Origin of the sequence: Aeromonas sp. 30P, assembly GCF_051919805.1 — a bacterium.
Taxonomy (GTDB): domain Bacteria; phylum Pseudomonadota; class Gammaproteobacteria; order Enterobacterales; family Aeromonadaceae; genus Aeromonas; species Aeromonas veronii.
Genome location: NZ_JBQBEA010000001.1, coordinates 187221 through 297876, shown reverse-complemented (window position 1 = coordinate 297876; position 110656 = coordinate 187221). Strand labels below are relative to the sequence as shown.

124 protein-coding genes, 1 tRNA gene and 2 pseudogenes (2 of these 127 only partly in view) are annotated in these 110656 nt (G+C 59.0%); 69 read left to right on the top strand and 58 right to left on the bottom strand.

Annotated elements, in window-relative coordinates; translation table 11 throughout:
* Positions 1-289, top strand: the 3' portion of a protein-coding gene (locus ACTG2B_RS01505; protein WP_203119761.1) for a DUF1097 domain-containing protein. It extends 194 nt beyond the left edge of the window; only the last 289 of its 483 coding nucleotides appear in the window; its start codon lies off the left edge, out of view; the stop codon is at positions 287-289.
* A gap of 1 nt (position 290) precedes the next feature.
* Here ACTG2B_RS01505 and ACTG2B_RS01500 read toward each other — a convergent pair whose 3' ends face one another.
* From ACTG2B_RS01500 to cydH, 4 genes and pseudogenes are all read right to left on the bottom strand, one after another.
* On the bottom strand, positions 291-1571 hold the full coding sequence (locus ACTG2B_RS01500; RefSeq protein ID WP_005339807.1) for a sigma 54-interacting transcriptional regulator: 1281 nt from the start codon (positions 1569-1571) through the stop codon (positions 291-293).
* Entirely contained in the window at positions 1568-2086 is a 519-nt protein-coding gene (locus ACTG2B_RS01495) for a hypothetical protein (RefSeq protein ID WP_040070048.1), read from the bottom strand. The genes ACTG2B_RS01500 and ACTG2B_RS01495 overlap by 4 nt, the downstream gene beginning before the upstream one ends.
* A gap of 5 nt (positions 2087-2091) precedes the next feature.
* Positions 2092-3491: pseudogene (locus tag ACTG2B_RS01490) on the bottom strand (sensor histidine kinase).
* A 103-nt stretch (positions 3492-3594) separates the two neighbouring features.
* Entirely contained in the window at positions 3595-3687 is a 93-nt protein-coding gene (cydH, locus tag ACTG2B_RS01485; RefSeq protein ID WP_005339800.1) for a cytochrome bd-I oxidase subunit CydH, read from the bottom strand.
* 124 nt (positions 3688-3811) lie between these two features.
* On the opposite strand from cydH, the gene ACTG2B_RS01480 reads away from it, so the two are divergent.
* On the top strand, positions 3812-4387 hold the full coding sequence (locus ACTG2B_RS01480; RefSeq protein ID WP_407957318.1) for a 2-amino-4-hydroxy-6-hydroxymethyldihydropteridine diphosphokinase: 576 nt from the start codon (positions 3812-3814) through the stop codon (positions 4385-4387).
* Here ACTG2B_RS01480 and ACTG2B_RS01475 read toward each other — a convergent pair.
* Positions 4313-5017 carry an SDR family oxidoreductase gene (locus ACTG2B_RS01475; protein ID WP_021231462.1) on the bottom strand — a complete coding sequence of 235 codons (705 nt, stop codon included), beginning with the start codon at positions 5015-5017 and terminating at the stop codon, positions 4313-4315. The genes ACTG2B_RS01480 and ACTG2B_RS01475 overlap by 75 nt on opposite strands.
* Positions 5018-5179: 162 nt before the next feature.
* On the opposite strand from ACTG2B_RS01475, the gene ACTG2B_RS01470 reads away from it, so the two are divergent.
* Entirely contained in the window at positions 5180-5584 is a 405-nt protein-coding gene (locus ACTG2B_RS01470; protein ID WP_407957320.1) for a CBS domain-containing protein, read from the top strand.
* Here ACTG2B_RS01470 and ACTG2B_RS01465 read toward each other — a convergent pair.
* Positions 5581-6117, bottom strand: coding sequence for a DUF2301 domain-containing membrane protein (locus ACTG2B_RS01465; RefSeq protein WP_439995089.1), 537 nt, complete (start codon positions 6115-6117; stop codon positions 5581-5583). The two genes, ACTG2B_RS01470 and ACTG2B_RS01465, sit on opposite strands and share 4 nt — an antisense overlap.
* Positions 6118-6204: 87 nt before the next feature.
* On the opposite strand from ACTG2B_RS01465, the gene ACTG2B_RS01460 reads away from it, so the two are divergent.
* Positions 6205-6969 (top strand): substrate-binding periplasmic protein, encoded by a 765-nt coding sequence (locus ACTG2B_RS01460; RefSeq protein ID WP_216979928.1) that lies wholly within the window; start codon positions 6205-6207, stop codon positions 6967-6969.
* Between the two features lie 8 nt (positions 6970-6977).
* Here the strand turns inward: ACTG2B_RS01460 and asnC are convergent, their stop codons facing one another.
* Entirely contained in the window at positions 6978-7439 is a 462-nt protein-coding gene (asnC, locus tag ACTG2B_RS01455) for a transcriptional regulator AsnC (RefSeq protein ID WP_005339783.1), read from the bottom strand.
* Positions 7440-7593: 154 nt separating this feature from the next.
* Between asnC and asnA the strand changes: the two genes are divergently transcribed.
* Complete coding sequence (asnA, locus tag ACTG2B_RS01450; RefSeq protein WP_317114430.1) at positions 7594-8586, top strand: aspartate--ammonia ligase; 993 nt, start codon at positions 7594-7596, stop codon at positions 8584-8586.
* Between the two features lie 223 nt (positions 8587-8809).
* Here the strand turns inward: asnA and ACTG2B_RS01445 are convergent, their stop codons facing one another.
* The 4 genes from ACTG2B_RS01445 to rluD form a co-directional block, all read right to left on the bottom strand.
* Positions 8810-9634 carry an MBL fold metallo-hydrolase gene (locus tag ACTG2B_RS01445; protein ID WP_439995088.1) on the bottom strand — a complete coding sequence of 275 codons (825 nt, stop codon included), beginning with the start codon at positions 9632-9634 and terminating at the stop codon, positions 8810-8812.
* Positions 9635-9694: 60 nt separating this feature from the next.
* Complete coding sequence (clpB, locus tag ACTG2B_RS01440; RefSeq protein WP_439995087.1) at positions 9695-12268, bottom strand: ATP-dependent chaperone ClpB; 2574 nt, start codon at positions 12266-12268, stop codon at positions 9695-9697.
* Positions 12269-12470: 202 nt separating this feature from the next.
* On the bottom strand, positions 12471-13208 hold the full coding sequence (gene pgeF, locus ACTG2B_RS01435; protein ID WP_421276251.1) for a peptidoglycan editing factor PgeF: 738 nt from the start codon (positions 13206-13208) through the stop codon (positions 12471-12473).
* Between the two features lie 99 nt (positions 13209-13307).
* Positions 13308-14288 carry a 23S rRNA pseudouridine(1911/1915/1917) synthase RluD gene (rluD, locus tag ACTG2B_RS01430; RefSeq protein WP_005339771.1) on the bottom strand — a complete coding sequence of 327 codons (981 nt, stop codon included), beginning with the start codon at positions 14286-14288 and terminating at the stop codon, positions 13308-13310.
* A gap of 117 nt (positions 14289-14405) precedes the next feature.
* On the opposite strand from rluD, the gene ACTG2B_RS01425 reads away from it, so the two are divergent.
* Positions 14406-15161 carry an outer membrane protein assembly factor BamD gene (locus ACTG2B_RS01425; protein WP_005339769.1) on the top strand — a complete coding sequence of 252 codons (756 nt, stop codon included), beginning with the start codon at positions 14406-14408 and terminating at the stop codon, positions 15159-15161.
* 134 nt (positions 15162-15295) lie between these two features.
* On the opposite strand, the gene ACTG2B_RS01420 is transcribed toward ACTG2B_RS01425, so the two are convergent.
* The 11 genes from ACTG2B_RS01420 to ACTG2B_RS01370 form a co-directional block, all read right to left on the bottom strand.
* On the bottom strand, positions 15296-16624 hold the full coding sequence (locus tag ACTG2B_RS01420; protein WP_439995086.1) for a CoA-disulfide reductase: 1329 nt from the start codon (positions 16622-16624) through the stop codon (positions 15296-15298).
* Positions 16625-16722: 98 nt separating this feature from the next.
* A complete protein-coding gene (locus ACTG2B_RS01415; protein WP_439995085.1) occupies positions 16723-18123 on the bottom strand; it encodes an L-cystine transporter in 1401 nt (466 codons plus the stop codon).
* 133 nt (positions 18124-18256) lie between these two features.
* Positions 18257-19558 carry an L-cysteine desulfidase family protein gene (locus tag ACTG2B_RS01410; protein ID WP_162516319.1) on the bottom strand — a complete coding sequence of 434 codons (1302 nt, stop codon included), beginning with the start codon at positions 19556-19558 and terminating at the stop codon, positions 18257-18259.
* A 21-nt stretch (positions 19559-19579) separates the two neighbouring features.
* Complete coding sequence (locus tag ACTG2B_RS01405) at positions 19580-20248, bottom strand: helix-turn-helix transcriptional regulator (protein ID WP_042082913.1); 669 nt, start codon at positions 20246-20248, stop codon at positions 19580-19582.
* 147 nt (positions 20249-20395) lie between these two features.
* Positions 20396-21175 carry a substrate-binding periplasmic protein gene (locus ACTG2B_RS01400; protein ID WP_236562705.1) on the bottom strand — a complete coding sequence of 260 codons (780 nt, stop codon included), beginning with the start codon at positions 21173-21175 and terminating at the stop codon, positions 20396-20398.
* A gap of 188 nt (positions 21176-21363) precedes the next feature.
* Positions 21364-22350, bottom strand: a complete 987-nt coding sequence (locus tag ACTG2B_RS01395; RefSeq protein WP_439995084.1) for a phage integrase — start codon at positions 22348-22350, stop codon at positions 21364-21366.
* 71 nt (positions 22351-22421) lie between these two features.
* Entirely contained in the window at positions 22422-22844 is a 423-nt protein-coding gene (locus ACTG2B_RS01390; RefSeq protein ID WP_203973803.1) for a hypothetical protein, read from the bottom strand.
* Between the two features lie 119 nt (positions 22845-22963).
* Positions 22964-23311: a hypothetical protein gene (locus tag ACTG2B_RS01385; protein WP_156130336.1), complete on the bottom strand. Its 348-nt coding sequence runs from the start codon at positions 23309-23311 to the stop codon at positions 22964-22966.
* A 26-nt stretch (positions 23312-23337) separates the two neighbouring features.
* Positions 23338-23829 (bottom strand): hypothetical protein, encoded by a 492-nt coding sequence (locus ACTG2B_RS01380; RefSeq protein ID WP_439995083.1) that lies wholly within the window; start codon positions 23827-23829, stop codon positions 23338-23340.
* 26 nt (positions 23830-23855) lie between these two features.
* Positions 23856-24284, bottom strand: a complete 429-nt coding sequence (locus tag ACTG2B_RS01375) for a hypothetical protein (RefSeq protein ID WP_439995082.1) — start codon at positions 24282-24284, stop codon at positions 23856-23858.
* Between the two features lie 38 nt (positions 24285-24322).
* The gene (locus ACTG2B_RS01370) at positions 24323-24847 is read right to left on the bottom strand and encodes a helix-turn-helix domain-containing protein (protein ID WP_439983654.1); all 525 of its coding nucleotides are present in this window, start codon (positions 24845-24847) and stop codon (positions 24323-24325) included.
* A gap of 60 nt (positions 24848-24907) precedes the next feature.
* Between ACTG2B_RS01370 and ACTG2B_RS01365 the strand changes: the two genes are divergently transcribed.
* The 16 genes from ACTG2B_RS01365 (at position 24908) to ACTG2B_RS01290 (ending at position 32837) form a co-directional block, all read left to right on the top strand.
* Entirely contained in the window at positions 24908-25198 is a 291-nt protein-coding gene (locus ACTG2B_RS01365) for a hypothetical protein (RefSeq protein WP_017412432.1), read from the top strand.
* Between the two features lie 31 nt (positions 25199-25229).
* Positions 25230-25721: a phage regulatory CII family protein gene (locus ACTG2B_RS01360; RefSeq protein ID WP_439995081.1), complete on the top strand. Its 492-nt coding sequence runs from the start codon at positions 25230-25232 to the stop codon at positions 25719-25721.
* Positions 25722-25733: 12 nt separating this feature from the next.
* Entirely contained in the window at positions 25734-26162 is a 429-nt protein-coding gene (locus tag ACTG2B_RS01355) for a hypothetical protein (protein ID WP_439995080.1), read from the top strand.
* 39 nt (positions 26163-26201) lie between these two features.
* Entirely contained in the window at positions 26202-26387 is a 186-nt protein-coding gene (locus tag ACTG2B_RS01350) for a hypothetical protein (protein ID WP_439995079.1), read from the top strand.
* A gap of 2 nt (positions 26388-26389) precedes the next feature.
* Complete coding sequence (locus ACTG2B_RS01345; RefSeq protein ID WP_017412428.1) at positions 26390-26683, top strand: helix-turn-helix domain-containing protein; 294 nt, start codon at positions 26390-26392, stop codon at positions 26681-26683.
* Positions 26684-26725: 42 nt separating this feature from the next.
* Positions 26726-26983, top strand: a complete 258-nt coding sequence (locus tag ACTG2B_RS01340; RefSeq protein WP_017412427.1) for a ParE family toxin-like protein — start codon at positions 26726-26728, stop codon at positions 26981-26983.
* Between the two features lie 4 nt (positions 26984-26987).
* Positions 26988-27419, top strand: a complete 432-nt coding sequence (locus ACTG2B_RS01335) for a hypothetical protein (RefSeq protein WP_224212329.1) — start codon at positions 26988-26990, stop codon at positions 27417-27419.
* Positions 27416-27682, top strand: coding sequence for a hypothetical protein (locus tag ACTG2B_RS01330; protein ID WP_439995078.1), 267 nt, complete (start codon positions 27416-27418; stop codon positions 27680-27682). The genes ACTG2B_RS01335 and ACTG2B_RS01330 overlap by 4 nt, the downstream gene beginning before the upstream one ends.
* Positions 27679-27999 carry a hypothetical protein gene (locus tag ACTG2B_RS01325; RefSeq protein ID WP_107683246.1) on the top strand — a complete coding sequence of 107 codons (321 nt, stop codon included), beginning with the start codon at positions 27679-27681 and terminating at the stop codon, positions 27997-27999. The genes ACTG2B_RS01330 and ACTG2B_RS01325 overlap by 4 nt, the downstream gene beginning before the upstream one ends.
* A complete protein-coding gene (locus tag ACTG2B_RS01320; RefSeq protein ID WP_439995077.1) occupies positions 27999-30788 on the top strand; it encodes a replication endonuclease in 2790 nt (929 codons plus the stop codon). Before ACTG2B_RS01325 ends, ACTG2B_RS01320 begins: the two co-directional genes overlap by 1 nt.
* 103 nt (positions 30789-30891) lie before the next feature.
* Positions 30892-31458: a 3'-5' exonuclease gene (locus ACTG2B_RS01315; protein ID WP_439995076.1), complete on the top strand. Its 567-nt coding sequence runs from the start codon at positions 30892-30894 to the stop codon at positions 31456-31458.
* Positions 31455-31649 carry a hypothetical protein gene (locus ACTG2B_RS01310; protein ID WP_439995075.1) on the top strand — a complete coding sequence of 65 codons (195 nt, stop codon included), beginning with the start codon at positions 31455-31457 and terminating at the stop codon, positions 31647-31649. The genes ACTG2B_RS01315 and ACTG2B_RS01310 overlap by 4 nt, the downstream gene beginning before the upstream one ends.
* The gene (locus tag ACTG2B_RS01305; RefSeq protein ID WP_439995074.1) at positions 31646-31864 is read left to right on the top strand and encodes a hypothetical protein; all 219 of its coding nucleotides are present in this window, start codon (positions 31646-31648) and stop codon (positions 31862-31864) included. The genes ACTG2B_RS01310 and ACTG2B_RS01305 overlap by 4 nt, the downstream gene beginning before the upstream one ends.
* Positions 31861-31989 carry a hypothetical protein gene (locus tag ACTG2B_RS01300; RefSeq protein ID WP_268746118.1) on the top strand — a complete coding sequence of 43 codons (129 nt, stop codon included), beginning with the start codon at positions 31861-31863 and terminating at the stop codon, positions 31987-31989. The genes ACTG2B_RS01305 and ACTG2B_RS01300 overlap by 4 nt, the downstream gene beginning before the upstream one ends.
* Entirely contained in the window at positions 31982-32314 is a 333-nt protein-coding gene (locus ACTG2B_RS01295; protein ID WP_042025230.1) for a hypothetical protein, read from the top strand. Before ACTG2B_RS01300 ends, ACTG2B_RS01295 begins: the two co-directional genes overlap by 8 nt.
* An 88-nt stretch (positions 32315-32402) precedes the next feature.
* On the top strand, positions 32403-32837 hold the full coding sequence (locus ACTG2B_RS01290) for a hypothetical protein (RefSeq protein WP_042025231.1): 435 nt from the start codon (positions 32403-32405) through the stop codon (positions 32835-32837).
* Between the two features lie 77 nt (positions 32838-32914).
* Here ACTG2B_RS01290 and ACTG2B_RS01285 read toward each other — a convergent pair whose 3' ends face one another.
* From ACTG2B_RS01285 to ACTG2B_RS01270, 4 genes are read right to left on the bottom strand one after another with little or no spacing between them, the layout of a single operon-like run.
* Positions 32915-33166, bottom strand: a complete 252-nt coding sequence (locus ACTG2B_RS01285) for an ogr/Delta-like zinc finger family protein (RefSeq protein WP_082037449.1) — start codon at positions 33164-33166, stop codon at positions 32915-32917.
* A gap of 57 nt (positions 33167-33223) precedes the next feature.
* On the bottom strand, positions 33224-34240 hold the full coding sequence (locus ACTG2B_RS01280; RefSeq protein ID WP_439995073.1) for a phage portal protein: 1017 nt from the start codon (positions 34238-34240) through the stop codon (positions 33224-33226).
* A 2-nt stretch (positions 34241-34242) separates the two neighbouring features.
* Positions 34243-35007 (bottom strand): terminase large subunit domain-containing protein, encoded by a 765-nt coding sequence (locus ACTG2B_RS01275; protein ID WP_052449236.1) that lies wholly within the window; start codon positions 35005-35007, stop codon positions 34243-34245.
* Positions 35004-36812 carry a terminase large subunit domain-containing protein gene (locus ACTG2B_RS01270; RefSeq protein ID WP_439995072.1) on the bottom strand — a complete coding sequence of 603 codons (1809 nt, stop codon included), beginning with the start codon at positions 36810-36812 and terminating at the stop codon, positions 35004-35006. The genes ACTG2B_RS01275 and ACTG2B_RS01270 overlap by 4 nt, the downstream gene beginning before the upstream one ends.
* A gap of 175 nt (positions 36813-36987) precedes the next feature.
* Here ACTG2B_RS01270 and ACTG2B_RS01265 point away from each other — a divergent pair, with 175 nt between their 5' ends.
* The 24 genes and pseudogenes from ACTG2B_RS01265 to ACTG2B_RS01150 all read left to right on the top strand — a co-directional run bounded on the left by ACTG2B_RS01265 (position 36988) and on the right by ACTG2B_RS01150 (position 54226).
* Complete coding sequence (locus ACTG2B_RS01265) at positions 36988-37857, top strand: GPO family capsid scaffolding protein (protein WP_439995071.1); 870 nt, start codon at positions 36988-36990, stop codon at positions 37855-37857.
* A 9-nt stretch (positions 37858-37866) separates the two neighbouring features.
* The gene (locus ACTG2B_RS01260; protein ID WP_439995070.1) at positions 37867-38946 is read left to right on the top strand and encodes a phage major capsid protein, P2 family; all 1080 of its coding nucleotides are present in this window, start codon (positions 37867-37869) and stop codon (positions 38944-38946) included.
* A 3-nt stretch (positions 38947-38949) separates the two neighbouring features.
* Entirely contained in the window at positions 38950-39675 is a 726-nt protein-coding gene (locus ACTG2B_RS01255; protein WP_439995069.1) for a terminase endonuclease subunit, read from the top strand.
* Between the two features lie 184 nt (positions 39676-39859).
* Entirely contained in the window at positions 39860-40321 is a 462-nt protein-coding gene (locus ACTG2B_RS01250) for a head completion/stabilization protein (RefSeq protein ID WP_439995068.1), read from the top strand.
* Complete coding sequence (locus tag ACTG2B_RS01245) at positions 40318-40842, top strand: phage tail protein (RefSeq protein WP_439995067.1); 525 nt, start codon at positions 40318-40320, stop codon at positions 40840-40842. Before ACTG2B_RS01250 ends, ACTG2B_RS01245 begins: the two co-directional genes overlap by 4 nt.
* A complete protein-coding gene (locus tag ACTG2B_RS01240) occupies positions 40839-41525 on the top strand; it encodes a phage virion morphogenesis protein (RefSeq protein WP_439995066.1) in 687 nt (228 codons plus the stop codon). Before ACTG2B_RS01245 ends, ACTG2B_RS01240 begins: the two co-directional genes overlap by 4 nt.
* Positions 41526-41529: 4 nt before the next feature.
* Positions 41530-42654 (top strand): DUF2586 domain-containing protein, encoded by a 1125-nt coding sequence (locus ACTG2B_RS01235; RefSeq protein WP_439995065.1) that lies wholly within the window; start codon positions 41530-41532, stop codon positions 42652-42654.
* Between the two features lie 3 nt (positions 42655-42657).
* On the top strand, positions 42658-43113 hold the full coding sequence (locus ACTG2B_RS01230; RefSeq protein WP_439995064.1) for a phage protein: 456 nt from the start codon (positions 42658-42660) through the stop codon (positions 43111-43113).
* A 3-nt stretch (positions 43114-43116) separates the two neighbouring features.
* Positions 43117-43326, top strand: a complete 210-nt coding sequence (locus ACTG2B_RS01225) for a TraR/DksA family transcriptional regulator (protein WP_439995063.1) — start codon at positions 43117-43119, stop codon at positions 43324-43326.
* 21 nt (positions 43327-43347) lie between these two features.
* Positions 43348-43674, top strand: coding sequence for a phage holin, lambda family (locus tag ACTG2B_RS01220; RefSeq protein ID WP_439995062.1), 327 nt, complete (start codon positions 43348-43350; stop codon positions 43672-43674).
* The gene (locus ACTG2B_RS01215; RefSeq protein ID WP_439995061.1) at positions 43661-44122 is read left to right on the top strand and encodes a glycoside hydrolase family 24 protein; all 462 of its coding nucleotides are present in this window, start codon (positions 43661-43663) and stop codon (positions 44120-44122) included. The genes ACTG2B_RS01220 and ACTG2B_RS01215 overlap by 14 nt, the downstream gene beginning before the upstream one ends.
* Positions 44119-44562, top strand: a complete 444-nt coding sequence (locus ACTG2B_RS01210; RefSeq protein ID WP_439995060.1) for a hypothetical protein — start codon at positions 44119-44121, stop codon at positions 44560-44562. Before ACTG2B_RS01215 ends, ACTG2B_RS01210 begins: the two co-directional genes overlap by 4 nt.
* The gene (lysC, locus tag ACTG2B_RS01205) at positions 44444-44686 is read left to right on the top strand and encodes an Rz1-like lysis system protein LysC (RefSeq protein ID WP_439995059.1); all 243 of its coding nucleotides are present in this window, start codon (positions 44444-44446) and stop codon (positions 44684-44686) included. The genes ACTG2B_RS01210 and lysC overlap by 119 nt, the downstream gene beginning before the upstream one ends.
* Positions 44686-44949 carry a putative phage tail assembly chaperone gene (locus tag ACTG2B_RS01200; protein ID WP_139695774.1) on the top strand — a complete coding sequence of 88 codons (264 nt, stop codon included), beginning with the start codon at positions 44686-44688 and terminating at the stop codon, positions 44947-44949. Before lysC ends, ACTG2B_RS01200 begins: the two co-directional genes overlap by 1 nt.
* A 41-nt stretch (positions 44950-44990) precedes the next feature.
* Positions 44991-45134: a DUF6890 family protein gene (locus ACTG2B_RS01195; protein ID WP_439995058.1), complete on the top strand. Its 144-nt coding sequence runs from the start codon at positions 44991-44993 to the stop codon at positions 45132-45134.
* Between the two features lie 9 nt (positions 45135-45143).
* A pseudogene (locus ACTG2B_RS01190) lies at positions 45144-46918 on the top strand (phage tail tape measure protein).
* Entirely contained in the window at positions 46918-47241 is a 324-nt protein-coding gene (locus ACTG2B_RS01185) for a DUF2590 family protein (RefSeq protein WP_042025251.1), read from the top strand. Before ACTG2B_RS01190 ends, ACTG2B_RS01185 begins: the two are co-directional and overlap by 1 nt.
* Complete coding sequence (locus ACTG2B_RS01180) at positions 47238-48425, top strand: baseplate J/gp47 family protein (protein WP_439995057.1); 1188 nt, start codon at positions 47238-47240, stop codon at positions 48423-48425. The genes ACTG2B_RS01185 and ACTG2B_RS01180 overlap by 4 nt, the downstream gene beginning before the upstream one ends.
* Complete coding sequence (locus ACTG2B_RS01175; protein ID WP_139708476.1) at positions 48418-49101, top strand: phage tail protein; 684 nt, start codon at positions 48418-48420, stop codon at positions 49099-49101. The genes ACTG2B_RS01180 and ACTG2B_RS01175 overlap by 8 nt, the downstream gene beginning before the upstream one ends.
* Positions 49098-50582, top strand: a complete 1485-nt coding sequence (locus tag ACTG2B_RS01170) for a phage tail-collar fiber domain-containing protein (protein WP_439995056.1) — start codon at positions 49098-49100, stop codon at positions 50580-50582. Before ACTG2B_RS01175 ends, ACTG2B_RS01170 begins: the two co-directional genes overlap by 4 nt.
* A gap of 2 nt (positions 50583-50584) precedes the next feature.
* Positions 50585-51175, top strand: a complete 591-nt coding sequence (locus tag ACTG2B_RS01165; protein WP_439995055.1) for a tail fiber assembly protein — start codon at positions 50585-50587, stop codon at positions 51173-51175.
* A complete protein-coding gene (locus tag ACTG2B_RS01160; protein WP_439995054.1) occupies positions 51172-52053 on the top strand; it encodes a hypothetical protein in 882 nt (293 codons plus the stop codon). Before ACTG2B_RS01165 ends, ACTG2B_RS01160 begins: the two co-directional genes overlap by 4 nt.
* Positions 52050-52619 carry a hypothetical protein gene (locus ACTG2B_RS01155; protein ID WP_439995053.1) on the top strand — a complete coding sequence of 190 codons (570 nt, stop codon included), beginning with the start codon at positions 52050-52052 and terminating at the stop codon, positions 52617-52619. The genes ACTG2B_RS01160 and ACTG2B_RS01155 overlap by 4 nt, the downstream gene beginning before the upstream one ends.
* Positions 52616-54226 carry a hypothetical protein gene (locus ACTG2B_RS01150; RefSeq protein ID WP_439995052.1) on the top strand — a complete coding sequence of 537 codons (1611 nt, stop codon included), beginning with the start codon at positions 52616-52618 and terminating at the stop codon, positions 54224-54226. The genes ACTG2B_RS01155 and ACTG2B_RS01150 overlap by 4 nt, the downstream gene beginning before the upstream one ends.
* A gap of 789 nt (positions 54227-55015) precedes the next feature.
* Here the strand turns inward: ACTG2B_RS01150 and pntB are convergent.
* The 3 genes from pntB to yqhD form a co-directional block, all read right to left on the bottom strand.
* Complete coding sequence (pntB, locus tag ACTG2B_RS01145; protein ID WP_005339759.1) at positions 55016-56500, bottom strand: Re/Si-specific NAD(P)(+) transhydrogenase subunit beta; 1485 nt, start codon at positions 56498-56500, stop codon at positions 55016-55018.
* A gap of 11 nt (positions 56501-56511) precedes the next feature.
* Positions 56512-58038, bottom strand: a complete 1527-nt coding sequence (pntA, locus tag ACTG2B_RS01140) for a Re/Si-specific NAD(P)(+) transhydrogenase subunit alpha (RefSeq protein WP_019446577.1) — start codon at positions 58036-58038, stop codon at positions 56512-56514.
* Between the two features lie 508 nt (positions 58039-58546).
* A complete protein-coding gene (gene yqhD / locus ACTG2B_RS01135; protein ID WP_439995051.1) occupies positions 58547-59710 on the bottom strand; it encodes an alcohol dehydrogenase in 1164 nt (387 codons plus the stop codon).
* A 157-nt stretch (positions 59711-59867) separates the two neighbouring features.
* Between yqhD and ACTG2B_RS01130 the strand changes: the two genes are divergently transcribed.
* Together ACTG2B_RS01130 and ACTG2B_RS01125 are read left to right on the top strand one after the other, a co-directional pair.
* On the top strand, positions 59868-60770 hold the full coding sequence (locus ACTG2B_RS01130; protein ID WP_005339751.1) for an AraC family transcriptional regulator: 903 nt from the start codon (positions 59868-59870) through the stop codon (positions 60768-60770).
* Between the two features lie 17 nt (positions 60771-60787).
* Positions 60788-61300 (top strand): lipocalin family protein, encoded by a 513-nt coding sequence (locus tag ACTG2B_RS01125; protein WP_439995050.1) that lies wholly within the window; start codon positions 60788-60790, stop codon positions 61298-61300.
* Positions 61301-61365: 65 nt separating this feature from the next.
* On the opposite strand, the gene ACTG2B_RS01120 is transcribed toward ACTG2B_RS01125, so the two are convergent.
* Positions 61366-63258: a methyl-accepting chemotaxis protein gene (locus tag ACTG2B_RS01120; RefSeq protein WP_005357549.1), complete on the bottom strand. Its 1893-nt coding sequence runs from the start codon at positions 63256-63258 to the stop codon at positions 61366-61368.
* A 207-nt stretch (positions 63259-63465) separates the two neighbouring features.
* A complete protein-coding gene (locus ACTG2B_RS01115) occupies positions 63466-63963 on the bottom strand; it encodes a lactoylglutathione lyase family protein (RefSeq protein WP_041209527.1) in 498 nt (165 codons plus the stop codon).
* 100 nt (positions 63964-64063) lie between these two features.
* Between ACTG2B_RS01115 and ACTG2B_RS01110 the strand changes: the two genes are divergently transcribed.
* Positions 64064-64936, top strand: a complete 873-nt coding sequence (locus tag ACTG2B_RS01110) for a LysR family transcriptional regulator (protein ID WP_439995049.1) — start codon at positions 64064-64066, stop codon at positions 64934-64936.
* A gap of 143 nt (positions 64937-65079) precedes the next feature.
* Here the strand turns inward: ACTG2B_RS01110 and ACTG2B_RS01105 are convergent.
* A tRNA-Trp gene (locus tag ACTG2B_RS01105) sits at positions 65080-65156 on the bottom strand.
* Positions 65157-65357: 201 nt separating this feature from the next.
* On the opposite strand from ACTG2B_RS01105, the gene ACTG2B_RS01100 reads away from it, so the two are divergent.
* The 5 genes from ACTG2B_RS01100 (at position 65358) to ACTG2B_RS01080 (ending at position 68267) form a co-directional block, all read left to right on the top strand.
* A complete protein-coding gene (locus tag ACTG2B_RS01100; RefSeq protein ID WP_439995048.1) occupies positions 65358-65900 on the top strand; it encodes a hypothetical protein in 543 nt (180 codons plus the stop codon).
* A 99-nt stretch (positions 65901-65999) separates the two neighbouring features.
* Positions 66000-66194, top strand: coding sequence for a hypothetical protein (locus ACTG2B_RS01095; RefSeq protein ID WP_013724188.1), 195 nt, complete (start codon positions 66000-66002; stop codon positions 66192-66194).
* The gene (gene pyrB, locus ACTG2B_RS01090) at positions 66175-67095 is read left to right on the top strand and encodes an aspartate carbamoyltransferase (RefSeq protein WP_005339735.1); all 921 of its coding nucleotides are present in this window, start codon (positions 66175-66177) and stop codon (positions 67093-67095) included. Before ACTG2B_RS01095 ends, pyrB begins: the two co-directional genes overlap by 20 nt.
* A gap of 15 nt (positions 67096-67110) precedes the next feature.
* The gene (gene pyrI, locus ACTG2B_RS01085; RefSeq protein ID WP_005339730.1) at positions 67111-67575 is read left to right on the top strand and encodes an aspartate carbamoyltransferase regulatory subunit; all 465 of its coding nucleotides are present in this window, start codon (positions 67111-67113) and stop codon (positions 67573-67575) included.
* 200 nt (positions 67576-67775) lie between these two features.
* On the top strand, positions 67776-68267 hold the full coding sequence (locus tag ACTG2B_RS01080) for an arginine repressor (protein WP_005339728.1): 492 nt from the start codon (positions 67776-67778) through the stop codon (positions 68265-68267).
* A 131-nt stretch (positions 68268-68398) separates the two neighbouring features.
* Here the strand turns inward: ACTG2B_RS01080 and ACTG2B_RS01075 are convergent, their stop codons facing one another.
* The 4 genes from ACTG2B_RS01075 to arcA form a co-directional block, all read right to left on the bottom strand.
* On the bottom strand, positions 68399-69805 hold the full coding sequence (locus ACTG2B_RS01075) for a YfcC family protein (RefSeq protein WP_005339725.1): 1407 nt from the start codon (positions 69803-69805) through the stop codon (positions 68399-68401).
* 123 nt (positions 69806-69928) lie between these two features.
* Entirely contained in the window at positions 69929-70933 is a 1005-nt protein-coding gene (argF, locus tag ACTG2B_RS01070; RefSeq protein WP_005339721.1) for an ornithine carbamoyltransferase, read from the bottom strand.
* Between the two features lie 79 nt (positions 70934-71012).
* Positions 71013-71939, bottom strand: coding sequence for a carbamate kinase (gene arcC, locus ACTG2B_RS01065; protein ID WP_005339719.1), 927 nt, complete (start codon positions 71937-71939; stop codon positions 71013-71015).
* Between the two features lie 62 nt (positions 71940-72001).
* Entirely contained in the window at positions 72002-73222 is a 1221-nt protein-coding gene (gene arcA, locus ACTG2B_RS01060; RefSeq protein ID WP_439995047.1) for an arginine deiminase, read from the bottom strand.
* Positions 73223-73969: 747 nt separating this feature from the next.
* Between arcA and ACTG2B_RS01055 the strand changes: the two genes are divergently transcribed.
* The 3 genes from ACTG2B_RS01055 (at position 73970) to ACTG2B_RS01045 (ending at position 75261) form a co-directional block, all read left to right on the top strand.
* Positions 73970-74146 (top strand): hypothetical protein, encoded by a 177-nt coding sequence (locus ACTG2B_RS01055; RefSeq protein WP_164980033.1) that lies wholly within the window; start codon positions 73970-73972, stop codon positions 74144-74146.
* 97 nt (positions 74147-74243) lie between these two features.
* Positions 74244-74891 carry an AAA family ATPase gene (locus ACTG2B_RS01050; protein ID WP_005339716.1) on the top strand — a complete coding sequence of 216 codons (648 nt, stop codon included), beginning with the start codon at positions 74244-74246 and terminating at the stop codon, positions 74889-74891.
* 1 nt (position 74892) lies between these two features.
* Positions 74893-75261: a hypothetical protein gene (locus ACTG2B_RS01045; protein WP_005339715.1), complete on the top strand. Its 369-nt coding sequence runs from the start codon at positions 74893-74895 to the stop codon at positions 75259-75261.
* Positions 75262-75999: 738 nt separating this feature from the next.
* On the opposite strand, the gene hemN is transcribed toward ACTG2B_RS01045, so the two are convergent.
* The 4 genes from hemN to ACTG2B_RS01025 form a co-directional block, all read right to left on the bottom strand.
* The gene (gene hemN, locus ACTG2B_RS01040; protein WP_439995046.1) at positions 76000-77373 is read right to left on the bottom strand and encodes an oxygen-independent coproporphyrinogen III oxidase; all 1374 of its coding nucleotides are present in this window, start codon (positions 77371-77373) and stop codon (positions 76000-76002) included.
* 31 nt (positions 77374-77404) lie between these two features.
* Positions 77405-77845 carry a DUF2489 domain-containing protein gene (locus tag ACTG2B_RS01035; RefSeq protein ID WP_439996898.1) on the bottom strand — a complete coding sequence of 147 codons (441 nt, stop codon included), beginning with the start codon at positions 77843-77845 and terminating at the stop codon, positions 77405-77407.
* Between the two features lie 11 nt (positions 77846-77856).
* Positions 77857-78444 (bottom strand): Der GTPase-activating protein YihI, encoded by a 588-nt coding sequence (yihI, locus tag ACTG2B_RS01030; RefSeq protein WP_227095652.1) that lies wholly within the window; start codon positions 78442-78444, stop codon positions 77857-77859.
* An 837-nt stretch (positions 78445-79281) separates the two neighbouring features.
* A complete protein-coding gene (locus ACTG2B_RS01025) occupies positions 79282-79899 on the bottom strand; it encodes a c-type cytochrome (RefSeq protein ID WP_005339710.1) in 618 nt (205 codons plus the stop codon).
* A 142-nt stretch (positions 79900-80041) separates the two neighbouring features.
* Between ACTG2B_RS01025 and yihA the strand changes: the two genes are divergently transcribed.
* The gene (gene yihA, locus ACTG2B_RS01020; RefSeq protein ID WP_042657324.1) at positions 80042-80698 is read left to right on the top strand and encodes a ribosome biogenesis GTP-binding protein YihA/YsxC; all 657 of its coding nucleotides are present in this window, start codon (positions 80042-80044) and stop codon (positions 80696-80698) included.
* Between the two features lie 776 nt (positions 80699-81474).
* On the opposite strand, the gene ACTG2B_RS01015 is transcribed toward yihA, so the two are convergent.
* The 9 genes from ACTG2B_RS01015 to ACTG2B_RS00975 all read right to left on the bottom strand — a co-directional run bounded on the left by ACTG2B_RS01015 (position 81475) and on the right by ACTG2B_RS00975 (position 88238).
* Positions 81475-81735, bottom strand: a complete 261-nt coding sequence (locus tag ACTG2B_RS01015) for a DUF1488 domain-containing protein (RefSeq protein ID WP_439995045.1) — start codon at positions 81733-81735, stop codon at positions 81475-81477.
* Positions 81732-82553 (bottom strand): shikimate dehydrogenase, encoded by an 822-nt coding sequence (aroE, locus tag ACTG2B_RS01010; protein WP_252656550.1) that lies wholly within the window; start codon positions 82551-82553, stop codon positions 81732-81734. The genes ACTG2B_RS01015 and aroE overlap by 4 nt, the downstream gene beginning before the upstream one ends.
* 103 nt (positions 82554-82656) lie before the next feature.
* Positions 82657-83565, bottom strand: a complete 909-nt coding sequence (gene hemF / locus ACTG2B_RS01005; RefSeq protein ID WP_236272009.1) for an oxygen-dependent coproporphyrinogen oxidase — start codon at positions 83563-83565, stop codon at positions 82657-82659.
* Between the two features lie 112 nt (positions 83566-83677).
* Complete coding sequence (locus ACTG2B_RS01000; RefSeq protein ID WP_335843566.1) at positions 83678-84238, bottom strand: Sua5/YciO/YrdC/YwlC family protein; 561 nt, start codon at positions 84236-84238, stop codon at positions 83678-83680.
* 134 nt (positions 84239-84372) lie between these two features.
* The gene (gene purE / locus ACTG2B_RS00995) at positions 84373-84876 is read right to left on the bottom strand and encodes a 5-(carboxyamino)imidazole ribonucleotide mutase (RefSeq protein WP_005339704.1); all 504 of its coding nucleotides are present in this window, start codon (positions 84874-84876) and stop codon (positions 84373-84375) included.
* Positions 84877-84950: 74 nt separating this feature from the next.
* Positions 84951-85508, bottom strand: a complete 558-nt coding sequence (locus ACTG2B_RS00990; RefSeq protein ID WP_069527003.1) for a DNA topoisomerase family protein — start codon at positions 85506-85508, stop codon at positions 84951-84953.
* A 55-nt stretch (positions 85509-85563) separates the two neighbouring features.
* On the bottom strand, positions 85564-86037 hold the full coding sequence (locus ACTG2B_RS00985; protein ID WP_005339699.1) for a DUF494 family protein: 474 nt from the start codon (positions 86035-86037) through the stop codon (positions 85564-85566).
* Positions 86030-87145: a DNA-processing protein DprA gene (dprA, locus tag ACTG2B_RS00980; protein ID WP_439995044.1), complete on the bottom strand. Its 1116-nt coding sequence runs from the start codon at positions 87143-87145 to the stop codon at positions 86030-86032. The genes ACTG2B_RS00985 and dprA overlap by 8 nt, the downstream gene beginning before the upstream one ends.
* A 1-nt stretch (position 87146) precedes the next feature.
* A complete protein-coding gene (locus ACTG2B_RS00975) occupies positions 87147-88238 on the bottom strand; it encodes a LysM peptidoglycan-binding domain-containing protein (protein ID WP_103250697.1) in 1092 nt (363 codons plus the stop codon).
* 108 nt (positions 88239-88346) lie between these two features.
* On the opposite strand from ACTG2B_RS00975, the gene def reads away from it, so the two are divergent.
* The 5 genes from def (at position 88347) to ACTG2B_RS00950 (ending at position 94164) form a co-directional block, all read left to right on the top strand.
* Positions 88347-88859: a peptide deformylase gene (gene def, locus ACTG2B_RS00970; RefSeq protein WP_005357510.1), complete on the top strand. Its 513-nt coding sequence runs from the start codon at positions 88347-88349 to the stop codon at positions 88857-88859.
* Between the two features lie 12 nt (positions 88860-88871).
* A complete protein-coding gene (gene fmt, locus ACTG2B_RS00965) occupies positions 88872-89816 on the top strand; it encodes a methionyl-tRNA formyltransferase (protein ID WP_005357507.1) in 945 nt (314 codons plus the stop codon).
* A 60-nt stretch (positions 89817-89876) separates the two neighbouring features.
* A complete protein-coding gene (gene rsmB, locus ACTG2B_RS00960) occupies positions 89877-91169 on the top strand; it encodes a 16S rRNA (cytosine(967)-C(5))-methyltransferase RsmB (RefSeq protein WP_005356215.1) in 1293 nt (430 codons plus the stop codon).
* A 79-nt stretch (positions 91170-91248) separates the two neighbouring features.
* Positions 91249-92625, top strand: a complete 1377-nt coding sequence (gene trkA, locus ACTG2B_RS00955) for a Trk system potassium transporter TrkA (RefSeq protein ID WP_005339689.1) — start codon at positions 91249-91251, stop codon at positions 92623-92625.
* A 96-nt stretch (positions 92626-92721) separates the two neighbouring features.
* On the top strand, positions 92722-94164 hold the full coding sequence (locus tag ACTG2B_RS00950; protein ID WP_069527008.1) for a TrkH family potassium uptake protein: 1443 nt from the start codon (positions 92722-92724) through the stop codon (positions 94162-94164).
* A gap of 240 nt (positions 94165-94404) precedes the next feature.
* On the opposite strand, the gene typA is transcribed toward ACTG2B_RS00950, so the two are convergent.
* On the bottom strand, positions 94405-96216 hold the full coding sequence (typA, locus tag ACTG2B_RS00945) for a translational GTPase TypA (protein WP_005339679.1): 1812 nt from the start codon (positions 96214-96216) through the stop codon (positions 94405-94407).
* Between the two features lie 351 nt (positions 96217-96567).
* Between typA and glnA the strand changes: the two genes are divergently transcribed.
* The 5 genes from glnA to add all read left to right on the top strand — a co-directional run bounded on the left by glnA (position 96568) and on the right by add (position 102384).
* Entirely contained in the window at positions 96568-97977 is a 1410-nt protein-coding gene (gene glnA, locus ACTG2B_RS00940; RefSeq protein ID WP_005339672.1) for a glutamate--ammonia ligase, read from the top strand.
* A gap of 115 nt (positions 97978-98092) precedes the next feature.
* Positions 98093-98671 (top strand): DUF4124 domain-containing protein, encoded by a 579-nt coding sequence (locus ACTG2B_RS00935; protein WP_113740317.1) that lies wholly within the window; start codon positions 98093-98095, stop codon positions 98669-98671.
* An 86-nt stretch (positions 98672-98757) separates the two neighbouring features.
* Positions 98758-99813, top strand: a complete 1056-nt coding sequence (gene glnL, locus ACTG2B_RS00930; protein WP_113740316.1) for a nitrogen regulation protein NR(II) — start codon at positions 98758-98760, stop codon at positions 99811-99813.
* A gap of 9 nt (positions 99814-99822) precedes the next feature.
* Positions 99823-101241: a nitrogen regulation protein NR(I) gene (gene glnG, locus ACTG2B_RS00925; RefSeq protein WP_005339666.1), complete on the top strand. Its 1419-nt coding sequence runs from the start codon at positions 99823-99825 to the stop codon at positions 101239-101241.
* Positions 101242-101382: 141 nt separating this feature from the next.
* Positions 101383-102384, top strand: coding sequence for an adenosine deaminase (gene add, locus ACTG2B_RS00920; RefSeq protein ID WP_439995043.1), 1002 nt, complete (start codon positions 101383-101385; stop codon positions 102382-102384).
* A gap of 109 nt (positions 102385-102493) precedes the next feature.
* Here add and rmuC read toward each other — a convergent pair whose 3' ends face one another.
* Both rmuC and ACTG2B_RS00910 read right to left on the bottom strand, forming a co-directional pair.
* Positions 102494-103834, bottom strand: coding sequence for a DNA recombination protein RmuC (gene rmuC / locus ACTG2B_RS00915; RefSeq protein ID WP_439995042.1), 1341 nt, complete (start codon positions 103832-103834; stop codon positions 102494-102496).
* Complete coding sequence (locus ACTG2B_RS00910; protein WP_021231493.1) at positions 103831-104046, bottom strand: hypothetical protein; 216 nt, start codon at positions 104044-104046, stop codon at positions 103831-103833. Before ACTG2B_RS00910 ends, rmuC begins: the two co-directional genes overlap by 4 nt.
* A 140-nt stretch (positions 104047-104186) precedes the next feature.
* Between ACTG2B_RS00910 and ACTG2B_RS00905 the strand changes: the two genes are divergently transcribed.
* Positions 104187-104708, top strand: coding sequence for a ferredoxin-type protein NapF (locus ACTG2B_RS00905; protein ID WP_021231494.1), 522 nt, complete (start codon positions 104187-104189; stop codon positions 104706-104708).
* A 72-nt stretch (positions 104709-104780) separates the two neighbouring features.
* Here the strand turns inward: ACTG2B_RS00905 and ACTG2B_RS00900 are convergent, their stop codons facing one another.
* The 6 genes from ACTG2B_RS00900 to ACTG2B_RS00875 form a co-directional block, all read right to left on the bottom strand.
* Positions 104781-105233 (bottom strand): Rrf2 family transcriptional regulator, encoded by a 453-nt coding sequence (locus ACTG2B_RS00900; protein WP_005339654.1) that lies wholly within the window; start codon positions 105231-105233, stop codon positions 104781-104783.
* A gap of 344 nt (positions 105234-105577) precedes the next feature.
* A complete protein-coding gene (locus ACTG2B_RS00895; RefSeq protein WP_042062429.1) occupies positions 105578-106417 on the bottom strand; it encodes a PfkB family carbohydrate kinase in 840 nt (279 codons plus the stop codon).
* 106 nt (positions 106418-106523) lie between these two features.
* The gene (locus ACTG2B_RS00890; RefSeq protein WP_005339651.1) at positions 106524-107495 is read right to left on the bottom strand and encodes a LysR substrate-binding domain-containing protein; all 972 of its coding nucleotides are present in this window, start codon (positions 107493-107495) and stop codon (positions 106524-106526) included.
* A 183-nt stretch (positions 107496-107678) separates the two neighbouring features.
* Positions 107679-108407 carry a glutamine amidotransferase-related protein gene (locus ACTG2B_RS00885; protein ID WP_429202333.1) on the bottom strand — a complete coding sequence of 243 codons (729 nt, stop codon included), beginning with the start codon at positions 108405-108407 and terminating at the stop codon, positions 107679-107681.
* An 83-nt stretch (positions 108408-108490) separates the two neighbouring features.
* Positions 108491-109987 (bottom strand): CoA-acylating methylmalonate-semialdehyde dehydrogenase, encoded by a 1497-nt coding sequence (locus tag ACTG2B_RS00880; RefSeq protein ID WP_123173990.1) that lies wholly within the window; start codon positions 109985-109987, stop codon positions 108491-108493.
* Positions 109988-110068: 81 nt separating this feature from the next.
* Positions 110069-110656, bottom strand: the final stretch of a protein-coding gene (locus tag ACTG2B_RS00875; RefSeq protein ID WP_439995041.1) for an aspartate aminotransferase family protein. Its footprint extends 744 nt past the window's final position; only the last 588 of its 1332 coding nucleotides appear in the window; its start codon lies off the right edge, out of view; its stop codon occupies positions 110069-110071.

Sequence of the window (110656 nt, the reverse complement as noted above, 5' to 3'; positions counted from 1 at the left end):
GCTGATCCATGGCGACAGCCTGTGGGGGGCGGGCGTGGCGGGTTATGTGATGACGGGGGTAGTCGCCACCCTGATGTGCGTACAGGCCAAGCAGCAGTGGCTCGGCTACATTCCCGGCACCTTTGCCGGTTGCTGTGCCACCTTCGGGGCGGCTGGCGAGTGGCGGCTGATCCTGCCCTCCCTCATCATTGGCGCCTTGTTCGGTTACCTGATGAAGGCGAGCGGCCTCTGGCTCTCCCATAAAACCCAGAAAGCTGACGCCGCTCCGGCTGTGGTTGATCCCGCCTGATTTATCCCTTCGATTTGAAGTTTGCTGCTTCAATACCGTGCCGATTCAATAACTTGTAAAAATCGGTACGGTTTCTTCCCGCCATGTTGGCCGCCAGGGTCACGTTGCCCTCGGTGGTGCGCAGCAAACGGATCAGATACTCCTTCTCGAATTCGGCCCGCGCCTCGTTGAACGAGGGGATGCCGCCGCCGCCGCCACTCAGGGCGGACTCCACCATGGAGACCCCGATCACCGGACTGCAACAGAGGCTGGCGAGCTGCTCCACCACGTTGCAGAGCTGGCGCACGTTGCCGGGCCATGCAGCGGCCGCCAGCATCGCCAGCGATTCGGGCGAAAAACCCATGGCGGCGCAGTCGCTGTGGCGGCTACGGTAGTCATCGAGCGCCTGTCGGGCCAGCAGGGGGATATCCTCACTGCGGGCACTGAGAGACGGCAAGGTGATATTGGCGACGTTGAGACGGTAGAAGAGATCTTCCCGAAAGCGCCCCTCCTCCATCGCCTTGACCAGATCCTGATGGCTGGAGCTAAGCACCCGCACCTCCGGCGTGCCCTGACCATACTCCTCCATCACCTGCAGCAGCTTGGCCTGCAGGGATTCGGAGAGGCTGCCAATCTCGTCGAGAAACAGGGTCGCCCCCTTGGCCTGCTCGAACAGCCCGGACTGGCCATCTTCACCAAACAGCTGCAAGTCGAGTGACGCCCATGGAATGGCGGCACAGTTGATGGTATGGAGCGGCTTGTCGCGCCGCTGGCTGGCCTGGTGCAGCGCCTGCGCCATCGCCCCCTTGCCGGAGCCTGACGGCCCCATGATCAGCACCGGCACCTCCATGGTCGCAATGCTATGGGCCTGGATCAGCAGCTGTTCCAGCTGGGGATTGCGGGTCAGGATCAGCGACTGCCACTCCTGCTGCTGTTTCGGCCGCGTCAGGCTCAGCGCATGTTCGATGGTGGCGAACAGCTCATCCTTGTTGATGGGTTTGGTCAGAAAGCTGAAGACGCCGGAGCGGGTCGCCTGAATGGCGTCCGGGATGGTGCCGTGGGCGGTCATGATGATCACCGGCAACCCCAGCCACTGCGCCTGGATCCGCTCGAACAGCGCCAGACCGTCCATGCCGGCCATCCGCAGATCGCTCAGTACCAGATCGGCCCGTTGCTGACGCAACCGGTCGAGGGCTCCTTCCGCGCTGTCGGCGGTATCCACTTCATAACCCTGACTGCGCAGCCGCATGCTCATCAGTTTGAGCAGGCTGACGTCGTCATCCACCAACAGGATCCGGCTCATGGTATTACCTCACGATTCTCGTTCAGCTTGCGCTGGTTGAGCTGGTCGTCGATAGCGGTCAGCTGCTCGATCTGGCGGCGCAGCCGCTGGATCTCCTGACTCTGGTCATCGCGACGGCTGTCGCGAGCCAGCAGCTGCTCGCCTAGGGCGATCCAGCTGCGCAAAAAGGCCTGCGCATCGAGACCCAGTTCGGGCAGCATCTGCTTCAGGCGCGCCAGACCGGCGGTGCGATTGGCCACAGATTCGGCGGGGTGGGAGTCCACCATGGCCAGACTGACCCGGCTCTCCAGATCGTCGGCCCCTTTCAGACGCTGACGCTCCTGCACCCGTTGCTGGGGGTGACTGGCCAGCAGCCAGTCGGAGTATTGCAGACGCACCTGCATCTCCTTGTTGGCAAACTCCATCCGCTTGGCAAAAGCGATATCGGAGGACTCCCGCTGTGCCTGTTGCGGCAGCAAGGAGCAACCCGCGAGCAGCCCTGCCATCAGAGCTGGAAATACGCGTTGTATCTTCATAGTCCTCATTTCAACGTCAACCTGAAACAGACATCCGCCTGTTCATCCTCTACCAGAACCAGTTCCCCCCCAGGCTGTTGGCAGACTCGCGGGCGATGGAGAGGCCCATGCCCGAGCCTTTCAAGAGACCTTGCCGCACTGTGCTGCCTTGCTCGAAGGGTTCAAAAATGCGTTGCTGATCGGCCACGGGGATCTTGGGCCCCTCGTTGGCCACTTCCAGCCAGCTTATCTGTTCATTCTGCCCTGCCCTGATCCAGATATTGCCTCCGCTGGCGCCGTAACTGACGGCGTTGGAGAAGAGGTTATCGAGGATCAGCCGTAGCCGGTAGGGCTCCGCCCACAGGGTCACCGGCACGGTCGGCAAGTGTACACGGATCTGCTTGGACTCCAATGCCAGCCGGTACTCTGCAGAAAGTTCCGACAACATCGGCAGCAGGGGGACGGGCTCCAGTTCGAAGGCCTCCTGCTGACTGAGTCGATTGAAGTCGAGCAGCCGCTCGATCAGGGTCTGCAAACGCCGACTGTTCTCGTCGAGCATCTGGCAGATCTCCAGCTGATCCGGCGTCAAAGGCCCGACCAGCTGCTCGCAGAGCAGATCCGTCCCCTCCCGCAGCACCGCCAGCGGGGTCTTGAGCTCGTGGGAAACATGACGCAGGAACTGGTATTTCTGCAGCTCCAGCTCCTTGAGTTTGTCGTGCAGCCAGACGATCCGCTCCCCCAGCAATACCAGCTCGGCAGGGCCGTCAACCGGCTTGGGATCGGGTTCGACCCCGGCACCCAGACTCAAGATGCGCGACTCAATCTGTCGTACCGGGTGGATGATGAGGTAGGTGAAGATAAAGACCATCAGCAGGCTGAGCGCCGCTACCGCTCCGCTCACCCACCAGAGCTCGCTGGTCAGTCCGGCGATGGTGAGCTGCACCCGATCCATGTGTTCGTCAACCCGGCTGCGGGTGACTATTTCGAGCTGCTTGTTGGCATCGTTGAACTGCTCCAGCTTGTCCCCCGCCACCGCAGCCTGGGCCAGCGCGGCATCCTGCAGGCTGTCGAGCCAGGCCAGCCCCTGATCGAGCCCGCTGTAGAGCTGGCCGTCGGTGATGGAGTTGCGGTGTTCCGCCAGCAACACCCGATACCCGTCGAGTTGCTGCTGGTAGCTGGTGAGACTGCGGCGATCCCCCAGCACCGCGAAGCGGCGCAAGGTGCGTTCGATATCGATGGCTTGCGCCGTCAGCAGGGTGGCGCGGCGGGTATCCTTGACCGCCCGCTCCATCTCGTCGCTGGTGAGCTGACTGAGGTGGGCAAGGGAGGTGCTGTTGTGCCAGATCATGCCGCCCAGCGGCATCAATACCAGCACAAATCCCATCAATACCACCTGCAGCAGGGAGCGTGGGCGAACCTTGGTCATCATCTCTTCTCTTGCATTCTCACCGGTGCGCCAGCATAGCCGCACCGCCCCAAAAAACAAAACCGGCCAACAGGCCGGTTTGTATTATCTGGATTGTGGTGATTCACGCCAACGCGACAGAGGCCAGACAAATAATCATGATCATCGCCAGCGCGCCCGAGGCGGTCAACAGCGCCCATTTCAGCTCCACACTCATGCAAACCTCCTTTCTGCCAATCAGTGCCGGATCACAATAGATAAGACAATGTTAAGCCATAGTTAATCCGATAACCGTGAGCTGCGTATACATTTCAGATGAGCCCAACCCCGGGAAGGTGAGCATGTTCTATCTGTGTAGCATTGGTTCCAATCTTGACCCGCACATCCATGTCAGCCGGGTGCTGGCCGAGCTGCTTGCGAACGTCGGCCCCCTGCGGCTGAGTTCGGTGATCCGCACCAAGCCGGTGGGAATGCACTCCAGCCACGACTTTCTCAACTGCCTGCTGGTGGTGGAGAGCCCACTCGATGCCGCCAGCCTCAAGCAGCACTTTGTCGCCCTTGAAGTGGCTCACGGCCGGGATCGCAGCGATCCGCTCTGCAAGGTGCACGATCGGCCGCTCGACATCGATATTCTGGCCAGCGACAGGAGCGGTGACTTTACCACGGCAGAGGTCGATTCCTATCTGGCGGAGCTGCTGGCCGAGCTCTATGGCCATGGCGAGGTGCATGACCCCAAGGTGGCGCTGCAAGTGACGCTCCCCGCCCCGTCGGGCAAGCTCAAACCCGGCAAGGGCTTGCTGACTAGGCAGGTCGGGCTGGGGCCGCTGGTGCTCGGCAACCTATCAGAGGGTGGCCAGCGCACGCCCGCCATCCACCTTGATGCTGGCCCCCGTCATATAACTGTTCCCCATCAGTAACTGCACCGCCTGCCAGATGGGCTCAAGTCCCCCCTCCCGCGCCAGCGGTGTTTTCGCCAACACCTGCTGGCGCCATGCCTCGTCATGCTCGTCGAGAAACAGAATGGGGCCCGGCTCTATGGTGTTGACTCGCACCGCAGGCGCCAGCTCCCGGGCAAAGCTCATGGCCAGCGAATGGGCCCCTGCCTTGGTGGCCACATAGCTGGCAAAACGGGGGGCCGGGGCATGGATATAGATATCGGTGATGTGAATGATGCTGGCGTTGGGATTGCTGGCCAGCCGGGGGGCCAGCGCCCGGTTTAGCTGGAAGGGGGCCGCCATGTGCACCCGGTAGAACTGCTCGAACTGGGCCAGTTGCGCCGCCGGATCAGTTGCCTGCGGCTCGAAGGCCGAGGCGTTGTGGATCACCAGCGCCAGATCCTGATGAGCAGCCAGCACATCGATCAGCTTGCCAACGTCCTCTTCCCGGCCAAAATCCGCCTGCACCAGTTCGACCCCCAATGCAGCCAGCGTGGCCAGCTCCGGCCGCTCGCTGCGATAGCTGCCCGTCACCTGCCAACCCGCTGCCACCAGCTGTTCACAGAGATAAAATCCGAGTCGACGGCCACAGCCCGTTACCAATGCACGCATACGATCTCCTTTCCCTTTCATGGTCTTGCATGAACGAAGCCCGCCTGCCAGCGGATCACCGCCGATGGCCGGTGCCTATCAATCCCTGCGGCACAAGCCATTGGTCGCGGGCCACCCACCCGCGTCATAGTGGCGGCATTCCCCTCTTGCGGAGTCACCACCATGCTGAAAGTACACCACCACATGGGTCGCCTGACCCACTCCCTCACTGCCGGACTCGGCCTGGCAGAAGCGCTGGATCGCCTGCATCAATCGGGTCTTGGCGGCCTGCCGGTACTGGATGAGCAGAAACGGCTGATCGGCTTTCTTTCCGAACAAGATTGCATCCCCAGCCTGCTCACCGGCAGCTACCACTGCGATACCCGCACCCGGGTGGAGGATCTGATGAACCGCTCGCCCCTCTCGGTCGGGCCGGATGAGAGCATTCTGGATCTGGCTCGCCAGATGGTCGATGCCAAGCCCAAGATCTACCCGGTGCTGCAACAGGGCAAGGTGATCGGCATCATCAGCCGCCGTCAGGTGATGCAGGCCCTCAACCAGCAGATGAAGGTGTGCCAGCAGACCTAGATCTGGTAACGCCCCTTGTCACCGATATCGAAGTGCAGGGGCATCCGCCACTTGGCCAGCGCCAGCAAGGTCAACAGGGCCCCGCAGACCAGCGCCACCAGTGCGGCGGCCCACTCCACCCGCAACCACTCCAGCAGCCATAACACCGGCAGCAAAATAGGCACCAGTTTGATGCCGGGAATCGAGAAGCAAAACTGCTCCTTGAACGCCAGCCCGGAGAGAGTCGCCAAGGCCGCCCCCAGCACCAGCGCATCCGGCGCCCCCACCGCAGCCAGGGCCAACGCGCCCCAACCAAATCCCTGCAGAATCAGGCGAATCCGCTTGTCGTAGATATGCAGCGAGAAGCCGCAGATTGCGCTTGCCACTGCCAGCGACATCAACCATTGTGCCGACGAGAGCAGTGCCATCCCGCTCAGCAGCGCCGCACCGCGGCAAAGCAGCAACAGGGCAACTGCACTCAAGCCAAGGCGGTAGAGCGAGACGGTCAACTTGTCGATCCCGTCCAGCGGGCTCTCGATTTCAGGATTTGCCATAAACAGTCGCTTCTAACGGATCAGGTGCCATCCAATATACTGGAATCAGGTCTTGGAATATCTTCAAACGGGCTCAGGAGACGTAGTTTGCGTGTGATCCCCCTGTTTTGTTTGCTGTTTCCACTCGGATTGCCCGCCAAAGAGCTGGTGATCTGCGGCACCATGGAGCCCCCGCTCAAGTATCTCGATGCCGATCAGAAACCCCAGGGTCTTGATATCGATATCGTCACCGCCATATTCGACAAGCTGGAGACGCCCTTTCGGATCGAGCTGGCCGACTCCGGTGCCCGCCTCACCCGCAATGCCGAAACCGGCGCCTGCGACTTGGTGATGACCCACTCCTACAAAGCAGAGCGGGAGAGTTATCTCATCTATCCCCAACAGGCCCATCTTCGCCACAGCTGGCACTTCTTCGTGCGCAAGGCGGACCTGATGAAGATCCGCTACGAAACGCTGGCCGATCTCAAACCCTGGCGCATCGGCGTGACCAAGGATTTCTCCTACACCCCTGAACTGGCAGCGGCCATGACCGACCCGGCCTATCAGTTCCAGGAGATCACCATGAACCAGCTGCAACTGCGCAAACTGCTGGCCGGACGGATCGATACCGTGCCCATGCCGCTGGTCACCGCCTTCACCCAAATCAAGGAGGAGGGGCTGACAGGCAAGGTCGATTACCTGCCCAAACCGCTCAAGAGCAGCCCCTACTTCAACACCTGGGCCCGCGCACGAGCGGATGCACAGACCCCAGCCCTGATGGCGGCCTACGATGCCGAACTGCTGCGCATGAAGCGAAACGGCAGCCTCAAGGCTCTCTACGACAAGTACGCCATCCCCTATATCGAACCCTGATCAAGGGGTCAGGGTTTCACATCCCGCAGGATAGGGTTTTGCAGCGAAATCAGAGTTTCAGTGGACTGGATCTCGTCGATGGTCTGGATCTTGTTGATCAGCACTATCTGCAGCTCGTCGATGGAGCGGGTCATCACCTTCATGAAGATGCTGTAGTGGCCGGTGGTGTAGTAGGCCTCCACCACTTCGTCCAGCGCCTGCAGCTTGGCCAGTGCCGAGGGGTAATCCTTGGCGCTCTTCAGATTGATCCCGATAAAGCAGCAGACGTCGTAACCCAGCTTCTTGGGGTTAACCTGCACCCGTGTCCCCTCGATGATCCCCGCCTGTTTCATCTTCTCCACCCGCACATGGATGGTGCCCGGGCTGACCGCCAGTTGTTTCGCCAGTTCGGCGTAAGGGATCCGCGCATTCTCCATCAGAGCGGTGAGGATGGCCTGATCGAGATTATCGATCCGGTAATTTTCCGGCATTTTTTTGCACTCCCGTTGACGATACCTCATTAAAGAACGGCTTATTTTGAAGAAAAAAATACACAAAGCCTATTTCTATTATCGAATATTGAATTTAGTTGGCATTCCGTTGAAGAATCACCACATCCAACGGGGTTTGAAACAGGAATTCAGCATGAAACAGCACTACATTCGCAGCCAACAGCAGATCAGCTTCGTCAAAGAGATGTTCTCCCGCCAACTCGCCCAGCAACTGGGTCTGATGGAGGTGCAAGCCCCCATTCTGAGCCGGGTCGGTGATGGTACTCAGGACAACCTCTCTGGCCACGAGAATGCAGTGCAGGTCAAAGTGAAGACCCTGCCGGAGCACAGCTACGAAGTGGTCCATTCACTGGCCAAATGGAAGCGCCAGACCCTGGGTCGCTTCGGCTTCGGCCCGGGCGAAGGGATCTACACCCACATGAAGGCGCTGCGTCCGGATGAAGACAAGCTCACCCCCATCCACTCCGTCTACGTGGATCAGTGGGACTGGGAGAAGGTGATGCCGAGCGAGCGCCGCGATCTTGCCTATCTGCAGGAAACCGTGCGCGGCATCTGGGCCGCCATCAAGGCCACCGAGCGCGCGGTATGTGCCGAGCATGAGTTGACCCCCTTCCTGCCGACCGAGATCCAGTTCCTGCACAGCGAAGAGCTGCTGACCCGCTACCCGGAGCTCGATGCCAAGGGGCGCGAGCGCGCCATCGCCAAAGAGCTGGGGGCCGTGTTCCTGATCGGCATCGGCGGTGCCCTCTCCCACGGCGAACGCCACGATGTACGCGCCCCGGATTACGACGACTGGAGCAGCCACAGCGAGCTGGGTCTGGCGGGTCTGAACGGGGACATTCTGGTGTGGAACCCGGTACTGCAGGACAGTTTCGAGATCTCCTCCATGGGGATCCGGGTCGATGCCGAGGCGCTACGCCGCCAGCTGGCCATCACCGGTGACGAGGATCGCCTGCAGTACGACTGGCATCAGGATCTGCTGGCCGCACGGATGCCGCAAACCATCGGCGGCGGCATCGGCCAATCCCGTCTGGCCATGCTGCTGCTGCAAAAAGAGCATATCGGGCAGGTGCAGGTTGGTGTGTGGCCCTCTGAAATGAAGGCCGCTATCCCTGGCATGCTGTAAACACGTTGATTTCATCGGTCTGGCCTGTGCGCAATGGCACGCGGGTCAGCCCTGAAGGTGTGTGGCGGTGCGGACTGAACGAGCGCAGTCCGGACATGCTGTAAGTCGCGTGGTCATCCCTGATGGCCCACGGCGAAACCGGGGCTTGCCCCTGCGACCCGCTCAACCCACGCAAGGTCGCGTCACTACATTCCTCCCGGCAATCTTCGGATTGCCGTTTTTTTTACGCCGAAAACCGGTATTCGAAACCGGCTCCGATCTGGCACTGGCGCGGCAGATCCGCTTTCCTGCTGCCGGTACAGTGGCAGGCAAACAGCTTCTCCACTGCCTCCTCCTGCAGATAGGCGCCAAGCGCCGCCGCCCGCTGCGAACCGGAAAACTTCAGGTGCAGACCGCCGATGACGGCGTGGATTCGCTCGTCGCCACACACCTCCTTGGCCCGCTCGATGATGTTCTCGACCCCGGCGTGGCCGCAGCCGATAAAGACGATGAGTCCCTGCTCACTCTTGTAGGCCAGCGCCGAGTCGTCGCTGATCAGATCTTTCTCTACCCGTCCGCCCCGCACTATGTAACCAAGCAAGGAAGGTGCAGCCCAGTCACGCCGCATGATGCTACCGAGAAACACCAGACGATCCGAAAGCCACACCGGCTCGGCCGAGCAATGGGGGAGCAAACCTCTGGCCGGCAGCGACTCCCGAGCCAGCTCCCCCGACAGGCGATAGAGGTTGCGCCGCCAGAAGGGAAGCGACAGGAAGTAGCCCCGCTCGCAAAACACGTCCGGACAGGCGATGAGCGAGATGGGTTTTGGATAGACGGGCAGCGAGCCGACCCCGCCCGCATGGTCGTAATGACCGTGAGAGAGCACCACATGGGTGAGCGAGGCGAGATCGATCCCCATCACGGCGGCGTTGTGGCGCAGCGCCTGGCCACGGCCGCTGTCGAACAGTACCCTGAGGCCGTCACACTCCAGCAGCAGCGCCAACCCTCGCTCGGGCAGACAGTCCGGCAGATGAACGTCGTCATCCACCAAGACGGAAAACTTCAACATTTCAGTCCCTCAGAAAACAAAACGCAGGCACCAAGCCTGCGTTTTTTATCGACGATCCCGTTACTGGATCATTGTCAGGCCGTTGCTGTCGGCCCCCAGCACCAGTTTCTTGCCGGGAACGATGCGGCCGGAGAGCAGGGCCTGCGCCAGCGGGTTCTCCACCTTCTGCTGGATCGCCCGCTTGAGGGGTCGTGCCCCGTAGACGGGGTCGAACCCGGCGTGAACCAGCTTGTTGAGCAGCGCTTCGCTCACCTCCACCTCGTAACCCTGAGCCTCGAGACGGCCCATCAGGCTCTTGAGCTGGATCCGGGCGATGGACTTGATGTGCTCCTCGCCGAGCGGATGGAACACCACCGTCTCGTCGATCCGGTTGATAAACTCCGGCCGGAAACTGCGGGTCAGCACATCCATCAGCATCGCCTTCATCTCGTCGTAATCCTTCTCGGAGTGGTGCTCCTGAATCAGATCCGACCCGAGGTTGGAGGTCATGATCACCACCGAGTTGCGGAAATCGACGGTACGACCCTGACCATCGGTCAGGCGGCCATCGTCCAGCACCTGCAGCAGGATGTTGAAGACATCCGGGTGCGCCTTCTCCACCTCGTCCAGCAGGATCACCGAGTAGGGACGACGGCGTACCGCCTCGGTCAGATAACCGCCCTCTTCATAACCCACGTATCCGGGAGGTGCCCCCACCAGACGGGCCACGCTGTGTTTCTCCATGAACTCGGACATATCGATCCGCACCATGGCATCCTGGGTATCGAACAGGAACTCCGCCAGCGCCTTGCACAGCTCGGTCTTGCCCACCCCGGTGGGCCCCAGGAACAGGAAGGAGCCGATGGGGCGATTCGGATCAGAGAGGCCGGCACGAGAGCGACGAATGGCGTTGGAGACCGCATCGACCGCCTCCTCCTGACCAATCACCCGGCTGTGCAGCTGATCTTCCATCCGCAGCAGCTTGTCGCGCTCCCCTTCCAGCATGCGGGCGACCGGAATCCCGGTCCAGCGGGCCAGGACGTCTGCAATCTCCACATCGGTGACCCGGTTGCGCAGCAGACTGGTCTCCTGCATCTCCGCCTGAGTGGCGAGATCCAGCTGTTTCTCCAGCTCCGGAATGCGGCCATATTGCAGCTCGGACATCCGGCCCAGGTCGCCTGCCCGGCGCGCCACGTCGAGATCCTGACGGGCCTGCTCCAGCGCAGCCTTGATATGCTGGGTGCCGGCAAGGGCGGCTTTCTCGGCCTTCCACACTTCGTCCAGCTCGTTGTACTCGCGATCTTTTTCGCCAATCTCCTGATTGATCAGCTCCAGACGCTTGCGGCTGGCGTCGTCGTCCTCTTTCATCAGCGCCTGCTGCTCCAGCTTGAGCTGGATGATGCGCCGCTCGAGGCGATCGAGCGCTTCCGGCTTGGAGTCGATCTGCAACCGGATGCTGGCCGCCGCCTCGTCGATGAGATCGATGGCCTTGTCCGGCAACTGACGATCCGCAATATAGCGGTGCGACAGCTGGGCCGCCGCCACAATCGCGGGGTCGGTGATCTGCACATGGTGGTGCAGCTCGTAACGCTCTTTCAAGCCGCGCAGGATGGCGATGGTGTCCTCCACGCTCGGCTCTTCCACCAGCACCTTCTGGAAGCGACGCTCAAGCGCGGCATCTTTCTCGATGTACTGACGGTACTCATCCAGGGTGGTGGCGCCGACGCAGTGCAGGTCGCCACGGGCCAGCGCAGGTTTCAGCATGTTGCCCGCATCCATGGCCCCCTCGCCCTTGCCAGCGCCGACCATGGTGTGCAACTCGTCGATAAAGAGGATGACGTTGCCCTCCTCCTTGGCGAGATCGGTCAGCACGGCCTTGAGCCGCTCTTCAAACTCACCGCGATACTTGGCACCGGCCACCAGCGCCCCCATGTCCAGCGAAAGCACCCGCTTGTTCTTCAGCCCTTCCGGCACTTCACCGTTGATAATGCGCTGGGCCAGCCCCTCGACGATGGCGGTTTTACCGACACCGGGGGCACCGATCAGCACGGGGTTGTTCTTGGTGCGGCGTTGCAGCACCTGAATGGTACGGCGGATCTCGTCATCACGGCCGATCACCGGGTCGAGTTTGCCGATTTCGGCCCGCTCGGTCAGATCGATGGTGTACTTCTCCAGCGCCTGACGGTTCTCCTCGGCGTTGGCATCTTCCACCTTCTTGCCGCCCCGCACCTTGTCGATGGCCGCTTCCAGTTTCTCTTTGGTCAGCCCCTGGGCACGCAGCAGCTCGCCCAGCGTTCCCTTGTCGTCGAGGGCAGCCAGCACGAAGAGTTCGGAGGAGATGAACTGATCCTTGCGCTGCTGGGCCAGTTTGTCGCAGACGTTGAGCAGGCGGCCGAGGCCGTTGGAGAGCTGCACGTCCCCTTCCACGCCGCTGACGCGCGGCAGGCGATCCAGCTCCTCACCGAGACGGGAGCGCAGGGCGTTGATATCCATCCCGGTCAGGGTGAGCAACGGACGGATGGAGCCCCCATCCTGATTGACCAACGCGGCCATCAGGTGAACGGGTTCGATGAATTGGTGGTCACGACCCAGCGCAAGAGACTGGGCATCGGAAATAGCAATCTGGAATTTGCTGGTAAGGCGATCGAGGCGCATTGCACTCCCCCTTCAAACAGGCAGACGCCGCTTGCGCGGCAAACAACTTAACTTTCTGAGATGAAAGATGAGGCCCGTACGGGCTATTTCAAGGGCATGGGCTGGTTATTTTTTCTGCAAAGCGGTGAGAGGGCAGGATCCCCGCCTCTCTCATACGGATCTGTTCTTGAGAGAGACGGGCTATTACTTGGCGGGTGATTGCTTAGCGGGCCAACCAGATGAGAGAGGCCATACGGCCGGTCTGGCCGTCGCGACGATAAGAGTAGAACTGCTCGCTATCGCTGAAGGTGCAGTATTCACCACCATAGACGGCGGTGACGCCAGCGCGGGCAAGGCGCAACCGCGCCAGCTGGTAGATATCCGCCAACCATTTGCCGTCGTTGGACGAAGAGACGAACGCCGCTTCTGCTTCGGCCTGCTCAGCCATAAAGGCCTCGCGCACCTCTCCCCCCACTTCAAATGCAGTGGGGCCAATGGCCGGGCCAAGCCAGGCCAGGACCTCGCCCGGCTCGCAGCCCATGGCGGCGATGCTCGCCTCCAGCACGCCCTCTTTCAGTCCACGCCAGCCAGCGTGGGCCGCTGCGACCACGGTACCGGCCCGATCGCAAAACAACACCGGCAGACAGTCGGCGGTCATCACGATGCAGGCCAGCTCCGCCTCATGGGCGCAGGCGGCATCGGCATCCGGCGCCTGCTCATAATGGCTGCTGACCGGATGAACCACGGTGCCGTGCACCTGATTGAGCCAGTTAAGGGGCCCCGGGATGGCGGCCGCCTGCTGCAGCCGGGCCCGATTGGCCTCGACTCGCACCGGTTCATCCCCCACATGGGCGCCCAGATTGAGACCGGCAAAGACCCCTTCGCTAACACCACCATCCCGGGTGGTCGACAACGCCCTGACACACGCCGGGGCTGGCCAGTCGGGTTCGATCCATTTCATCTGTGACTCCTTCAATTCACCGATATAAAAACGGGGCTCCTGCAAGGGAACCCCGTTTGCCGGATGACGCCAGAAACCGACGCAGCAGGCCCTATCACATCAGTTCCAGACCAGATCGTCCGGATTGGCGAGAGTATCCGCACGCAGCACTTCCATCAGCTCCACCATGTCTTGCGGTGTAGCTGAGTGCCACTGCATCACTTCCCCCGTGATGGGGTGAGCCAGTTGCAGCATGGTGGCATGCAGCGCCTGACGGTTGAAGTTACGCAGTGCCTGGGTCAGCTCGGGGGTCGCGTTGCGCAGCGGGCGCAGACGGCCACCGTAAGCGGGATCGCCCACCAGCGGGTGTTTGATGTGCGCCATGTGGACACGGATCTGGTGGGTACGACCGGTTTCCAGACGCAGACGCAGACGGGTATGGCCACGGAACTTCTCGTGAACCCGGTAGTGAGTCACGGAAGGACGACCATTGGGCACCACGGCCATATGGGTACGCTGGGTCGGGTGACGGCCGATAGGCGCATCAACGGTACCACCTGCGGTCATGTGACCGATGGCGATCGCTTCGTACTCACGGGTGATCTGGCGCGCCTGCAACGCTTCCACCAGATGGGTCTGGGCGGGTACGGTTTTGGCAACCACCATCAAACCTGTGGTGTCTTTATCTAGACGGTGCACGATACCGGCACGGGGCACCTCGGCAATGCCGGGGTAGCGGTGCAGCAGGGCGTTGAGGATGGTGCCATCCGGCGTACCTGCGCCCGGGTGAACCACCAGTCCGGCCGGTTTGTCGATCACCAGAATGTGTTCATCTTCATAAACGATGTTGAGCTCGATATCCTGGGCATCCCAGCGAGTATCATCTTCCAGCTCAACATTCACATGCACCTGCTGCCCGGCCAGAATCTTCTCGCGCGGGGTGTTGGCAACCTGACCGTCCAGGGTCACTCTGTCCTGTAAAATCCACTCCTTGATGCGGGTGCGGGAGTAGTCTGGAAACAATTCGGCCAGGGCCTGGTCGAGTCGCTGCCCGAATTGGTGATCCTGGAATTCGCCTGTCAGTTCAATATGCTGGCTCATGTATGGTCTCTTGAGCGGGGGGTATCAATTCGAAATAATCCGGGTATTCTAGCTTTTCTTTTAGCCAAGCATAACGGATACTTTGCCAATTTCGTGGAAATGGACCGGATGTTGTTGATGGGAAAGAAGTCTCACCTGCTGATGTCGCTCGCCTTGGTCGCTACCTTGATCACAGGCTGTTCCAGCACCAAACCCAAGGTACCCGACGAACCGCCGGAGACCCTGTACCAGAAAGCACGCCTCAAACTGGACGTTGGCAATTACGTGCAAGCCACTGAATTGCTGGAGGCTTTGGACTCTCGCTACCCGTTCGGTGCCTACTCCAACCAGGTGCAGCTTGACCTCATCTATGCCTACTACAAGCAGGATGATACCGCTCAGGCGATCGCCAATATCGACCGTTTTATCCGCCTCAATCCGGCGCATAAAAATATCGATTACGTCTTCTATATGCGCGGCCTGACCAACATGGCGGCGGATTACAACTTCTTCCAGAGCCTGTTCGGTATCGGTCGTGACGACAAAGACCCTGCTTATGCCCGTCAGGCATTCCAGGATTTCAAGACCCTGTTGCAGAACTACCCCAACAGCGTCTATGCCGCCGATGCCCGCGCCCGCATGATTGGCCTGAAGAATCGTCTGGCCCGATATGACCTGAGCGTGGCCGAGTATTATGTGAAGCGTGATGCACTGGTCGCGGCCGCCAACCGGGCCAAGCTGATTGTCGAAACCTACCCCGACACAGCCGAAACCGAGAAGGCACTGGAGATCATGGTCGAGTCTTACGACGCCCTGAAGATGCCGCAGCTGGCCAAGCATGCCCGCGAAGTGCTGGCCAAGAACTACCCGGAGAACCGCCTCGGCCGTGGCTGAGTGATACGGATTAACCGGTAACAAAAAACCGATGCCAAGGCATCGGTTTTTTTATCGCTGCAATTTAGCCGCTGATTTTACCCGCAGAGGCTCTGCAGAGCAGAATATGCGTAACGGCGCCGTCATCGCAACGCTTACTTCGCGACGTTACCCGCCACGTTCAGGGCATCCCAGGTGCGGGAGAAGGGCGGCGCGTAGGCAAAGTCCAGCATGCCGAGCTGCTCGGTGGTCACTCCCATGGTGATGGCAACCGCCAACGCATCGATGCGGTGGACCGCCCCCTTGCGACCGAGGATCTGACCACCCAACAGCCGCTTGCTGCCCGCCTCATAGACCAGCTTGACGTGGATATCGGACTGACCCGGGCAGTAGTTGGTGTGGCACTTGTCCTTGATCACCACGGTGCGATAGTCGATGCCCATCGCCTTGGCTTCCTGCTCGGAGAGGCCGGTACGGCCCGCCTCCAGCCCAAGCACCTTGAGCGCCGCAGAACCGAGGGTACCCGGGAACTCCTGCTCGGCACCCGCCAGGTTCTCGCCTACCATGCGCCCCAGCTTGTTGGCGATGGTGGCGAGCGGTACATAGACCTGCTGCTGCTTCACGCTGTGCCAAACGCTGGCACAGTCACCGGCTGACCAGACGTTGGCGAGCGAGCTGCGCCCCTGACGGTCCACCTTGATGGCGCCGTTGCCGAGCCGCTCGATGCCGGTATCGGTCAGAAACTCGGTGTTGGGCTTGACCCCGGTGCAGACCACCACGATATCGGCCTCGTACTCGCCCTGGCTGGTGCGCACGCCGGTCACCCGGCCATCCCCCAGCAGCGCTTCAACTCGCTCACCCAGATGGAGAGAGACCCCCTGCTCGCGCAGTTCGGTTTCGATGTGCTGGGTGATCTCGCTATCAAACGCGTCGGGGATGACCCGATCCGCCAGCTCGATAAGACGCACCTCTTTGCCCTGATGGACCAGCGCCTCGACCACTTCCAGCCCGATAAAACCGGAACCAATCACCACGGCGCGGCGATTATTCTTGTCTTGCACCGCAGCTTTGAGCGCCAGCCCGTCGGCCATCCGGCGCAGACCGAATACCCCTTGCTGCTGCAAACCGGGGATGGGGGGCATCACTTCGCGGGCACCGGTGGCGATCATCAGCCGATCGTAGCGGTCGGTGAAGGTGTCGCCGTTGTGCTCCACCACCAGAGTCTGGGCCGCCGCGTCGACGCTCAGCACCCGATGGCCAATCTTGACCTCGATCCCCTTGGCGGCAAACTGCTCGGGGGTGAACTCGGCCATGTAGCCGGGCTCCTGAAACTCGTCGCCGACAAAGTAAGGCAGGCCGCAGGCACCGAAAGAGATTACCTCGGAGGCCTCATACACCACGATGTCGGCATCTTTGGCCAGACGGCGCGCCTTGGCCGCCGCGCTCATACCGGCGGCTTCGCCACCGATGATCAGAATTCTCATAGTTTTTCCTCTCAATGGCGCAGGGAGGGCATGCCCTCCCTGCGGTCTATGACGGGAAAGGGTCACCCCTTTCCACGGGCAGATCAACCGACAGCAAATCAGACGGTGGACTCTTCGCCGTCCAGACTCACTTCGTGATCGCTGTTGAACACATGCATGTCGGTCTCGCCCATCAGGCGGCTGGTGACCGTCCCTGCTGTGATGGAGCCGGAGACGTTGAGCGCGGTACGGCCCATATCGATCAGCGGCTCGATGGAGATGAGCAGACCGGCCAGCGCCACCGGGAAGTCCAGCGCGGAGAGCACGATCAGCGCGGCAAAGGTGGCGCCGCCGCCAATGCCGGCCACCCCGAAGGAGCTGACGGTGATGATGGCGATCAGGGTCATGATGAAACCGGGATCCATCGGGTTGACCCCGACGGTCGGGGCAATCATCACGGCCAGCATGGCCGGATAGATACCGGCACAGCCGTTCTGGCCGATGGTGGAACCGAAAGAAGCGGCGAAGTTGGCGATCCCCTCCGGAATACCCAGCGACTTGGTCTGGGTCTGCACGTTCATCGGGATGGAGCCCGCACTGGTACGGGAGGTGAAGGCAAAGGCCAGCACCGGCGTGATCTTCTTGAGGAAGCGGGCCGGGTTGATGCCGACCATGCCGACCAGCAGCAGGTGCACGGCGAACATGATGGCAATCGCGCCGTAAGAGGCCATCACGAAGCTGAGCAGATTGATGATGTCAGCGTAGTTGGAACCGGATACCACCTTGGTCATCAGGGCCAGCACACCGAACGGGGTCAGGCGCAGCACCAGGGTCACCATCCGCATCACGATGGCGTGGGCCACGGCGATGAAGTGGCTGAAGCTGGCGAAGATCTCCGGCTTCTTGCGGGCGATGCCGGTAGCCGACAGACCGATGAAGATGGAGAAGATCACCACGGCGATGGTGGAGGTCTTGCGACCGCCGGTCATGTCGAGGAAGGGGTTGGCCGGAATGAACTCCAGCACCATCTTGGCAAAGGACATGCTCTCGACACTGCCGAGGGTGCTCTGCAGCGCCGCACCGCGAGCGCTTTCCGCAGCACCGGCAGTGAGCCCTTCCGCAGTCAGACCAAACAGGTTGGACATCAGGATGCCAGCCCCGGCGGCGATGGCGGTGGTGAAGATCAGCACGCCGATGGTCATGGCGCTGATCTTGCCAAGGGCGGTACCGCCGTTGAGCTTGAGGATGGCGCTGATGATGGAGACCATGATCAGCGGGATGATGATCATCTGCAGCAGCTTCACATAGCCGCTGCCGACGATATCGAGATAGTCGATGGTCTGGCCAATCACCGCAGAACCCGCTCCGTAGAGCAGCTGCAGGGCAGCCCCGAACAGGATACCCAGACCCAGACCGGCAAACACCCGGCGGGTGAAGCTCACATGTTTTTGCTGCAACCGATAGAGAAAGAACAGCAAGATGGCGGCGATGGCCAGATTGCCGATAACGCTAAATGTCATGGTATGACTCCCCAAAAAGCGGGCTTGCGCCCGAGAAACAAGAGCAAGCGCCATGCTTGCCCTGGCAACCGTGTCAGACGGTCTTCGCCGTCGTGACAAGAACAAGGGGGTCTATCGCCCCCTTGTCACAGATTCACTGCTTCTGCTGTTTCGCTCGCATGATGTTGATGATTTCGATGTCGGTATCCAGCATCCCCTCTTTGGAGAGGCGGCCCAGATTGGCGATGGTCTGGTCCACATCGTCGGAGACGATCCCCTCGCTCTGGGGCACATGCAGGTTGTTGATGGCCATCAGCGAAGACTTAACCGCCGCCGAGGTGGAGGTGGAGACCTTCATGGAGCAGGCGCTGCCCGCGCCGTCGCAGATGATGCCGGAGACATCGCCAATCATGTTGTTGATGCAGTGGCTGATCTGCTGATACTGGCCGCCCAGCAGCCAGGTGATGGCGGCGCCGGCCCCCATGGCGGCGGTACTGGCGGCGCAGAGGGCCGACAGCTTGTTCTGATAGGTCTTGATGTAGATGGCCACCAAATGGCTCATCACCAGTGCCCGGGTCAGCTGCTCGTCGCTCGCCTTGAGGAAGCGGGCAGCCGCGACCACAGGCATGGTGGCGGCAATGCCCTGATTGCCGGAACCGGAGTTGGACATGGCGGGCAGCATGGCGCCATCCATCCGCGCATCGGAGGCAGCGGAGGAGAGGCGCATCGCCAGCGTCATCAGGTCATCGGAGAGCAGCTTGCGCTCCACCTGTTCGGTGAGGATCTTGCCGATCTTCAGACCGTAACCCTGTAATCCTTCATCTGCCAGCGCCTGATTCATGGTGGCGGCCTCGCGGATAAAGTCGATCTCCGCCAGCGGCACTTCCAATGCAAAATCGACGATCTCCCGCAGAGTCATGGTCGGTTTGGCGGATTTGGCTGGCTGGATCTGCACGCCGGGGGCACTGGCCTGCTCCATCAGCACCTCGCCATCCTTCTCCATCAGGATGATGCGGGTGTGGTCGGTACAGATCACCACCCGGGCGCTGTGCCCTTCAATTTCAGCCAGCACCTCGGCGTAGAGCACGTCCGGCACATCCTTCACATCCACCTTGATTACCGGCAGCAACGCCTTGGCCGCCTCGACCTGGGCCGGGGTGAGAGTCTTGAGCACCTCCAGCCCGGCATCGGGATTGCCCCCTGTGATGCCGACCGCAGCGGCCACCGGCAGACCGATCATGCCGGTGCCCGGCACCCCGACCCCCATGCCGTTCTTGAACAGATTGCCACTGACCCAGACACTGATGCGGGTCGGGGTCTCCCCCAGCAGCTTGCGGCAGTTTGCCGCTGCCAGCGCCACCGACATCGGCTCGGTACAGCCCAGGGCCGGCACCACTTCACGCTTGAGCAGGGTAATAAAGTCGGTCCATTGTGCTTTCATCGCAGTGTTTCTCATGTTCAGGGTGCCCGCAGGCAGTTATTGCTTGTTCAGATCCGCTTTGTGATTACGGATATGCAGATAAACAGTATGACGGGAGATGCCGAGCATCCGGGCAACCAGCTGGGCCGCCTCCTTGATCTCGAAGATCCCCATGTCGAAGAGCCGGGTCACTATCTCCTTGTTGCGCACCGTGCAGGAGAGCGAATCGTCCCGATCCACCTTCTCAATCACTTGAGTCACCAGATCATCCACCGAGCTGGCAAAGGTCTCGTTGTTGAGCGGAGCCGGTGCCGCTGGCAGCGCAAAAGTATCGAGCAGGCAGCCAAGGGAGGTATCCAGACTGAAGTTCACGCAGAGCATGCCAATGGGCTTGCCCTGCCGGTTGCTGATGGTGATGGAGGAGGACTTCATCAGCGTCCCGTCGCGGGTACGGCTGAAGTAGCTGCTCCACTGGCTGCCCGCCTCCCCCTGCAAGCGGTTGAGGGCAAAGTCGGTGACCGGCGCCCCCTCCCGACGACCGGTGACATGGCCGTTGGCAATCTTGATGACCGATGCATCCAGCGTATCGAACGCATGCAACACCACCTCGCACCCTGCGCCAAACAGCGCGGCCAGCGCCTCGACCGCGGGCTCGAAACTGGCGATCAGATGACGTTCTTCATCCGTTAACGAATTGATCTGGTCAGTGGTGGCTGCTGTGGACATATATGAGTAACTTTGAGTAAACCGCAGTTGATTCTACTATCAACAAGATCAACTAATGTTGAGCGGCATCCCCTTTTTGTTCGCCATTATGCCCACCTTTTAACAAAGTGCGACAAATTGTGAAGCGGCGCACAGCAGGGCGGCAACTCAGAGGTGATAGCGGGCCAGCAGCTGCTTGTAGGCGGGAGTCTGTTTGAACGCCTTGAGGGCAGAGGAGAAGCGGATAGCCAGCTGGTCGTGGCCGGGCTTGTGGGTAAACGCGAGGAAGTTGCGGTTGTCGTCGGTCAGCAGGCGCGAGCCGTGGTTCACCTGATCCTGCAACCCCTGGGTATGCAGCAGATAACGACCGACCCGCTCGTTGAGCACCACCCCGTCCAGCCGACCGGCCATCATCAGATGCAGCTGTTTGATGGCATTCCCCTCCCCCGTCATCGGCATCCGGATAACGCCGGGATCGGTCAGAAAATCGGGGCTGTAGGCATAATCTTCCTGAATACCTATCCGCAGACCCTTGAGGTCGGAGAGCTGCTTGAAATCCACCGGACGAACCGTCGGATAGAAGAGCACTTCGCCGCTGTAAGAGAGCGGCTCTTCGGGATAGTGGAGCCAATGCTGGCGGGAAGGTTCAAAGAAGACATCAAGCACCGCATCCCCCTGCCTGAGACGGGCCTGCTGCAGAACCCGCTTCCAGGGCAGCACCCTGATTTCGGTGCGATAACCCATCTGGCGCAACACGGTACAGGCCAGATCGAGATCGGCGCCGGCCAACTCGCCATTGTCACCACGCATCACATAAGGGGGCCACAGCTCGGTCAGCAGCGTCAGAGTCGGCGGCTCGTCCGCCGCCACGGCCGAACCAGCACCAAACAGGGAGGCCAGCAGCCAGCCGTACAACCCGATCCTTCGCCAACCCTGACACCACATCATGGAGGTCCCTCATGGTCCGTATGGATTGAGGATATACAAGGGATGAGCAATAAAAAAGGAGGCCGAAGCCGCCTTATTATGGTCAATGAAAACAATGAGTTATATGCACATCAATTACTTACATACCACCAACTAGGACGCAAAAACACGTAGTGCGACACCAGTTGGGGCAATTTGTGGACACATCATCAGGCTGCTGGCAGTGGATTTTCCAGAGGATTGAAGCGCACCGCATCGCTGAGGTAGTCCGGTGCAAAGTGGGCATAGGTCATCGTTTGCTGGATATTGTGATGCCCCAGGATTTTTTGCAGCGCGAGGATGTTGCCACCGGACATCATAAAATGTGATGCAAAGGTGTGCCGGAAGACATGCACCGCCTGCCCTGCGGGTAAATCAGGCGCCACAGTCTTGAGCACATCACGTACCAGGTAATAGTCCAGGGCACGGAACAGCGGGCCACGGTTAACCCCGGTCGTTATTTCTTTACATAGTTCGTCAGAGATCGGCACTGTGCGATTCTTGCCGTTCTTGGTGTTGATGTAAGTAACCCGGCCTGCCAGCACATCTTCGCGGCGTAAATTCGCAGCTTCACTCCATCGAGACCCAGTTGCCAGGCAGAGCTTGACCACTTTCAAGTTGTCACCAGATAGTGCGGCAAGGACTTCACTGATTTCATCCTGAGTGAGGTAACCCATCGACCGCTCAACCAGCTTGACCTTCTTCATCTCCTTGAGCGGATGCTCATGATGGTAATGACCAAGATCGATGAGTACCGAGAACACCCCGCCCAGCATCTCTTGATCACGGTTGACGGTCTTTGGCTGCCGGCCAGCATGCAGTCGCTGCGCCCGGTACTCGGAGAACAGCGCCCTGGTCACCTGTCTAGCCTGTGGATGGTGCAACGCTGCATCGATATTGTGCAGTTTCTTGCGTACCGCCTCCCCTGCTTTCAGGGTCTGACCATGGTAACGCCACCAGAGTTCGATGAGATCAGAGAGTGGCCGGTTGTCTGCCGGGCGATCAACCCACCCCTTATTATGCTCGGTGGCAATCACCCAGCGTTCAAACTGCTGGGCCTCGGATTTGGTTTTGAAGCGCTTGCGGATCCGCTTGCCGTCACGACCTTGCGGGCGGATATCAACCAGATAACCTTCGGGAGTTGACTTGATACTCATGGGGACCAAACAGGGAAAGGAGGGCATTTGGCAGCCACTTCATCAGGTTACCCATCAAAAGTGACTGCTTATCAGTGGGGCATATATCTGAAAATGGCTGCGACTATCGCACCAGTTAGTACGACTCCAGTGCTGATCAAACCAAGCATGGTACGAAACATCCACTGCTGCTGTTTTGCTTGAGCCTCATGCAGGTCTGCTTTGGTGGCAAACTTCTTATCCAAACCATCAAACTTGGCATCAAATTTTTTGTCCAAGGCATCAAGTCTCAGATCGAACTTCTTGTCCAAGGCATCGAGCTTAACCTCGAACTTCTTGTCCATGGTGTCGAGCTTGATATCAAACGCATCTTGCCGCCCTGCCAGCGTGGCCATAGATACTTTCAGGCTGCTGACATCATCAGCCACCCGTTCCAGCTTTTGCTTGATATCTGTTGTATCACGTTGAATATGCTCAACGTGAGACTCAAGCTTTGCCACTCTGGGTTCTAACATGCCGCCATTACCTCCATCACCACCGGTACCTCTAGGGCCACCACCATGACTTCTATCATCATGCTGGTTCGGAGTATGTGACCGGCCCCCTCTGAAATCAACGTCTCTGACCTCCCCCATCACTCGTTCCCCCGCGACTGGCTTTCGAACCAGCTCAGCACCGTTTGAGCATTTACTGACTGTATTACTCCACAATTTTTACACGTCATCGGGTAGAAATAGACTTTGTGGGTCATGACAGGGTCATCGCTCGAAACAGCGTGAGGAACCAAAGCAACTTGTCTTAATTCATCTTCCGTTGCTCTTGGGTCACCTGCGGCATATGAGGAAATAATGTCCACCGTTGGTATGCTGAAGTTATCGCAGCCACATTGATGACAGGTCATCTTTGCCCCTTTCTCAGCCAAGAAGTCGGCCAATACTCCTGGGCTGATACGTTCAAATCGAAACCTCAATTCTGGATGCATGCAAACTCCCTAAAGTGTCCGAACTCTCACTTATCAGCCGGCTGCCATAGATATTGACCAGTGCGGCTCTTTACGCACTTCTGCACCCCTGAAGAAGTTGGGAGCCTAGTACCCCAGCTAAACGGCTTGCCGTTGAATAGGCAGATATCCTTGCGTTTGAGCATCACAGCCTTGCTTTGCTCAGCGCGAAGCTCTGCCTGGAAGAGCGGTTTATACACCGCCGCACCTGTGGCAAGCACAGCCAACACGCTGCCACATATCAAACTGCCACGTAGTCGCCGGACTACCCGTTGCGCTTGCTCAGACTTTTTCTTAGCTTGGTCAAACGCTTCGGCATCGGCAACCTTTCCTGCAATGAGGTTATCAATTTGGCGCTCCAGCTCTTCTTGCCTACGGGCCGAACGAACGACTTCCGCCTGTGCATGCCGATGCTCTTGACCTTCATGGGAGCATCGCTGCTGCAAACGCTTGACCTCGGAAGCCAAACTCTGGATTTCACGCCCCTGTTGGTTATTCACGTTGAGCTGCCGATCCAGAGCCAGTTTTAACGATCCCGCTCCTGCCGCAGTGACTGACCGAGTTGCTCCCATTGGGAAACGGTGGAACGAAGCTGGATAAGTACCCTGCCCTGCTCTTGTAACTTACGTTCCGAGGAAAGGTGCTCTTGGTACCAAGCGGCAGATTCTGCATTGGCCGACTCTGCCTCCTTGGCTTCAATCATCAACTGGAGCAAGGCTTGGGCCGGTTTCAGATGCTCAAGCCGCATCTCTCCGATCTCGTTAATGCCTATCGTCTCGTGCAGGAACTTCCAAGGCTCCCATCTTTCTTGGCCAAACTCCTTGATCAAACGCTCTACCAATTCATTGAGTGCGTTCCGCTCCCTTCTGGTAAGCGGTCGGCCTCCCAACTCGTTGGTAATGTTGACATCGCGGCCCGCAACATTTTCGACCGGCCCTTGGAAGATCTGGTGCACGTTGCTGGTTTGGGAGGGTTGGGAGGTTGGGGACGGCGTCACGTCTTCTTCTTACCCCGCCCCAAGATGACATCCCCGGTGGTTACGCTGCCGACGGTGGAGTGCACAAAGTTCTGCTGTGCGCCATCACCACTGTTGGTATTGATGACCTGCCCCGCCACTGGTTGAGTATCCGGGACCGACTTGGCAATGAGCTTTACCACCGCTTTGGCTAGTTGGGCCGCATTTACTTTGTCTTCAAGCGATAGCAGATCGACGGCATCCAGTACCGCCTGATGCACGGCTGCCTCACCAATCCCAGTCTGCTGACGTTCACCAGTGAGAACAAACAAGACATCCATTCCTACAGACCCAAGCGCACTTAGAGCGATGGCTGGAGGTGATGAAAGCCCTCTTTCCCAAGACTGCAGAGTAATCCGCTTAATGCCTGCCGATTCCGCAAGCGATTCCTGAGTGAGCCCCAATCGCTTTCGCTCACTTTTTAATCTATCAGCTATCAAAACATAGAATTCCATGCAATGGATGTTTACATGCATAGAAAACCATGCAAACATCAAAGCCATGGGTAGCTACCAACTACCACAAGGCACCACAAAACACACAAACAACCAGAGGGTACCACAATGGCCTCTAAATCCAAACGCATCCATATTCCCAGCGATGTCAGTCAGTTACCTGCAGATTACCCCTTCTTCAGCCGGGAGACCGGTAAGGCGATCGTAAGCGAATCCCTCGCCGACTATGCCGAGCGTCAGGGGGTTGCCATCAACACCATCCGTAAACGTGCTGACCGCGGAAAACTGCCAGTTCTGCAAGACGGCAAGCGTGGCCATCGCAGCGTCAATCTCTATGCCCTCTTTATGCAGGCTCGCTATCAGGCCGAACGTTTCGTAACCATGACGGTTGCCAGCTGAACCCAGATTATTGAGTCAAAAGGAGTTGGTCATGTTTGTTGAACGCCATGACATACATCTGAACTGGCACCAGGCCTGCCAGCTATTTGCGGATAACAACAGAGGGAAGGTTGCTGACCTTGGCCGAACCATCGGCATGAAGCACCCGCAGACCCTGAGTAACAAGCTGAACCCCGAACAGGAACACGAGCTGACAGTGGCTGAAATGATCTCCATCTACCACGCAACCAAAGACGAAACCCTGTTTGATGGCGCCCTGCTCTGCTGTGGCCTGACGGCTGTCGCCATTCCCAAAGGGGAACGCGCCCCGTCTCTGACCCATCAGGTGATCAACCTGAATTCCCAGATAGCAAACATCGGTCTGCACACCCTGGAGCTAACAGAACGCGGCCGAATCACCAGCCACGAGCACCGCACGTTTATGAGCATCGCTACTGCTGCGATGGGGTCGGTTGCGCTGCTGATCAATGACGTCGAGCAACGATTTCAGGTGGTTTCACCACTTGCTGCGCTGGCGATGTGAAGAGAGGAAATGATGAACACGTTACAAGCGAGTGCCGCCGAGAGAGCGCTGGCAGAAATGCGTCAGGCGATTTACCACGCCAATTGCAGGGTTGCGAGATATTGGGGCGAACTCAATCAGCCACAACGCAAAGCCATCTGCAATGAAGCCGAATTACCGCTCTCGATGGCAAGGCCAGAATACCCACTCGGTGAACGCGACCGCGAAGCGCTCTGCTTGGCCATGCGTCGTCTTGGGTTCCAGCACCTGTTTCATGGCGCGGTGACTCTCGAAGAGTGGCGCACAGGTTTGATACCGCCGCCAGAAGAAAAACCAGAGGTAAGCAGATCAGCCGAACGGCTGGCACAGAGCAAAGGATTGTTGATGACACTGGTCAACACCCCACAAACCGCAAATTGCGGGCAAGAAAAAACCCCGATCACTGGTGCCGCAAACACCTAACGGGGCTCTTTATCAACAACTCTAGGAAGGGAAGTCGACATGACAACTCTAGCAATCCCCTGCGCGCTGCGCAACCGCAAGATCCAGAACAGCCGTATTGCTGGCCCATATGCCGCCCGCTACTCGGAAAACGACCTGACGATCCTGAGCCAGCGCGCTAACGCCCTGGTCTGGGCCTCCATCTTTGGTCACATCAATCGCCTTAATGCCCATCAAGGAGCCTAACCATGCAACCTATCAATCTGCCGTCCATGGGTCACCTCAACCATGAAGCTCGTCGCCGCCTGCGCAAGTTGCGTGAAGCATTGGGGCTAAGCCGCCCCAAGTTCGCCGAGAAACTGGGTATCCCGCCCACCACGCTCAAAAACTACGAGCTCGGTTATCGCGAGATCGGCGGTGGCCTGCTCCTGGTTATCGCCAACCATAACGAACTCAACGAGCACACCTCTTGGTTAATGACAGGGACCAATCCGTCCCCGCTTCTAGTCACCGCTGCCGACATCCGGCAATGCCGCCAGTAAGCCTACACCAGGCCGGTTCGCCGGCCTTATCACTGAGCCTCTATGCGTGGGCTCATGGATAACACAACCAAGGGGAATGCAATGGACGGATTCAGATGCATTGGCCGGATACCGGCAGCGATCCAGGAAAAGGCGGCCAGCTTGTTAACCAGCCAGCGCCCGCGCCGGCTTACACACTGCCGAGCGGATGTGATCGACGTGGGATTGCGGTACCGACTGTTTCGGCCACTGAAATCCCGGGAATTTCAGCTGATGACCCACGAGCGATACAACACCGCCGTGAGCAAGAACAGGAGATAGAGCCATGAGTGACGCAATCAAGATCGCCCGCCAGGCACCCAAGCTGATCGAGGGGTTGTTGGCTGACATGTTCGCCGCCCGCGCTGATGACAACCGCGTGTGTATGGGATGCGTCCAGTCTGGCCCACAGCACATCCAGATCCAGCTCGTTGTTACCAGCAGCCCAGATGCGCTGCTAGATGATGACAGTGGTGATGATGAAGCCGACAACACTGATGATCAGTGCCAACCACGCAGCAACCTGCACATGAACTGGCTGACCTACCGTGCGGAATATCTTGCTGTTGATGTTGAGCCAGAGCTCCTTGCTCTGGGGGCGATCCGCGCCATCTACTGGCTCGCGCTTGGCCAAGGAGACACTGCGCTCGCCAACGAGATCGGCAACTGGTGGGAAGAGTGCGCACCACTGCATGGGCTAGGCGAGGTGATCCTATGAGCCAGCGCCTGATGTCCGACATGGAACGAAATTTGAGTTGGTGGTGGGAAGACCTACGCGGCGCGAGTGCGCGCCTGCGCGGGTATCAGCGTCATCTCATCGAGTGCCGCCAGATCTCGCCAAGACCACGGGCCACTATCGCATTAACCCTTCGTCAATGTGCAGCAGCACGCCGCATATGTGCTCACACCACCATGGTGATCAAGGCTCGAAGAACCGGCCTGACAACGCTCAACCAATTTTTGAGTGGGCATCACCTATGAGCATCAAACCCATTGCCATTCTGATGAAGGTCACACACATGAAAAACACCCCTGATTTCTATGAGCGGGAAGCACAGTTGGTTGCCGAAATTGCGGCATGGAATGCGACAGCTCAAATAGATCTGGCCGCACTGAACCAATGCCGCAAACAGCTCAGGGCCGCCCTAGCAAGCGGCCATCGTCGGGACTACGCCTGTATCCTTCTGCGGCAAAGATGCAGCATCTATAGGCACCTTTACAGCGTCTCTGTCTTCAACGTTCGTCGACCAGAGCTCGAGCTAGCCAATCTGCGTTGTGAAGAGCCCCTGCCGTTCTAATGTCGCTCCACCCCGAACTGTTCGAAGCCAAGCCGATACAACCCAGGCAGCCAGCTGCCTGGAAATTGGCTGCCGCTACCAAAGCCATGGCGCGCCGCATCATGGCTTGTCGTCGTGTATCTCTCTGCCCACTCGAAGCATCACGCCTGCCAGCGGCTCAGCGCAGGGAACTTGCTGGCGGTGATATTGATACCCGAGTTAAGGCCATCAAGAGCTATTTTGTCGGCATCCCGGGCGCTTATGCTCTGGACTGGGCGCTTGACCTGCTGGAGCGACCGATCCCTCGCGAGAATGGCGGGCCAGGGGTACAGCTTCCAGGTGACTTGATCGCCGAGCTGTTTGTTGGTTACTGCGTCCGCCGCGCACCGGATTTGCTCAAGGGGGTGGCCATTTGCTATGACGCCAACCGCTGGCTATCAAGCCGCATCACCACCCTGCGCCAAGTGCAGAACGTCATCCCCGAGCCGATCGATGCGTTGCGCACCAAAGAAAGCCGCGAGCGCCTGGCCGTCAACTACGCCGAGCGGGTAACCAGGCTGTTTAATGCCATCACCGATTTCGGCGCCGAGCAGGTGCCGGCAATCCGCTTGTGGAAGGCGTGCCGTCAACCGCTGGCCGCTTGGGGCATGCTGCCCCGCTTGCCGAGATTCAGAACGGCTGAAAGCCGCGACACCTTCATCGCTCATCACCTTATCCGCTGGCTCGACCCCAAATGGTGGGCAAGACGCCTGCGCAAGATCTGGGACCAGTATTGCGAGCACTGCGCCATCCTGCTCGGCAAAGTGCGCAAGGGGGTTTCTGCCTACGTCTCCAGCCAGGGCCTGCAAAGCTTTATCGAGCGACAGCGCATGGCTGCCGCTTGGCTCAAGGATATGGAAGCCTATAACGCCCAGGACGACATCATCATCAGTCTGGAGGATGCGGTAAAAGCCTCCATCGCCAACCCTACAAACCGCCGCCATGAGTTGATTGTCAGGGCGCGGGGTTTCTCTGACGTGGCTGACGAGATGGGCTATGTGGGGCTGTTCTTCACCTGGACGGCTCCGAGCCGCTTCCACCCATGGAAGACGGTCAGATCATCCCAGGCCGGAGGGCCAGACAGCACAGAAGAAAACCCCAAGCATGACGGGTCATCCCCCCGCGACGCACAACACTACATCAGCGAGCTGTGGAAGCGCTGCCGTTCTGCCCTCGATCGCAACCTGGCCAAGCGCGGAGAATTCCTATTGGCCGATCCTATCGACTATTTCGGCTTTCGAGTGGTCGAACCCCACCACGATGGCACTCCCCACTGGCACCTGCTGATCTGGGTAAAACCAGAACACCAGCACCGGCTGATTGGCATCCTGCAGCGTTACGCCCTGAGTCATGACAAAGGTGACCTGGAACGCAAACGCCACCCAGACAGCAAAAAGCCCTATAGCGATATCACTCCCCGATTTGACTGGAAGGTGATGGACAAGGAGAAGGGCGGCGCAGTGGGATACATCGTCAAATATATTGCGAAAAATATCGATGGGTACCGGGTCGGCGACGAAGGCGATCTGGAAGCAGAGACAGCGGCTGCCGAAGGCGCCCGCCGGGTGCGGGCCTGGGCATCGCTCTGGGGCCTACGCCAGTTCCAACCACTGAAAGGGCCGCCGGTCGGGATCTGGCGCGAGCTGCGCCGCCTGCCTGGCCGCCTGCAAGAGGCAAAGGGGATCGTCGTGGCTCCACTGGCCAGCCCAATCATGGAAGAGTGCCGTCGCTATGCCGACGCAGTGGACTGGAAAAACTTCACCCAAGCCATGGGCGGCCCCTGCTGCCGGCGCGATGCACGCCCTTTGAGTATCCACCGCACCGCCTTTACCGAACCCAATCAATACGGCGAACCACAAACCAAGCTTGTCGGCGTGCGGGCCGCTGACGGCCTCATCCAGCAAACCCGTGTGGGGGAATGGGTGCTGCGCAAATGTGGCTCACAGAACACCACCAAAGCCAAAGGCAGCGGGTTCTGGTCTGTGGGCGAGCGCAGCGAGTTAGTGGGTACCGAGCGCAGCGAGGGGGGTTTCCCCCTTGGAGCTCTGGCAACAACTGTACGGGACGATCACGGAGGATCTAAAGAGGATCCATTGAGCGATAAGAATGTATTCCATTTGGGGCTAAGTGGTGAAGAGGTGGCCATGGTCCGGAGCGGGTTGATTGTCAGGACGGGAGACCGGTCAGTTTGTATCCGGGATGGTGAGTTGAAAGTGACCGAGCATCATCCGTTCGAATCTCCAAACCAGCTATCACCGTATCAGATTGAAGCCGAAGCCAGACGCCGAGAGGCAAAACGCCTGGCGGAGCTCAAAGATGTGCGGAGCCTACTGGCCCAGTCCGGGGATCCAGCAGCTTGGCTGGCTAGCATGACGGCCGCCGGCGCTGATGATGCCCTGGCGCTGCTGGATGCCTTGGGTGATGGGGACGCCGAGGCCGCCAGCACTCAGCTTAACCGCCTACGCGATAAGGTTGATCTGCGGACATGGCCACTGCTGCCAGTCGAGCGCCGCCAGGAGGCGATCAGTAATGCCGAGTTCTTCGGGCTGCCAGCTGATGGCCAGCGCTCTCCTGTACGCAAACCTGATGTGCACCACCTTATTGCCGAGACGACCAAGACACGCTTGGCCGACGTTCGTCCAGAGCATAGAGAGGCGCTGCTCACCCACCTTATGAACAAGGCCGATACCATGACACCTGGCGGCGGCGACACCGTAGCTTTTGTGGCCGCCAGATATGCCCACCAAATCCAGCCGTCTGGGACAAGGTGACTAGCGCAGTCTGTCACTTTGTCCCAGATGGCCGGCAAGCGTAGCGCGGCAGTCATGGCTAGTAGCTAGAACAGATATCAAATAGTAGATGGAGACTAAAACGATGACCGTACAACAGCAGGTATGTAATTGGCTTCTGAACTGCCAAATCTTGGACACCGAGACCACCGGGCTTGATGACCAAGCCGAGATAATAGAGATCAGCATCATCGACCAGTTTGGGGGCGTGGTTTTTGATTCCCTGGTTAAGCCACAAAAACCGATCCCGGCAGAGGCCACCGCCATCCATGGCATTACCAATGACATGGTGGCTACCGCCCCGAGTTGGGCAGACATCCATGATGAAGTGTGCCGAATTGTCAGCTGCAAGCCGCTGGTCATCTACAACGCTGACTACGAAATGCGCCTGATGGCTCAGACTGCGGCGCTTTATGGGCTACAGCCGGTTACTGCCAACGCGGGGGTTCATTGCGCAATGCTGGCCTATGCCGAGTTCTATGGCGACTGGAATGACTACAAGGGCTCATATCGTTGGCAGCGCCTGACAGCTGCCGCTGCCCAGCAAGGGGTTGTGACTGACGGCCAAGCTCACCGTGCACTGGCTGATGTAATGATGACGCTGGGCGTGCTGCAAGCGATGGCTCAGCAACAGGCAGGGGGCGAAGCATGAAAATCGATGCACTGTGTTTAGCGTTTGAATCTGATGGCGTTACCTATTTCGTCAATACCAAAAAAGATGACTGGTCCCTGATCCTGCGGATGGTTCAAGGAATGTCAGCCACAGGCAAGCTGGAGGTAACTCCGGCCCCTGCCAACGTTCAGTTCACTACGCTGGCGGATGCCATCAAGGCGTCAGCATGAGAGACCCACGCAAATATCCGGTACCAGGTGATGTGATCACCCGCTTCGGTACCACCAGGGAAGTGACGGCCACCAAGCAGAACGACCGCGGAACCGTCACCCATGTGGTGTACTGCCATCCGGAGGTTGACCTACCAGAGACAGAGGCCACCATCGCCAGCTGGCGGGCGTGGGCCAAGCAAGATGCCATGGTGGTAAGGGCGGTGTGGCAATGAGCGTCCATATCGACCCGCTCGGCATCATATGGCTGATCGGCCATGTGCTGTTTTATCTGATCGTCATTCCGGACTTGTGGCGCCGTTGCGGATGGGGAAGACAGAAGGGGGCAAGGGATGAATGACGCTACCAAGCGCAAGCAGGCCCAGCGGGCAAGACGGGCGGCTCTCGGTATCAAGCGGGTGGAGGTGGCGCTCTCAGAACGGGAGCGCCAGCAGCTGGATACGCTGCGCATCGCTCGGGCTGGCAGCGGTAAACCCTACTCCGCCGACGAGTACATCAGCACACTGATCCGCCGCGACTGGGAGAAGTGGCTGGAGCAGGAGGCCAAGCTGAAAACACAGACCTGCCAGCACTGCGACTGTAAATTGCCGACCGGATGCGGTGGTACATTCAAGGGACAAGCATCGTGCTGGCACACCCAGGGCGACAAGACACTGGCCTTGTAATGGCGAAAATCGCGAAATGTGTCCGGTCACGCGCCAAGGAAGGTGCTTTTGATAGCATACCGTTTCAACCCCAAACGAGAACAATGATATGAAACGCGTTGCTGCAGCCAGCCTGTTGTTGCTGGCCACCTCTGCCATGGCCATCAGTGATACCGAAAAAACAGCGGTCATCGATCGCTGTAAAGACCAGATGAACCAATACGGTGCCACCATGGTGAAAGCATGTGTGGACCAGGATCTGGAAGCATATGAGCTGTTAAATGCCAATTACCAGCCCCATGAGAAGATCGTCAAGTTCTGCGTCAGAACAACCAAGCAATTCGGCTGGAATATGGTCAAAGCCTGTGCCGACCAGAATATTGAAGCGAGACAGGCTATAGTGAGCAATCAAGAGAAATACGCAAAGTACGAAAAGATTCTGGACTCCTGCGCCGACAGGATGGGAAAGATAGGGGGGTGGGTCATGATCAAGGCCTGTACCGATCAAGATATCGAAGCCGAGCAGGCCCTCTCTCAATACTGATCTTTTATACCAAGGCTTAGATAAAATGTCGCAGCGGCCAGCCAAACACTAAGACATCACCAGAAACAAAGAGGGCGCTATTGCGCCCTCAATCCGTTCAGTACCATTTGCCGCCCCTCTGGCGTGAGTGAACCAACAAGGTTCAGTACCAACTGGCTCGCCGTTCTCGATGAAGGGCTCAGGGGATGCGAATAAGAGAGACACGCAACCCATGTGTGGCCGCACTCTGCATCTGTGCACTGACAATAAAGGTCAGAAACATCAGGGCTGAGCTTGTTGGTCTTGGTAATGCGACCACGTTGGCCACACTCTTTGCAATACACCCGCATCACATCCCCCTTTCTCTTATAAATCAACGATCTATTATGCCATGACACACTGTTTATTTATACAGCTGACCCGATAGTTTCCCGAAAATCGACCCACAGCGCGCGGGGCAGCCCGGCACTGTTGATCGAGTCCTGCACCAGTTCGCACAGTGGCAGCACCTCGTTGCGGGCATAAGTGGCATCATACTTCTCGGGGTCACCAAGCCCGCCGCCACCATTTGTCGGGATGATGCCGGCCAGCGCAGCGGGGAAACGGTGGGCCGTCAGCACATCCTGGGCGGTGATCCCCTTGATGGCCGCGAACTCGTCTTTGGTCGCGATATCCCCCACCGGGATCAGCTTGATGCCATCCGGCTTGCCTTCAGGGATGTTCACGAACATCGAGCGGAAGTTACCAACCCCCTTGGAGTTGGCGATCATCTGCTTCATCTCCTCCTCGGTTTCATCGTCCATGTTCGGGTCAGTGGTGTAGAAAATGAACCCCATGTGGGCGCCGTTGAGGAAGTATTTGCGGCGGAACAGGGTGGCATCCTGGTTGAGCAGGGCCGACTGCAAGCCGCCCAGATAGTCGGGCATGCCATAGACCTGCTGCTCTGGATCATACTGGGCCAGCCAAATCACATCCTCCGGCCGATAAACCAGGTTAGGCTTGCCCTGCTGCAGATAGACAAAGCACCCGTCAGCCCGGCGGCGCAGATAGACGCTGGAAAGCGGGTGCAGCCCCACCACCTGGCCAAAGCCATTGCGCAGCTTGAGCAGGCCACCGTCACCGAATTGCACGTAGTTGTGCACATAGGCGGTGATGACATTGCGCTGGGTGGTGAAGCGACCCGCCACCATATTGCGGCGCGCCATCAGGATCGCCCCGTGGTGAGCGTTGGCCCGCGCCACCTTGGCCAGCCCCTTGCGGTCGATGGGAGGCTGGTAATATTCCCCATAGGGATTGAAGAACACCCCGGTGTAATCGGTCATCCAGGCCGTGGGGTCGATGGCCTCCGCCGTGCTGAACATCACAGATGGCCGAGGGGATGAGGTGGCCACCTGCTGGGACATTTTTTGCTGTCGTTTGGTCATTGTTATTCCTGTGAATAGAGGTTGCACATAAAGAGACGCTCGAACACATCTTTCGGGTATTCGTCTTTCAGCTCCTCGATGTCGATGAGGTTGCAACCAAGGCGAATGGCATCCTCGATGGTGATGACGTAACGCCACTGCCGATCTGGGCAGATGCGGCCGCCGTCTCGCAACTCATCATTCCCGGGAAAATAGATCCTAAGTCGCTGGGTGAGGTTCATGTGTCGCCACGTTTCACCAGACCAGAACTGTCTTGCTGTACCGCGGCGATCAGATACTGTGGAAAAGTAAGTTTTGCGCCAGCGCTTATGCATGGCCATGGAACTGGCAAGAGATAAAATCTTTCCGCAGTCTTCAGACCAAAAGTATTCATCGACATAGACATGGCCAGCCTTGCCAGCGAACGTGTGGGAATCGAGCGAGAGAAAGTGCAACTCGGCCCCGTTAGACAGGATGATGGGGCTGCTGTCTGTCAGGGTGATACCGAGGAATCTCTGGGCAATAAAGCGGACGAGTTCGCGGTAAACATCAGCCATCTCTGGGGTGCTGGTGAGAAATATCTGGTTGTCACCGGTCAGCACAGCATCTTCCAGCGCTTCGCCGGAGAAGTAGTAAGACATGCCGACCTGATGGGCTTTCAAGATGTTTCGGGTGCGCGGCAATGCCGAGTCGTTCTTGGCATCACGACAACGAAGTTGATAGCCAAACAGGGATTTTAACCATCCATCAAAGTGCTCTTGGGTTATGTGACTGATATCGTTTTTCATGCGGCCTTCTTGCTGGTTACCCAGGTGGATTTACGTTTACGGTTGGTATCGAGCGGCTCGTTGGCCACGGCGTGGGCGATGGCAAAAAACACGTCAGCGTGTCCGGTCACATTGTCCCGAGCGGCACGGAACGTCATCTGGCCGCCGCCGGTGGTGCTGCGCTTGATGGCGAGGAACGCCAGCGGGATATCCCGATCTGAGCCGTCCCACTCGATGCGGTTCGCCTCCACCACATCGATCATCTTGAGTACCAGCCGCGATTTGCTCTCGATGCTGTAGTTGATGGGGTGGCACACCCCTTTGAAGGTGGGCTTCAACAGGTCAAACACCCCGGAGCCGATGCCGGAGACATCGACCCCGAGATAGGTGACCCGAAACTTCTTGGCGATGCGCTCGATCTCCTGCGCCTGAAACTGGAAGTTGAGACCGCGCCAGTAGTGCTTTTCCAACACACGGAACCGCTCACCGGCGACCATGGGCGGGGCAACCACCACCAGGGTGGCGTTGTCGCGGGTGCGGCTCGGGTCGTAGCCCATCCACACCTCGCGCCGGCCGAACGGGTCAGGCCGCCCGGGCTTGTAGTCCTCCCACCGACTCGGATCCACCCCTGCCCGCTCCATATCCTGGAACTTGAACACCGACAGGGCATCATCGATAAACCGGCACATGTAGAGGCGATCGAACACCTCTTCGGGGTACTCGTCCTTGAGCTCCTCGATGTCGATGAGGTTGCAACCAAGCCGAATGGCATCCTCGATGGTGATGACGTAACGCCACTGCCGATCGGGGCAGATGCGGCCGCCGTCGCGCAGATCATCTTCACCAGGGAAATCGATGGCCACCCGGCTCGGTCGCTGGCCCTTCCAACGATCCCCCGTCCAGAACCGGTACGCTTCGTGCACCTTGCTCGATGGCGTTGAAAAGTAGGTCTTGCGCCAGCGGCTCTGGGTCGCCATGGCGCTGGCCACGTCCGACAACTTCTCGAAGTTCGGGATCCAGAAATACTCGTCGATGTAGACGTTGCCGGAACGGGACTGGGCGCTGTTGGAGTTGGTCGAGCAGAAGTGCAGCTCAGCCCCGTTCGACAGCACAATGGGGTTACCGGTCAGGGTGACACCGAGGAAGGTCTGGGCAATCTTGCAGATGTAGGAGCGGAACACCTCTGCCTGGGCGCGGGTGGCTGACAGGAATATCTGATTGCCGCCGGTCAGTACCGCATCTTCCAGCGCCTCACCGGCAAAGTAGTAGGTCATGCCGATCTGGCGTGACTTCAATATGTTGCGGGTGCGCGGCAGTGCCGGGTCGTTCTTGGCCTCGCGGCAGCGCAGCTGATAGCCGAACAAGGTACCAAGCCACTCGGCAAAGTCTGCCTCGGTGAGGTGGCCGATCTCGTTCTTGGCCTTCTTGCCGCCCTTCCCTTTGCGGCCATCCTGCCCGCCCCTGCTGCGCGGGGAATGGTCGGGGGGAGGCTCGTCACCAGCGTCACTGCGGGCGAGCAGCGCTTGCTGCCGCTCGGCCCATTTGAGGGCTTTCTCTTTCAGATTGACATGGTGGCCAATAAGCCTGTCCAGCTCCTCCTGCTCGCCAGGGGTTTTCTTCTCGCGATCAAGCAGCACATTGACGCGGCGGGCAATAGCATCCTCTACCGCCTCTTCGGTCAACAGGTCACGCCAGCCGTGCTTTTCGGCCCAGTAGTAGACGATGCGGCAGGAGTTGAGCCCCAGTTCGTCCTTGATCTCCTGGGGGGTCCATCGTTTAAGGTAGAGTCCCCGCGCAGCATTACGGATCTCTTCGGGATACGCCACGGCGCCTCCATCTTGTGAATGATGGCGCCATCATAGCCAGCCACCCGCCCCCACTTATTGCCCTGATGTTCAAACCAATTCGGATATCCCCACGGATCCGAATTGCCTTGAACACAACCGGATGAATACCACTTGCCGACCCGATAGCCTGAGCCCGTATCAATTGGGAGCAGGCATGAACGAATCAACCTTGAGAACTGGCTTTGTCTGTATCGCCACCGAAGGCAAAGCGGTGGACGGCCGAGACATAACCCGCGAATGGCTGGTCGACATGGCCGAGACCTACGACCCGACCTATTACACCGCCGTCATCTGGCCAGAGCATGATCGCTGGTCAAGCTATGGCACCGTGCAAGCACTCAAGACCGAAGAGGTAGACGGCAAGCTCAAGCTGTTCGCCGTTCTCTGCCCTAATCGGGATCTTGTCTACTGGAACCAAAACGGCCAGTACCAGTTCTGCTCCATCGAGCCGTTCGAGCAATTCGCCGATCTGGGCCGCACCTATCTGATTGGTCTGGGCGTCACCGACCAGCCTGCCAGCACCGGCACCACCCAACTCAAGTTCAGCAAGAGCAGCAAGGGCCAAGTCATCGGCACCAGCGAACCGCTGGATCTCTCCATGCTCAAGCTGCCAAAACAAGAAAAGCCGGATGGCTTTATGACCAAGCTCTTCAGCTTGATGGCCAGCCATGGTGAACCTGAATCAAAACCAACCCACAGCCATCCAGAGGATGAGGAAATGAACAAAGAACAGTTCGAACTGCTGAACGGGACTCTGACCAGTCTTGGTGAACAGTTCGCAAGCTTCAGCGCGAAGCTGGATGCCAAGCAGGAAGTAAAGACCGATCCGGTGACTGAACCGAAAGACGAAGGCGACCAAAACAAAGTCACTGATGACCAGTTCAGCAAGCTGAACGAGACCATCACTGGTCTGGTAGCCACCGTCAGCGAGCTGAAAGGCCAGATCGACAAGTTCTCCGTTGAGATGCCGGATCAGCGCCCGAGCCCATTGGGCGGTGACGACTCCACCTATCAAGTTTGCTAAGGAGCGACTGTGAGCCAAACCCTTACCGTTCATGCCGAAAAAAGCCTGAACAAATTCTGCAGCGAACTGGCAAAGGCCTATCAGGTTGAACAGCCTGCACTGGCCAAGATGTTCAGTGTCGTTGGCCCCATGGAAACCACGCTGCGCAAAGCCATCCTGGCATCTGTCGAGTTCCTTGGCCTGATCACCTGTATGGATGTAGACCACCCCACCGGCCAGGTGGTGCAAGTGGGCATCGGCCAGCTCTATACCGGTCGTAAAAAAGGTGGCCGCTTCAAGGGCGAAGTGGGCGTTGATGGCAACAAGTACGAGCTGAAAGAGACCGACTCCTGCGCCTCTCTCTCTTGGGCCACCCTCTGCACCTGGGCAAATGCCGGTAGCGAAGGCGAGTTCATCAAGCTTGTTGGCGAGTTCGTCAACACCGCGTTCGCCCTCGATATGCTGCGTGTTGGCTGGAACGGTGTATCAGCTGCTGACACCACCGATCCGGAGAAGAACCCGCTCGGCGAAGACGTCAACAAAGGCTGGCACCAGATCGCCCGCGAGTGGAACGGTGGCAGCCAGATCATCAAGGCGAAAGCGGGTGAGAAGATCTATTTCGACCCGGACGGCAAGGGCGATTACAAGACCCTGGACGAGATGGCCTCGGATCTTATCAATGCCACCATCGATCCGTTGTTCCAGCAAGACCCGCGACTGGTAGTGCTGGTCGGTACCGATCTGGTGGCTGCGGCTCAGGCCAAGCTCTACAGCGAAGCCACCAAGCCGAGCGAGCAGATCGCCGCCCAACAGCTGGCCAAGTCGATCGCTGGCCGCAAGGCTTACATCCCCCCGTTCTTCCCGGGCAAACGGATGGTGGTCACAACCCTCGATAACCTGCAAATCCTGACCCAGCGCGGCACACGCAAGCGCAAGGCCGACGATAACCAGGACAACAAATGCTTCGATAACCAGTACTGGCGGATGGAAGGCTATGCCCTGGGCGAGCACAAGGCCTATGGCGGCTTTGAAGAGGCAGACATCGTGATCGGTGCCGATCCGGCAGCGGTTGCAGCACTCGCCGCGCCTGCGCAAGAGCCTGGGGCGTAAACCATGAGCTCACCCGGTCAACGTCACAAGCAGCGCGTGCAAGCCATGCAGGGGGCCGAACAGGCCGCCTGCACTGGCGTGGCCACCGGTGCGGTGGCTGACAGCCTGCACCTGCAAATGATTGCCCTGGAACAGGACATCGTTCGCTTGCGCAAGCTGGCCCGCATTGGGGATCGGGTGAACATGAAACGCGACGAGCTGATGCCCAAATACCGCCCCTATGTGGAGCGGTATCTGGCCAGCGTGGCCGAGTCCGGTCAGTCCTACCAGAACGAGCTGTTTCAAAGGCTGGTGATCTGGGCCTTTGACGTTGGTGACTTCGACACCGGGATCGCCTGGGCAGAGCTCGCCATCAAGCAAGGACAGCGCACCCCGAACAACTTCAAGCGCGACTGGGCCACCTTCGTGGCAGACACCGTGCTGGAGTGGGCCGAGAAGAACGCCGCCGAAGGCCATGCCGTCGAGCCCTGGTTCTCCCGGGTGTTCGACAAGGTGCGCAACGAGTGGCGCCTCAACGAAAAGCTGACTGCCAAGTGGTTCAAGGCTGCGGGTTGCCTGCTGCTGCGCGACCAGGACGGCCAGCCACGACCGAGTGCAGTGGGTGACAGCGCCACCCTGGAACAAGCAGCCCACTGGCTGCTCCAGGCCGAGAAGCTGCACCGCAAAGCAGGGGTTAGCACCCTGCTGCTCAAAATTGCCATGCGCCTGCGGGCGCTGAATCCGGAATAAAAAGCCGGAGCAATACGACTCTCCGCGCCACCGCACCCCGGCGGGGAGGATAGGCAAGCCGCAAGGCCACCGCCGAATCCTGTGATCCGTGGCTTCAGGGGTGCACCTTTTCTCGCTGCGTCATCGGCGACCTGAGTGATCGGGGAAGTGGTGTTCACATTGGCAAGAATCGACAGAGGGTCAGATGTTTGCAGGCAAGGATATCGACTACAGCGCAGCCACTATCCGCAATGACGGGTTTTGGCCTGATGTGGCCGTGGCTGACTTCGAGCGCCGCCGCGCCCTGCCTGCCGACCTCGACCAACAGACCACAAGCGCCGCCCTGCTGGCTGCCGTCTCTGAAATCAACCTGCAACTGGAGATGCGTCAGGCCGCGCTGATGGCAGAGGGCTACGCCAGCGCCGCCGAGGTACCGGGGCCGAGCCTTGAGGGCAGCACCAATGCCCTGACCGAGCAGTATCTGGCCGCTGTGTTTGCCCGTGCCAAGGCGGCACTCTTGCCGGAGTTCGCCAGCGTCACCGAACGGGCCGCAGCAAACAACCAAGTAGAGCGATCCCCAGACCAACGCGCCCAGCTGCTGGCCGAGAGTCAGCAACTGGTGCGCAGTATCAAGGGCAAGCGCCGTGCGGGGGTGTCCTTGATATGAGTGAAGGCATGAACGAACAGCAGGCCCAGGGATATTTCCTCCACGCTCTCCACGCCGAGATCCTGCGGGTGCTGCCAGCCAAGTGCCACAAGCATCTGGATAGCTGGATGGAGAACGGCACCATCCGGCTGGAGCCAAAGAACATGGGCCCCACAGGGGTAGATGTGGCATGGCTCACCTATCAGGCGGTGTTCACCGTCGAGCAACTGCCGTTTCGCGAGCTGGATCCGGCCATCGTGCTGGCCTCTGTGGCCGCCTGGGTGCAGGAGCATGACGATTTTCGCGAGCGGTTCGAGCTGGACGACCCCGAGTACGCCGTCACCCCAAACGATGAGAAGACCGCCGATCTCGAGATCCAGCTCGCCTTTACCGAGCCGCTGCGCCTGATCGAACACCCCAAGGGCCCCATCAACTGGATGGGCAAACGCTGGAACGTGGCCCCGTATGAAATCTGGGTGGCCGACCACATCGATATGAACGTCGGTGACACCGGCCATCACCAGATCGGTGACCCGTCATGATCACCATCACTCTCGACACCCAGCGCAGCAAAGACCAGCTAAACCTGCTGGCCATGCCGCCAAAGAAGCGCCAGCGGCTGGTGTGGCGAGCCGCCAACGAGATGAAAAAGCTGGCCACCCGCAACGTGCGCCAGCAGCAAGACCCCAACGGCAATGCTTGGGCCCCACGTAAACGGGGCAAACGCAAGATGCTGCGCGGCCTGCCAAAGCTGCTGGTGATCCATGAGCCAAGCCAGGACGTGGCCGAGCTCGGGTTCAAGAAGGGCTCGATGAATGTTCATGCCGGGGTAGTCGCCAACACCCACCAGAAGGGACACACCTACAAGGTGACCGCGGCCAGTCGGCGCCGTATCGCCGCCAGCGATGGCGGCAAGAACAAGCAGGCCAGCAAGGCGCAGGCCCGCAAGCTGCGGGAACTGGGGTTCAAACGTCCGGGCAAGAGAAAGAAGTCGTACCGCTCTGCCTCGCTCGGCTGGATAACCGGCAATCTCAACTACGCGCAAGCGGGGTTGCTGATCAAGAAGCTCAAGGACGAGCCGGTGAAAGAGAGCTGGGAGATTGAGCTGCCAGCCCGCCCGTTCCTCGGCGCCAACACCAAGCAACGGGAGCAAGCCTTTGCCCGCGCCCTGCAAAGCATCAACTACGGCTGGGACGTCAACAAGCAAGAGATGAAGAGGAAATAACGCCATGTGGCCTTATGTACAGATCAACAACTTGAACCAGATGCAGGGGCCCGTGACGGAAGTCGAGCGTCACCTGCTGTTCATCGGCGCTGCGCCGACCAACACCGGCAAGCTGCTTTCGCTCAACACCCAGAGCGACTTCGACAAACTGCTGGGCGAGGCAGACAGCGAGCTGAAAACCAACCTGCAAGCTGCCATGGTCAACGCCGGTCAGAACTGGACGGCAGCCGCCTTTGTGCTGCCAACCGACATGGACTGGAAAGATGCAGTCCGTGAGGCCCAGAAAACCCAATCCTTCGAGGGGTGTGTGGTACTGGGTCAGGAGTGGGACGAAGCGAAAATCAACGCAGCCCACGCCCTCAACCAGGAGCTGATCGCCAAGTGGGGTCGCTGGCAGTTCATGCTGTTGGCCGTTGCTGGCATCGTCACCACCGCAGAAGGCGGCCAGGACTGGAGCGAGTACGCGGCCAAGCTGGTAGCGCTGCAAGATGGCATCAAGGCGGAATCCATCACCCTGCTGCCGCAGCTGTGGCCGAACATCGCCGGGGCCTATGCCGGTCGCCTGTGTAACCGTGCCGTAAGCATCGCCGACAGCCCGTGTCGGGTGAAAACTGGCGCCATGGTAGGCCTGGGCAACAAGCCGAAGGACAAAGAGGGAACCGAGCTGCCGCTGGCCACCCTGCAAACCCTCGAACAGAACCGCTACTCGGTGCCGATGTGGTACCCGGACTATGACGGCATCTATTGGGCCGATGGCCGCACCCTAGACGCCGAGGGCGGCGACTACCAGGTGATCGAAAACCTGCGGGTGGCCTACAAGGTAGCGCGCCGGATCCGCCTGCGTGCCATCCCACGGATCGGCGATCGCTCGCTCAACTCAACACCAATCAGTACAGCCTCGGCAATCATGTACTTCGGCAAAGACCTGCGCGAGATGGCCAAGGCCGTCACCATCAACGGCCAACTGTTCCCGGGAGATATCGTCTCTCCCAAGGATGGCGATATCACCATCCAATGGGTCGATAAAAACCACGTCTCCATCTATGTGGTAGTGCGCACCGTGGACTGCCCCAAGGGGATTACCGCCAACATCATGCTCGATTTGAGCCTCAACAACGGGGAGGGCTAACCAATGACCAGACGCATTTCAGGCCAGAGCTTCGATACCGAACTGATGGGCGCCATGGTGCACGTCGAGAAAGCCAGCCTCTCCATCACCGACAACAGCGCAGTGGCCCAGACCCGTGGCATTCCTGACGGCTTTGTCGATGGTGACGTGGCGGCCGAGTGTGAGTTCGAGCTCGATTCAAAGAACTTCAAACTGCTGAGCGATGCGGCCAAGCGGGCCGGTAGCTGGCGCGGGATGAAGCCTGACGATGTGCTGTTCTACGCCGACACCGGCGACGAAACCATGAAGGTGGAAGCCTTCGGCGTGAAGCTGCAGATCTCTGACCTGCTGGATGTTGACCCCAAGGGGGGCAGCAAGGGGGTGCACAAGATCAAGGGTTTCGTCACCTCCCCAGACTTCGTTCACATCAATGGCGTGCCGTACCTCTCCGAAAACGACACCCGCCACATGAAGGGCTGATGGATGGATCTGATCGATCGTGCCACCCAACACGCCGAGCGGATGCTGGCGGCCCAGCTGGATAACCAGCTCGGCCGCAGCCTCCACCAGGGCGAGAGCCTGCACCACTGCGAGGAGTGTGGCGATCCGATCCCGGAAGCGCGCCGCCTGCATGTGCCGGGTGTGCGCCTGTGTGTCAGCTGCAAGAGCCGCGCAGAACGGCGCGGGCAATAACGAGAACGGGATATGAACCCTATGCCAAACAAAGACCCCACCCTCTGGGCTGCACTGCTGGCCTGGTTGATGGACAACTGGCCCGCTGTCTATGGGGCTCTGTTGGCGATGAGCATCTCTTTTTTGCGCATCACCTATGACGGAGGCAAAGGGCGCAGACGCCTAATCGAATGCGTGATGGGGGGACTGCTGACACTGGCCGTCTCGACAGGTGCAACAGAGCTGGGCGTGGCCTACAAGGCCGCACCATTTATCGGCGGCATGATCGGCCTGCTCGGGATTGACATCATCCGCGAGAAGGCAAAGACGATGTTTAACAAGAAAGGAGAAAACAATGCCGCGCAGTAACTGCCACCCGCAGGTGGCCGCCTTTCTCGACATGATCGCCTTTTCAGAAGGCACCAAGGGCCTGGGCGATGACGGCTACAACAAGCTGGTTAATCCGGCGGGGTTCTTCACCGACTACCGCACCCATCCGAACGTGCTGGTGCAGGTAAATCCAACCCTGAAAAGCACCGCTGCGGGCCGCTATCAGCACCTGTCAAAGCACTGGGCCCACTACCGCGATCAGCTCGGCCTGCCGGACTTTGGCCCCGAGTCGCAAGATGCATGGGCTATCCAGCTTATTCGCGAGCGCAAGGCGATGGACGATGTGATCAAGGGGCGTATCCCCCAAGCGGTGGCCAAGTGCGCCAACATCTGGGCCAGCCTGCCAGGCGCCGGTTACGGCCAACGCGAGCACAAACTGGCCGACCTGCAGGCCAAATTCACCGAGTTCGGCGGGGTGCTGGCATGAGCACATTCAAAGAGCTGTTCTCCAATGTGCTGCTGGCACTAGTGCTGCTGATGGGTGCCGCCCTGTTTCTTGGCAGCCGGATGCTGGAGAGCCGCGGCAAGGCGCTGGCCTCCGCCAACGAGACCATCAGTACCTTGCAGCAGACCAACGAGCAGCAGGCCAGCCAGCTGGTGACAGTACAGCGCGATGCAGACGGGATGCGCAAGTTGCTGGGTACCCAGAACGCCGCCTTGGCCGAGCTTGACCAACAGAACAGGAAGACAGCGTATGAACTGGAACAAGCCTTGGCCACGCCACCGGAAGGACGCCCGAACTGTGCTAGTGAGCCTCTGCCTGTTGGCGCTCTGCGCCTGCTCCAGCAAGCCAACCACAGTGGTGAAAACGCAGATCATCAAGCGTCTACCGCCGCCGGGGCTGGTACCAAACTGCCCGGAACCTGAATTCACGGGGACGACCTACGGCGATGCCGTGCGGTTTATTCCCACCCTGCAGATGGCCATGCGCCGCTGCCAAACCCAACTAGAAACCCTGAAACACTGGATTGAACAAGAGGAAAACAACTAATGGCAACCCCGATTATCACCCTTGAAGTAGCCGGTAAAGAGCTGAAATTCGCCCCCACCATGGTGGCCTACAACGGTTTTATCAACGACATGATGCCAAGCGACAAGGTGGCACCGGCCCACAACTACCTGAAAAAGATCGTCTGCCAGGAGAGCAAAGAGGCGCTCGATGAGTTGCTCAAGCGCCCGGGCGCGGCGCTGCAGTTGGCGGGCGCCATCAACCAGCAGTTCGCCCCCGATCTGGAGATCACCGTAAAAAACTGACGGCGCGCGCCGAGGCCATCGAGCGCAACCAACTGGAGCAGGTGCTGGCGCTGCGGCGCCACTACCTGCCACACGAAAATGACGATATCGACAGCCTGGCCCGCGCCATCTGGTTAGACAAAAACGCAAGAGAGTCCAACGCCGCCGCCGTGGCCGAGGGCATCGCCAAAGCATTAAACGGATAACAACGACCTATGGCCTGGATGGAAAAATTGATGATGCAGGTGGCTTTGGTGGATCAAGTCACCAAGCCCCTTGCTGGCATCAATGCCCAGATGGACAAGGTAAGCAAGGCAGGCCGTCAGGGGTGGAGCAGCATGGCCATGGGGGCCACCACGGTGGCCGCCGGTGGCATGGCGATCCAGTCTGCTCTGGGCCCGGCCATCGAGATGGATCGGGCGCTGGGTGAAGTGGCCTCGCTCGATGTAAAAAAAGATGTGCTCGGGGCGCTGGGGCGCGAAGCGCTGGCCCTATCGGTGAAGTACGGCGAGTCGGCCACCGAGATTGTTCGATCTTCATACGATATCCAGTCCGCGATCGCGGGGCTGGAAGGTAACGAGTTGCCAGCCTTTACCAGAGCCTCCACCACCCTGGCCAAGGCGACCAAGGCCGACACCGCCACCATCACCAACTACATGGGCACCATGTACGGCATCTTCGAGCAGCAGGCCAAGATGATGGGCAAGGCCAACTGGGTGGAAGACTTGGCAGGCAAGACCGCCACCGCAGTGCAGATGTTCAAGACCACAGGCCAGGGCATGGCCGACGCGTTCGGGGCAATCGGTGCCAACGCCACAGCCGCCGGGATCTCGATGGATGAACAGTTCGCCGTGCTCGGCCAGCTGCAAGCCACCATGAGCGGCGGCGAGGCCGGTACCAAGTTCAAGGCGTTTCTGGCTGGTGTGGGAGTGCCCAGAAGGCGCTGGGTCTGCAATTCACCGATGCAGCGGGCAACATGCTGCCGGTGCTCACCGTGCTGGACAAACTCAAGGCCCGCTATGGCGACACCCTGAGCGTGGCCGAGGGTGACGAGCTCAAGAAGGCATTCGGCTCGGATGAGGCTGTCAGCATGATCAAGCTCCTGATGACCAACACCAAGGGACTCGCCACCAACATCAACGCGCTGGCCAACACCCACGGCATGGGCAAGGCCGAACAGATGGCCGCCGCAATGACCGACCAGTGGCAGCGGGTAGAGCAAGCCTGGTTTGCCATCCGTGCCGCCGCGTTCGGGGTAGTGTTGCCAGCCATCAATGCCGTGGTGGGCGCCTTTGCCGATGGCGCCAACGATGTGCTGCGCTGGACGCACCTCTTCCCGAACCTGACCAAGCTGATCAGCTATGCCGCGCTGGCAATCGTGGGTTTGAGCATGGTTACCGGCACTTGGATGCTGGTTGCCGGTATCGCCAAGCTGGCCACCTTGGGCCTTGGCATCGCATGGTCAATCATCATTGCCCCGCTCAACCTGCTGAAAGCGGGACTTGCATCGTTTCGCGCCATCATGCTGGCCGTCAACATCGCCATGTATGCCAACCCTGTTGGGCTGATCGTGGCGGGTATTGTGCTGCTGATCGGTGCGGTGGCAGCGGTCATCTACTACTGGGACGACCTGAAAAAGACCTTCTCTGACTGGGGCGTGTTCCAGCTGCTTGGCAAGTCCATCGACTGGCTGATCGATAAGCTGAACATGATCCCGGGCGTCAACATCGAAGCGGGATCGATGCCGGACTTGAACCTGCCGAACCCTGCCAACATCAACGCCCCGCTCGCTCGCTATCGCGAAGGGAGCAATGGCTCAGGAGTTCCGTCAGGTGGGCTGGGGCAGCAGCTGATCCAGGCCAACGCCGCCGCGACCAGCGCCAACCAGAAACCGGCAAAAGCTCTGAGCATCGGGGAAGTACATAACCACTTCCAGAACCCGATGACACCTGAGCAGATGGCCGAAAACGCCTGGCTGGAGACCCCGTGATGAGTGATGCCAAGTACATCGATATTTGGGTGGTAGACGGCGCATGGCAGCTGGATGCCGGTGGTCAACCCCGTTACACCCAAGACCGCCACAGCATCGGTCAGGACATCAAGCACCGGATCATGGAGTCAGGGCTGGCCCGCAAGCTCATTGGCGAGCGCAGCCCCACCCTGCGCGCCGATGTGATGACCGAGATCGAGCTGCTGGTTGAAAACGACGAGCGGCTGGTGCCAGGAACCATCGTGATCAGCGAAGAAGCCCCCGAGCGGGTACTGGTCACCGCTCGCACTTATGAATTTGGCGATCTGGAGGTAACCCTTTGAACTTGCGCCCCAACGTGGATTTTATGACCCTGCTGGCCGATACCGGCGTGCCGACCACCGAGCAGGCCATGGAGGCCGAGCTTAAGAAGGAGGTCGAGGCCGCCGGATCTCTTATCACCAACGACAGCGATGTGAGCCCATTCTGGAGGCTGGTGCGCAGCGTGGTGATCACCCCGGCGCTCTGGCTTATCCGCACCATGCTGGCTGGCCATGTGCTGCCCAACACCTTTGCTGCCACGGCCACCGATGCCTATCTCGACCTCAAGGCGTGGGATGTGGACTTGACCCGCAAGGGCGCCCAGAAGACCCGCGGGGTGATCAACTTCGTCAAGGCCAACCCGAGCGAAGCAGCCACCATCCCGGCCGATATCTGGATCAGCACCGAGCGCATCAACGGCACCATCTATCGGGTCAAGCCGCTGCAAGCGGTGGTGAGCCCTGCCGGTGAAGCGGTGGCTCGCGTGGTGTGCGAGGCCGAGTTCGCGGGCTCCGCCTGGAATCTGGCCCCTGGCTATTACAACCTGCTGAGCGAACCTGTCACCGGCATCTTGTCGGCCCGTAACGATGACAAGGAGTGGATCACCACCCAGGGCGCCGATGCCGAGAGCAACGATGCCCTGGGGCTGCGCATTCAGAACCAGTTCTCGGCGGTGGGCCGCTATCACATCGACGCGATTTACCGCTCGATGCTGGCAAGCGTCGCCGGTATTCGGGCAGATCACATCTTCTTCGAGCATGAAGCACCGCGGGGCCCAGGCACCGCCAACGCCTACATCCTGCTGGAGGTGGGCGCCACACCGGCCAGCCTGATTGCCCAGCTTAACGACTACGTGGGCCGCCAGGGCAACCATGGCCACGGTGATGACATGTTCGTGATGGCCATGCCAGAGACCCAGCACAGCCTCACATTGGAGCTGTGGCCGGTGGCTAACCTCACCGATGACCAGAAAGCGGCCCTCAAGCAAAGTGCTGAATCGCTGGTCAAAGCAGCGTTTCGCCAGTCGGCAGATTTTCCGGCCGTGACCAGAACGTGGCCACAGGCCAGATTCTCCATCTCGCAACTGGGCAAGGAGCTGCATAGCCAATTCCCGCAGCTGCTGAGCCTAAAGTTTGGGCAGGAGGATATCGTCTCGGGGATCTCCATCCCGCGTCTGACTGCGCTGGAGGTCACCCTGCATGACTGATTCACCCCGCATCGATCACAACGCCACTGCACCGGCCATGCCCAAGGCGTCTGCCCCGTGGTGGGAAGATGGCCAAACCATTACCGATGGCGTAAAGGAACCAGCCTTTTTGGCGCGCGGTGTCATGGCGTTCTGGCAGTCAATCCGGCGCTGGTTGCTGGCACCGTTGGCTGAACAAGACCCGCTGACCTGCTCTCTCTCACTGCTCAACCTGCTCGCATGGGAGAGGGACATTGCCCGCTTTGAATCTGAGCCGCTGGCGCTGTTTCGCAAGCGGGTCAAGTTCGCCTTTGTGAATGCCCGTGACGCGGGAGAGGTCGCCGGATTCAAGCGCATATTCGAGCGCCTGGGCATCGGCTGGTGCGACATCCACGAACGACAAGACGGCGCGCCGTGGGACGTCATTACTATCGAGGTGACCGATAGCAGCATCGCCAACAACCAGAAGTTGATGGAAACGCTGATCCAGCACTATGGGCGCACCTGCCGCCGCTATCGCTTTCAGGTGGTTTACCCGGTCGCCGGTCACATCGGCTATGGCCAGTTTGATATGAGTCAGGAGGTATTTGCCGCCAGCCTCACCCCGCACAAAGCCAGATATCGGCTGGCACCTGGACACATCCAGATGATCCAGCACGTCTATGGCGCAACGCTGAAAACCAAGGAGACCCGATGAGCCAAGTCATCACCAACGCATTCGAGACCTATTGGCAAGGCTGCCTCACCGATCAGGTGCCAGTGGTGCTCGATGAGGTCGTGCTGGCGGATATCCCCAATCTGGATATCACCGCCCCCATCGACCCGAATACCGGCCTGCCGCCGCAGGCGCAAATTGTCTACCGCCACCCTGAACCACCGCAGCGCGGCCGCATCAATAACAACGCAGTGGCGTATTCCATCGTGATGGATACCACCGTGGGCAACTTCTCATTCAATGCCATGTACCTCATCAACAAGGCCAGCGGCATGGTCGGGATGATTGTTTACAAGGGGCGAGAGACCAAAACCAAGACCGATCCGGCGACAGGTACCACCGGCAACAGCCTGGTGAAATCGATGTTGATGGAGTACGACCAAGCGGCCACCGCCACCGTGACCACCGTCGAGGCAGGCACCTGGCAGATTGACTACTCCGCCCGCCTGCTCGGCATGGACGAACAGCTGCGCCTGCAAGCGCTCGCCTGCTTCGGGTCATCGGCCTTCTTTGGCGACGGCTTCAAGCTGATCAACAAGGCGGGCAGCTACAAGGTGCAGCCGGGGGTGGCCATGGTCGGCGGCCTGCGTATTCAGCTGGACACCGAACAAGCTGTCACAGTTGGGGCCAAGCCGGTCGGGGTGTGGGTGGATGTGCATCACGCAGGAACCATCCTGAGCCGCTGGGATAACCACTTCGAGTTCAAGACCAGCACCACAGAGCTGAGCGATTACACCGACAGCAACGGCTATCGCCACTATGTGGCCAAGCTGGGGGTTGTCGAAGCCAACGCAACCGTCACGGACAAGCGTCCAGCCAATGAGTCTGCCGACCTGTGGGCTGCGTTGGAGGCGCTTCGCAAGCAGACGGAGAAAAGCGCCAGTGACATGGCGAAAGCGCTGGCAGACCATGCCAAAGGAAGAGATCACCCGTATGCAACCACCACCGACAAAGGGATGGTGCGCAAGGCGACAGATGAAGAGGCGCGGCTTGGTGAGTCTATTGACGCGGTGATGTCGGCCAAGAACGTCGCGGACGCGGTCAAAGAGATGCTCAAGCAGATGTTTGTTGGTGTCCCGTTGCCATGGATGAAAGCTGAGCCACCGGAATGGGGCATGAATATCACAGGGCAAGCCATCAATCCGGCCACAGACCCCATCCTCGCATCACGATATCCATCATTGAGAATGCCGGACATTCGTGCCGGGTTTATCCGTGCATGGGATAACGGAAAGGGGATCGATCCTAATCGTGAACTGCTGTCAAACCAGGCCGCGTCTATTGGTAGCCACACTCACACAACAAAGTTCCTTCAAGGTGCGATTACACCAGGCAGCGCCAACTATTTAGCGCCAAATAATTCTTCTGGTGGGACGTACTCAGAAACATCAGTGAACAATCCACATGGTAGTAGCACATATCCAGATAACACCGCATACAACATGATCACAATGAGAGGGTAAACATGCCAAACCTCCAGTATGACGAACAGGGTTTTGCCACAGAAAGCGGCTGGGAGATCTGTCACTGTTGTGATGGTCGAGGGATTTATCAGGGGGAAATGGAACAATATGTAAGCATTAACAGTGGGCTGCCAGCCGGAGCGTATCTAGATGCGCCGCCCCCATTTCAAGCAGGTGTATGGCCGAGTAGAACAGACCACGATTCACCGTGGACTACTGTGCCTGACTTACGCGGCAATACGGCCTATAACATTGACACCAAGGAAGCGCGCGAAATCACTGAGGTAGGCCCCCTGCGTGAACGTGAAACCCTGCTTAAACCATCATCACCATACGATGCATGGGATGGATTTAAATGGGTTCCCGACTTTGATGCTGAGGCTGCCGCGGCACTGGCCGCAGCAACTGCAACTCGTTCCGCTCTGCTGGCTGAGGCAAACCAGCATATCGCCGTGTTAAGTGATGCGGTTGATTTGGGAATGGCAACAGCGGATGAGCAGGCTGCCTATAACGCGTGGCGCCGCTATCGGGTTGAGCTGACCCGCCTCGACCTGACTGCAACACCGATCGTGTGGCCGGAGAAACCGCAGTGAGTTGGACGCAAAGCGCGCTACACTGGCCAGCCAGCAGCGAGGAGATACACACCCGCGCCAGCGGGGTGCTTGGCCAACTGCCAGAAAGCCAGGCTGGCGCCGTGGCCCGCTTGCAGGCTCTGGCGCCCAGGGCGCAATACCGCCCCACGTCTATCAGCCAAGCCGCTGCCGCGTTGGCAGGGCTGCGGGCTGAGCTTGATCGGCTGCTGGTCACCGGTCGCTGCATGACCGTGACCCCCTATCAGCATGGGGTGGGCCAGCACCAGGGCAACCAGTACAGCCTCGCGGCCCCCAATGCAGTGGCCACCCTTGCCGCCAAGTTGCAGGACGGGGCCGATCCATTGCTGCCGACTGGCAATCTGCACGCCATTGCCTGGCTGGTCACCGGTAACAGTGAAACCGCGCTGGCCGATGCGTTGGCACCGCTTTGTGCCATCCTGCCGCTGCCGGAGTGGTGCGCGGCTCTGCGCCGCCTCACAGCCAGCAACGATGCCATGAGCAAACCCACCGCCGCCAAGGTGCCACGCTGGAAGGCTGATGAGCCGCTGGTATGTGATCCGCTGCGCCAGGCTCGCTCACTGCTCCGGGGCGAGATCGCCCAGCTGGAGAGCCTGGCACAGGGGGCCTCCACCCCGATCGACCAACTGGCCACCTTGGCAGAACGCCGCGCGGACAAACTGGCAGAGCTGGAGAAGGCACTCGGCCAGCTGGCTACCATCAGCGGCCAGCTGTGGCACTGGCAAGCACAAGGTGATGCAGCAAGCCTGGCCGCCCAACTGGGCCAGAGCAGCCCGCCTGACCATAGCCACAGCATGACGGTCGGCGCCCTGCTGATCTCCAACTCCCCGCTCACCTTCTGGCAGGAGTTAACCCGATGAGCAACACCGCCATGCTCACCCTGGACGGTGAGCCGATTGTGATGAAGTCGATGCGGATCTCTGTATCGATGCAGTTTCAGGACAAGGACAGCAGCGGCCAAACCAGCTCGACAAGCAGTTCGGAGCAGGGGGAAAAGGCCAAGGAGCTCGATGTCTCTGGCCTTGTTCCATTCAATGACGAGAAGACCCTCGGACGCTTGTTTGAGCTGGCCGATGCCAAAGGAGATGGCGGCAAGCGCCATATCTACCGGGTCGGGTCGCTACTGGCCAAGTCGGTGAAGGTGCGCCAGGCCAAGTTTGCAGGACGCATCACTGCCAGCGAGCAGGAGGGGCTGCTGGCGTGGCAAGTGCAGTTCACCCTGCGCGAACACAACTCGGTGCCCGAGAAGCGGGAACAGCGGATGCCCAAGGCCCCGGCCACGGTAGGCCAGGGCAACGCCAACACCAAACCGGCCAAGCCTGCCGACAGCAACAATGGGAAACCAGCCAGCGAGCAAGAGCAGCTGAGTTCATGGGAGCAGGCCATCAAGGGACTTGATGACAAACTGGGAGACGTGATGGCGTGAAACTATCGACCAATCTCACCCTGGGCGGGCAACCGGCCAACCTCATCGACCACGATATCGTGCTTGATATCTCCGCTGGAGGTCGTGCCGCCATCACCATCGAGGGGGCCGCAAAGAAGGGGCAAACCCTGACAATAGATCTGGGCTACAACGGCGAGCTGCGGCGCTGGTTTACCGGATATGTCTATGACGTGCAGCCAGCAAGCAATGGCGCCAGCAAGCTGATGTGCCGCGAGCTGGCCGGTATTCTGGGGAGTTCGTTTCCGGTAAGCCTTCAGCATGCCACCCTGCGAGGTCTGTTGGCCTGGTTGAGCGACCAGACCAAGCTCACCTTTTTGCTGCCGGACGGGGCCGACTATACCGATCGGCCGATCCCCAACTTCACCAGCGCCGGCACCGGCTATCAGCTGCTCAACAACGCCGGTCGCGCCTTTGCGGTGCCGGACTTCATCTGGCATCAGCAACCGGATGGCGCCATTTTCGTGGGCAGTCATGCCCATAGCCGTTGGGCGGATAAGCCAGTGGAGCTGGATCCGGCTTTCTCTGGCCGCCAGGCGGGCAACACCATCACCACCGCACCGATCCCGACCATGCGCCCGGGCGCACTCGTCAACGGCAAGCGGGTGGAACGGGTACGCCTCAAGGGTGATGAGATGACCCTCACCACGGCGACACCAGGTAAACCGGTGAAGTCGCCGGAACGGCGCAAGATGGAGAGCGAGTTCCCCGAGCTGGCCGACAAGATGCACCTGCCCAAGTTCGGGCGGGTAGAAGCCATCAGCGACAGCGCGGCCGCTGGCCAGCTCAATGATCCGTTTCGCCCGCGCTATGCGGTGGACGTGCAACTGCTGGGCGAGGATGGCCAGCCGGACAAGGCCGCCCCACTCTATCGCGCCGTGCCGCTGCCGGTGATGTTCGGCGGGCCCGAGCAGGGGATGATGCAATTCCCCATCGAGGGAACCATAGTGGAGCTGGGGTTCGCCTTCGGTCGCGCTGACCGGCCATTCATTCGCACCGTGCTGGGTACCGGCTGGCCGCTGCCGGACATCGCCCCGGGCGAGCAGCTCCAGCAGCTGCGGGCCGAGGTGTTCAGCCGCACCGATACCGTAGGCAACCAGAACCGCCACACTGACCGCACACAGCATGACAAGGCGCTGCTGATACACCGCGAGGCGGATGACTACCTGGGCGAGTTCGGCCAGCACCGCCTCACCACCCATCAACACAGCGTGGAGCAGATCGGGGCGATGAAGCGCATCGAGGCGCTCGGGGCCATCGAGCTGCTGGCCGGTGATGACTTGATGACGGGGTGCCTGGGTAACATGAGCAACACCGCTGCCGGTGATCTGGTGGAGGTGATCGGGCAACTGCGGCGCAGTGTGGCCGGAGAACTCCAGCACTTCGAGGCGCCCCGTTCGTGGATGGGCAGCGAGGGGGTGAACATCTTCGGGCTGCTACTACAACTGATGAACGTGGTGGAGCAGCTGGCCGCTGCCACCGCGAGCCATACCCACGGCGGGCCGGCACCAACCAATGCCGAGACGTTCAACGGCCAGAGCAAGCAGGCAGGCCAGCTGGCCAAGATCCTATCCCCCATCATCGAATAGCCAATCGACCGACCAAGCAAAGAAGGCCCCGCACATGCGGGGCCTTCTTCTATCTGCCTGACAGCGCCTGAGCATGGCCAGGGAAGGGCGCCGCATGTTAGGGGCACCATCAGGCAGGCGCACAGCATACGTGAAGCACAGGGCCGCGCACAGCCGCCAGCGCATGCCAGAGAAGCCCACGGCGGCGTCTGCGTCACGGAATCCGCGCTCTTCCGCTCCCGCCTGCGCGGCTCATCAAATAAATTTTTTGCAAAAGTGGATTACCGCAAAACCATATGCCCAGCCCGCGCCAGATAAAGGATCTCGGGCGCGTTGAGGATCTGAAAAGAAGGATCTTTTTTTCACTGTTTTGCAGTTGTTGCCACCGGATTTAAGCAGGTGAAAAAATGCAAGCTATTGATTTTGCTGGGGTGTGCGTGTTTTTCGTGAGGATTGGGACGATCTCGGTGGATCTAATTGCGCTCGGTCAGATTAACTAAATCTCTTTTGTTTCAGTTGGTTAGGTTCATATTGAGGGATTATGGAAACTGAAATTTTGAAGCGGCACTGAGCAGGGAGGGAGCTGTGGCGAGTGCGCCACGGAAAAGAGGTTTTTTATTATTTGTGTCCGGTCACGCTATGCGTTCACTGCGCAACGCATAAGGATGTGACAAGCAGGATTAAAGTGACAACAATGCCACAGACGTGGGCAATTGGCGGACACACAAAAAAAAAGACAATAAAATCAAAACCTTAAGTGAGCAAAAAAGGAGGCCGAAGCCTCCTTGATATTCACTCTCTGAATGGCACTTACAGCGCTTTCAGGATTGCCTCGACGCTGGCCTTGGCATCGCCAAACAGCATCTGGGTATTTTCCTTGAAGAACAGCGGGTTCTGGACGCCGGCGTAGCCAGTGTTCATGGAGCGCTTGAAACCGATGACGTTCTGCGCTTTCCACACTTCCAGCACCGGCATACCGGCGATCGGGCTGCCCGGATCTTCCATCGCAGCCGGGTTGACGGTGTCGTTGGCACCAATCACCAGCACGGTGTCGGTATCGGCGAAGTCGTCGTTGATCTCGTCCATTTCCAGAACGATGTCATACGGGACTTTCGCTTCCGCCAGCAGCACGTTCATGTGGCCAGGCAGACGACCGGCAACCGGGTGGATACCGAAGCGCACCTTGACGCCGCGGTCACGCAGCTTCTGGGTGATTTCAGCCACCGGATACTGGGCCTGCGCCACCGCCATACCGTAGCCCGGGGTGATGATGACGGAGCTGGAGTTCTTCAGCAGGTCAGCCACTTCCTCGGCGCTGGTTTCGCGGTATTCGCCCATCTCCTGATCAGCCGTGGAGGCCACGCCATCGGAGCCGAAGCCACCGGCGATCACGGAGATGAAGGAGCGGTTCATCGCCTTACACATGATGTAAGAGAGGATGGCACCAGAGGAACCTACCAGAGCACCGGTGACGATCAGCAGGTCGTTGGAGAGCATGAAGCCCGCCGCCGCTGCCGCCCAACCAGAGTAGGAGTTCAGCATGGAGACCACCACCGGCATGTCTGCGCCACCGATGGAGGCAACCAGATGCCAGCCGAAGGCGAAGGCGATCAGGGTCATCACCAGCAGGGCGAAGGTAGAGCCGCCCGCGTTGACGAAGTAGACCATCAGCGCCAGCGAGGCGACCACGGCCAGCAGGTTCAGCTTGTGGCGGTGTGGCAGCATCAGCGGCTTGGAGGAGATCAGACCGCGCAGTTTGCCGAAGGCAACCACGGAACCGGTAAAGGTTACGGCACCGATGAAGACGCCGAGGAAGATCTCGACCAGGTGGATGTTCAGCATGGCGCCGGTCAGGTGCTCGACCTGAGCAACGCTGTTGGCCTGCTCGAACGCCGCACGGGCGGCTGCCAGGGTGGCATCCAGATTGGAACCGACGGAGACGACGACCTCAGCAGGTGCGGAGGGGTGCAGATCGATGAAGCTGTTGAAGCCCACCAGCACTGCCGCCATACCCACGAAGCTGTGCAGCACGGCCACCAGCTCGGGCATCTCGGTCATTTCGACCTTGAGTGCCAGACGCACGCCGATGGCACCGCCGATCACCATGGCCAGAATGATCCAGTGAACGCCACTGGTCTCCGGGTTGAATACGGTCGCGAGCAGGGCGATAGCCATACCCGCGATACCGAACAGGTTGCCATGCTTGGCCGTTTCTTGCTTCGACAGTCCCGCGAGACTGAGGATGAAGAGCACGGCGGCAACGATATAGGATGCTGTTACCAGTCCTTGAGACACGTTAAACCCCCTTAATCCTTACGGAACATCTTCAGCATGCGCTGAGTGACGGTGAAGCCGCCGAAGATGTTGATACTGGCAATCAGCACGGCGATGAACGCCAGCGCGGTGACCAGGGTCGACCCTTGCCCGATCTGCAGCAGGGCACCGACCACGATAATGCCGGAGATGGCATTGGTGACCGACATCAGCGGCGTGTGCAGGGCGTGAGAGACGTTCCACACCACGTAGTAACCGACCACACAGGCCAGGATGAATACGGTGAAGTGGGAGAGGAAGGCTGCCGGGGCAACGGACGCAATCCAGCCGAAGGCGGCGATGCCGAGGGCACCGAACACGAACTTCTTGTTGGAGGGCTTGGCCTCTTCTTTCTTGGCGGCCGGTTTGGCGGCAGCAGGTTTCTGCGGGGCGGCAGAGACAGAGATAGCGGGCGGCGGGAAGGTCACTTCACCGGCCTGGATCACCGTCATGTTGCGCTGAACCACGTCTTCGAAGTCGATGGCAACGTTGCCGTCCTTCTCCTTGCACATCAGCTTCATCAGGTTGACCAGGTTGGTACCGTAGAGCTGGGAGGATTGGGCAGGCAGGCGACCCGGCAGATCGGTGTAACCAATCACCTTGACGCCGTTGTCGGTGACATGCAGCTCACCCGGCACTGTGTATTCACAGTTACCGCCAGCCTGAGCGGCCATGTCCACGATGACGGAGCCCGGCTTCATGCTGTCGACCATCTCTTTGGTGATCAGCTTGGGAGCAGGCTTGCCCGGGATCAGGGCGGTGGTGATGATGATGTCCACCTCTTTGGCCTGCTGGGCGAACAGCTCCATCTCGGCCTTGATGAACTCATCGGACATGACTTTGGCGTAACCATCGCTGGATGCGCCGTCTTCGCCACCGAAGTCCAGCTTGAGGAATTCCCCACCCATGGATTCGATCTGCTCGGCCACTTCCAGACGGGTATCGAAGGCACGCACGATGGCACCGAGGGAACCGGCAGTACCGATGGCAGCCAGACCGGCTACGCCGGCACCGATCACCAGTACCTTGGCAGGCGGCACTTTACCGGCAGCAGTGATTTGGCCGGTGAAGAAGCGACCGAACTGGTGCGCAGCTTCAACCACGGCGCGATAGCCACCGATGTTGGCCATGGAGGAGAGGGCATCGAGGGACTGGGCACGGGAGATCCGCGGCACCATATCCATCGCCATCACATTGATGTTGCGCTCGGACAGCTTCTTGACCAGCTCAGGGTTCTGGGCAGGCCAGATGAAGCTCACCAGAGTGGCGCCATCTTTAATTTGTGCGATCTCGGCATCGGTCGGCGCATTGACCTTGAAGATAAGGTCGGCTTGCCAGACATTCGGCACCACGCTGGCACCGGCAGCCTCGAAGGCGGCATCATCGAAGCTGGCCGACAGGCCTGCGCCGGTCTCGATGGCGACCTCGAAGCCGAGCTTTTTCAGCTGCTCGACGGTAGCCGGGGTCGCTGCGACCCGGGTCTCACCGGCGAGACTCTCTCTCGGTATTCCAATCTGCATGACTATTCCCTGATGGTTAATAAACAATCGCTGCCCAGTGTCTCACTTCTGACGAAACAAGACATGACCAAAGTGCAGGTCCAGGGCTCTTTGTTATGAAAATCAGTAGGCTTTACCTCAACCTCCTGTCATGGTCAGGCCCCCCGCTTTTCAGGCGCGAAGGTGATTAGTATCAAATTTTGGAGTTTTATTACAACCGCAGTCCCGACGGCACTCGTACAGAATTCAGCCCATCCCTGGCTACGATTAAAAAAAACAAACCAAATTAGAGGCTTATACCAGTAAAAACGGCTGAAAAAAGTGATCCAACCAGTCAAAAAAAATGTTTTACCGGCCCTCTATCTTAGCGTTTTTTGTTCTTACGAAATCCGCTTTCGTCTCACTTCTCGCAGCGAAACGCCGAAAAGTAACATTTTCCCAACAAAAGCGGGGCCACTCAGCCGCCAGAAGGCGGGAGAGGGCCCCGGCAATTCAATCGTTTCGCCCGTTTGGCACCGATTGGCGGCCCTTACCAAGCCGCTTCATAAATATGCTGGCTCTGCACCAGATCGATGTCGCCGTGCTCGCCCAAACGGGTCATGCCGTGCTCACCCAGCTTGCCGATCAGGGTGTCGATACCCAGATCTTTCAGACCGTAGTCGCGCAGTCGGGTCTTGACCCCCATCCGCTCGAAGAAGTCGCGGGTCGCGGCAATGGCATCGTCGATGCGTTCCGCTTCGCTACCGCTGTTCAAGCCCCACACCCGCTCTGCGTATTGCAGCAGCTTGGCATGCTTCTGTTTGCGCTTGGCCTGCAGCAGGGCGGGCAGCACCACCGCCAGAGTCTGGGCGTGGTCGAGGCCGTGCAGGGCAGTCAGCTCGTGACCCAGCATGTGGGTGGCCCAATCCTGTGGTACACCGGCACCGATCAGGCCGTTCAACGCCATGGTGGCACTCCACATGATGTTGGCGCGCACCTCGTAGTTGTGCGGCTCGGCCAGCGCCTTGGGGCCCTCTTCGATCAGGGTCAGCAGCAAGCCTTCAGCGAAGCGATCCTGCACCTTGGCATTGACCGGATAGGTGAGGTACTGCTCCACGATGTGAACAAAGGCATCCACTACCCCGTTCGCTACCTGACGCTCGGGCAGGGTGTAGGTGAGCACCGGATCGAGCACGGCGAAGCGCGGCATAACGAACGGCGAGAAGAAGTGCACCTTGTCGCCACTGCTGCGACGGGTGATGACGGCACCCATGTTCATTTCGGAACCGGTCGCCGGCAGGGTCAGCACTGAACCAAGCGAGATGGCGGAGCGCACTTCGCTGCCGACGGTCTCGAGAATGTGCCAGGGATCCTTGGCCAGATCGTAGTGCGCAGCAGCGGCGATAAACTTGGTGCCATCGAGCACTGAGCCACCGCCAACGGCGAGCAGGAAGTCGACCCGCTCGGCACGGGCCAGCTCCACGGCGCCCATCAGGGTCTCGTAGGCCGGGTTCGGCTCGATGCCGCCAAATTCAAACAGGGTCATGCCAGCCAGCTCGTTGCGGATCTGTTCCAACAAGCCGCTGCGTACCACGCTGCCGCCACCGTAGGTGATCATGACGCGGGCATCGCTCGGAAGCTGCTCGCGCAGCTGGGCGATCTGCCCTTGGCCGAACAGGATTTTGGTCGGGGTATGGAGAGTAAAGTTGTTCATCGACATTGCCTTCTTCTGATAGTCAGGGCGGCCTGGCCGCGAAATCGTGATTGCATTTTTCTCCAGAACCACCCTACCATCAAGACAACATCCTGCTTGATTCTTGCCTATTTCTACAAAGCAGCAAAAACCGGAACTATCGAATCAAAGAGCACCCATGCAAAACCGTTACAGCGACCTCGCAACCAGATTGACCCGCCACGTCACCGCACCCGGCATCACCCCATCACCGGTGAAACAGGTCAACCTCATCTATACCACCGAGCACCATGGCCGCACCCCGGTGCTCTACCAACCGCGGATGATCGTGATCCTGCAGGGGCACAAGGTGGGTTATCTGGCGGATCAGGTGTTTCGCTACGACCCCAACCACTACCTGCTGATGACCCTACCGCTGCCCTGCGAGTGCGAGTGCTTCGCCTCCCCCGAGCAGCCGCTTATCGGGTTTACCATCGAGATCGATCTGGTCACCCTGCAAGAGCTGCTGCTGGAGCTGGGCGATGCCCTGCCCGCCCCCGCGCCGCAAAAGAGCGGCGTCCACTCGGTCCCCCTGTCCGAAACCATGTTCTGCGCTGCCGAGCGACTGATCGAGCTGATGGACAACCCGCTGCACGCCAGGGTGCTGGGACCGCAGACGGTGCGGGAGATGCTGTTCCACGCTCTCACCGAGGGGGGCGGCCCGGCGCTGCAAGCGCTCGCCAATCGCCACAACCATGTGGGCCAGATCGCCCGGGTGCTGCGTATGATAGAGTCCCGTTATGCCGATAACCTCACCATGGAGGAGCTGGCGCGGGAGGTGAACATGAGCGTCTCCGCCTTTCACCACCACTTCAAGGCGGTCACTGCCACCTCGCCGCTGCAGTACATCAAGTCGTTTCGCCTGCACAAGGCGCGGATGATGATGCTGCACGATGGCATCAAGGCGGGCACCGCGGCGGCCAGAGTCGGTTACGAGAGCAACTCCCAGTTCAGTCGGGAGTACAAGCGCTTCTTCGGCAGCACGCCGACGGATCAGGCCTCCCGCTTCCGGGATGGCCAGCTGCGCATCATTGAGGGATAACAAGAGAGGGATTACTTATGCGTTCACTGCTTTGCCTGTTCACCGCTTTACTGCTGACGGCCTGTACCGGGATTGCCGACGGCATTCGCCCCGTTACCGGCTTCCAGCTCGATCGTTATCTTGGCACCTGGTACGAAATCGCCCGCCTCGACCACAGCTTCGAACGGGGGCTGGAGCAGGTGAGCGCCACTTACAGCCTGCGGGACGATGGCGGCGTCAAGGTGCTCAACCGCGGCAAGCAGAGCGATGGCAGCTGGCGCGAAGCCGAGGGCAAGGCCTACTTCCTCGGCAACCCGGACGAGGCGCGGCTCAAGGTGAGCTTCTTCGGCCCCTTCTACGGCGGCTACAACGTCATCGACCTCGACCCCGATTACCAGCTCTCGCTGGTGACCAGCTACAACCACGACTACCTCTGGATCCTCGCCCGCTCACCCAACCCGCCCAAGGCAAAGGTGGATGCGCTGGTCGCCAAGGCGAAGTCGCTGGGCTTTGCCACCGACCAGCTTATCTGGGTCAAGCAGAACCCTTAAGCCAGTCGTGAAATGACAAAGGGCAGCCCGCGGGCTGCCCTTTTTCATGGAGAGTAGGCGGAGGATCAGAGCCGGAAGCGGCCGATCTCCTGCTCCAGCCGCTCGGTCAGCGACTTGAGTTCGGCCGCCTGCGCCGCCTCGTTGCCCGCCTGCTCGGCAAGCTCTTGCGAGACGTGGCGGATATTTTCGGTATTGCGGCTGATCTCACCGGTCACCGAAGTCTGCTCCTCGGCCGCCGCGGCGATCTGGGTCGCCATGTCGCTGATGGAGCCGATCGCCTCGTTGATCCGGGCAAGGCTCTGGTTGGCCGCTTCCGCATCCTCGACGCTGGTACCCGCCAGCTGACGGCTGGTCTCCATGCCACCCACGGCGCGGCGGGTGGTCTGCTGCAGGGTTTCGATCATCTGCTGGATCTCGTCGGTGGAGTCGTGGGTACGGCGTGACAGCACCCGCACCTCGTCCGCCACCACCGCAAAACCGCGGCCCTGCTCACCGGCCCGGGCCGCCTCGATGGCGGCGTTGAGCGCCAGCAGGTTGGTCTGCTCGGCGATGCCGCTGATGGTCGCCAGAATGCCGCTGATCTTCTGGGCATGGCTGTCGAGCTCATTGATGATTTGGCTGGCATCGGCCACTTCGTCCGCCAGACCGGTAATGCTGCGCTGACTCTGGCCAACCTGGGATTGACCGGCGACCGCCAGTGCGACCGCATCGGTGGCGGTGGTGGCGGCAAACTCGGCGTTGCCGGCGATCTCCTGGGTAGCGGAAGCCATCTCGGTCACCGCGGTCGCCACCATCACGATCTCGTCCTGCTGCTGGCGCACCCGCTGACTGCGAGCCTGCGCCCCGGCCGCCTGGGCACGGGACTGTGCCGCCAGCTCGACGGTCACATCCCGCAGCCGGCTGACGATACCGTGCAGCCGCGCCACAAACTGGTTGAAGTTCTGGGCCAGCTGACCCACCTCATCCTTGCTGTGAGTGTTGATGTGAACGGTGAGATCCCCCTCGCCGTGGGCAATGTCGTGCAGGGCGTGCGCGACCCGACCGAGATCGGCGAACAGGTATTTGAAGGTGGCGGTGAGCAGGGCGCTGAACACCAGCATCAGCACCAGGGTCAGCCCCACCAGCTCCCACAGCAGACTGCTGAGCGGCGCTTCCAGCACATCGCGATACATCACCATGGCCAGCAGCCAGTCGGTGCCCGGCACCGGTTGTACCGCCAGCAGCACATCCCGCCCGTCGAGGGTGGCGGCGTGCAGCTCGCTGTTTTCGCGGCCCCACTGCTGGAAGGTGGCGGCAGAGAGTCCCGGCGCCAGCTCGGCGATGGGCTTGAGTGCCAGATCCTTCTGCGGATGGCCGACGATGAGGCCACTGCTGTCGAGCAGCATGGCGTAGCCCTCACCCTGCACCTTCATCGCCAGCACCTCGTCAATAAGCTTGTCGAGCGCCAGGTTGGCCCCCACGGCGCCGACCAGCTCGCCCTGATGGCGTACAGGCTCGGAAAGAGTGACCACCAGCTTCTGCATGGTGACGCTGACATAGGGGGCAGTGACGATGAGCTGCCCCGCCTTCACCGCATCCTGATACCAGGGGCGCTCGCGTGGGTCATAGTTGCCGGTGTTGAGGGAGGGATCCTGCCGGGTCATCACCCCCTGCGCGGAGCCAAAATAGGTGAGCCCGAACCCACCGGAGGTATAGGCCTGCTTCAGGTGGGGCACCAGCTCGGCTTGGGGGTTATCGCTGATCAGGTTGACCAGCGCATGGACGGTGTTCTTGCGATCCGTCATCCATTCGCCGATGGCGACCGAGTAGGCGTGGCCATAGTTGACCGCCTCGCTCTGGATGGCGCTCATGGTGCGGGATTTTAGGGTGTGAAAGGCAACGATGCCGAGCAGTGATGCCATCAGCAGCACTACGCCAAGACTGGTGGCCAGCAGCTTGCCGCGCAGAGAGAGGGTCATGACGACGAATCCTTGTTGTTGTGTCAGGCAGGGAAAACCCTGATGTATCAAAGGCTATCGGCCGCAATATGAACAGACTTTAGTGAATCTGTATATTTTCCCATCTATCAACAACAGAACGCGCTATTCGTGTGAACCAGATCGCTATTCCATGCTACTGACTCTTGTAACAACAAAGCAGCAGACCGCCCGAAGGCGGCCTGTCACTTACCCCTGATATGCACCGGCGGAGTAGGTCAGCTCATAGCTGTGGCTGTAGATCTCGATGATGTTGCCGAAGGGATCTTCCATGTAGACCATGCGGTAGGGTTTCTCGCCCGGGTAGTACTCGCGTACCGGCATCCGCTGCTTGCCGCCCGCCGCGACGATGCGCGCCGCCAGCCCCTCGACATCCGGATCCTGCACGCTGAAGTGGAACACTCCGGTCTTCCAGAATTCGAAGTTGTTTTCGCGCTGCTCGCTGTTGGGGAACTCGAACAGCTCGATGCCGATCTTGTCGCCGGTGGAGAGGTGAGCGATGCGGAAGGAGCCCCAGCCCGGGCCAAACACGTCGTTGCACATCACGCCGATGGCGGAGTCATCCTCGGTGATGGTGGTCGCCGGCATGATGAGATACCAGCCCATCACCTTGGTATAGAACTCGACCGCTTTGTCGAGGTCAGTCACCGTGATACCGATATGGGAGAAGTTGCGTGGGTAAGTCATACGTCACCTTGAAATTGTGTGTGGGAAACAGGTGACATGATAGGAAGGGGCGACATAATGAAAAATAAGGTCAAACTAATGGAAGGCATAAATTAAATTTATGGTTAATCCACTCTGGCTCCACACCCTGGTGGTGGTGCATGAAACCGGCAGTTTTACCCGCGCCGCCGAACGGCTGGATCTCACCCAGGCCGCCGTCAGTCAGCATATCTCGCGCCTCGAGGCCGAATTTGGCCCCCTGCTGCTGCGCAAGCCCCGTCAGCTGGAGCTCACCCCGCGCGGGCTGGTGGTGCTCGACTTCGCCCGCCAGCAGGCGCAGGCCGCCGAACAGCTGCGGGCGCGCCTCTCTGACGATGACCCTCACCGCGGCGCCATCACCCTGTCCACCCCCGGCAGCATTGGCCTGCTGCTCTATCCCCTGCTGCTCGACCAGCAACAGGAGCACCCCGGACTCACCATCCAGCACCGCTTTGCCCCCACCCCCGACATAGTGCAGGCGGTGCTGGCGGGGCGCAGCGATCTGGGACTGGTGGATCAGCCGCCGGAGCACCCCAGCATCGCTGCCGAGCCCTTCGCCCGCGAACCCCTCTGTCTGGTGGTGCCCAACGACGGCGAGGAGCAGAGCTGGCAGCACCTCTGTCAGCTCGGCTTTATCGACCACCCGGATGGCCGCAGCATGGCACAACGCCTGTTGGGACGACGCTACCCCGGCCAGCGCGTTGACGAGATCCCGCAGCGCGGCTTTACCAACCAGATCGGCCTGATCCTGGAGCCGGTCGCCCGCGGCCTCGGTTTTACCGTGCTACCCCGCTTCGCCGTCACCGCCTTTGCCCAGCAGGAGAAGATCCGGGTGATCCAGAACAGCATTGAAGTGATCGACACCCTCTGGCTGATCTACCGCGCCGAGTGGCCGCTCCCCGCACGCCACCAGCGGCTGGTCGCCGTCCTGAAACAGCGGGTTGCTGCACACTGAACGCTCTTGCGGCAAACATCGAGATCAATATGGCCACAGTCACCGGGGCTAGCGGCTAGAAGGAGAAGAGAAAGGAGAGAGGGATAAATTGGCGAACGCCGGAAATGCGAAAGGCCAGCTCAATGAGCTGGCCTCTCTGAAAATGGCAGGGGCGGCAGGACTCGAACCCGCAACCATCGGTTTTGGAGACCGCTGTTCTACCAATTGGAACTACGCCCCTGCAACAAACGAGGCGTAGTATACAAAGTGGAGATCAAAGGTAAAGGCTTTTTTTACGCTTTCGATGCGATTGCACAAATCCCGAACAAGTCGCGGTTGTTTGTGCAGCAAAGCGGGATAACTTGCTGTATTTGCAGCCCTGCCGGGGTAGGAATGGGACATAAATGGGGGTAGGGTGAAATCAGGTACCGGGAGGCCACTTATGCTCAATTACCGACTGCTCCAACAACTGGCGCCCCTCAATTTCAGGGATGAACGCAAAACAGAGTCCCTGTCAGCCTATCTTGAACGGGTCGCACCACTGGTACCCTTTATTCCTGAAAATGTGCTCTCCCAGTGGATTTACCGCCATTGGCGCGGTTTTGAGTCCAACTGGAGCTTTATCGATCTCGCCAACCATCAGTTCACCTGTGAAAGCTGGCCCACCGCGCAACTGGTGGATCAGGTGGACTCCCGCCATATGGAGGTGATCGAGCGCTGGGGCGAGATGCTGCGCAGCAACCGCTATGTACGTCGCTCCTGGCTCGGCGAGAAGATGCTGAGCGAAGGCACCTGGCCCGAACCTGTCATCGTGCTGGTGCCGGAAGAGGGTTCCAGCTACCCGAACGGTCATCCCCTGCCCCGCCCCTACTGCCTGCTGGAAGGACACCACAGACTCGGTTATTTGCGCGCCATGGCCCGCGATGGGGAATCGCTGCAAGAGACGCACAAGGTGTGGATTTGTCGTCATGTTCCCGCCACTTAAACGTTTTTCATGCTGAAATTGGCATCGGAAATAAAATTTTGACAATTAAAAAATCGGCCCTATAATCTGTCCGGTTTTGAAAAAGGTCGGGACGAAACGATGCAGTTTTTGATTCAGAAAACAGCCTTGCAGACGGGTGGTGCGCACCAGAGCGGCCCCGTTGTTTCCGGTTCCCACCCCAACGATCCCCAGTTATTTTTAAAAAAAGCCCCTGTTTCAGGGGCTTTTTTTTGTGCCCGAAAAACCTCCAATGATGTCAAAGGGAATGCAGACGATGACCAATCCACTCTATAAGAAACATGTCATCTCCATTTCGGACCTGACCCGGTCAGAAATGGAACTGGTAGTCTCAACCGCACAACGGTTGAAGGCTGAACCTGACACCAGCCTGTTAAAAGACAAGCTGGTTGCCAGCTGCTTCTTCGAAGCCTCCACCCGCACCCGCCTCTCGTTCGAGACCGCGGTACAGCGCCTTGGCGGCAACATCATCGGCTTCGCCGACGGTGGCAACACCAGCGCCAAGAAGGGCGAGACGCTGGCTGACTCCATCAAGATCATCGGCTCCTACTCGGATGCGGTGGTGATGCGCCACCCGAAAGAGGGCGCGGCCCGTCTGGCCTCCGAGTTCTCCCGTGTGCCGGTCATCAACGGCGGCGACGGCTCCAACCAGCATCCGAGCCAGACCCTGCTCGACCTGTTCACCATCCATGAGACCCAGGGTCGTCTGGACAACCTCAACGTCGCCTTCGTCGGTGACCTGAAATATGGCCGCACCGTGCACTCGCTGGCCCAAGCCCTCAGCCTGTTCAACTGCCGCTTCTTCTTCATCTCCCCGGAAGCGCTGGCGATGCCGGACTACATCTGCGAAGAGCTGGAAGAGAAGGGTATCCAGTTCAGCGTCCACCAGACCATGGAAGAGGTGATGCCGGAGCTGGACATCCTCTACATGACCCGCGTCCAGAAAGAGCGCTTCGACGAGACTGAATACAAGCACATGGCTGCCAAGTTCATTCTGGAGCTGGCGACTCTGGAAGGGGCCAAGCCCACCATGAAGATCCTGCATCCCCTGCCCCGCGTCGACGAGATCGATGTTGCGGTCGACAAGACTCCCCACGCTTGCTACTTCCAGCAGGCGGAGAACGGGGTCTATGCACGCCAGGCACTGCTGGCACTGGTACTGAACGAAACTGTCTGAGCTTAGGGGAATATCATGTCTGACAAGAACCAACTGCAAGTCGAAGCCATCCGTCACGGCTCCGTCATCGATCACATCCCCGCTGGCCAGGGCATCAAGATCCTCAAGCTGTTCCAGCTGGTCGAAACCCAGGAGCGGATCACCGTCGGCTTCAACCTGAAATCCGGTGCGCTGGGCAAGAAGGATCTCATCAAGATTGAGAACACCCGTCTGACCGAACAGCAGGCCAACCAGCTGGCGCTGTTCGCCCCGAAAGCGACCGTCAACATCATCGAAGACTTCAATGTGGTGAAGAAGCACCAGCTGGAGCTGCCGGAGTTCATCGCTGGGGTGTTCCACTGCCCCAACTCCAACTGCATCTCCCACAACGAGCCGGTAGACAGCTACTTCCGGGTGCGCGAAGTGAAAGGCGTGGTGCGGATGAAGTGCAAATATTGCGAGAAGTCCTTCACTCAGGACATCGTCAGCGAGCGTTACTGATATCTGATTGGGCCCCGCGGGGCCCATTTTTGAACCCTGTCACATCACCAAATTTCCAGTCAGCTATAATTTGCCATCGCAAGATGGTAATGCCCGCTCATTCCCTGCATATAGATGGATTATCAGTGTTTTTGCCTGATAACTGACTGCTATGGCAGATATCGCGCGTTTACCTCCGATCATCATCAAAGGAATTCGCCGTGGTCAAAACCCTCAGTCGTCCCGTTGCCCAAGAGCCCGATCTGGCCCAGCTGGATGCCTGTCGCCAGATCATCGGTCAGCACTGCTACAGCACCCAGGAAGAGATCCGCCGCGAGCTGTCGGAGCGCGGCTTTGCCGACATCAGCCAGTCCACCATCTCCCGCCTGCTGCGCCGCCTCGGCGTCGCCAAGGCCCAGAATGCCAACGGCAAGAAGGTCTACACCCTGGTCGATGAGCAGCTGGAACCCGCCGGCAGCACCCGCTCGATCCACGACATGGTGCGCGAAGTGGTGCACAACCAGCAGATGGTGCTGATCCACACCACTCCGGGGGCCGCCACCGTGGTGGCTCGCCTGCTGGATCGCAACGCCAATCCCGAGATCATGGGCGCCGTCGCGGGCAATGACGTGGTGCTGGTCGCGCCGCGCCATATCAGCCGTACCCGTCAGGCCCATGCCGCCGTGGTGCGCACGCTGGCGCAGGCCCGCTAACTCCTTCCATCCAATACATCGAGGCGACCTGCGGGTCGCCTTTTTGTTGCCTGCGACTTTGTGTCCATCACTTCTTGCGCCCATAAAAAACGGGAGCCCGCAGGCTCCCGTTTCATCTTGCTTGTTATCCCTCAGGAGAGCACGGCCCCCAGGCTCAGGCAGACCACGATCAGCACGGTCAGGATACCGAGCAGCGGAGCCACCCACTTCAGCCAGCGTACATAAGGCACCTTGGCGATGGCCAGACCGCCCATGACCACGGCGGAGGTCGGGGTCACCAGGTTCACCAGACCGGAGGCTGACTGGTAAGCAGTCACCACCAGATCGCGGCCCACGTTGGCGAAGTCGGCCAGCGGCGCCATGATCGGCATGGTCAGTACGGCCAGACCGGAGGAGGACGGCACCAGGAAAGAGAGCACCACTTCCAGCACGAACATCACGTTGATAAAGACGATGGTGGAGAGGCCGGTCACGATCCCTTCTGCACTGTGCAAAATGGTGTGAGTGATCATGCCGTTATCCATTACCACCACGATACCGCGGGCGATACCGATGATCAGCGCCACACCCAGCAGGTCGCGAGCACCGTCGATAAAGTTGGAGGTCAGCTCCTCCTCGCTCATGCGGGAGATGAGACCAACGATGATGGCGGCAGCCAGGAACACACCGGAGATCTGCGCCATCCACCAGCCCAACACGGCGACACCGTAGATCATCACGGCGAAGGCGGCGACGAAGATACCCAGCACGATTTTACGGGTCAGGGTGAACTCCAGCATCTGGTCGCTCTTGTTGCCAAGGAAGTGGGCACGGTTCTCTTCCCACTTGTCAGCTACTAGGGATTTGCTCGGATCGCTGCGCACCATCTTGGCGTAACGCATGACGTAGGCAACGCAGAGCAACCAACCGGCGACCAGCATGGCAACGCGCAGCCAGATACCGTCGGTGAAGGAGATACCGGCCGCGTTGGCCGCAATAACGGTGGCAAACGGGTTGATGGTGGAACCGAGAGTACCGATACCGGCACCCAGCAATACGGTTGCTGCAGCCACCACAGGGTCGAAGCGGGCGGCCATCATCACCGGCACCAGCAGGGTGTAGAACGGCAGTGACTCTTCGGCCATGCCGTAGATGGTGCCGCCTGCGGCGAACAGCGCCATCAGGATCGGGATCATCCACTCTTCCCGGCCGCGCAGGCGGTCGGTCACACGTTCAATACCAGCATCGATGGCACCGGTCTTGGTCACAATGCCAAGAAAACCACCGATGATCAGGATAAAGAGGGAGACGTCGATGGCGCCTGCCTCATAGGTGTCGTGGTTGTAGAGGCCATCGATAGGTGCCAGCAGCACGTCGACGATCCCCTGGGGATTCCCCTCCACCAGTTTGTAGGTACCCGCCACCGGCACTTCTTTGCCGAGGGCTTCGTTCATGGTCATCTCATATTTGCCGGCCGGCACTATCCAGCTCAGGGCGGCCACCAGGGCGATCAGCACAAACAGTATCGTGTAGGCTGACGGGAACTTGAATTTGGTCATGGTCCAGCTTCCTTCTGTGGGTGTGGTATCCATGCAGGCTGCGGGTTGTAGGGTTGGAGGTATTATGCCGCTGTCACATGGTCGAAAAGCCGGGGGTCGCCCCCCGGCACCACTACTGCGACCTTAGTCGCCCAGCGTAGCAACCATCACTGCCTTGATGGTGTGCATCCGGTTTTCGGCCTCGTCGAACACGATGCTGTGCTCGGATTCGAACACGTCCTCGGTCACTTCCAGGCCTTTCATGCCATATTTGTCAGCCACTTCCTTGCCCATGGTGGTCTCGTCGTTGTGGAACGCCGGCAGGCAGTGCATGAACTTCACATCCGGGTTCTTGGTGGCGTTGATGACATCCATGTTGACCTGATACGGGGTCATCAGTTTGACGCGCTGATCCCAGGCTTCTTTTGCTTCACCCATGGATACCCAGACGTCGGTGTAGAGGAAATCAGCACCCAGCACACCCTCTTTCACATCTTCGGTCAGGGTGATGCGTGCGCCGGTCTCTTCGGCGATCAGGCGGCACTTGGCAACCAGCTCCTCTTCCGGCCAGAAGGCTTTCGGCGCGACCAGACGGATGTCCATACCCATTTTGGCGGCACCGACCATCAGGGAGTTACCCATGTTGTTGCGGGCATCACCCAGGTAGGCGAACTTGATTTGATCCAGACGTTTGCCCTTGCCGTGCTCCAGCATGGTCATGAAGTCGGCCAGGATCTGGGTCGGGTGGAATTCGTTGGTCAGGCCGTTCCACACCGGTACACCGGCGTAGGCACCCAGCTCTTCCACGATCTCCTGACCGTAGCCACGGTATTCGATACCGTCATACATGCGACCCAGTACCCGGGCGGTGTCCTTCATGGACTCCTTGTGACCGATCTGGGAACCGCTTGGGCCAAGGTAGGAGACTTGCGCGCCCTGGTCGAAGGCCGCCACTTCAAACGCACAACGGGTACGGGTGGAGGTCTTCTCGAAAATCAGGGCGATGTTCTTGCCGACCAGATGCTTGCGCTCGTAGCCACCGTATTTGGCTTTCTTCAGGTCGATGGCCAGGTCGATCATGTATTGGATTTCGCGCGGGGTGAAGTCCAGCAGTTTCAGGAAGTTACGGTTACGCAGATTAAAAGCCATGATGAGTTCTCTCTATATATGTTTCAGACCAGTTCGGGCAGTAGTGTTGACTACGCATTCTCAGTACAGATATCGGTAATTACGCATGTACGGTGCGGGTGGCGACGATATTGGTGCCGGCTTCACCCTTGAGGATGGCGAGGCCATCTTCCAGCGAGCCGATGCCGACCATGCCGCCGGTCGCTTTGACAAATTCACAGGAGGCTTCGACTTTCGGCCCCATGGAACCTGCATCGAACTTGACCCCGGCCAGCTCGTCCGGGCTGGTGACCCGCAGCGGACGCTGGGTCGGTTTGCCCCAATCCAGATAGACGGCATCGGCATCGGTCAGGATCAGCAGGGCGTCGGCCTTGATCTGCTTGGCCAGGTAGGCGGCAGACATGTCCTTGTCGATGACGGCTTCGATACCGGTCAGGCTCTGTCCATCCCAAGTCACCGGGATACCGCCACCACCGGTACAGATGATGAGGTGGCCTTGGGCAATCAGGGTTTCGATGGCGTCGCCTTCGACGATGCGCTGGGGCAGCGGGGATGGCACTACGCGGCGGAAGAACTTGCCGTCAGCCTTGACCACCCAGTGCTTCTCTTCTGCCAGGGTGCGGGCTTCAGCCTCTTCGTAGACGGGGCCGATAAATTTGGTCGGGTTGGCGAATGCCGGATCCTTGGGATCGACCTGCACCTGAGTCAGCAGCGCGGTGACGTTGCGGCTCGGCATCAGGTTTTTCAGCTCCTGGATCAGCATGTAGCCGATCATGCCCTGGGACTCGGCACCCAGCACATCCAGCGGATAGGGGGATACCTTGGTGTAGGCGCTGTTTTGCAGGGCCAGCAGACCGACTTGCGGACCGTTGCCATGCACCAGCACCACGTTGTACTCCTGAGCAATCAGGGCGATAGTCTTGGCGGCTGTGGCGATGTTCTTGCGCTGGATATCCGCTTCCAGTGGCTCACCACGACGGAGCAGAGCATTGCCACCCAGAGCGACGACGACAGTTGGTTTTTTCATAGTGGTTGATCTCGAGTTTGGTTCTGTGTGGCGCCAGCCTCTGCCGGCGCCACGCCGTCTCATCAGATGCTGTCGCGTTCCATCGGGCAGCTCATGCAGCGGGCACCGCCGCGGCCACGGCCCAGTTCATCACCCGGGATGGAGAGAACTGTGATACCGGCCTTGTCATATTTCTCGTTGGTGTAGGTATTGCGCTCGTAACCCACCACCACGCCGGGACGTACGGTCAGCACGTTGTTGGCGTCGTTCCACTGCTCGCGTTCGGCTTCGAAGCTGTCACCGCCAGTGGTGATGATCTTCAGTTGATCCACGCCCAGTGCTTTCTCGATAGCAGTGACGAAGTAACCCTCTTCCTTGATGTTCATGCCGGTGGCGCCGCCCGGAGTCAGGCTCCAGCACTGCACGTCCTTGCGGATCACTTCCGGATAGACGGAGAAGGTGTCGATATCCATGTGGGTCATGACGGTATCCAGGTGCATACAGCTGCGGTGTTTCGGCAGCTCCATGGCGATGACCTGCTTGGCCTGACCATGTTTGAACAGGCTGCGAGCCAGGTGCTCGACACCTTGCGGGGTGGTGCGCTCGGACATACCGATCAGCACGGCGCCGCGACCGATCACCAGTACGTCGCCACCCTCGATGGTGGAGTTGTCGTAGTCACTCTCCTCATCACCGAAGTACTTGATGAAGTCCTGACCGGCAAACATCGGGTGCCAGCGGTAGATAGCCTTCACGTGGTTGGTCTCGCGGCGACGAGCCGGCTTGGCCATCGGGTTGATGGAGACGCCGCCATAAACCCAGCAGGAGGTGTCACGGGTAAAGAGGTGGTTGGGCAGCGGCTCGATGATGAAATCGGTCGGAGCGTGCATGCCCACTACCATGTTGACGCCGCTGTAGGGCATCTCGGAGTAAGTCAGGCCGCCGGAGAGAATGCGGGCCAGTTCGCGGTGCGGCATGTCAGCTAGGAAGCAGCGCACGTCGTTGGCAAAAGAAGAGCCGAGGCGGTAGTCGGAGACCTGATGTTGCAGCAGCCAGGTTTTGGCTTCCGGCACATCAAGTGTTTCCGCCAGCAGATTGGTCAGCAGGAAAACTTCGACATTCTGATCGCGCAGTACCTGAGCGAATTTGTCGTGCTCCTGACCGGCGCGTTCAACAGACAGGACGTCATCGAACAGCAGATCCTGGCAGTTGGAAGGAGTCAGACGCTTCAGACTGAGGTTGGGGCGGTGCAACATGACACGGCGCAATTGGCCAACTTCAGAACCTACATAAAATTTGCTCATGATTATATTCCGTCTAGCAGTGGTCCCTGCGAGTGATTGAATAGATTCCTTCTATTCATGCTCGTGGCTAAGGCGGGATATTCTTTATGTAGGGTAATCGGCTTATGTTCTATCCTGCCCTTGCCTTTCGAGACCGAGGTTAGCCCTGCAAATCACGACAAACTTAGACATTGATCACATTCACTCAGAACTGAATATATTCACCATCCAATCTATGACCCCGGTAGCAAATTGCGCATTTTCCAAACAAATCGCACCGAATAACCATGCAAAACCACCCTGCTATATTTCAGATTGATTCATTTTTTATTCATGCCAGTTCACTGGAGCGATTAAATGCAAATAACAAAAACCTTTAAAAATCATTACAATAAATAACTTTGCAAATAGAGTTTGAATATTACTCCCTAGGTATTGAATACATCGCCGTGACGGGAGGAACGCGGGAGAAATAAATACTCACATCGACCACATTCACTGCATAAATCTTTTCTTGTTCCAGATCATGGCATTGATGCCAACCCCATCAGGCTCGGCCTCATCAGTCACCACCTCTTTGTGCGGTTCAACTTAATATGCACAAAGTCCGCATCAAGGTGGGCAACCATCCTCGTCGGTCACCACAACGCCTTTTGATACTTTTTTCATTAATTGAATTTATTCGTCTCACCTTGCGCTGGCGCCAACCTCGACTTAACTCAGAAAGTGATCCAGATCACACAGGAATGGCACTACCAAGGAGTTGTTATGAAGATGAAACCCATGCTGTTGCTCGCGACTTTGCTGCTCTCTACGTTCCCCACCCTCAGTCAGGCTGAAGGAGCCCCTGCCATGCCCATGGTGGTATGCCATGTCGACAAGGCCCCCCAGATGCTGGTGCCTGACTATGTCTGCCGCTGGCAGGGAGGCAGCGTTCATTACTAGTCGAAACAACGAGAGGAGCATCACTCCTCTCGCCTTGTGATGAGACTGGCCCCTCCTATACTGAAATCAGCGGTTTTCTCATGGATAGGGGAACGTCATGATCTTGTTGGTCGGTGGAGAGAAGGGGGGGAGTGGTAAGAGCTGCCTGGCACAAAATCTGGCGGTCTACCTCAGATCCCAATTTCAGGGGGAGGTGTTACTGGTCGACTGCGACCCGCAGCGCACCACCTCTGACTGGATTCAGGAGCGCAATGACAACCCGGAGCTGCCACAAATCAACTGCGTACAGCTCTATGGCAATATTCGCAACGACCTGCTCAGCCTGAAAAACCGCTACGACTACGTCATCGTCGATTGCGGCGGGCAAGACAACCGGGCACTGCGCTCCACCATGGCTGTCGCCACCCACGCCCTGATCCCCTTGCGTCCGAAACGCCGCGACCTTAAGACCCTGCCCCATATGGAAGATCTCATCACCACCTGCAAGATGGTCAACCCGACCCTCAATGCAGCAGTAGTGCTGACCCAGTGCCCCGCCCTGCCCAATCAGGTAAAACGCATTCTCGAAGCGAAAGAGGTTTGCTCCTCGTTCGGTGTCGACGTCCTGAACGCCATCACCTATGGTCGCAACGTCTATGACGACAGCGAAGAGAAGGGACTGTCGGTGATGGAGATCGAGCCGGATGGCAAATCCGCCGAAGAGATCCGGGCCATCGCCAAAGAGTTTCTGCAAGTGGGGGTGTGAGATGGGTCTGGCCGATCTGAAGAAAAAGCACCAGCTGCATCACCAGAAGAAGTTCACCGTCGACGAATTTATCGAAGATGCGGAGTTCTACGCCAAGGGCAAACCCAAGGTGGTCAGCCTCGAACTGGGCCTGCATCGTGATGAAGCCTTGTCGGCGCTGGCCTTTATCGAGAGTGGTGAGCACCTGAAGCCCAGCTACAAAAAAGCTACCTTCTCCATGAGCACGGTGGCCATCGACGAGCTGGGTAATCTGACCCAGCAAGACGGCATGAACAAGTCCCTGTTACTGCGCCTCTTTACCCACTACTTCTCTTCGCTGACTCCTGAGGAGCGCCAGACAATCTATGAGCGACTCAACCAGCGCTCATAATTTCTCCATTCAGCCGCTCTTTGTGTGCCTCGCCAACTCACCCCGAATGACCATCATCAGACTGCAAAATCTGTTTCTGAAGCAACCAAAACGCCGTGTAAGATATTTGCCATTCCAGATGTAAGCCAACGGCCGAAAAGATCCCCGAGATAATCGGAAGATAAGATCTTAAAACATGAAGATGAGTAACTTAACTAGCTGTTTATAAATGAATAAATCGAAACTCATCACTTTCGAAACAGCTAATGACAAAAACGTTTTCCAATCTGGCGTTGTAGCCGGTTAGAAAATCCTTATAGTTACTCATGCACGGACGCAATGAAGTCGGTCAGGAAGACTGGCTGCCAGGGTTGGGCAAATGGACTCACCACAGGATGTGGTAAAGGACACCTCCCGGGACGGAGAAAGTGCGACGGGACAGGATGACTCGTCAGGCCAAGATGGCTAAAGGACACCCCAAAGGATTGGGAAGGGGAAACCTAAAGGAAGAGGTAAACAGTCAGGGATTGCAGGGAGCAACTTCGCTCAAGGATCTGAGCGATACGACTACCGGGGGCGACGCAAGTCGCCCCCATCTTTTTATCTGCGTTTCACCGCGACCATTGCTTGATTCCCAATTGCTTGCCTCAGCGCAGAGACTTCTTACCAGAACCTTCCCGACTCGCTGCTTGAGCAAAAATACATATGAAAGGGGCGCCACGATAGCGCCCTTCTCTGTTTTCTAATCGGCAAACAAGCTTATATCACGCGAGAGAACTGCTGCTGACGCGCCTTGTTGCGCAGGTACACGTCGAAGCACATGCAGATATTGCGGATCAGCAGCTGCCCCGTGGAGGAGACCTCCAGACCATCCTCCGTCATACGCACCAATCCATCGTTGATGAAGGTCTGCAGCAGCTTTAGATCGTCGGCAAAATACTCTCTGAAATTGAGCCCGTGCGCCTGTTCGACAGCGGCAAAGTTCAGACGGAAATCACAGATAAGCCGCTTGATCACCTCACGGCGGATCAGGTCATCCTGATTGAGCGAGCAGCCTTTCCACTGGGCATGACCCAGCTCTGCAACCTGTGCGTAATAGGTCTTGAGCTCTTTCTGGTTCTGGGAGTAGGCATCACCGATCATGCTGATGGAGGAGACCCCCAGCCCCAGCAGATCACAATCTCCCTGGGTGGTATAGCCCTGGAAGTTGCGGTGCAGCTTGCCCTCGCGCTGCGCCACTGCCAGCTCGTCATCGGGTTTGGCAAAATGGTCCATACCGATGAACTGGTAACCCTGACCGGTGAGGAAGGCAATGGTGTCCTGCAGCATGGCCAGCTTCTCCTGCGGAGCAGGCATGTCGTCGTCTTTCAACTTGCGCTGGGCGGCAAAGCGACTCGGCAGATGGGCATAGTTGAAGATGGAGAGGCGCGCCGGATCCGTCTTGAGCACCTCTTCCAGCGTATGGTGGAAACTGGCGCGATCCTGATGCGGCAGGCCATAGATAAGGTCGAGGTTGGTCGAGCGGAAACCCAGTTCACGGGCCCGTTCCAACATGCCTTTAATAAAGTCGTTGTCCTGCTCGCGGTTGACCGCAACCTGCACATCCTTGTTGAAGTCCTGCACCCCGAGGCTGATGCGGTTGAAGCCGACATCTCGCAGCACATCCAGCATGGTAATGGCAATCTCGCGCGGATCGACCTCGATGCTGAACTCCCCCTCTTCGGCGAAATGGAAGTGCTCACGCAGCATGGCCATCAGACGGCGCGTTTGCGCTTCATCCAGATAGGTGGGTGTACCGCCCCCCCAGTGCAGCTGGGTAACCAGACGATGCTTGAAGAGCGGGGCTTGCGCCTTGATCTCCTGCTCCAGGTAGTCGAGATACTCGTCAGCCTTGTGCTGATGACGGGTAATGACCTTGTTGCAGCCGCAGTAGTAGCAGAGCTTGTGACAGAAAGGGATGTGCACGTAGAGCGACAGATTGCGCTCGGGATACTGACCGGCAGCACGGACAAAATCCGGATAGCCGAAGCTCTCGTTGAACTCCAGCGCAGTGGGATAAGAGGTGTATCGCGGGCCACTGTAGTTATATTTTTCGATCAGGGCCTGATCCCACACAATCTGTTCTGCTTGCACGCTCGCTTCCTCTCTTGTTGTTATTGTTGGCTCACCGACCTAACTGAAAATCCTTCAGCTGGGCCACATCCTTGAGGATCTGAGCCTCCAGCTCGGCCTCGTAGCCGCTGCGTTCGAGATCCATCTTCATCACTTCATTGCGCTTGAGGGCACGTCTGGCCTCATTAGTCGGCATATCTTTCACCTTCTCATACAGCCCGTACAGACCCGGGAACTCGGCCACGAACGCTCGCCCCCCCTTGATCTGCAACGCATCCAGCAGATTGGTCAGCCGAATGGCGCCTTCGGAGTAATCGCACTGCCCCTCATGCATCGCATGAGCAATGACCCGCACGCTCTCCAGAATTCGTTCATTGCGAGCGGTAATCGCCTGCCACTGCATCGCTTGCTGTCGTCTCAGCCTGGCCAGCAGCATGCCTGCATAGATGGCCAATCCTGACAAAATCAGGCCGCCCAACAGGGCGGCCAGCATCCATCCACTCATCACTTTTTCTTCGGCTCAGGCTTGGGTTCCGGCTTGAAATCGACTTGGTTGAAACGGTCCCACAACTCCTCTTCGGAGGCCGGTTTCTGCTCGTCGAACTCGGCGTCATCACCATCATCAAACGGCAGCTCGTCATCTTCATCATCGTCGTTATCGATGATGCCCAGCTCATCCATCAGTTCCTGATAACGGTCGACGCGCTGATCAACCCAGGCCTGCTCGGCCGCTTCCAGGGTTTCACCGGCATCAAGACGATCCAGCAGATCATTCAAGCGGTCATCGTTTTCGATGGAAGCCAGCTCCTGCTCGGGCGTCATCAGCAGCTTCTTCTCTTTCACCGCCTTGGGGGCTGCCGGCTTCTTCTGTTTGTCATCCACCACCAGTACCACCGGCTTGCGGGAACCGATACGCGGATCTTTGGACTGGCTGTTGCCAGACTTGTTCTTCGGCTGTTCAACTTGCTGACGAGAACCAGCCTTCAGGCCCTTTCGCTTGGCAGCCCGTTTACGCTCACGGCCTTCCTGAGCACTGACATCAGATTCTTTGCGCTTGCCAGTAGGCTTGCGAGTGGGTTGTTTGGCAGACATGAATGGCTAACTCCGAAAAATAACTGGTTTGACCCGTACCCGGGATGATCTCACCCGGTGGGATACGATGCGAGGAACAGTAAGGCTGGAACAAGAGCAGGATCCCGCACCAATCAGGCCCAATCAGGCCACTGAACACCGCAGGATCGGTATCCTCTGGGCATGTTGCTGGTATTTTGACACAGAATGGCTAATCGGGTTAATGACCCAAAAGAAAAAAGGCAGCCGAAGCTGCCTTGATATGTTCATGCGTGCGCCATCCTGAATGGCAAAACAATCTGTTTCGTCCTCTCCATGAAAACTTGTCGCCGCATCATATCGTTGTGTGGTCATCCTGACCTTATATTGGTCGTTCCTGAATGTGCGTGTGCTTGTTTGACCCGTCTCGACCGCATCCTGCCATCGTGCCGGGGAGTCTGCATCCCGCAACCCCATCCCGCTCCGGAGATGGTCACCATCCTGATCCTTCAATCCTTTGCCAGCTCATCCGAGCCCATGACATCCCGCCACGCCAGCCATCCTCTGCTCACAACACCCTGTCGTGAAACCGCCACCCAATCCATGGGTGAATCCATTAAACCTACTGTACCAACTCTATAAAGCGGCTCAATCCACTCAAAACATTCTCAACATGTCGAAAAATATCAATATTCATATAATCCATTGATAAATAATGATTATTTAATATTTTATGCAATTTTATGAGCCTTGGCCTGCCTTGAGAATGGGAGATCTCTTACAGAACGGGGGGATTAAACCGAGAATTATCTGAAAGCCATAAAAACAACGGGGAGCCCAGGCTCCCCGTTTCAACTCAAATCGACCGTATCGACTATATCAGTGCAGACCCGCCACATATTTGGAGAGGGCTTCGATATCCTGATCAGTCAGTTTCTTGGCAACGTCACGCATCATGCCATTCGGATCGTTGTCACGCGTCCCGGCACGGAATGCGGTGAGCTGAGCCTTGATATAGGCAGGATGCTGGCCGGACAGGTTGGGATACTTCGCCTGTTCGACACCCGAGCCACGGGGACCATGGCAAGCCGTACAAGCTGCCAGACCACGACTCATGTCACCACCCATATAGAGTGCCTTGCCCGCTTCGACCACGTCGTCAGGGACAGCGATAGGGGTAACCTTCAGGCTGGAGAAATAAGCCGCCAGGTCATCCATGTCCTGTTCCGACAAAGGTAACGCCATCGGCCCCATCACTGGCGCAACCCGGCCAATTTGACCAGAAGCGGCAGCCTTCAGTTCAACTAACTGCTTTTTGATATATGATGCGTGCTGACCAGCAATTTTGGGGTACATATCAACCAGGCTGTTTCCGTCCGGTCCATGACAAGCCGCACAAACGGCAGCCTTGGTCTGTCCCGCAGCGGCATCGCCCTTGGCTTGTGCCATCCCCGTTACGCCAACCATCAGAGCAAGAGTAATGACTAGGTTCTTCATGGCGTTCCAACTTTTCGTTATTAGGCTTCCAGATCCCATGCCGCTGAAGGCATGTTAAAATAAACGCGTTTAAGCGACGCTATTTTACACCATTTTACAAAAAAGTAACTCTATAACCCTCTATCTCCATGGGGAATTTACGTTGGATACACAAACTCTGAATTTCAATAAGGTGCATTTTGTGACCAGCGCACCCGACATCCGTCACCTGCCAAATGATGGGGGTGTCGAGATCGCGTTTGCCGGCCGTTCCAACGCCGGTAAGTCATCTGCATTGAACACCTTAACCAAACACAAGAACCTGGCGCGCACCAGTAAGACACCTGGTCGTACCCAGCTGATCAACCTGTTTGAGCTGGAACCGGGCAAGCGTCTGGTCGACTTGCCGGGTTATGGTTATGCGCAAGTTCCGCTGGAAATGAAGCTCAAGTGGCAAAAGTCACTGGCAGAGTATCTGCAGCGCCGTGAGTCATTGAAAGGTCTGGTGATCCTGATGGACATCCGCCACCCGCTCAAAGATACCGACATGAACATGCTGGAGTGGAGTTCACACCGTCAGTTGCCCGTCATGCTGTTGCTGACCAAGGCTGACAAACTGAGCCCGGGTCCGCGCAACAACCAGGTGATCAAGGTGCGCCAGGCTGTTGCCAACCTCGGTTCCCAGATCCAGGTTGAAGCGTTCTCCTCCCTCACCAACATCGGTGTGGAGAAGCTGGCGCAAACCCTGACCGAATGGTACGTCAGTGGTGACGATACCGACCTGCTGGACGCTGACGAACAGCAACCTGTCGAGGAGTAATCCACTCCTCGCTCTCCTTGCAATTGGCGGAGCACTCCTCCGCTGATTGAAAGGGTTTCAGATTGCCGCTTTCACCTGCCTCACGACAAATACCCCGCATTCGCCTCCCCAGTTATATCCATTACCGCCTACAGTTCATATAGATAGATCGTTAATTCATGGTGGGAATTAACTTAAGGAGGCGTTGATAGCGTTTTCAAATTCGTTCTTTCAAAACGAACAGCAATTATAAAAAGATACAAAAATGAAATTTAATTACAAAATCTAACCGAAAGGGATAAAAATGAGGCCGGACGACAGTGATGCCATCCAGCCTGAAATAATAAGTTCAAAAAATTGGGAAGAAGCTGAATCTTGAGTACCAGACGACAGGTATTCCTCAAGAAGCAGCCTCATTCTATCAAATGCATCGCCAATTTAAAGCATTTACTCTAAATGATGCGCATAAAAAAACACCCCGACGAGAACCTCATCGGGGCAGCTATTCAGCCACATTCAATTACGTGAAATAAAAGGTCTGAAAGATAGAACATCTTACCTCTGTACCCTACGCAGACAACTGTACAGCAAAGCAGCAGAAAGTGAAAGTAATTTATGTAATTTAGTTTCACCACTTACAGATTAAGAAAAAACCTTTTACTTTCATGCAGATAAAAAAATCCCCAGTACGAATACCGGGGGGTTATAAAGGTGACTAGCTAGCACTTCCTCAACTATCTAGTTAGTCAGCGCCATTTCAAAGTAGTTCCGCTACAAAACAAAAAAACTTTGAAAAATCAGAGATAGATAGCGCCATCTTCAGCAAACTCTTGTTCTTCAATGAGTTTTTCAGCCAGATCTTCAATGTCAAAACGCACACTTTCAAAGGCTCTGACGATGTCATCCTCTCTCGTCAGCGCCAGACCTGTCATTCTCTCCAGTCGCCGCTGGCTGATGTAACAATCTATCAGTGCCCCCATCTGCTGGGCAGGAAAACGCACCCGCTGTTCGTCAACCTGCCACTCCATCAGGTCGGGAAACAGAATACCCTGGTTCATATCACCCCCAAGTTACGCTTCAACTCTCTCAATACCTGTTTAGTCCCGGGACGAATTCCGCGCCACACGGTAAACGCTTCGGCGGCCTGTTCCACCAGCATGCCGAGTCCATCCATGGTTTGACGGGCCCCATGCTGCTTGGCCCAACTGATAAACGCCGTATCCGAGGCGCCATACATCATGTCGTAGATGGCAATATCAGTGTGGATCAGGGCAGGGGCCAACGGCGGCAGCTCTCCTTGCAGGCTGGCAGAAGTCGAATTGATGACGAGATCGAATAGCCCTGCCAACTGCTCATAGGTCTGGGCAGTCACAGGCCCCAGATCGCAGAATTCGGCAGCCAACTGTTGCGCTTTTGTGTGGGTGCGGTTGGCGATCACCAGCTCGCTCGGCAACTCAGCCAGCAGCGGCGCCAATGCACCGCGAGCAGCGCCACCGGCACCCAGCAGCAGGATCCGGCTATCCGCCAGCGTCACACCATGGGACTTGAGATCGGCGACCAATCCAGCGCCATCGGTATTATCCCCCAGCAACACGCCATCATCGGTCAGCTTGATGGTATTGACCGCGCCCGCCCGCTTGGCCCTTGGGCTCAAGCGATCGACCAGAGTGAATGCCTGCTCCTTGAACGGCACAGTGACGTTGCAGCCCTTGCCCCCTTGGTCAAAGAAGGTGCACAGGGCTTGGGCAAACTCGTCGACGGCGGGTTCAGCCAGCCCATACTCCAGCTCTTGCTGGGTTTGTCTGGCAAACAGGGTGTGAATGAAGGGGGACTTGCTGTGGCGCACCGGGTGGCCAAAAACCAGATAACGATCCATCAAAGAGTTCCATCAGAGGGCAATATTCCGATTTAACGGGTTTTCACTCTCGGGAACAAGCCGAATAACGGCCAGTAAAAAGGGACCATCATGGTCCCTCGGGTCACAGCCACTCTCGCGGCGTGAGGTAATCGGTGTAGAGCAAGGCTTCAGGAGTGCCCGCCTCCGGCTGCCAGTCATACTCCCAACGTGCCAGCGGTGGCATCGACATCAGGATTGACTCGGTACGTCCGCCGGTCTGCAGCCCGAACAGGGTGCCACGGTCATACACCAGATTGAACTCCACATAACGGCCGCGACGATAGAGCTGGAACTCCCGCTCCCGCTCGCCATAGGGCAGTGCCTTGCGTCGTTCGATGATCGGCAGGTAGGCGTCGAGATAACCCCGACCTACCGCCCGCATAAAGGCAAAGCAGTCGGCAAAGGGCCAGCGATTCAGATCGTCGAAGAAGAGACCGCCCACCCCCCGCGTCTCGTTGCGGTGTTTGAGGAAGAAGTAGCGATCGCACCAAGATTTGAACTCGGGGTAGATCTCATCACCAAATGGCTGGCAGAGATCACGGGAGACCTGATGCCAGTGCTGGACATCCTCGGCAAACGGGTAGAATGGCGTCAAATCGAAGCCACCGCCAAACCACCAAATGGGCTCTTCACCCTCTTTCTCGGCGATGAAGAAACGGACGTTGGCGTGGCTGGTCGGCACATAGGGGTTGTGCGGATGGATCACCAGCGACACGCCCATCGCCTCGAACTTGCGACCGGCCAACTCTGGCCGATGGGCTGTAGCAGAGGCAGGCATGGCATCGCCATAGACATGGGAGAAGTTGACGCCCCCCTGCTCGATCACCGCGCCGTGGCGCAGCACACGGGTGCGACCACCGCCACCGCCTTCACGGCTCCAGGCATCTTCCACAAAGTGCCCACTGCCATCGGCCTGCTCCAGACCACGGCAGATCTCGTCCTGCAACTGCAACAGGAAGGCCTTGACCTGGGCCACATCCGGTTTGCTCATCTTGTCTCCAGTCAGACAGGATCGTGAACGCCCTGTCCATTTTTATAGTTAAATCAATCCGATGAGCTCACCGCTCAGCGGATTGATGGCAAATCATGACGTATCCGCCTGCTCAGGAGGGGCGAATAATGGCGCCGGTTCGGGCGTCCTTGATCTCTGATGGGTTGGCTTGACCACCCACTTCACCGGGCAGGATATAGGCTAACTTGCTTGCCAGCCGATCACCGATATCGGCTACCCGACGAGCAGGCTCCTCACCGGTCAGGTTGGCGCTGGTAGAGACCAGCGGCTTGCCAAAGGCGCGACACAACGCCTGAACCTGAGGATGAGCCGTCACGCGCACCGCCAGGGTCTCGAACTGCCCGGTCAGCCAGGCCGGCGTCGTCGCACGGGCAGGCATGATCCAGGTAAAAGGACCGGGCCAGCTGGCTTCAACCCGAGCCAGTTGCTCACCGCTAAGTTGGCTCAGATCGATGTAGTCCTGCAATTGTGCCAAATCGGCAGCAATCAGGATCAACCCCTTCTCCACCGGACGCTGTTTGATGGCCAGCAGTCGCTGCACCGCAACTTCGGAGTCGGGATCACACCCCAGGCCAAACACGGCCTCGGTCGCATAAGCAATCACCCCTTCCTGCTGGAGGGCGGCAACTGCCTGTTCAAATTCATTTGGCATAGGAAAAATGCGGCAGCCAGGCTGCCGCCTCGTCACTTAGTAGCAAGTTGAATCCGTATGGCGGCGACCATGGCAAAGTGACGTTTTGCTGTTGCACAGGAAAATACGACACATCCGGATCGCCACCCGTTCACTTACTTGAGTTGAGCCTGCAGGGCGGCATCCTTGGCCATCACCTCTTCGGCATTCTTCTGGCGTTCGGCCCGAACCTTGGCCGCCAGTTCATCATCGGCTACTGCCAGCATCTGGGCTGCCAGATAACCTGCGTTCTTGGCACCGGCTTTGCCGATCGCCACGGTCGCCACCGGTACACCACCCGGCATCTGCACGGTGGAGAGCAGCGCATCCAGCCCCTTGAGCGGGCCACCATCGATGGGTACCCCGATCACAGGACGAGTCGTGATGCCGGCTACGGCACCCGCCAGATGCGCCGCCAGACCGGCAGCACAGATAAAGACCTTGCAGCCACGGGCCTCGGCATCGGTCACATACTGATGGGTCGCAGCCGGCGTGCGGTGCGCGGAGGTGACTTTGACTTCCACTGCGATATCAAATGACTTGAGCACCTCGAGGGTGGTTTGCATCACGGGGAAATCAGAATCAGAGCCCATCAATACGGCAACAAAGGGTTTATTCATGGTGGGAATTTCCTTACTCCAAGTGGGGGGTTGAAGTTCACCGAAAACGTTTCAATCCGGTTGCGGCGGCGGGATTATACCTGCTCACTTTGGTGGCCGCATTTCTTTTGCGGACAGACCCAACGCAGAGTTCCCCTCACTTTTTTCTCTACCATGATGCCCCAGCCACACGTGGGACAAGGCATGGGGATCGGCTTGTCGTTCACCACATATTTGCAGTGTGGATAGCCATCACAAGAGTAAAACTGCTTGCCGTAGCGGGAGGTGCGGCTCACCAGATGCCCCTTGCCGCACTCGGGGCAGAGGATCTGGGTATCGTCACTCTCCTGCAGGGATTCGATGTGCTGACAGGCCGGATACTGGGTACAACCGACAAACAGACCATAACGCCCCTTCTTGATCGCCAGCGGCTCTCCGCAATCGGGACAGGCAGAGCCTTCGAGCACCTTTTCGATGTCGCGGCCGGATGGCGTCAGGGAGCGTATGTAATCACAGGCAGGATAGGCAGAACAGCCAAGAAAGGGGCCATGTTTGCCCTGGCGGATCACCAGCTCGGCCCCGCACTGCGGGCACGGCTCGCGCTCGAAGGCATGTTCGTGGGCTGAAAAGAGGTGATGATCGATTTTTGACATGGGCCGCGCCTTGAAATCCAGATGGCCTGAATTCTACCAGCGCGGCACCGGACTGTCAGTGAATGACGCCGTCTGACTCATCAAACACCAGCTCTTCCATCTGCTGGTAGGCATTTTCACTGCCCGGTACGTTGAACAGCACCATCATGACGACCCACTTCAGGTCATCCAGCTCGATATCCGGCTTGTCCAGCTCGAGTAGGCGCTCGATACAGATCTCGCGGGTTTCGGCATTCAACACCTGGGCCTGTTCCAGAAAGAGCAGGAAGCCGCGGCACTCGGTGCTGAGGCGTGCCAGCTCTTGCGGAGCATAGATACGCATCGAGCCTTGCGCGCTGGCGGTAACATAGACCTCCCGCTCGCTATCGTGCAGATTGGCCAGCCGCTCCAGCCAGTCGAGCGCCTTGTCGATCTCTTCTTTATCGAAACCGGCCCGGCTCAACTCGTCGGTGAGCTCATCCTGCTCGACCATCACATCTGCATCGCTGTGGATGTAGGTCTCGAAAAGGTACATCAATACATCAAACATGATTCGCCCTCCTCGCTCTGACGTATCCACCGGCTACCGCCATCACTGCACCGGCCAGCTCCAGCTCTACCAACCTGCCCAATACCACTTCGACAGGAAGCTGGGCCCGCTCGGCAACGGTATCCACGCTCGTGGTCTCATAATCTACGTTATCCAACAAATCGGCATAAGGCAATTCGCTATTATGCGGTTGCTCAGATGGTGTGACCGACGGATCTGGCCGTACGACCCACTCTGGCAGCTCTTCCACTATATCGGCCGCACTCAGCACAAGTTTGGCCCCCTGCTGAATTAATCTGTTACACCCTATCGCCTGGGCATTTTGCGGGGCGCCGGGTACCGCAAACACTTCACGCCCCTGTTCAAGCGCATAGCGAGCTGTGATCAGCGAACCGCTCTGCTCTGTCGCCTCCACCACCAGAGTTCCCAGCGACAGACCACTGATAATACGGTTGCGACGAGGAAAATGTTCAGCCAGCGGCCCTTTATCCGGCGCCAGCTCGGAGATAAGCAAACCACCGCTCTCCAGAATCTGGCCTGCCAGCCCCTGATGGCGTTTGGGGTAGAGGCAATCCAGCCCGGAACCCAGCACGGCAAGGGTAATACCACCAGAAGCCAGCGACTGCTGATGGCAGACACCATCGATACCGAGCGCAAGGCCCGAGGTGATGGCTAACCCGCATCCAACCAGCTCGCTACAAAGGCGGGAGGCATTATCTTTGCCTGCATAGGTAGGATGGCGTGTCCCCACCATTGCCAGCTGGGGTCGCGATAGCGCAGCAAGATCGCCACGACAGTAGAGCAACAGGGGTGCCGCGGGAATGTCCCGCAACAAGGGTGGATAAATCGGGTGATCTTGCGGAATAAGGATATTGTCAGGCAAAGCGGCCCAAGCCAGGCTCTGCTCAACCACCGGCGAGGGCCAGCGCAGTTGTTTGATCTGCTCTGACGACAACCCCATTCCATGCAGTTGCGCTTCATCGCTCTGAAACAGGGCCTCAATACTTCCCCCAGCCCGTTCCAACAGACGTGCAGCGGTCACCGGACCGATACCGGTGACCGTATCGAGAGTTAGCCAAAGCGCCAGACGCGCGTCGGGGTAGTTCACGTCAGAAGTGAGTGACCTGATAGCCCGCACTCACCATGTCGTTACTCTGCATGATGAGACCGTAACTCAGCTTGTCATACACCTTGAACAACATGACGCGGGCAATCGCTTCAGAGGGCAATGGTGCCTTCTTGTTGCTGCTGTAAAACACCCGGTTAAAAACCGACGAGAGCTCCTTGTACTGCACATCGCCATTCTTGGTGACCAGAGCAGCACCGGGCCGTCTGACATCCAGTACATCCCCGGCGACTAGCTGATCGCGGCCACCCCGGTTGATCAGCACCACATCAAACTTGCCACCGCCCCGGGTCTTGTTCGGCAAATCGATGACATAGCCCGGCGTGATGGCAGGTGCCGCTTTCGGTGTGAAGACGGCGGGCATGTTCTCCTGAGCGGGCAGCGGCATCACCTTGTCGCCCTGCAGCACTTCGCGCTGGTTATGAGTCAGAGTCACCTCGGTCCGATCGCCATCAAGACGCGCCACGGCCCGCACCACACCGGCAAAGATCGCCTCCTGGCCCAGCAGTTCACCGGTTTCGCGATCCTTGTAGACCACTCCGGGGTGATAAATGCCATAAACCTGCCCCGGCGTCAGGGAGCCCTGCACATAGAGGGTGTCCCCCTCCAGCATGCCGATATGTTTCTGATCCGACCCCAGCAGATAGGGCAAGGTTTTCTGCTGCTGGCTGTCAGCCAGAATATGGTCGGTTTGCAGGAAGGGGCCGATCTCGCTGATAGGCAGGGTCGGAATGGGGTTGGCTTTGTTTTCGTAACGGGTTTTCGGGCCGAGGCGGATGACTTGCTTGCCACCCTGCATCGCCTTGCCGAGCCGGGGTTCACCATTGACCCAGCTCAGATGCAGTACATCACCGGGGTAGATCCAGTGAGGATTGGCAATCTGCGGATTGATATTCCAGAGACGGGGCCAGAGCCAGGGTTCGGAAAGATACTTGCCGGAGATATCCCACAGGGTGTCGCCTTTTTGCACTACATAACTTTCGGGGTAACCCGCTTTCAGCCTGAGCTGATCGGCCAATGCTGCCTGACTCACGGTCACCAGCAGGCAGGCGAGGATGGTTTGCTTCAGATACATAACACTCCCTGTTACTTCTGTACGCAAAGTGTTGCTGTTTTTTGTCGGCGTAAATGACTAGAATTACGCCAATATTGACTGCATTTATACGAAACTAAAGAAAAAACTATGGCCATTCTAGATGTATTGCGTTTTCCCGATGAGCGCCTGCGCACCGTTGCAGCCCCTGTCGAGACCTTTACACCCGAGTTACAACAGATTGTAGATGATATGTTCGAAACCATGTACGCGGAGGAAGGCATTGGCCTGGCCGCGACTCAGGTCGACATTCACCAGCGCATCATAGTGATCGATGTCTCTGAAAACCGTGAAGATCCTCTGGTATTGATCAATCCGGAGGTCATCGAGCAGTGCGGCAGCACCGGCATTGAAGAGGGTTGCCTCTCCGTGCCCGGCAGCCGTGCTCTGGTGCCTCGCGCCGAACAGATCAAAATCCGCGCCCTGGATCGCAACGGCAAGCCGTTCGAGCTGGAAGCCGACGATCTGCTCGCCATCTGCATCCAGCATGAGATGGATCATCTGGTCGGCAAGCTGTTTGTGGATTACTTGTCCCCGCTCAAGCGCCAGCGCATTCGCCAGAAGCTGGAAAAGATGGCCCGTGAAGATCGCAAAGTCCTCTGAGGATCTGCCCCATTGAATAAGCTGAAACTGATTTTTGCCGGTACTCCCGACTTCGCCGCCCGTCACCTGGCGGCGTTGTTGTCTTCCGACCACGAGGTCGTTGCCGTTTATACCCAGCCCGACAAGCCAGCAGGCCGTGGCCAGAAGCTCACCGCCAGCCCGGTCAAAGAGCTGGCACTGGCCCACAACCTGCCGGTTTACCAACCTGCCTCTCTGCGCAAGGAAGAGGCGCAAGCCGAACTGGCCGCCCTTGGCGCCGACCTGATGGTGGTGGTGGCCTATGGCCTGATCCTGCCCAAGGTGGTGCTCGATACCCCGCGTCTGGGCTGCATCAACGTCCATGGCTCCCTGCTGCCCCGCTGGCGCGGCGCGGCACCGATCCAGCGCTCCATCTGGGCGGGCGATGCCGAAACCGGCGTCACCATCATGCAGATGGATGTGGGACTGGATACCGGTGCCATGATCCGCAAGGTCAGCTGCCCCATCGCCGCCGACGAGACCTCCGCCAGCCTCTATGACAAGCTGGCCGAGCTGGGCCCTCAGGCACTGGTCGACACCATCAATGCCATGGCTGCCGGTGAAACCGCTGCCGAGGCACAAGATGATGCGCTGGCCAACTACGCCGAGAAGCTCTCCAAGGAAGAGGCCCGCATCGACTGGTCGATGGAGGCGGTTGCCATCGAACGCTGCATCCGCTCGTTCAACCCCTGGCCCATCAGCTGGTTTGAAGTGGCTGACCAGACCGTCAAGGTATGGCAAGCCGCCGTCATTGACAGCGACCACGGCCAACCCGCCGGCACCCTGCTCAAGGCCGACAAGCAGGGGATCGATATCGCTACCGGCAAAGGGGTACTGCGCCTGCTGACCCTGCAACCGCCCGGCAAGAAGGCGATGTCCGTTTCGGATCTGCTCAACTCTCGCCGCGACTGGTTTGAACCCGGCACGCAATTGAATTGAACTGGATTGAATTGACACAAGCGGGGCCCAGGCCCCGACTTGCGCATCTAAGGTAACTCTATGAAAACACGTGCACAGGCCGCTCTCGTTATTCAACAGGTGCTGGATCAGGGTCAATCCCTCTCCGCTGTTCTGCCTGCTGCCCAGGAGAAGGTTGCACCTCGCGATCGCGCTCTCCTGCAAGAACTCTGCTACGGCACCCTGCGCTGGCTGCCCCGCCTCGATGCGGCAGTCAACGAGATGATGGACAAACCGCTCAAGAACAAGAGCCGCATTTTCCACTACCTCATCCTGGTCGGTCTCTATCAGCTCATCTACACCCGCATTCCGGCTCACGCCGCGGTGGCCGAGACCGTCAACGCCGTCAAACTGCTCAAGGGCACCTCCCTGCGTGGCCTCATCAACGGCGTGCTGCGCAACTTCCAGCGCAGCGCCGAAGTCATTCTGCTGCGTATCGACCGTGTTCCCAGCATTCGCCTCGGTCATCCGGAGTGGCTCACCAAGCGCCTGCGTCAGGCCTATCACGATGAGTGGGAATTCATCATGGAGGCGAACAACCAGCGTCCCCCCATGTGGATCCGCAACAACAGCCAGCGCCAGAGCCGCGATGCCATGCTGGCTCGCATGGCCGAAGCCGGCATCAATGCCGTGGCCGGTGAAGAGGGCGAGGATTGCATCCTGCTGGAGCGTCCTTGCGATGTGACCAAGCTGCCCGGCTTCGAAGTGGGTGACTGCTCGGTACAGGATGGTGCCGCACAACAGGCCGCGGCACTGCTCGACCCACAACCGGGCGAGTGGGTGCTGGATGCCTGCGCGGCCCCCGGCGGCAAGACTGCCCACCTGCTGGAGCGTCAGCCCAAGCTGGCTGGCGTGGTTGCCGTCGATGCCGATGAAAACCGCCTCAAGCGGGTGCAGGAGAACCTGGATCGCATCGGCCTGACCGCCAAGGTGATCCACGGCGATGCGGCGGCACCGGAACAGTGGTGGCCGGAGGGTCAGTTCGACCGCATCCTGCTGGATGCTCCCTGCTCCGCCACCGGTGTCATCCGCCGCCACCCAGACATCAAGTGGTTGCGCCGTGATCAGGACATCCGCGAGCTGGCCGAGCTGCAGCGCCGTATTCTGAACGCCCTCTGGGGCAAGCTGAAAAGCGGCGGTACCCTGCTCTACGCCACCTGCTCCGTCCTGCCGGAAGAGAACCGCGAACAGATCCGCGCCTTCCTTGCCGCGACCAAAGATGCCAAATTGGTACCGTTGCACGAACAGGACACCCCGGACTGCCCGGGTCGCCAGTTCCTGCCGGGTGAAGCCGAGATGGATGGCTTCTACTACGCCAAGCTGGTCAAGCTGTGACGCTGACATGCTTCTTCCGGGGCAATCGCCATGCAGGCGAAATGCCCCTTTACTGCCTCAACGTGAGTAGACGTTCCCTATGAAAATCATCATTTTGGGAGCCGGCCAGGTCGGCGGCACTCTGGCCGAGAACCTGGCCGGAGAGAACAACGACATCACCATCGTCGATACCGACAGTGAGCGCCTGCGGGAGTTACAAGACAAGTTCGACCTGCGGGTAGTCAACGGGCACGGCGCACACCCCAAGGTGCTGCGCGAAGCGGGGGCTCAGGATGCCGACATGCTGGTCGCCGTCACCAACAGTGACGAGACCAACATGATCGCCTGTCAGGTGGCCTACTCCCTGTTCAACACCCCGAACAAGGTGGCGCGGATCCGCTCGCCAGCCTATCTGACCGAACGGGATCGCCTGTTCCTGCCGGAATCGGTGCCGGTGGATCACCTGATCGCGCCGGAACAGCTGGTGACCGACTATGTGCGTCGCCTGATCGAGTATCCGGGCGCCCTGCAGGTGGTTGATTTTGCAGGTGGTCGTGTCGGTCTGGTCGCGGTCAAGGCCTACTACGGTGGCCCGCTGGTGGGTAATGCCCTCTCCACCCTGCGCGAGCACATGCCCAATATCGAAACTCGCGTAGCGGCCATCTTCCGTCAGGGCCGCCCGATCCGCCCGCAAGGCACTACCATCATCGAAGCGGATGACGAGGTCTTCTTCGTCGCCGCCGCGGGCCATATCCGCGCCGTGATGTCTGAACTGCAGCGTCTCGAGAGCCCCTACCGCCGCATCATGATCGTCGGTGGCGGCAACATTGGCGCAGGCCTCGCCCGTCAGCTGGAGAAGCGCTACAGCGTCAAGCTTATCGAGCGCAACCAGAAGCGGGCTGAGCAGCTCTCCGAACTGCTGGAGAACACCATCGTCTTCTGCGGCGATGCGGCGGATCAGGAGCTGCTGGCCGAGGAGCACATCGACCAGATCGACGTCTTCATCGCCGTGACCAACGAGGATGAGGCCAACATCATGTCGGCGCTGCTCGCCAAGAAGATGGGCGCCAAGAAGACCATGGTGCTGATCCAGCGCGGCGCCTACGTCGATCTGGTGCAGGGTGGCTCTATCGATATCGCCATCTCGCCCCAGCAGGCCACCATCTCGGCCCTGCTGACACACGTGCGTCGGGCCGATATCGCCAACGTCTACAGCCTGCGCCGCGGCGCCGCCGAGGCGATCGAGGCGATTGCCCACGGTGACGAGAACACCTCCAAGGTGGTCGGCAAGACGGTGGGCGAGCTCAAGCTGCCGCCGGGTACCACCATCGGTGCCGTGGTGCGCGGGGATGAGGTGCTGATCGCTCACGATCGCACCAAGATCCAGCAGGATGACCACGTGGTCATGTTCCTGGTGGACAAGAAGTACATCCCGGAAGTGGAGCGGCTGTTCCAGCCAAGCCCCTTCTTCCTGTAACGTCTTCATGCGCACAGGCTGTCAAACCAGACCCGGCTCAGCTCCCCCAAGGGGATGGTCCGGGTCTTTTGTTAATCAACGACCAGGTTATCGAACATGATCAAGCTGCGTCCCATTATCTTCACCCTCGGGCTGGTGCTCTCCAAGCTGGCGCTCTTCATGTGGCTGCCCACCTTGCTGGCACTGCTCACCGGGTCAGAGGGATTTGTCGAGTTTCTCAAGTCCGTGCTGATCACCCACGGCGCCGCCCTGCTCTGCCTCCACTACGGTCGCAAGGCGGAGTTTCATCTGGGGGTGCGGGAGATGTTCCTGCTCACCACCTCGGTTTGGGTGGTGGCCTGCATCTTCGGCGCCCTGCCTTTTGTTTTCATCACCCACATCAACTTCACCGACGCCTACTTCGAGACCATGTCGGGGGTGACCACCACGGGCTCCACCGTGCTCTCCGGCCTCGACAACATGGCCCACAGCATCCTGTTGTGGCGTTCCATCCTGCAGTGGCTGGGCGGGGTCGGCTTTATCGTGATGGCGGTAGCCGTGCTGCCCTACCTCAACGTCGGCGGCATGAAGCTGTTCCAGACCGAGAGCTCGGACTGGTCGGACAAAAGCGCCCCGCGTGCCAAGACGGTCGCCAACAACATCGTCGTCGTCTATCTGGTGCTCTCCATGCTCTGCTTCATGGCCTACTGGGCCAGCGGCATGAACATGTTCGAGGCGATCAACCACGCCATGACCACTCTCAGTACCGGCGGCTACTCCACCTCCGATCAATCCATGTCCCACTTCTCCAACTCGGCACACTGGATTGGCACCCTGTTCATGTTCCTCGGCGGCCTGCCCTTCCTGCTCTATGTGCAGAGCCTCAACCACAGGGACAACAGCCTGTTCAAGGATGCCCAGGTGCGCGGCTTCTTCTGGCTGGTGGTATGGGTTACCGTCATCATGACCTTCTATCTGTGGGAGAGAGACCTGTTCGGCTTCTGGGATGCCCTGCGCATCAGCTGCTTCAACATCGTCTCGGTGCTCACCACCACCGGCTACGGCCTTGGTGACTTTGGCACCTGGGGGCCGCTCGCCAGCATCGTCTTCATCGTGCTGCTGGCTCTTGGGGCCTGCTCAGGCTCCACTGCGGGTGGTCTCAAGATCTTCCGGGTACAGGTGGCATTCGCCCTGTTCAGAAAGCAGATGCGCCAACTGATGCACCCTTCTGCTGTCTTCCCGCAGAAGTACAATGGCCGGACGGTTAATGACGCCATCATCCGCTCGATGATCTCATTCGTGCTGGCCTACTTCGCCATCATTCTGGTGATAGCCGCACTGTTGGGCGCCATCGGGCTTGACCCCCTGACGGCTATCTCCAGCTCCATCACCGCTGTCGCCAACGTCGGCCCGGGTATGGGCCCGGTGGTCGGCCCCAGCACCAACTTTGCCAGCCTGCCGGAATCGGCCAAATGGCTGCTGTCATTCGGCATGCTGCTGGGACGACTGGAGATCCTGACGGTCGCCGTGCTCTTCTTCCCCTCCTTCTGGCGCCAGTAATCCCTCACTGCAAGCCAGCAAAAAGCCGCAACGTTCACCCGCTGCGGCTTTTTATCTCACCCATCCCCACGACCTTCGCTCAACGCTCATCAGCCCCATTACCGGATGGCCTGAACGAGCTCATCAGGATGGCCAGAGCGGATCACAGGCATAAAAAAACGGACCCAAACCAGAGGTTTGGGTCCGTTTATCAGTGAACCGTCAGCGGCCACGAAGGCTGCCGAGGCTCAGCACATGGCATTAACCACGGCCAGAGCGCTTGCGATCCAGCTCGGTCAGCAATTTCTTGCGGATACGGATGTTCTTCGGAGTCACTTCTACCAGTTCGTCGTTATCGATGAACTCGAGAGCCTGTTCCAGAGTCATGCGGATCGGCGGAGTCAGCACTTGAGCTTCGTCGGTACCGGAGGCACGCATGTTGGTCAGCTGTTTGCCTTTCAGGCAGTTAACAGTCAGGTCGTTGGAACGGGAGTGGATACCGATCACCTGGCCTTCGTACACTTCGGTCGCGTGACCGATGAACAGACGACCACGGTCTTGCAGACCGAACAGGGCGTAAGTCAGTGCTTTACCGGTAGCGTTGGAGATCAGCACGCCATTCTGACGCTCGCCGATGCTGCCACCCTTGTGCGGACCGTAGTGGTCGAAGGTGTGGTACAGCAGACCGGTACCTGAGGTCATGGTCATGAACTCGGTCTGGAAACCGATCAGGCCACGGCTCGGGATCATGAAGTCCAGACGGACACGACCCTTACCATCCGGGGTCATGTTGGTCATTTCGCCTTTACGCAGACCCAGTTGCTCCATCACGGAACCCTGGTGCGCTTCTTCAACGTCCACAGTTACGGTTTCAAACGGTTCTTGCAGAACGCCATCAACGGTACGCAGGATTACTTCCGGACGGGACACCGCCAGTTCGTAACCTTCGCGACGCATGTTTTCGATCAGGATGGAGAGGTGCAGTTCACCACGACCGGATACACGGAACTTGTCCGGATCATCGGTCTCTTCCACGCGCAGGGCCACGTTGTGGACCAGCTCCTGGTTCAGACGCTCCAGAATGTTACGGGAGGTCACGAACTTGCCCTCTTTACCGGCGAACGGTGAGGTGTTGACCTGGAAGGTCATGTTCACGGTCGGCTCGTCAACGGAGAGCGGCGGCAGGGCTTCAACGGCACCGTTGTCACAGATGGTGTCGGAGATTTTCAGCTCGCCCAGACCGGTGATAGCGATGATGTCACCCGCTTGCGCGTCGGTAACTTCAGTACGGGACAGACCCAGGTAACCCAGCACCTGACCGACTTTACCGTTACGGGTCTTGCCGTCGGCACCAACGATGGTGACTTGCTGGTTGGTCTTGACGCGACCACGAGTGATACGGCCGATACCGATAACGCCCACGTAGGAGTTGTAGTCCAGCTGGGAGATCTGCATCTGGAAACCACCTTCGGCATCAGCCTTCGGCGCTTCAACGTTGTCAACGATGGCCTGGAACAGCGGCTCCATGTTCTCGGACTCGACGTCCTGATCCATGGTGGCCCAACCGTTCAGTGCAGAGGCGTAAACAACTTTGAAATCCAGCTGTTCGTCAGTCGCGCCCAGGTTGTCGAACAGGTCGAATACCTGATCCATTACCCAGTCAGGACGAGCACCCGGACGGTCAACCTTGTTGATGACCACGATCGGCTTCAGACCCTGAGCGAACGCTTTCTGGGTCACGAAACGGGTTTGCGGCATCGGGCCGTCTACGGCGTCAACCAGCAGCAGCACGGAGTCAACCATGGACAGTACGCGCTCTACTTCACCACCGAAGTCGGCGTGACCCGGGGTATCAACGATGTTGATGCGGTAGTCATTCCAGCGGATCGCAGTGTTCTTGGCGAGAATGGTGATGCCACGTTCCCGTTCCAGATCATTGGAGTCCATGATCCGTTCCTGGCCTTCCGTGGAGCGGTCCAGGGTGCCGGACTGCTGCAGCAGCTTATCAACCAGAGTCGTTTTGCCGTGGTCAACGTGCGCAATAATCGCAATATTGCGTAAATTCTCTAACATTCTCGCCTCAATCACCGGGTAAAATTGGGCGCTAATTGTACTCTTGCCTTTGTGATCTGCCTAGCAGAATTGCAGTACATTCGCGCATAACAACAGATCTGGATCATAGACCTCTCTGACAAACCCTGCTTAGATGGGCAGTGACCGTATTTCGCGCACCATTACAGTGCACCAAAACGATCCACCATCGCACTAAATTGATGCAACGCGAGTCGAGATCGCCTGATTTTGGGGAGCCTCTTCAGCGAGATTGCCCTGAAATCAAGCTGTCACAAACTTGGCACGATACTGGCTTATGTGAATACGACGACGCATTCACCCAGAGAGTTTTAACACCGGAGGTTACTTAGCATGTCAGCCCAGAACGTTTTGGCCCTGATCCAGGAACACGAAGTCAAGTTTGTTGATCTGCGCTTTACCGACACCAAGGGTAAAGAGCAGCATGTATCCATCCCTGCTCACCAGGTTGATGAAGATTTCTTCGAAGACGGCAAGATGTTCGATGGTTCCTCCATCGGCGGCTGGAAGGGCATCAACGAATCCGACATGGTACTGATGCCGGACGCAGCCTCCGCCAAGCTGGACCCGTTCACCGAAGAGACCACCCTGAACATCGTTTGTGACGTGCTGGAGCCTGCCACCATGCAGGGCTACGACCGCGATCCGCGCTCCATCGCCAAGCGTGCAGAAGATTTCCTGAAGTCCAGCGGCATTGCTGACACCGTGCTGTTCGGGCCGGAGCCGGAATTCTTCATGTTCGACAACATTACTTTCTCCAACACCATGGGCCACAGCTTCGTGAAAATCGAATCTGAAGAAGCCGCATGGAACTCCGGCACTGCCTATGAGCATGGCAACAAGGGTCACCGTCCGTTCGTGAAAGGCGGTTACTTCCCGGTTGCACCGGTCGACTCCTCCCAGGATATCCGCGCCGCCATGTGTCTGGTGCTGGAAGAGATGGGCCAGGTCGTTGAAGCTCACCACCACGAAGTGGCTACTGCCGGTCAGAACGAAATCGCTACCCGCTTCAACACTCTTACGCTGAAAGCTGACGAAGTGCAGGTACTGAAGTACGTGATCCACAACGTGGCCCACGCCTACAACAAGACCGTGACCTTCATGCCGAAACCCATGTTCGGTGACAACGGCTCCGGCATGCACTGCCACCAGTCTCTGGCCAAGAACGGCGTCAACCTGTTCGCTGGTGACCTGTACGGCGGTCTGTCCGAGATGGCTCTGCACTACATCGGCGGTATCATCAAGCACGCCAAGGCCATCAACGCCTTCGCCAACCCGACCACCAACTCTTACAAGCGTCTGGTTCCGGGTTATGAAGCACCGGTCATGCTGGCCTACTCTGCCCGCAACCGCTCTGCCTCCATCCGTATCCCGGTGGTACCGAGCCCGAAAGCCCGTCGTATCGAAGTGCGCTTCCCGGATCCGGCTGCCAACCCGTACCTGGCCTTCGCAGCCCAGCTGATGGCCGGTCTGGACGGTATCATCAACAAGATCCATCCGGGCGATGCCATGGACAAGAACTTGTACGACCTGCCGCCGGAAGAAGCCGCAGAAGTGCCGACCGTTGCCGGTTCTCTGGACGAAGCCCTGGCCGCTCTGGATGCTGACCGCGAGTTCCTGACCCGTGGCGGCGTGTTCAGCGATGACTTCATCAACTCCTATCTGGAACTGAAACAGCAGGATGTTGACCGTGTGCGCATGACCCCGCACCCGCTGGAGTTCGAACTGTACTACTCCGTCTAAGTCTCAGCAGACTGGCCGTTTAAATCTTGTCAGCTTGCTTAATCGTGACAAAACCCGCCATCTGGCGGGTTTTTTCTCTGATAGGATTAAGCAAAATACCGTCAAGGAGAGATGGATGAACAACAAGCATGGCATAGGGGTGCTCAGCCTCCTGTTGCTGACCTCGTTCGCTGCGGACGCGGCCAAGGTCTACTCCTGGGTCGATGGCAATGGCATCACCCACTACTCGGATGCGCCACCACCCGGCAAAAATGCCAAAGAGGTCGATCTGCGGGTCGCCCCGCTGCTGGGCAGCAGCGCGCCCAGATCGGTGCAGGTGGATAACTTCAACAGCCTGACCGGCGCCGATGCCAAGAAAGAGAAAGAGGCGGCCAAGCTGACCATCGAACTGCTCTCCCCGGAACAGGGCAGCACCCTGCGCGACAACACAGGCAACATCGTCTTTCAGGGCACCATCAGCCCCAAACCTCCGACCCAGTATGATGTGCGCCTGACCCTGGATGGCAAAGCCGCCCCCATCGTCAGCAACAGCCTCTCTGTCCGCGTCGAAAACATCGATCGCGGCGCCCACGAGGCTCAGCTCGAGCTGCTCGCCAAAGACGGTACGATCCTTGCTAAATCCAGTGCAGTCACCTTTTACCTGCATAGAGCGAGCGTGACGCCGGCTCCCAAACCCACCCCCAAAGCCGACTAGGGGTGATATAGCGCACCGATGCGGGTAAACTCTATGCACCATATCGGTGCATAACAGGTGTGTAGCACCGTTTTAGGGAGAAACCTGTGCCAACCCGCTCGGACAACGCCAAAACACTCTTGGATAATTTGCTGACCGCCGTGATCCTGATGGATGAGCGGCTCTGCATCCAGTTCGTCAACCCGGCGGCTGAACAGCTGCTCTCCCTCAGTGAACGCAGGCTGATCGGCATCGAACTGCCCCATCTGCTGGAACATATCTCCCTCGATTTGCTGCGGCTCAAGCAGTGCCTCGTGTCAGGGCAAGGCTTTACCGATAGCGAAGTGACTCTGGTGGTAGAGGGAGAACCGCGACTGGTGGAACTGAGCGCTACCCCGATGGCCGACCACGAACAGCGTCTGCTGGTCGTGGAGCTGCGCAAGATCGACCAGCAGAAGAAGATCAGTCAGGAACAACAACAGCATGCCCAGCAGCTGGCGGCCAAAGAGCTGGTGCGCGGTCTCGCCCACGAAATCAAGAATCCCCTCGGCGGCCTGCGCGGCGCGGCCCAGCTGCTGCAAAAAGAGCTGCCGGATCCGGCCCTGCGCGAATATACCGGCATCATCATCGAACAGGCTGACCGACTGCGGGTTCTGGTCGATCGCCTGCTCGGCCCCCAACGCCCCGGCCGCCACCAGATGCACAATGTCCATTCGGTGCTGGAGCAAGTACGCCGACTGGTAGAGCTGGAGCTGCCGCCCACTGTTCGCATCGAGCGGGATTACGATCCCAGCATCCCCGAATTCGAGATGGAGCCGGATCAGCTGCAGCAGGCGTTTCTCAACATAGTGCGCAACGCGGCCGAAGCACTGGGGGATCAGACCGGGCTTATTCGTATCAAAACCCGCACTGCATTCCAGATCACCATCCACGGCCAGCGCTACCGGCTGGCGGCGGAGATCAAGATCATCGACAACGGCCCCGGTATTCCCGATGCCATTCGCGACACCCTGTTCTACCCCATGATCACCGGCAAGGAGGGGGGCACAGGGCTCGGCCTCTCCATCGCCCAGAACCTGATCGACCAGCACAAGGGGCGAATTGACTGCATCAGCTGGCCGGGTCACACCGAATTCACCATTTTTCTACCGCTTCGCAAGTAAGGGAACCCCATGACCGCCAAAGTGTGGATCGTCGATGACGACAGTTCTATCCGCTGGGTGCTGGAGCGCACTCTCGGCAGCGAAGGCTTCAACTGCGAGAGCTTTGCCGATGGCGAAGCCCTGCTGCACGCCCTTGAGCTGCGCTCGCCCGATGTGATCCTCTCCGATATCCGGATGCCCGGTATCGACGGCCTGAGCCTGCTGGAGCAGATCCACCGCCGTCAGGCCGATCTGCCCATCATCATCATGACCGCCCACTCGGATCTCGACAGCGCGGTCAACGCCTACCAGCGTGGCGCCTTCGAGTACCTGCCCAAACCGTTCGACATCGACGAAGCAGTGACCCTGGTGCGACGCGCCGAGAATCACCTCAAGGAGCAGCGCACCAAGCGCAAGTCTCGCCAGCAAGAGGCGACAGCCACCCCGGAGATCATCGGTGAGGCACCGGCGATGCAGGAGGTGTTTCGCGCCATCGGCCGCCTGTCGCGCTCCAGCATCTCGGTGCTGATCAACGGCCAGAGCGGTACCGGCAAGGAGCTTGTCGCCCATGCGCTGCACAAGCACAGCCCGCGCGCCCACAAGAACTTTATCGCCCTCAACATGGCGGCTATCCCCAAAGATCTCATCGAATCTGAGCTGTTCGGTCACGAGAAGGGGGCATTCACCGGCGCCAACAACATCCGCCATGGCCGCTTCGAGCAGGCCGACGGCGGCACCCTGTTTCTCGACGAGATCGGCGACATGCCGCTGGATGTGCAAACCCGGCTGCTGCGTGTCTTGGCCGATGGCCAGTTCTATCGAGTCGGAGGCCACCAGCCGGTGCAGGTGGATGTACGGATCATCGCAGCCACCCACCAGAATCTGGAGAAGCGGGTCGCCGATGGCGAGTTTCGCGAGGATCTGTTCCACCGCCTCAACGTCATCCGAATCCACATCCCCGCCCTCAAGGAGCGCCGTGAGGATATCCCCCAGCTGGCCCGTCACTTCCTGCTGCGCGCAGCCAAAGAGCTGAACGTCGAGGCCAAGAGCCTGCACCCGGATACCCAGGCCTATATCAGCCGCCTGCCCTGGCCGGGCAACGTGCGCCAGCTGGAGAACGTCTGCCGCTGGCTTACCGTGATGGCCTCGGGGCAAGAAGTGCTGGTCGGCGACCTGCCTGCCGAGCTGCTCACCCCCATAACCCACAACGCCGAACCGGGTCAACCGGCGTTGCCCGGTTGTTGGCAGCAACAGTTGCAGGAGTGGGTGGCCAGCAAGTTGGCGCTGGGAGAGACAGACATCCTGGCCGATGCCATGCCCCAGTTCGAACGGATCATGCTGGAGACGGCGCTGGAGCACACCCACGGCCACAAGCAGGAGGCGGCGCGCCTGCTTGGCTGGGGTCGCAACACCCTCACCCGCAAGCTGAAGGAACTCGATCTCTCCTGAGTCCCCGGGAAAAACGATTCCCATCACGCCCTGACAAATCACCGCCCGCCAGAACCCCGTTTAACCATAAACGGGGTATCTTTTTTGAAAGCCCCGCCTAGAATGGCAGGCTTTCAAACCTGACTCGACGAGGGCGCCCCCATGATTGACAGATCTCTCCCCCTGACCGACCTGCACCGCCATCTGGACGGCAACATCCGCCCGCAAACCATCCTCGAGCTGGGTCGCCAACACAATATCCAGCTGCCCGCCTTCGAACTGGAAGCGCTGCGCCCCCACGTACAGATCGTCGAAAACGAGCCAAGTCTGGTTGCCTTCCTGAAGAAACTGGACTGGGGTGTGGCCGTGCTGGCCGACTATGACGCCTGCCGCCGGGTTGCCTACGAAAACGTGGAAGATCTGCTGCGCGCCGGTATCGACTATGCCGAGCTACGCTTCAGCCCTGCCTATATGGCGATGACCCACAAGCTGCACCCGCAGGGTGTAGTAGAAGCTATCATCGACGGCGTGGCCGCAGGCAGCCGTGACTTCGGTATCAAGACCAACCTGATCGGCATCATGAGCCGCACCTTCGGCACCGAGCAGTGCAATCAGGAGCTGGCCGCCTGTCTGGCCCACCGCGACAAGCTGGTGGCCATCGATCTGGCTGGTGACGAGCTGGGGTTCCCGGGCGAACTCTTTGTCGACCACTTCCGCAAGGTGCGCGATGCAGGCATGCGCGTCACCGTACACGCAGGTGAAGCCGCTGGCCCCGAGAGCATGTGGCAGGCCATTCGCGAGCTGGGCGCCGAGCGTATCGGCCACGGCGTCAAAGCGATTCAGGATCCGGCCCTGATGGCCTATCTGGCCGAACACCGCATCGGCATCGAATCCTGCCTCACCTCCAACATCCAGACCACTACGGTGGCGAGCCTGACCGAGCACCCGATCCGCCAGTTCCTGGCTGCCGGTGTACTGGCCTGCCTCAACACCGACGACCCGGCAGTAGAGGGCATCGACCTGCCGCACGAATATGAGGTGGCTGCCCCGGCCGCTGGCATGACGACGAGCGAGATCCGCACCGCCCAGCAGAATGGCCTGACCCTGGCCTTCCTGAGCGATAGCGAGAAGGCAGAGCTGAGCGCCCGCGCTGCCAGCCGCTGATCCACACCGGCACTGCAAATAAAAACGGCCCACTTCGGTGGGCCGTTTGCTTTGCGGATTTCTGATAATGGGTAAGCACTTGGCCAGCTGACAAGCCGGATCAGGCTAACTACTCCCGCTCCTTGTCACGCTCCAGCGCCCGTTCCACCAGCGGCTCTGGTAGGCTCTTGGTCACCTCCACCCCCAGCTCGCGGAAACGCTCGACCTGGGCAATCAGGTTGCCACGGCCGTTGACCAGCCGTCCCATCGCCTTGTCGTAGCTCTCCTGCGCCTTGTGCAGGCTGCCGCCCATTTGCTGCATCTCCTCCACAAACAGCCGCAGCTTCTCGTAGAGGCGACCGGCCCGCTCGGCAATCTGGCGGGCATTCTGGTTCTGCCGCTCGTAGCGCCACAGGTTCTCGATGGTGCGCAGCGCCACCATCAGGTTGGTGGGGCTCACCAGCAGGATGTTGTTGTCGAGACCGTAACGCACTAGCGAGGGATCGGCCTCCATCGCGGTAAGGAAGGCGGGCTCTACCGCCACGAACATCAGCACATAGTCGAGGGTGCGCACCCCGGGCAACTGCTGGTAATCCTTGCAGCCCAGCTCGCGGATATGGTTGCGCACCGAGGCGACGTGCTCCTTGAGCGCCACCGCCGTCTCCAGCTCGTCCTCGGCGTTGTACCAGCGCTCGTAGGCGGTCAGCGACACCTTGGCGTCGATGATGATGTCCTTCTCCTGCGGCAGGTGGACAATCACGTCGGGCTGGTAGCGCTTGCCCTTCTCCACCTCGATATTGACCTGGGTGTGGTACTCATGACCTTCGCGCAGACCACACTCACTGAGGATCCGTGCCAGCACCACTTCCCCCCAGTTGCCCTGCTGCTTGCTGTCCCCCTTGAGGGCGCGGGTCAACGCCGCCGCCTCTTCGGTCATGCGGGCATTGAGCTCGGCGAGGCGCTCCAACTCGAACTTGAGACTGTGGCGCTGGGCCGTCTCTTGAGCGTGGGTCTCACCCACCTGACGGCGAAAGCCCTCCAGTTGCTCTTTGAGCGGTGTGAGCAGCAGATCGAGGCTGTTCTGGTTCAGTTCGCGGAAGTTGCCGGAGTTTTGCTCGAAGATCCGGTTGGCAAGGTTCTCGAACTGCTGGCTGAGGCGCTGCTCCGCCTCCTGTTGCAGTTGCAGCTTCTCGGCGGCAGCCAGCCGCTCGCTGCGCAGGGTCGCTTCCGCATCCTTGAGGCGGGCGGTGAGCTTGATCAGCAGGGTCTGCTGCTGATCCAGCTTCTGCTGGCCCTGCATCCGCTCATCCTGCAACTCGTCGAAGCGATCCTGGAGCGCCTGATAACGCTCCTGCGCCAGCAGCAGCTCCTGAGCTTGCGCCGTGGCAGCCCGCCGCCCGATCAGCCAGCCAAGCCCGAGGGCCAGTGCGGCGGCAGGCAGCAAGATCCCCCAGAGTCCGGGGTCAATCATTTGCGGCTCCGCTGACGCAGGAAGAGTTCGAGATAGCGGTTTACCAAGATCCAGATCACCACGTAGATGAGGTAGGCGGCCAGCACCACCCACTTGTGGGTGTTGACGCCAGTATCGAGCTCGGCGAACTCGATATCCTTGATGCGGCAGTAGGCCCACATCAGCAGGGGAAAGACATAGAGCAGGGACGCACGCCAGAGAAATAGCCACATATGTTTTCATTCAACCACGTAAAAAGACCCGCCTAGCTTACACAAGGGCAACTGCGCTTGCGATCCTGACGGCCGCTATTCTCTGGCCTGCTTCCCGAAACTTCGATAAAATTAACCCCTAATAGGTATCAGGGGCGAGCATGACTCACTATTTCCTCCGTTGGCTGACACAAGGTTGGCAAGCTTCCCGCAAGCCCGCCGTGGTTTGCCATGAAGCACGCCCGCCGTGGGCCATCGAGGAGTCCCAGTACCTCTCCCTCTGCACCCGCTGCGGCGAGTGCTTCAAAGCCTGCCCACGCGGTCTGCTCAAACCGGCCATACAAGAGGAGTACGAAGGGAGCCCCATCGCCGGTACCCCGGTACTCGATCTCGCCTGCGGCCAGTGCAGCTATTGTGGCAGCTGCGCCAGAGCCTGTCCCACCGGCGCCCTCGACCTGCAACTGGGCCGTCAGGTGCAGACCCGGGTGCAGATTGAAGAGAGCTGTCAGGCTCGGCAGGGCTTCTACTGCCTGCTCTGTGAAGATGCCTGCCCACAACAAGCGATCAAGGCCACCGCCGACGGCATCAACGTCAATATGGATGCCTGCAATGGCTGCGGTGCCTGTGGCCTCGCCTGTCTGCACGGCGCCATCACCCTGATCCGCCAGCCAGGCAGTCGTTAAAAACCACCTGCGTACAAAAGCAAAAGGGGCCATCAGGCCCCTTTCACATCTTGTTCGATATTCCACGCCCCGTCAGGCCATGGTCACAATAGTCTCTTGCTCGATACCCAGCAGGTGGCAGAGACGATTGGGATCGCGCACCGCATCAGCCAGAGTGTACTCACCCAGCACTTCGAGGAAGGCGTTCATAGCGCGGCGCAGAATGCCCTGAATGCGGCAGCCGCCGGAGAGACGGCAGTTCTCGCGCTTGCAATCGACCGGACAGAGCACATGCTCCATGTCCATCACCACATCCCGCAAATTGATGGAGACCGCCGATCGACCGAGGCGGATACCGCCATGTTTGCCGCGTACCGTCTCGATGTACCCCTTGATGCCAAGCTGGTGCACAATTTTGACCACGTGGTTGCGAGAGATGCCAAAGGTATCGGCCACTTCGGTAATGGTCGACAGACGATCCCCCGGCTGAACCGCCAGGAAGGTCAGGGTACGCAGGGCGTAGTCGGTAAATCGTGTCAGTTGCATGGTCGCACTTGCCTCTTACTACAAGCCAGGAATCAGGACGACAACGTTGAGCTAAGAGGCAGGAGACAACCGGTTTGCCTCTGTTTGCCAATTGGTTCGCCAGAGGGGGCCTGTCTCTTAATCTGAGTTGCGGAGTGACAGGTTAAGAGCAGCACAACCGGGTGTCGATGAAGATGCACATAAATCGACACTTTCTTTGATTGATCGCAAACTTGCCGGGTTAGCCCGGCGTTTACCCGCTTTATGGCGGGTAAATCTCCCGAACCATCCCCCTCACCAAGCCCATTCGACCAGCAGCCAGATGGCCTGCGAACCGCCCCTCAATCGACAGTCAAGGAGGTGGTTCAGTGGGGCTGTTTCAGCCAATTTTTCAGCGCGACCGAGGGAATGGAGCTCTCTGAGGCGACGGCAAACGCCCCCCAGTCCACCGCGCACTGCAACGCATCCTTGATCGCCATGCCCCGCGCCAGACCGTGGATCAATCCACCAGCGAAAGCATCCCCCGCCCCCGTGGTATCGACCACAGATACTGGCCGGGCGGCAACCCGGATCTGCTCCTCGCCATGAATGGCCACCGCCCCCGCCTTCCCTTCGGTCAATACCAGCCACTCCAACTGCTCCCCCGCCAGCTGGCGGGCATGTTGCCAAGGGTCGCTCACCTCGCCGAGATCGGAGCGGGAGGCCACCAGCACATGGCAGGGACGGCGCGCTTGGCCGCCCTTGGGATACTGGGCCACCACGAAGCTCTTGCCGAGCATCTGGCGCATGTAGCTGATGATGGCGGTGCCGGGATAGTTCACATAGAGGCAATCCACCCCCTCCAGCGGCAGATCGCCGGGCAGATCGGGGCGCCGTGGGCGGCGCAGTATGGTGCGCTCGCCAGTGGAGTCCACCAGGATCAGCAGCTCGCCGGTCTCGCCGCCAAAGCGCTCCACATGGCTGCAATCCAGCCCGTAACCGGCCGCCTGCTCCAGCAGCCAGTCGCCGGTCTCGTCCAGCCCGATACGGGAAGCAATGGTCACCTCGTGACCTGCCCACACCAGCCCGATGCCGGTATTGGCGGCGCCACCGCCGAGCCTGCGCCCCTGATCCACATATTGCAGCCGGGCCCCCGCCACCAGCGGTTCGGAGAGGGAGAGCACATGATCACAGTTGAGATTGGCAAGCAGCAGAATGCGGGACATAGAGACCTCGGACGATGGAGATAGCCCAAAAGAGACAGGCTGAACCCCGAGTAGAGCCCAGCCTGACAGAAGAGACAACCGGCAGCGATCGGGAATCCGATCGGGATCAATAGATGGGCAGTTCCACCCCGGCCAGCAGCTCGTCGATGCGCGCCTGACTCGGCTGCTGCATCACGCTCTGGATCACCTCCTTGGTGAGGTGGGGCGAGAAGGAGCTGATGAAGTCATACATGTAGTTCTGCAGCAAGATGCTCTTGCTGAAACAGATCTGCGCCGGACAGGGCTTGAACAGGTGCTCCAGATTGATGGAGACCAGCCCGGGGCTGTCGGTGTCGTTGGCCACCAGCGAGGAGATGATGCCGATGCCAAAGCCCAGCTCCACGTAGCGTTTGATCACTCCGGCATCCATTACCGTCATGTAGTAACTCGGGGTCAGCCCCGCCGCCTGAAACACCTCGTCCTGCACCTGACGACCGGTGGCGCCGCTCTCGTAACTGAGGATCGGGTAGTGGCAGAGCTGCTCCAACGTCGGCTTCTTCACCTTGGCCAACGGGTGATCCTGCGGCACCACCAGCGAGAGAGTCCAGAGGTAGGCGGGCAGCGCGATCAGCTCCTTGTCGAAGCCAATCTCGTGGGCAACGATGGAAAAATCGGAGTAACCCTTGCTGATCTGCTCCTTGCTCGCCGACATCACCGGATGGAGGTGGAACGAGATCTTGGGGTACTTCTTGGTGAAGTAGGTAACCGATTTGGGCAGCAGATAGCGGGCAATGGTGTGGGTGGTGTGAATATTGAGGGTGCCCACGGTCGGATCCAGATACTCGCGGGATATCGCCTTGATCTTGCTCTCGATGTTGAGCATCGCCTCGGCACACTTGATGATCTCTTCCCCCACCGGCGTAATGCGGTGCAGGTGCTTGCCACGGCGCTCGAAAATCCGCACCCCCAGCTCGCTCTCCAGCAGGCCAATCTGTTTGCTGACCCCCGGCTGACTGGTGAAGAGCGCATCGGAAGCCACGGACACATTGAGGTTGTGGTCCCGGATCGCGATCAAATACTTCAATTGCTGTAGTTTCAAGGCGTCACACTCTCACACTGGTTTGGCTCAGACAGCTTTGGCTCAGGCCGGGACGGCAATCAAGCCAGACAAACAGGCCGCCACATGGGCGGCCAGTGTACCATCCGATCCCGACATCTCAGCGCTTGATCCTTCATTTTGCTACAAAATCTAGCATTCGAAGGGGTGGCTGACAAACCGGGCTCAGGCCGCACCAGCACGCAGCGGCAGGATCCCCAAAAACTGCAGCAGCCACTGCATCATGGTCGCCGAATCCACCTCCCCCTCCAACGAGGAGAGGCTGCTCTGGTAGCGCTCGTCGGGCAACAGGCCACGGCGCCGCTCGATCAGCGCCCGGTTGTACTCCACCGAGAACTCCGGATGCCCCTGAATGGCGACGATGTGATCCCCCTGCAAAAACATAAAGTTGGGACAAAAATCGTTGCCCGCCAGTCGGGTTGCCCCCGGCGGCAGCAGGGCCACCTGATCCTGATGGCTGGCCAGAATGCGGATCTGATCCCGCGCCGGCGCCATCCAGGGCTCATCTGCCAACATGGGATGTACCGACACTCCCAGTCCCCACCCCTTGGTAGACTTCACCACCTCGCCGCCCAGCGCCTGGGCGATCACCTGATGACCGAAGCAGACACCGGCCAGCTTGACGTCGGCATCGTGCGCCTGGCGGATCCACTCCCGCAGTGCCTGAATCCAGGGAATATCGCTGTAAGCATCGTGGCGCGAGCCTGTGATGAGCCAGGCATCGCACTCGTGCAGATCCTCCGGCAGCTCCCCATCGAGAGCCGACCAGACCCGAAATTCCAGCTCGGGGGCCAAGGCCGCAAAGCCCCTGATAAACATCTCGGAGTAAACGGGGCCAAAACGATCCGCCAGATCGGGATCGAGCCGGTCACAATCGAGAATTCCCAATCGCATCTGTTGTTCCTTTACAGAGTTCGCCCCCGCCAATCAACGACCGGCGGGGGCAAGAGGTTAGGCCATGAGCACACGCCAGCGCGTCACTTCATGGTCGGCATGGAGAACTCGGCACCACTGCGCAGGCTCTGGGGCCAGCGCGCCGTCACCGTCTTCATCCGGGTATAAAAGCGAACCCCGTCCGGCCCGTGCATGTTGAGCGGCCCGAAAATGGAGCGCTTCCAGCCGCCAAAGCTGTGAAACGCCATCGGCACCGGAATGGGGACGTTCACCCCTACCATACCGACCTGCACCCGCGCCGTGAAGTCCCGTGCGGTGTCACCATCGCAGGTAAAGATGGCGGTGCCGTTACCGTACTCGTGCTCGTTGATGAGGCGCAGCGCCGTCTCGTAGTCCGGCACCCGTACGATGGAGAGCACAGGGCCGAAGATCTCCTCGCGGTAGATACGCATCTCGGGGGTTACCTCGTCAAACAGGCAGCCCCCGATAAAGTAACCCTCGTCGTGGCTCAGCGTGCGACCATCGACCCGCAGCACAGCCCCCTCGGTCACCCCCTGATCCACGTAGCCGCGCACCTTGGCCAGATGCTCCTTGCTGATGAGCGGCCCCATCTCGTTCTCCGGGCTCTGACCCAGCCCCGGGCCCACCCGCAGTTTTTCCACCAGCGGCGTCAGTTTGGCTACCAGCGCATCGGCGGTCTCGTCACCCACTACCACGGCTACCGAGATCGCCATGCAGCGCTCGCCCGCTGCCCCATAAGCAGCCCCCATCAGGGCGGAGACCGCCTGATCGAGATCCGCATCCGGCATCACCACCATGTGGTTCTTGGCGCCGCCCAGCGCCTGTACCCGTTTGCCGTGGGCCGAGGCGGTGGCATAGATGTACTGGGCGATTGGGGTGGAACCGACAAACGACACGGCACCGACCCGCGGATCAGTCAGCAGCACGTCCACCACCTCCTTGTCACCGTTCACCACGTTGAGCACGCCATCCGGCAGACCGGCCTCTTTGAGCAGCTCGGCCATCCGCAACGAAAGCGAAGGATCCTTCTCGGAAGGCTTGAGAATGAAGGTGTTGCCGCAGGCGATAGCGACCGGGAACATCCAGAGCGGCACCATGGCCGGGAAGTTGAACGGGGTGATACCGGCGCAGACTCCTACCGGCTGCATCATGGAGTAGCTGTCTACCCCACGGCCGACGTTGAGGGAGTGCTCCCCCTTGAGCAGATGGGGGATGCCGCAGGCAAACTCCACCACCTCCAGCCCGCGGGTCAGCTCACCCTGCGCATCAGAGAAGACCTTGCCGTGCTCGCGACTGATCAGCTGGGCCAGCTCGTCCCTGTGCTGCTCCATCAACTCCTTGAAGCGGAAAAAGACCCGGGCCCGCACCAGCGGGGGGGTTTGCGACCAGTCGGCAAAGGCGCGCTCGGCGATGGCGATCGCCTCCTGACACTCGGCGGCGCTCGACAGCCCCACACTCCCCTGCTGCTTGCCGCAGGCGGGATTGAAGATGGCCCCCTGGCGCTCGCTGCGACTCTCCTGCGGCTGGCCGTTGATGAAGTTGCTGACCCTGTATGTCATGTATCCTCCGTGATAACTGATGCAGTAAATGCGCTGAGCAAATCAACGCAAGGCCCCGCCAGTGCGGGGCCATCAAATGGGTTAAGGTTGTGCCTGCAGGGCATCCTGCAGCAGGGTGAAGAGATCGTCGATCTGGCTGCGCTCGATGATGAGGGGCGGCGACAGCGCGATGATGTCGCCGGTCACCCGGATCAGAGCCCCCTTCTCGAAGCAGCGCACGAACACCTCGTAGGCGCGCTTGCCCGGCGCATCCGGCATGGATTCCAGCTCGATACCCGCCACCAGCCCGTAGTTGCGCACATCCTTCACATGCTTGCAGCCCTTCAGCGAATGGGCCGCCTCCTCCCAGTAGCCAGCCAGATCGGCGGCGCGGCTGAGCAGGTTCTCGTTGCGATAGATCTCGAGGGTCGCCAGACCCGCAGCAGCAGCCACCGGATGACCGGAGTAGGTGTAGCCGTGGAACAACTCGATGGCACCCTTGCCTGCCGCCATCATGTCGTCATAAATGTGCTTCTGCACCAGCACCGCGCCCATGGGGATAGCGCCGTTGGTCAGCCCCTTGGCGCAAGTGATCATGTCGGGGATGACATCGAACTCCTGCGCGGCGAAGGGGGAACCGAGGCGACCGAAACCGGTGATCACCTCGTCAAAAATCAGCAAGATGCCGTG

Coding starts and splice junctions, on each gene's coding strand:
- ACTG2B_RS01500 (WP_005339807.1), bottom strand. CDS start 1,571: ATGAGCCGGATCCTGTTGGTGGATGACGACGTCAGCCTGCTCAAACTG.
- ACTG2B_RS01495 (WP_040070048.1), bottom strand. CDS start 2,086: ATGAAGATACAACGCGTATTTCCAGCTCTGATGGCAGGGCTGCTCGCG.
- cydH (WP_005339800.1), bottom strand. CDS start 3,687: ATGAGTGTGGAGCTGAAATGGGCGCTGTTGACCGCCTCGGGCGCGCTG.
- ACTG2B_RS01480 (WP_407957318.1), top strand. CDS start 3,812: ATGTTCTATCTGTGTAGCATTGGTTCCAATCTTGACCCGCACATCCAT.
- ACTG2B_RS01475 (WP_021231462.1), bottom strand. CDS start 5,017: ATGCGTGCATTGGTAACGGGCTGTGGCCGTCGACTCGGATTTTATCTC.
- ACTG2B_RS01470 (WP_407957320.1), top strand. CDS start 5,180: ATGCTGAAAGTACACCACCACATGGGTCGCCTGACCCACTCCCTCACT.
- ACTG2B_RS01465 (WP_439995089.1), bottom strand. CDS start 6,117: ATGGCAAATCCTGAAATCGAGAGCCCGCTGGACGGGATCGACAAGTTG.
- asnC (WP_005339783.1), bottom strand. CDS start 7,439: ATGCCGGAAAATTACCGGATCGATAATCTCGATCAGGCCATCCTCACC.
- asnA (WP_317114430.1), top strand. CDS start 7,594: ATGAAACAGCACTACATTCGCAGCCAACAGCAGATCAGCTTCGTCAAA.
- ACTG2B_RS01445 (WP_439995088.1), bottom strand. CDS start 9,634: ATGTTGAAGTTTTCCGTCTTGGTGGATGACGACGTTCATCTGCCGGAC.
- clpB (WP_439995087.1), bottom strand. CDS start 12,268: ATGCGCCTCGATCGCCTTACCAGCAAATTCCAGATTGCTATTTCCGAT.
- pgeF (WP_421276251.1), bottom strand. CDS start 13,208: ATGAAATGGATCGAACCCGACTGGCCAGCCCCGGCGTGTGTCAGGGCG.
- rluD (WP_005339771.1), bottom strand. CDS start 14,288: ATGAGCCAGCATATTGAACTGACAGGCGAATTCCAGGATCACCAATTC.
- ACTG2B_RS01425 (WP_005339769.1), top strand. CDS start 14,406: ATGGGAAAGAAGTCTCACCTGCTGATGTCGCTCGCCTTGGTCGCTACC.
- ACTG2B_RS01420 (WP_439995086.1), bottom strand. CDS start 16,624: ATGAGAATTCTGATCATCGGTGGCGAAGCCGCCGGTATGAGCGCGGCG.
- ACTG2B_RS01415 (WP_439995085.1), bottom strand. CDS start 18,123: ATGACATTTAGCGTTATCGGCAATCTGGCCATCGCCGCCATCTTGCTG.
- ACTG2B_RS01410 (WP_162516319.1), bottom strand. CDS start 19,558: ATGAGAAACACTGCGATGAAAGCACAATGGACCGACTTTATTACCCTG.
- ACTG2B_RS01405 (WP_042082913.1), bottom strand. CDS start 20,248: ATGTCCACAGCAGCCACCACTGACCAGATCAATTCGTTAACGGATGAA.
- ACTG2B_RS01400 (WP_236562705.1), bottom strand. CDS start 21,175: ATGATGTGGTGTCAGGGTTGGCGAAGGATCGGGTTGTACGGCTGGCTG.
- ACTG2B_RS01395 (WP_439995084.1), bottom strand. CDS start 22,350: ATGAGTATCAAGTCAACTCCCGAAGGTTATCTGGTTGATATCCGCCCG.
- ACTG2B_RS01390 (WP_203973803.1), bottom strand. CDS start 22,844: ATGTTAGAACCCAGAGTGGCAAAGCTTGAGTCTCACGTTGAGCATATT.
- ACTG2B_RS01385 (WP_156130336.1), bottom strand. CDS start 23,311: ATGCATCCAGAATTGAGGTTTCGATTTGAACGTATCAGCCCAGGAGTA.
- ACTG2B_RS01370 (WP_439983654.1), bottom strand. CDS start 24,847: ATGGCTTTGATGTTTGCATGGTTTTCTATGCATGTAAACATCCATTGC.
- ACTG2B_RS01365 (WP_017412432.1), top strand. CDS start 24,908: ATGGCCTCTAAATCCAAACGCATCCATATTCCCAGCGATGTCAGTCAG.
- ACTG2B_RS01360 (WP_439995081.1), top strand. CDS start 25,230: ATGTTTGTTGAACGCCATGACATACATCTGAACTGGCACCAGGCCTGC.
- ACTG2B_RS01355 (WP_439995080.1), top strand. CDS start 25,734: ATGAACACGTTACAAGCGAGTGCCGCCGAGAGAGCGCTGGCAGAAATG.
- ACTG2B_RS01350 (WP_439995079.1), top strand. CDS start 26,202: ATGACAACTCTAGCAATCCCCTGCGCGCTGCGCAACCGCAAGATCCAG.
- ACTG2B_RS01345 (WP_017412428.1), top strand. CDS start 26,390: ATGCAACCTATCAATCTGCCGTCCATGGGTCACCTCAACCATGAAGCT.
- ACTG2B_RS01340 (WP_017412427.1), top strand. CDS start 26,726: ATGCGTGGGCTCATGGATAACACAACCAAGGGGAATGCAATGGACGGA.
- ACTG2B_RS01335 (WP_224212329.1), top strand. CDS start 26,988: ATGAGTGACGCAATCAAGATCGCCCGCCAGGCACCCAAGCTGATCGAG.
- ACTG2B_RS01330 (WP_439995078.1), top strand. CDS start 27,416: ATGAGCCAGCGCCTGATGTCCGACATGGAACGAAATTTGAGTTGGTGG.
- ACTG2B_RS01325 (WP_107683246.1), top strand. CDS start 27,679: ATGAGCATCAAACCCATTGCCATTCTGATGAAGGTCACACACATGAAA.
- ACTG2B_RS01320 (WP_439995077.1), top strand. CDS start 27,999: ATGTCGCTCCACCCCGAACTGTTCGAAGCCAAGCCGATACAACCCAGG.
- ACTG2B_RS01315 (WP_439995076.1), top strand. CDS start 30,892: ATGACCGTACAACAGCAGGTATGTAATTGGCTTCTGAACTGCCAAATC.
- ACTG2B_RS01310 (WP_439995075.1), top strand. CDS start 31,455: ATGAAAATCGATGCACTGTGTTTAGCGTTTGAATCTGATGGCGTTACC.
- ACTG2B_RS01305 (WP_439995074.1), top strand. CDS start 31,646: ATGAGAGACCCACGCAAATATCCGGTACCAGGTGATGTGATCACCCGC.
- ACTG2B_RS01300 (WP_268746118.1), top strand. CDS start 31,861: ATGAGCGTCCATATCGACCCGCTCGGCATCATATGGCTGATCGGCCAT.
- ACTG2B_RS01295 (WP_042025230.1), top strand. CDS start 31,982: ATGAATGACGCTACCAAGCGCAAGCAGGCCCAGCGGGCAAGACGGGCG.
- ACTG2B_RS01290 (WP_042025231.1), top strand. CDS start 32,403: ATGAAACGCGTTGCTGCAGCCAGCCTGTTGTTGCTGGCCACCTCTGCC.
- ACTG2B_RS01285 (WP_082037449.1), bottom strand. CDS start 33,166: ATGCGGGTGTATTGCAAAGAGTGTGGCCAACGTGGTCGCATTACCAAG.
- ACTG2B_RS01280 (WP_439995073.1), bottom strand. CDS start 34,240: ATGACCAAACGACAGCAAAAAATGTCCCAGCAGGTGGCCACCTCATCC.
- ACTG2B_RS01275 (WP_052449236.1), bottom strand. CDS start 35,007: ATGAAAAACGATATCAGTCACATAACCCAAGAGCACTTTGATGGATGG.
- ACTG2B_RS01265 (WP_439995071.1), top strand. CDS start 36,988: ATGAACGAATCAACCTTGAGAACTGGCTTTGTCTGTATCGCCACCGAA.
- ACTG2B_RS01255 (WP_439995069.1), top strand. CDS start 38,950: ATGAGCTCACCCGGTCAACGTCACAAGCAGCGCGTGCAAGCCATGCAG.
- ACTG2B_RS01250 (WP_439995068.1), top strand. CDS start 39,860: ATGTTTGCAGGCAAGGATATCGACTACAGCGCAGCCACTATCCGCAAT.
- ACTG2B_RS01245 (WP_439995067.1), top strand. CDS start 40,318: ATGAGTGAAGGCATGAACGAACAGCAGGCCCAGGGATATTTCCTCCAC.
- ACTG2B_RS01240 (WP_439995066.1), top strand. CDS start 40,839: ATGATCACCATCACTCTCGACACCCAGCGCAGCAAAGACCAGCTAAAC.
- ACTG2B_RS01235 (WP_439995065.1), top strand. CDS start 41,530: ATGTGGCCTTATGTACAGATCAACAACTTGAACCAGATGCAGGGGCCC.
- ACTG2B_RS01230 (WP_439995064.1), top strand. CDS start 42,658: ATGACCAGACGCATTTCAGGCCAGAGCTTCGATACCGAACTGATGGGC.
- ACTG2B_RS01225 (WP_439995063.1), top strand. CDS start 43,117: ATGGATCTGATCGATCGTGCCACCCAACACGCCGAGCGGATGCTGGCG.
- ACTG2B_RS01220 (WP_439995062.1), top strand. CDS start 43,348: ATGCCAAACAAAGACCCCACCCTCTGGGCTGCACTGCTGGCCTGGTTG.
- ACTG2B_RS01215 (WP_439995061.1), top strand. CDS start 43,661: ATGCCGCGCAGTAACTGCCACCCGCAGGTGGCCGCCTTTCTCGACATG.
- ACTG2B_RS01210 (WP_439995060.1), top strand. CDS start 44,119: ATGAGCACATTCAAAGAGCTGTTCTCCAATGTGCTGCTGGCACTAGTG.
- ACTG2B_RS01200 (WP_139695774.1), top strand. CDS start 44,686: ATGGCAACCCCGATTATCACCCTTGAAGTAGCCGGTAAAGAGCTGAAA.
- ACTG2B_RS01185 (WP_042025251.1), top strand. CDS start 46,918: ATGAGTGATGCCAAGTACATCGATATTTGGGTGGTAGACGGCGCATGG.
- ACTG2B_RS01175 (WP_139708476.1), top strand. CDS start 48,418: ATGACTGATTCACCCCGCATCGATCACAACGCCACTGCACCGGCCATG.
- ACTG2B_RS01170 (WP_439995056.1), top strand. CDS start 49,098: ATGAGCCAAGTCATCACCAACGCATTCGAGACCTATTGGCAAGGCTGC.
- ACTG2B_RS01165 (WP_439995055.1), top strand. CDS start 50,585: ATGCCAAACCTCCAGTATGACGAACAGGGTTTTGCCACAGAAAGCGGC.
- ACTG2B_RS01155 (WP_439995053.1), top strand. CDS start 52,050: ATGAGCAACACCGCCATGCTCACCCTGGACGGTGAGCCGATTGTGATG.
- pntA (WP_019446577.1), bottom strand. CDS start 58,038: ATGCAGATTGGAATACCGAGAGAGAGTCTCGCCGGTGAGACCCGGGTC.
- yqhD (WP_439995051.1), bottom strand. CDS start 59,710: ATGAACAACTTTACTCTCCATACCCCGACCAAAATCCTGTTCGGCCAA.
- ACTG2B_RS01130 (WP_005339751.1), top strand. CDS start 59,868: ATGCAAAACCGTTACAGCGACCTCGCAACCAGATTGACCCGCCACGTC.
- ACTG2B_RS01125 (WP_439995050.1), top strand. CDS start 60,788: ATGCGTTCACTGCTTTGCCTGTTCACCGCTTTACTGCTGACGGCCTGT.
- ACTG2B_RS01120 (WP_005357549.1), bottom strand. CDS start 63,258: ATGACCCTCTCTCTGCGCGGCAAGCTGCTGGCCACCAGTCTTGGCGTA.
- ACTG2B_RS01115 (WP_041209527.1), bottom strand. CDS start 63,963: ATGACTTACCCACGCAACTTCTCCCATATCGGTATCACGGTGACTGAC.
- ACTG2B_RS01110 (WP_439995049.1), top strand. CDS start 64,064: ATGGTTAATCCACTCTGGCTCCACACCCTGGTGGTGGTGCATGAAACC.
- ACTG2B_RS01100 (WP_439995048.1), top strand. CDS start 65,358: ATGCTCAATTACCGACTGCTCCAACAACTGGCGCCCCTCAATTTCAGG.
- ACTG2B_RS01095 (WP_013724188.1), top strand. CDS start 66,000: ATGCAGTTTTTGATTCAGAAAACAGCCTTGCAGACGGGTGGTGCGCAC.
- pyrB (WP_005339735.1), top strand. CDS start 66,175: ATGACCAATCCACTCTATAAGAAACATGTCATCTCCATTTCGGACCTG.
- pyrI (WP_005339730.1), top strand. CDS start 67,111: ATGTCTGACAAGAACCAACTGCAAGTCGAAGCCATCCGTCACGGCTCC.
- ACTG2B_RS01075 (WP_005339725.1), bottom strand. CDS start 69,805: ATGACCAAATTCAAGTTCCCGTCAGCCTACACGATACTGTTTGTGCTG.
- argF (WP_005339721.1), bottom strand. CDS start 70,933: ATGGCTTTTAATCTGCGTAACCGTAACTTCCTGAAACTGCTGGACTTC.
- arcC (WP_005339719.1), bottom strand. CDS start 71,939: ATGAAAAAACCAACTGTCGTCGTCGCTCTGGGTGGCAATGCTCTGCTC.
- arcA (WP_439995047.1), bottom strand. CDS start 73,222: ATGAGCAAATTTTATGTAGGTTCTGAAGTTGGCCAATTGCGCCGTGTC.
- ACTG2B_RS01055 (WP_164980033.1), top strand. CDS start 73,970: ATGAAGATGAAACCCATGCTGTTGCTCGCGACTTTGCTGCTCTCTACG.
- ACTG2B_RS01050 (WP_005339716.1), top strand. CDS start 74,244: ATGATCTTGTTGGTCGGTGGAGAGAAGGGGGGGAGTGGTAAGAGCTGC.
- ACTG2B_RS01045 (WP_005339715.1), top strand. CDS start 74,893: ATGGGTCTGGCCGATCTGAAGAAAAAGCACCAGCTGCATCACCAGAAG.
- ACTG2B_RS01035 (WP_439996898.1), bottom strand. CDS start 77,845: ATGCTGGCCGCCCTGTTGGGCGGCCTGATTTTGTCAGGATTGGCCATC.
- yihI (WP_227095652.1), bottom strand. CDS start 78,444: ATGTCTGCCAAACAACCCACTCGCAAGCCTACTGGCAAGCGCAAAGAA.
- ACTG2B_RS01025 (WP_005339710.1), bottom strand. CDS start 79,899: ATGAAGAACCTAGTCATTACTCTTGCTCTGATGGTTGGCGTAACGGGG.
- ACTG2B_RS01015 (WP_439995045.1), bottom strand. CDS start 81,735: ATGAACCAGGGTATTCTGTTTCCCGACCTGATGGAGTGGCAGGTTGAC.
- aroE (WP_252656550.1), bottom strand. CDS start 82,553: ATGGATCGTTATCTGGTTTTTGGCCACCCGGTGCGCCACAGCAAGTCC.
- hemF (WP_236272009.1), bottom strand. CDS start 83,565: ATGAGCAAACCGGATGTGGCCCAGGTCAAGGCCTTCCTGTTGCAGTTG.
- ACTG2B_RS01000 (WP_335843566.1), bottom strand. CDS start 84,238: ATGCCAAATGAATTTGAACAGGCAGTTGCCGCCCTCCAGCAGGAAGGG.
- purE (WP_005339704.1), bottom strand. CDS start 84,876: ATGAATAAACCCTTTGTTGCCGTATTGATGGGCTCTGATTCTGATTTC.
- ACTG2B_RS00990 (WP_069527003.1), bottom strand. CDS start 85,508: ATGTCAAAAATCGATCATCACCTCTTTTCAGCCCACGAACATGCCTTC.
- ACTG2B_RS00985 (WP_005339699.1), bottom strand. CDS start 86,037: ATGTTTGATGTATTGATGTACCTTTTCGAGACCTACATCCACAGCGAT.
- ACTG2B_RS00975 (WP_103250697.1), bottom strand. CDS start 88,238: ATGTATCTGAAGCAAACCATCCTCGCCTGCCTGCTGGTGACCGTGAGT.
- def (WP_005357510.1), top strand. CDS start 88,347: ATGGCCATTCTAGATGTATTGCGTTTTCCCGATGAGCGCCTGCGCACC.
- rsmB (WP_005356215.1), top strand. CDS start 89,877: ATGAAAACACGTGCACAGGCCGCTCTCGTTATTCAACAGGTGCTGGAT.
- trkA (WP_005339689.1), top strand. CDS start 91,249: ATGAAAATCATCATTTTGGGAGCCGGCCAGGTCGGCGGCACTCTGGCC.
- ACTG2B_RS00950 (WP_069527008.1), top strand. CDS start 92,722: ATGATCAAGCTGCGTCCCATTATCTTCACCCTCGGGCTGGTGCTCTCC.
- typA (WP_005339679.1), bottom strand. CDS start 96,216: ATGTTAGAGAATTTACGCAATATTGCGATTATTGCGCACGTTGACCAC.
- glnA (WP_005339672.1), top strand. CDS start 96,568: ATGTCAGCCCAGAACGTTTTGGCCCTGATCCAGGAACACGAAGTCAAG.
- ACTG2B_RS00935 (WP_113740317.1), top strand. CDS start 98,093: ATGAACAACAAGCATGGCATAGGGGTGCTCAGCCTCCTGTTGCTGACC.
- glnG (WP_005339666.1), top strand. CDS start 99,823: ATGACCGCCAAAGTGTGGATCGTCGATGACGACAGTTCTATCCGCTGG.
- add (WP_439995043.1), top strand. CDS start 101,383: ATGATTGACAGATCTCTCCCCCTGACCGACCTGCACCGCCATCTGGAC.
- rmuC (WP_439995042.1), bottom strand. CDS start 103,834: ATGATTGACCCCGGACTCTGGGGGATCTTGCTGCCTGCCGCCGCACTG.
- ACTG2B_RS00910 (WP_021231493.1), bottom strand. CDS start 104,046: ATGTGGCTATTTCTCTGGCGTGCGTCCCTGCTCTATGTCTTTCCCCTG.
- ACTG2B_RS00905 (WP_021231494.1), top strand. CDS start 104,187: ATGACTCACTATTTCCTCCGTTGGCTGACACAAGGTTGGCAAGCTTCC.
- ACTG2B_RS00900 (WP_005339654.1), bottom strand. CDS start 105,233: ATGCAACTGACACGATTTACCGACTACGCCCTGCGTACCCTGACCTTC.
- ACTG2B_RS00895 (WP_042062429.1), bottom strand. CDS start 106,417: ATGTCCCGCATTCTGCTGCTTGCCAATCTCAACTGTGATCATGTGCTC.
- ACTG2B_RS00885 (WP_429202333.1), bottom strand. CDS start 108,407: ATGCGATTGGGAATTCTCGATTGTGACCGGCTCGATCCCGATCTGGCG.
- ACTG2B_RS00880 (WP_123173990.1), bottom strand. CDS start 109,987: ATGACATACAGGGTCAGCAACTTCATCAACGGCCAGCCGCAGGAGAGT.